This window comes from Pseudomonas sp. P129 (genome assembly GCF_020312195.1).
Classification (GTDB): Bacteria; Pseudomonadota; Gammaproteobacteria; order Pseudomonadales; family Pseudomonadaceae; genus Aquipseudomonas; species Aquipseudomonas fragariae.
The window spans coordinates 53,478-146,355 of sequence record NZ_JAGPYS010000013.1; the positions used below are offsets into that span (position 1 = coordinate 53,478).

Consider the following 92,878-nt stretch of genomic DNA (forward strand, 5'->3'; position numbering starts at 1 on the left):
AGCTCGTCCAGATAGCTGTAGGACGCCGGGTCTATGTCGATATCCGGCTCGACGTAATCATCATCCGCTGGCGGTTCGTCATCACGCCCCATCGGCCCGGAGTCGGAAGACATCGAATCGGTGTGCGTGGACAGATACGCAGAGTCCGGGATGGCTTCGAGCATTGCCGGCGCGTCCTGCTGCTCGGCAACCGGCTGCTCAGGCTCGGCCTCGGGTGCGGCCGGCACCGGGCTGGCGGGCGCAGGCGTCGGCATGGGCGTCAGGTCAGGCTGCTCGGAAACGGTCTCCAGAACCGGCTCGGCGACTGGCTCGGTATCGGTATCGGTATCAGGCGCAGTTTCGGCGGCGGGTTCGGCAGCCGGGGATTTCGGCTCATTCCACGGCAGGTCGAGGTCTTCGACTGGCGCGGCTTGTGGCTCTGGCTTCGATTCCGGCTGCACCGCGGGCTCTGGCCGGGCGGCGGGCGGCTTCGGCGCCGCTGCAGGCGGCAGCGCTTCGAAGGCCGGATCGGGCGCAGCCATCACCGGGGCGCTCGACACTGCGGGAGCTGCCGATGCAACAGGTGTCGCATCAGCCACTGCTTCTCGGGAATCAACCGTGGCCTGGCTGATCCCCACTGGCTTTAGCGGCTGCCTCGGCGCGTCCTCGCTGTCGGCAGGACGAAACGCCAGCATACGCAGCAGGACCATCTCGAAGCCGCCACGCGGATCAGGGGCCAGTGGCAAGTCACGACGACCAATCAAGCCCATCTGGTAGTAAAACTGCACATCTTCGGCAGGCAGGGCCTGCGCCAGGGCCAGCACCCGGTCACGATCGCCGTGACCGTTGTCGACGCCTTCCGGCAGCGCCTGGGCAATCGCCACACGGTGCAGCACGTTGAGAATTTCCGAGAGCACGCCATTCCAGTCAGGGCCCTGCTCGGCCAGATGGCGTACCGCCTCCAGCACCCCGCGGGCATCGCCTTCCAGCAACGCGGTCAGTACATCGAAGACCTGGCCGTGGTCCAGTGTGCCGAGCATGGCACGTACATCGGCAGCCATGACCTTGCCTTCACCGAAGGCAATGGCCTGATCGGTGAGGCTCATCGCATCACGCATCGAACCGTCGGCGGCGCGCCCGAGCAGCCACAGCGCGTCATCTTCGAACGGCACGTTCTCGACGCCCAGCACGTGGGTGAGGTGCTCGACAACGCGCTCAGGCGTCATGTTTTTCAACGAGAACTGCAGGCAGCGCGACAGAATGGTCGCCGGCAGTTTTTGCGGATCGGTGGTGGCCAGGATGAACTTGACGTAGGGCGGCGGCTCTTCAAGCGTCTTGAGCAAGGCGTTGAACGAGTGGCTGGAAAGCATGTGCACTTCGTCGATCAGGTAGACCTTGAAGCGACCGCGACTGGGCGCGTACTGCACGTTATCCAGCAGCTCGCGCGTGTCTTCGACCTTGGTGCGGCTGGCGGCGTCGATTTCGATCAGGTCGACGAAACGGCCCTCGTCGATCTCCTTGCACACCGAGCAGGTGCCGCAGGGCGTCGAAGTAATGCCGGTTTCACAGTTCAGGCACTTGGCGATGATCCGCGCGATAGTCGTCTTGCCGACGCCCCGTGTGCCGGTGAACAGATAGGCATGGTGCAGGCGCTGGCTGTCCAGCGCGTTGATCAGGGCCTTCAACACATGAGCCTGGCCGACCATTTCGCGGAACGAGCGCGGACGCCATTTACGTGCAAGAACCTGATAACTCATTTAAAACCGTCGCAACTGGTAAGCGGAAGACCGCCAATGCTAGCCGAGCAGGGGCAAAATTGCATCTGGTGTCCGCCTCTATTGTGGCTAAGCTGTGCAAATGACTCTATTGACGCGCTTTATCCGGGCCTTTACCACGCCGCGGCTGCCTCGTGCAGCGGCGGTCTGCCTGCTATTGCTGTTGCCGCAAAACGGCAGCGCGGCGCAGAGGACCTTGAGCTTTGCGGTCAACGAAGGCTGGACCATGCCGATGATGCACATCACCGACTTTCGTCCCGAATCCGGCATTCTGTTCGACATCATGCAAAGCCTTGCGCACCATGTGGGCCTCGAAGCCCGTTATCACGTGATGCCGCGCCTGCGTATCCAGTCGGCGCTCGAGCGCGGCGAAGTCGACATGCACTGTTACAGCGCCCAGGCGTGGTTCCCCGACCTTTCCGGCGACTACCTGTGGAGCCTGCCGATTCTCTATCAGCGCGACTGGCTGGTCGCTTCGGCCGCAACAGCTGCCGGCCCCTACCCCGAGCAGTTCGACAACGAAACCGTCGGCACCGTGCTGGGCTACACCTACCCGGCCCTCGAGCACCTTTTCGAAACTCATCAACTGGTCCGTGAAGATGCACGCACGCAAAACCAGACGCTCGGCAAGCTGATGGCCGGGCGCTACAACTATGCGGTGACCAATCAGTTGATCCTCGAATGGACCAACCGGAACCTGCCTGACGGCAAGAAACTCAAGCCGATCTCACTGGTCGCCGAACAGCCGGCCGCCTGCCTGATCCGCAATAACCCCGAACTGCCAGTGGGCAGAATTTTGCGCACGCTGGTGCAGATGCGTCTGTCGGGCGAGATCCAGCAAATCATCGATCACTACACCACACCCACCGCACCCTGATCCTTGATCTGCGCTGTCGCAATAGCGTCATATTCCATGGTTACGCTCGCGTGAAATCTTTGGTAACACATTAACCAGCGCGAGTATTTGGCGATGAGCGACAGACCAGACGACGAAGAGACCAACGAAAACCCCAGCCGCCGTCGTTTTCTGGGCGGGATGGCTGCCCTGGGTGCAGGTGTCACCCTTAGCAGTTACGTTTCTGCCCACGAGAAGCCGCCTGGCGACAACGAACGGCATCATCACCTTGCCGGACCCGCGCTGGATCGCGCCTTGCGCGAAAATGTGAAAACCATTGTGGTGATCTACGCCGAGAACCGCAGCTTCAATAACCTGTTCGGCGATTTCCCCGGTGTCGAAAAGCCGCTCTCCTCGCTCAGGCCTTCCGATTACGAGCAGCGCGACCGCGACGGCACGCGCTTGTCCAAACTGCCCCCGGCCTGGGGCGGCGTGCTGCAGGTCGGACCGCAAACCGTCGATGGCGTGACCTATCCGGTGGGCGAGCAATTTCAGCAAGACCTGCCCAACGCGCCGTTCCCGCTCAAGGGACCAAACGGTGAAGACCTGCCGCTGAGCCTGGTGACCCGCGACCTGTGGCACGTCTTTTACCAGAACCAGATGCAGATCAACGACGGCAAGAACGACCGCTTCGTGGCCTGGGCCGATGCAGGCGGCCTGACCATGGGCAACTACGCACAGACTCAGTACTCGCTGCGCCTGTGGGATGTGGCCGAGGAGTTCGTACTGTGTGACAACTTCTTCCAGGGTGCTTTCGGCGGCTCGTTCCTCAACCACCAGTACCTGATTTCAGCCGCGGCGCCTGTTTACCCGAACGCCGCCGAATCGCCGGCCAAGTCACAAATCGCCACCCTGCAGAGTTTCAACCCGCAGGACCCGCGCCTCAAACCACTCGACAAGTCGCCGGCCAGCGCCATGGACGGGCCGCCGCAGTTCGGCCCCAGCGCCATCACGCCGGACAACTACGCCGTCAACACCATGGCCCCGCCGTACTGGCCAACCTGGCTGCGTGACCCGCAGAACCCTGATTACTCGAAACCGGATCTGCCCAACGTGCTGGTTCCGCAAAGCCACGAGCACATCGGTGACAAACTGTCGAAAAGGAATGTCGACTGGGCCTGGTATGCCGGTGCCTGGCAAGTGACGCTGGATGAATTCAAGGACTCCACCGGGATCCCGAAAATCCCCAACTTTCAATACCATCACCAGCCGTTCAACTACTTCAAGCAGCAGGGTCCGCAGCACCCTGAAGAGCGCAAGAAGCGCCTGCGTGATGGTGGCCTGGGTGACGAGTCGAGCACCAATCGCTTCCTCGCCGATGCCGAAGCGGGCAAGTTGCCTGCCGTTACCTTCTACAAACCCCAGGGCAACCTGAACATGCACGCCGGTTACGCCGACGTGGCTGCGGGTGACCGGCACATCGACCGGGTGATCAAGGTGCTGCGCAAGAGCCCGCAGTGGGACAACATGGTGATCGTCGTCACCGTCGACGAGAACGGCGGCTGGTGGGACCACGTTGCACCACCAAAAGGCGACCGCTTTGGTCCTGGCACGCGCATTCCCGCCCTGGTCATCTCCCCTTTCGCCCGCAAGGGCAAGGTCGACCACACGGTTTACGACACGGCCTCGATCCTGCGCCTGATCACCCGCGTGCATGGCCTGGAAAAGCTCGACGGCCTGAAACGCCGCGACGAGGCCATGATCGCGCGTGGCCAGACGCCGATGGGCGACCTGACCAACGCGCTGCAGTTTCCGGCCTGATTCGATCAGGTCGTCGCGTCGGCTGCTTCAAGCGCAGTCGGACGAGCGGTTTTAACCGGTGGCAGGGACGCCACGTACACCGTACGGGACGGGAACGCGAAACGCACATCCAGTTCGGCAAAGGCTTCCATGATGTCCAGATTGATCGCCTGCTGCACATCCATATAGACGTTGTAGCTGGGGTCGAGCACGATGAAAACGGTCTCGAACTCCAGCGATGTCTCGCCAAACCCCCGAAAATGCGAACGGTCGAAACGTGCCAGTTTCTGCGCGTTGATGATCGCTTCGACTTTCTTCGGCACTTCCCTGATCTGATCGACCGAGCAGTCATAGGTCAGCCTGAATTCGAAGACAATGCGTCGCTCCTGCAAGCGTTTGTAGTTCTGGATGGTGTTATTGATCATGTCGGCGTTGGCCATCACGATCTGCTCGCCACCCAGGCTGCGGATCCGTGTGGTCTTCAGGCCCACGTGCTCGACCGTGCCGGACAGCGCACCGACGACGATGAAGTCGCCGACCTCGAAAGGCTTGTCCACCGCAATCGACAGCGAGGCAAACACGTCGCCCAGAATGTTCTGCACCGCCAGCGCGACCGCAATGCCGCCGACCCCGAGGCTGGCGACAAACGCGGTGATATTGACCCCGACGTTGGACAGCATCGCCATGACCACCGTGGCCCACAGCAACACCTTCGCGCCCCACAGACTCAACGTGGCCAGCGCACTGCCCTGAAAGGTGCCGCCGGCGTTGTGACGCACGAAGTAGCGCTGCAACGCCAGCGCGATCGCCCGGTTCGCCCACAACCCGACCTGCAATGCGGCGACCACGAACCATAGGCTGCTGACCCGCCCGAGCCAGCGTTCCGGCAGATCGAGCATGCCGATGCCGATCAGGATCGAAGCCAGCAGCAATAACGTATTACTGGTGCCCGACAGCACCTGAACCACGATGTATCGCATATGCGTGCTGGGCGCCTGGGCACGCGAACGCATCTTTCTGAGCACAAAACCGATCACGCCCCTGACCAGAATAAAACTCAGGGTCGAGGCAAAAATAGCCAGTATCCAGTTAGCGAGCGATATGCCCAGAAATTGCGAGTCTGTGAAAAATCTGATGATGTCCTGTTCCATCCGGCCCCCGGCTCCACTGCTGCGAGACGCCTGACCGAAAAGCCTGTGACACCCGCAGCGACTTGAATTGCCCCTTGCCGTAAAACGGTTTCAAGCGACGCGTAAGGGGTTAGGTGGCACATGGCGCGGAGGGTTCAGACGAATTCGGATCGCATTACCGACCGCTCTACATCAGGATGGCCACACGCGTTGCAAAAGGTATCCATGCGCGGACACAAAAGCAGGAATAGCTAAAGCGCGTTCGGCATATGGCGAGGGTTCGGAGGTACTGGGAGATAGGGGGATTGCAGTGCAACTGCGTCGAGGACCGACTGAAGATTCGTTAAGGTGGTGCCCCCACCAGCCACACCCCGGCACACAATGTTCCCGCTGTGGCTGCTTCCTTCCGGATCTGACCAGGTTCACGGGTAATCGTTGCGGGGGGACCGATGGGGTCACCATAACGACACTCACCAGTTGGCGAGCCGCGCCATTGTACCGGTCTTGCGCGAGTTTACAACCGTTGCTGCGGATAAAAATTTCGAGGGGGCTCAAGCACTTGTGTGCCGGGGCTGAACGGCAAATGCGTACCGGTTATCAGCGTTACAAATCCTCGAAACGACCCCATTCGATCCTGTACCCTGCCCGCCTCAACAATAATCAGCCAGCAGGTTGCTCATGCAGACTCGATTGGTCGACTACCACGACCTCACCGCCTCTCAACGCCAGCAGCTCGGATACCTTGAGGTTACGCAGGAACAGATACAGTTTTCCGGCGACATCTACACCGCGCTCAATACGCTTCTGGTCAGACCCAGTCCGAATATTTGCGGCTTCGCGCTGCTCGGTGACGAGAAGCCGGTGGGTTTTTTCCTGCTCAAGCGCGACGATTGTCTGCCGCATTGGGCTCAGGAGGATCTGACGGCGACACTGCATGCGCTGCAGATCGATCACCGTGAACAGGGCAAGGGGCTGGGCAAGGCGTGCCTGCAAGCGCTGCCTGCGGCGTTGCGCCTGAAATGGCCGGACATCACTCAATTGATGCTGTCGGTGGATGCGGACAACTCGGCCGCCATCGGGCTTTATACAGGCCAGGGCTGGACCGATACCGGTGAGGCGTACCGCGGGCGCATCGGCTTCGAGCGCAGGCTGACGCTGATGCTTTGAACCTGCTTTGAACAAAGGCCTGACACGCCGCCGAAGCGTGTCAGGCAAGACCCGTGTTTACTGGGCCTGCAGAACCTCATCGGCCTTGCCACCGGCATCCTGAATCACCAGATGGATGAAGTGCAGCTTGGCGATGACTGCTGGAGGCAGCACGAACGGATAGAAATCCGGCTGCCCCATGCTGCGTGACAGCTCGTTGAGCATGCTCGCCAGCTCGATCCAGGCATTGACGAACGACAGGAACGCCGGGCCGCCCGGATGCTGAGGGTCGTAGAGCACTTCCAGCGGAAACGGCTGGTAATCGAGCTCCATGTCGCGAGCGCTCATGCCAAACCCCAGCGCGGTGTCGACCGCATCCATCATGTGCAGGTAATGCGCCCAGGTTTCGGCCCAGTCTTCCCACGGATGCATGGTCGCGTAGGCACTGACGAAGCTTTCCTGCCAGTTGTCCGGCGCGCCGTTCTTGTAGTGGTGATCGAGCGCGTCGGCATAGCTGGCGCGCTCGTCGCCGAACAGGTTGCGATAGCTGTCCTGCCAGTGGGTATTGGCGATGAGCCGATCCCAGTAGTAATGACCGACTTCATGACGGAAATGGCCGAGCAAGGTGCGATAGGGTTCGTGCATCTGTACACGCATCGCTTCGCGGTGTGCGTCGTCGGCTTCTTCGATGTTCAGGGTGATCAGGCCGTTGGCATGGCCTGTGGTTGGCAGGTTGCCTTCCAGATCGACACCGACAAAATCGAAGGCCAGGCCGGTTTCTTCGTCGACAGTCTTGGGGATGACCTGCAGGCCCAGGGAAATCAGCTGTGCGACCAGACGCCGTTTGGCGGTCTCGACCTTGCGCCAGCGCTCGCCGTTTTCAACCACGGACAGGTCGGGAATGGTGTGATTGAGGCTGCACGCGACACAGAATTCGCCGGCATTGTGCTCTGGAAAAAGCCAGTTACAGGCCGCCGGAGTGCCGAGGTTGGCGCAACGCCCATACAGCCCGGCACCCGGCTCATCGCTCAAGCGCCAGGTAGTGGGCTCAGGCCCTGCTTCGAGCGTAGCGACGCGTCCCTGCTCAGGCAGGTAGCCCAGCGCTGCCGAACAGGCCAGGCATTGGGTATTGGGGAAAAACACCGACTGGCCACAGGTGCACTGCCAGACCTTGCTGTTACGTTTGGATTCGCCGACAAATGGGGCGGTGATGCGTGAACTCAGTTGCTCGAAAAAGCGATACATGGCGATCTCCCGTTGACCTTGCATGGACTAGATCATGCCGACGCTTCAGGGGTTCAAAAATATTATCGAGCGGCATGAATGATAAGGCTGACGGCGTGTTCATGGACCAAAACGGTGCGTCGCACGGTAGTCGGGATTATCGTTCCTCACGCTCCAGCGTGGGATTGCAGTGCGTGACGCTCCGCGTCACAGATCTACGCCGCACCCTCACACTCAAGATCGGACGCAGAGCGTCCAGAACTGCATGCGACGCGGAGCGTCGCACGATCATCAGGGCATACGCAGCGTCGGTCTTCCTCAATCAACCGCCACGCCCAGCTCGGTCAGGCGTTTGAGCAATGCATCTTCGTCCAGCACGGTAAGGCCCAGTTCGTTGGCCTTGGTCAGTTTCGAGCCAGCACCCGGCCCGGCGACCACGGTGTGGGTCTTGGCCGAGACCGAGCCGGACACCTTGGCACCGAGGCTTTCGAGTTTTTCCTTGGCGACATCGCGGCTCATGCGCTCCAGCGAGCCGGTCAGCACCCAGGTCTGGCCAGCCAGCGGCAAGCCTTCAACGGTTTTTTTCTCGCTGCGCCAGTGCATGCCGAAGTCCTTGAGCTGGGCTTCGATGGCGCGGGCGCGCTCTGCGTTTGCGCTGTCGTCGAAGAAGTCACGAACCGACTTGGCCTGTTTCTCCGGCAGTGCCTGACGCATGTCCAGCCAGTCGGCGCTGATGATGGCCTCCAGCGTACCGAACCGGTCCGCCAGTTTCTGCGCAGCACCCGGTCCTACCGACGGAATGTGCAGTTTGTCGATCAGCCCTTCCAGCGTGGTGCTGGCCGCGAACTCGGCGCCCAGCTCGCCCTGATCCTGCAATTGCAGCCCGCATTCACCGAGCAGCGCATCGATGACGCTACGGTTGTGCTCGTCCTCGAAGAAGCTGTGAATCTCGTAAGCCACTTCCAAACCGACATCCGGCAGGTAGGTCAAGACTTCCGGCAAGGCCTGTTTGACACGCTCCAGCGAAGCCAGCGAACGCGCCAGGACCTTGGCCGTCTCTTCACCCACATCGGGAATGCCCAGCGCATAAATGAAGCGCGCCAGGGTCGGCTGTCGGCTGTCGGCGATGGCCTTGAGCAGCTTGTTGCTGGAGATTTCCGCGAAGCCTTCCAGGTCGATGATCTGTTCGTATTTCAGCTTGTACAGATCGGCAGGCGAGCCGATGAGTTTCTCATCGACCAGTTGCTCGATGGTCTTGTCACCCAGCCCTTCGATGTCCATGGCGCGACGCGACACGTAATGGATGATCGCCTGCTTGAGTTGCGCACCGCAGGCCAGACGCCCGACACAGCGATACACTGCGCCTTCGGTGACGGTTTCCTTGCCTTTGCTGCGCTTGATCAGTTGCGTGCGCTCGACATGCGAGCCGCACACCGGGCAGGTCTGCGGAACCTGCACTGCCCTGGCATTCTCGGGGCGGCGCTCGGCAACCACCTGCACCACCTGCGGAATCACGTCACCGGCACGCCGGATGATCACCGTGTCGCCAATCATCAGGCCGAGCCGCGCCACTTCGTCCATGTTATGCAGCGTGGCATTGGCGACCATGACGCCTGCCACCTTGACCGGCTTGAGCCGCGCGACCGGCGTCACTGCGCCGGTACGGCCCACCTGGAACTCGACATCCAGCAGTTCGGTCAGCTCTTCCATGGCGGGGAATTTATGAGCAATCGCCCAGCGCGGCTCACGGGCGCGGAAGCCCAGTTCGCGCTGCGCTGCCAGGTTGTTGACCTTGAACACTACACCGTCGATCTCGTAAGTCAGCGTCAGGCGCCGCTCACCGATATCGCGGTAATAGGCCAGGCACTCCTCGACGCCATTCGCCAGTTTCAGCTCGCGACTGACCGGCATGCCCCATTTTTTCAGCGCTTCAAGCACGCCGATGTGAGTGTCGGCGATTTCCGCCGACGTCTGGCCCAGACCATAGCAGCAGAACTCCAGCGGCCGGTTGGCCGTGATCTTGGAATCCAGCTGACGCAGGCTGCCTGCGGCTGCGTTGCGCGGGTTGGCGAAGGTCTTGCCGCCGATTTCCAGCTGGCTGGCGTTAAGCCGCTCGAAACCGGCCTTGGACATGAACACTTCACCGCGCACTTCCAGCACATCCGGCCAGCCCTTGCCCTGCAGCTTGAGCGGGATGTTGCGTACTGTGCGCACGTTGACACTGATGTCTTCGCCGGTGGTTCCGTCGCCGCGTGTCGCGCCCCGCACCAGCGCACCGTCGCGATACAGCAGGCTGACGGCCAGACCGTCCAGCTTGGGCTCGCAGCTGTACTGCACCTTGCCGCCTTCGCCAAACAGGTCGCCGGCCGGCAGATCCAGCCCCTCGGTGACCCGCCGATCGAATTCGAGCATGTCGTTTTCTTCGAACGCGTTGCCCAGGCTGAGCATCGGCATTTCGTGACGCACCTGGGTGAACGCCGACAAGGCCGCGCTTCCGACCCGCTGCGTCGGCGAATCTGGGGTGACCAGATGGGGGTTTTCCGCCTCCAGGGCCTTGAGCTCGTGAAACAGGCGGTCGTACTCGACATCCGGAATGCTCGGTTCATCCAGAACGTGGTAGCGGTAGTTGTGCTGATCCAGCTCTGCACGCAGTTCCAGGATTCGGGTTTCGACGGCCTTCATACGGTGTTCTCTCAAAAAGCAAAAAAGCAGCCGAGGCTGCTCAATCTGTTGGCTCTGTTCTGTTCAGGTCAGGTCCCGACAAGGCGTGCCGCAGCACGCTCATGATCGGGGACCCGCCCAAGGGCTTGCTTAACCGCGACGCTGGGTCAACGCACGACGCTCGAACTCGACGATGCGCTGGCGATAATGCTCGATGGTCTGCGCGGTCATGACGCTGCGCTGATCATCCTTCAGTTCGCCATCCAGCTCGTGAGCCAGCTTGCGAGCGGCGGCAACCATCACGTCGAAGGCCTGCTTGGGATGACGAGGGCCTGGCAAGCCGAGGAAGAAGCTGACCGCACGGGTACTGAAATGGTCGATATCGTCCAGGTCGAACACGCCGGGCTTGACCGCATTGGCCATCGAGAACAGCACTTCGCCATTGCCAGCCATGCTCTCGTGACGGTGGAAAATATCCATCTCGCCAAAACGCAGGCCGCTTTCCAGAATGTTCTGCAACAGTGCCGGGCCCTTGAAACCGCCTTCGCTGCGCGAGATCACGCTGATGACCAGCACTTCCTCCACCGGAGGCAGGTCCTTGTCTTCGGTAATGCGCTGGGCAGGCTTGTCGTCCGGGAAATCGTCGTCGCGGCCCGTGAACAGGCTCGGGCCGTCGAGATCCAGGTTCAGGTCGCCCTGCTGTGGCTCGTCCTTGCGCTTCTTGTCACTGCGTTTGTCGCTGTTGCTACGCTTGCCTTCACGCGGGCTGGCGCTCATGGACGGCAGATCGTGCTCGTCGAGCTGCGGCTCCTTGTGCGTATCCAGCACACGGGGCGGCCCCAGCACTTCAGCAGACGTGGTTTCTTCTTCATCCGGAAGGTTGGAGAAGCTCCGATCCAGTCTGAATTTCAATTTACCCTTGCTGCCGCGCATACGGCGCCAGCCATCAAAGAGAATACCGGCGATGACTATTATGCCGATGACGATCAGCCACTCGCGCAGACCGATTTCCATGTAATCCAGTGCCTCTAATGAAGAAATCTGAAAATAAGGGCCTAAACCCCTTTAATACGTGGTGCCAAGTCTATGTTCTGACTGGCAATTCGCCCACGCGAAAATAAAAAGTGGTCACTAAACTAGCACGACCAAAGGTAACTTTACACCGTCTGTTACGTCTCTTCGCCGCCCAAATTGCCATCTCATGTACCAGCGTCTCATTTTCAGGCCTCCGGGCGGCCATTTGCCCGCAGAACGAGGCGTCGAATCAGGCATCCACCAGCGCCATCGCCTGCTCCACATCCACCGCTACCAGCCGCGAACAACCGGGCTCGTGCATCGTCACCCCCATCAGTTGATCGGCCATTTCCATGGCGATCTTGTTGTGGGTGATGTAGATGAACTGCACCGTTTGTGACATTTCTTTCACCAATCGTGCATAGCGCCCCACGTTGGCGTCATCCAGCGGCGCATCCACCTCGTCAAGCATGCAAAACGGCGCAGGATTGAGTTTGAAAATGGCAAACACCAGTGCCAGCGCGGTCAGGGCTTTTTCACCACCCGAGAGCAAATGGATGGTGCTGTTCTTCTTGCCAGGGGGACGCGCCATGATTGTCACCCCAGTATCGAGTAAATCTTCGCCTGTCAGTTCCAAATAAGCGGAGCCACCACCGAAAACTTTTGGGAAAAGTGCCTGAATTCCGCTGTTTATCTGATCGAAGGTATCCTTGAAGCGGTTTCGGGTCTCCTTGTCGATCTTGCGGATGACGTTTTCCAGGGTGTCCAGCGCTTCGACCAGATCGGCATCCTGCGCATCCAGATAGCGCTTGCGCTCGGACTGCTGCTGGTACTCGTCGATGGCCGCGAGGTTGATTGCGCCCAGGCGCTGAATACGCCCGGCGATGCTTTCCAGTTGCTGCTCGGCAGCCTGTTCGCTGGCTTCCGGCGTCAGCGTGGCGAGCACGCCATGCAGGTCGTAGCCGTCCTCATGCAACTGGTCCTGCAAGGCTTTGCGACGCACCGTCAGCGACTGCCACTCCAGACGCTGCTGTTCCAGCTGGCCACGCAGCAGTTGCGATTGCTGCTCGGCCTGGGTGCGACGTTTTTCTGCCTCACGCAATTCGCGATCAGCGTCTTCGAGTGCGTTCTTGGCGATGCGCATTTCGTCATCGACCACCATGCGCCGCTCCAGTAGCTCTTCAAGCTTGAGGCGAAGTTCTTCGAGCGGTGCCTCGCCCTCCTCCAGATTCAGGCTCAGTTGCTCGCGCTTCTCGGTAAGCCTTTCGGACTGCATGCGCAGGCGCTCCAGCGCCTGACGGGTCGAATCGTATTGCGCCTTGATCGAGCCCAGACGCACCGCCAGTTGATGACTGTGATCCTTGTGTTGCCGCGCGTCCTGACGTATCCGGTCCAGACGCTCACGCAGCGCATCACGCTGGGCCTGCAGCACTTCGCGCTGCTCGGTATCCTGCGCCATGCTGTCCAGTGCGTCCTGCAATTGCAGGCGCGATTCGCCAAGGTGTTCGTGCTCGACCGCGCGCTGCTCGCCCAGCTCGGCCAGTTCTTCATCAAGGCGGGTGCGGCGCAGGGTCAACTGCTCGACTTTTACCCGGACCGCCGACAGCTGCGCTTTCAGTTCGCTTTGCTGACGGGTTTCGTCCTGCACGCGACGGCGCAACTGCTCACGAGCGTCTTCCTGCTGCGACTGCTGCTCGCGCAAGACCAGTAATTGCTCTTCCAAAGTGGCCAGCGTCGCTTCGCGCTCATCGCGCTCCAGACTCAGCCGCTGCAATTCCTGACCGCGCGCCAGCACACCGCTCTGCGCTTCGCTGGCGCGGCGGACACGTAAAAAGTGCCGCCCCACCCAGTAGCCGTCACGGCTGATCAGGCTTTGCCCGGCACTGAGTTGTGCGCGTCGCGCCAGCGCCTCATCCAGGTTCTCGACCGGAATCACCTGGCCCAGCCAGGCCGACAGGTCGACCGTGCTGTCGACCTTTTCCAGCAAGCTGCCCGGCGCGCGAATCGTGTCGGCACCCGCGCTGAGCAAACGCAGATCGCCCTGTTCGAAATTGGCCAGATCGAGCCCGTCGAAGTCATCGACCAGGACGGCCTGCAAATCGGCACCCAGCACAGTTTCCACGGCCAGTTCCCAGCCGGCTTCGACGCTCAGCCCCTCGGCCAGACGCGGTCGCTCGGCCAGTTGCTGATCACGCAGCCATTCGGCGGTGCCAGTGTCCGGGTCAAGTGCCGCCTGTTGCAACGCTTCGAGGGACGCCAGCCGGCCGTTGAGACGTTGCAGTTCGCCCTGCGCCTGCTGTTGCGCCTGACTGGCGTGCTGCAACGCCTCGCGCAATTGCTCAAGACGCTCGACCGCCTGCTCTTCGCCCATGTGCAGCTCTTCAAGGGTCATGTCGCGGGTGGCGAGGTCTTCGCTCAATTGCAGAATGGCCGCATCTTCCGGGTCCGCGGCCAGCAGTTGACGCTCTTCGGCCAGACGCCGCTGGCGCTCGGCCAGGCGTTCGATGCTCTGTTCCAGTTGCTGAATGCGTGACTGCTGGACCTGGGCCTGACGCTGCGGCTCGGCGGATTGCTGATTGAAGACGTCCCACTTCTCCTGCCAGCCCTGCATGGCCGCTTCAGCGTCTTCCAGGGCGATGGCCGACTCCTCGGCGGCGGCGCTGGTCATTTCCTGCTCGGGCTCGAGCATCTCCAGCTCTTCGCCTAGGGTGGCAAGCAACGTGGTGTCGTGCCCAAGGTGCGATTCGGTTTCCTGGCGGGCACGTTCGGCTTCACGCAGGTCATCCTGCAATTGGCGCAGCCGCTGCTGACCGTGCTGAATGCTCTGCTCGACGCGGGCGATATCGCCGCCGACCGAATAGAAGCGGCCCTGCACCAGGTTGAAGCGTTCGGACAGGTCATGGTGGCCGTCGCGCAGCCTTTCGATACTGGCATCGGCACTGCGCTGATCGGCCACCAGCGCCTCGAAGCCGACCTCCTGATTGCCGATCACCGCCTCGCGCTGCCCCACCAGATCATTCAGCGCCTGCCAGCGCAGGGCCGACAATTGCGCTTTCAGCTGGCGTTCTTCGGCCTTGTATTCCTGATATTTCTCGGCCGCCTGAGCCTGCCGGTGCAGACGCTCCAGCTGACGCTCGAGTTCTTCACGCAGGTCGGTCAGGCGCGCCAGGTTCTCATGGGTACGACGAATGCGGTTTTCGGTTTCCCGACGCCGCTCCTTGTACTTGGAAATCCCTGCGGCTTCTTCGATGAAGTTGCGCAGATCTTCGGGCTTGGCCTCGATCAGCTTGGAGATCATGCCCTGTTCGATGATCGAATAGCTGCGCGGCCCCAGACCGGTGCCGAGGAAGATGTCGGTGATGTCGCGACGGCGGCATTTGGTGCCGTTGAGGTAGTAGCTGTTCTGGCTGTCGCGGGTCACTTTGCGGCGAATGGATATTTCCGCATACGCCGCGTACTCGCCCACCAGCGTGCCGTCGGAGTTGTCGAAGACCAGCTCGATGCTGGCCTGGCTCACCGGCTTGCGGCTGGTGGAGCCGTTGAAGATGACGTCGGTCATCGACTCGCCGCGCAGGTTCTTGGCCGAGCTTTCGCCCATGACCCAGCGCACGGCGTCGATAATGTTGGATTTGCCACAGCCATTGGGGCCGACGACAGCCGCCATGTTGCTGGGGAAGTTCACCGTGGTGGGGTCGACGAAAGATTTGAACCCCGCCAGCTTGATGCACTTCAGGCGCACGGCGTCAGCCCGCTGCCAGGGCGGCCAGCACCAGCTGGCAGCTGCGCTGACAGTAGCTGACCAGCACGACACGAATCTTCGGCATATCCCGCACCATCACTGCGCCAAGCAGATCGCCGAACAACGCCAGGTAGTCACCCATATCAGCCTTGCGTTGCTCGAGCGCGATGAAATAGCTGCGGCTCATGGAAGGCTGCAGGTTCTCGACGGTTTCTTCGAGGTACGGGTTGCTGGCGAACGGGTAAGCCGCGCGCATGACATTGAAGCTCTCTTCGACGAATGCATTGACGTCCTGCTGCTCGAAACTGGCCTGCAGACGCTGTTGTATCTGCAGAAACGGCGCAAGATCCTCTTCGGTCTTCCAGCGCTCGACCACCGCATTGGCCAGCAGAATGTACAGCTCGCTCATCAGGCTGCACAGGCTAATGACATTGTGCGCATTGAGCACCGTGACCTGTGCGCCACGACGCGGCAGGATCACCACCAGGTGGCGGCGCTCCAGAATCAGTAATGCTTCGCGCACGGAGCCACGGCTGACGTTCAACGCCTGCGTGACTTTCTGTTCCTGGATACGCTCTCCAGGCTTGAGCTCACCGCGAATGATCCGCTCGGCAAGATGATGAGCAATTTGCTCAGCGAGGCTGTCCGGGGCCTTGAACGTCATGACTATCCTTCAGAAAAAACCAGTTCCGCATGCAAGTCGCGGAGTGTATCTCAACCGGCACGGGTGGCGCAGGGCCATAAACGCGGAAACTGGCACGAAATACGCAAAACCTTGAATCACAGCCGACAGGCGATTCAAGAACCAGAGGCTCTTTGATCGGCAGATTGCCGAAAAACTCAATTTCCTGACTCAGAAGTCAGAAACAAATTGACCCAATAAACAGAGCTGATAGATTCATCGACATGTCTGATGACAATAAACATGAGGGCTTTGCGCCGTGATTCAGTTCCTTTTGAACCAAGAGCTAAAAACCGAGCGCAGCCTGAATCCGAACATGACCGTGCTGACCTACCTGCGTGAGCAGGCACACAAGCCCGGTACCAAGGAAGGTTGCGCCAGTGGTGACTGCGGTGCCTGCACCGTCGTGGTTGGCGAGTTGCACAGTGACACCGACGGCGAGCAAACGCTGCGTTATCGCAGCCTCAATTCGTGCCTGACGTTCATGGCGTCGCTGCACGGCAAGCAATTGATCAGCGTCGAAGACCTCAAGCATCAGGGGCAGTTGCACAGCGTGCAGAAGGCGATGGTCGAGTGTCATGGCTCGCAATGCGGCTTTTGTACCCCCGGCTTTGTGATGTCGCTGTTTGCCCTGCAAAAGAACAGCAGCGAAGCCGATGCCCATCAGGCCCACGAAGCCCTGGCCGGCAACTTGTGTCGTTGTACCGGTTATCGCCCTATTCTGGCCGCCGCCGAGCAGTCTTGCGCGCAGCGCCTGCCGGACCAGTTCGATCAGCGCCAGACGCAAACCGTCGAACGCCTGCGCGCCATCGCCCCGGCCGGCACCGATGAACTGAATGACGGCGAAAAACGCTGCTTCATTCCGCTGACCGTGGCGGATCTGGCAGACCTCTACGACAGCCATCCACAGGCGCGCCTGCTGGCCGGCGGTACCGATCTGGCCCTGGAGGTCACGCAGTTTCACAAACAGTTGCCGGTGATGATTTACGTCGGACACATCGATGAAATGAAGGGCGTGAAGCGTTTCGATGACCGCCTGGAGATCGGTGCGGCAACCCCGCTGACCGATTGCTATGCAGCACTCAAGGCCGAATACCCGGACTTTGGCGAGTTACTGCAGCGCTTCGCCTCGTTGCAGATCCGCAATCAGGGCACGCTGGGCGGCAACATCGGCAACGCCTCCCCCATCGGCGACTCCCCGCCGCTGCTGATCGCCCTCGGTGCGCAGATCGTGCTGCGCAAAGGCAACAGTCAACGCACCCTGGCGCTGGAAGACTATTTCATCGACTACAAGGTCACGGCCCGCCAGGAAAGCGAGTTCATCGAAAAGATCATCGTGCCCACTGCCTCTTCGCGACAGATTTTCCGCGCCTATAAAGTCTCCAAACGGCTGGATGACGACATCTCGGCGGTCTGCGCGGCTTTTCGTCTGACCCTGGAAGGCGGCGTCATCCACGAGGCTCGCGTAGCGTTCGGTGGTATGGCAGCGATTCCCAAGCGTGCAGCGGCCTGCGAACAGGCGCTGATCGGGCAACCATGGAGCCATGCAACCGTCGAGCGCGCCTGCGCGGCACTGAGCGAGGACTTCACCCCACTCTCGGATTTCCGGGCGAGCAAAGAATACCGCCTGTTGAGTGCGCAAAACCTGCTGCGCAAGTACTTCATCGAGTTACAGACCCCAGCCGTTCCAACGCGGGTGACTGACTATGTCTGAGCATTCCTCAAACAGCACCCAGGCGGAGATGCTGGCGGTATTTCAGCAGGGTCTGCACACCGGCGTGGGCCGCAGCGTCAAGCACGACAGTGCCGACAAACACGTGTCCGGCGAAGCGGTGTACATCGATGATCGCCTGGAATTTCCCAACCAGTTGCACGTGTACGCACGCCTTTCCGACCGCGCCCATGCGCGCATCGTCAGCATCGATACCTCGCCCTGCTACGCCTTCGAAGGTGTACGCATCGCGATTACCCATCAGGATATTCCGGGGCTCAAGGACATCGGGCCGTTGCTGCCCGGCGACCCGCTGCTGGCCATCGACAAGGTGGAGTTCGTCGGGCAACCGGTGCTCGCCGTGGCGGCTCGCGACCTGGACACTGCACGCCAGGCGGCGATGGCGGCGATCATCGAATACGAAGACCTGCAACCGGTGCTGGATGTGGTCCAGGCCCTGCGCCAGAAACACTTCGTGCTCGACAGCCATACGCACAAGCGTGGCGACTCTGCCGCTGCGCTGGCGCGCGCAACCCACCGCCTGCAGGGCAACCTGCACATTGGCGGCCAGGAGCATTTTTACCTGGAAACCCAGATATCCTCGGTGATGCCGACCGAAGACGGCGGCATGATCGTCTATTGCTCGACCCAGAACCCCACGGAAATCCAGAAACTGGTGGCCGAGGTGCTGGGCGTGCCAATGAACCGCATCGTGGTCGACATGCGCCGCATGGGCGGTGGTTTTGGCGGAAAGGAAACCCAGGCGGCCAGCCCGGCCTGCCTGTGCGCAGTGATCGCCCGATTGACCGGCCAGCCCACCAAGATGCGCCTGCAACGTTTCGAAGACATGCAGATGACCGGTAAGCGCCACCCGTTCTACATCGAGTACGACGTGGGTTTCGATGATGACGGTCGTCTGCAGGGTATACAGCTGGATCTGGCCGGCAACTGCGGCTATTCGCCGGACCTCTCGGCGTCCATCGTCGACCGCGCCATGTTCCATGCCGATAACGCGTATTACCTGGGCGAAGCCACCGTCAACGGCCACCGCTGCAAGACGCACACCGCGTCCAACACCGCCTACCGGGGCTTCGGCGGCCCGCAGGGCATGGTCGCCATCGAAGAGGTCATGGACTGCATTGCACGTTTCCTGGGCAAGGACCCGCTGCACGTGCGCAAGGCCAACTATTACGGCAAGACCGAGCGTAACGTCACCCACTATTACCAGACGGTCGAACACAACCTGCTGGAAGAGATGACCGCCGACCTCGAGCAAAGCAGCCAGTACGCCGAGCGCCGCGAGGCGATTCGTGCGTTCAATGCCGGCAGTCCGGTTTTGAAAAAAGGCCTGGCGCTGACGCCGGTCAAGTTCGGCATCTCGTTCACCGCCAGCTTTCTCAATCAGGCCGGGGCGCTGATTCATATCTACACCGACGGCAGCATCCACCTGAACCATGGCGGCACCGAAATGGGCCAGGGCTTGAACACCAAGGTCGCGCAGGTGGTCGCCGAGGTGTTTCAGGTAGACATCGAGCGCATCCAGATCACCGCGACCAACACCGACAAGGTGCCGAACACCTCGCCGACTGCCGCTTCGAGCGGCACGGACCTGAACGGCAAAGCCGCACAGAATGCCGCTGAAATCCTCAAGCAACGGCTGGTGGAGTTTGCCGCCAGGCACTATCAGGTGAGCGAAGCGGAGGTCGAATTCCGCAACGGCCATGTACGGATCGGCGAGCTGTACCTGCCGTTCGCCGAACTGGCGCAATTGGCATGGATGGGCCAGGTGTCGCTGTCGAGCACCGGCTATTACAAGACGCCGAAGATTTTCTACGACCGCAGCCAGGCGCGTGGCCGGCCGTTCTATTATTACGCCTTTGGCGCAGCCTGCGTGGAGGTCATCGTCGATACGCTGACCGGCGAATACAAGATGTTACGCACCGACATCCTTCACGATGTCGGCGCGTCGCTGAACCCGGCCATCGATATCGGTCAGGTCGAAGGCGGCTATATTCAGGGCGCCGGCTGGCTGACCACCGAGGAACTGGTGTGGAACGACAAGGGCAAGCTGATGACCAGCGGCCCGGCGTCCTACAAGATCCCGGCAGTGGCAGACATGCCGCTCGATCTGCGCATCAAGCTGGTAGAGAACCGCAAGAACCCGGAAGACACGGTATTCCATTCCAAAGCCGTCGGCGAGCCGCCGTTCATGCTCGGCATCGCCGCCTGGTGCGCGATCAAGGACGCCGTGGCGAGTCTGGGCGACTACCGTTATCAACCGAACATCGACGCCCCGGCAACACCGGAAAAAGTGCTGTGGGGCTGTGAACAGATGCGTCAGAACAGCGCTGCGCGTCGCGCATCCAGCGAAGGCGCCGAGCCGAGTGTTTCTGCCTCTTCGCGGGCAAGTGAAGCTTCGCCAGGCTCGCCTTCATCTATTCAGGATGCCCCCGTGGGAGCGAGCTTGCTCGCGAAGGCGCCTGGCCTGGATCACTCTGTCCTGGAGCAGAAATGAACAACTGGATCAGCGCCCTGGCCGAGCTGCAGGCCCGTGGAGAACCCGGCATTCTGGTGACGATCATCGAGGAGCTGGGCTCCACGCCACGTAATGCCGGATCGAAAATGGTGGTCTGCGCCGAGCACATCCACGACACCATCGGTGGCGGCCACCTGGAATACAAGGCCATGGAGATCGCCCGCGAGATGCTTGCCAGCGGCACCCGGCAGACGCGCCTCGAACGTTTCAACCTGGGTGCAAGCCTGGGCCAGTGCTGCGGTGGCGTGAACGTGCTGTTGTTCGAACCGATGGGCGAGCCCGTCGCGCAGATCGCCGTATTCGGTGCCGGTCATGTCGGCCGCGCGCTGGTGCCGTTGCTGGCCAGCCTGCCCTGCCGGGTACGCTGGATCGACAGCCGTGAGCAGGAATTCCCCGAACAGATGCCCGAGGGTGTGACGAAGATTATCAATGACGAGCCGGTCGACGAGGTCGCGCAACTGCCGGTCGGCACCTATTGCATCGTGATGACCCACAACCATCAGCTGGATCTGGAACTGACGGCCGCCATCCTCACGCGTGGCGACTTTGGTTACTTCGGGCTGATCGGCTCGAAAACCAAACGGGTCAAGTTCGAACATCGCTTGCGGGAACGCGGTTTCGACGCCAGTCTGCTGCAACGCATGCGTTGCCCGATGGGCCTGGCCGAGGTCAAAGGCAAGCTGCCCATCGAGATCGCGGTGTCGATCGCCGCGGAAATAATCGCCACTTACAATGTCAGCTTTGGCCAACACACCGCCAATGCCGAACCTATCGCCAGACTGCTGCCTGTATCGCGCCGCAGTCAGTCGCAATGAGTCACAACGAGAGTGCCATGAGTTCAGTTTCCCGCCGTAAAGCCTACCGCGCCGCCATCGTTCACAGCCTAGCCGACCCGGCCGAAGTGGCGCTGGAGGCATCCTGTGAATACTTTGCCGACGGCTTGCTGCTGGTCGAGGACGGCAAGATCGTTTCGGTGGGTCACGCTGCCGATCTGCTGGAGCGGCTCGACGACGATGTCGAGTTGATCGAGTACACGGACGCACTGATCACACCGGGGTTCATCGACACCCATATTCACTTGCCGCAAACCGGCATGATCGGCTCCTACGGCGAGCAATTGCTGGACTGGCTCAACACCTACACCTTCCCCTGCGAAAGTCAGTTCGCCGACCCCGCGCATTCGGCGCAGGTGGCCGACATCTTCATCAAAGAGCTGCTGCGCAACGGCACCACCACGGCGCTGGTGTTCGGCAGCGTGCACAAGGCATCGGTCGAGGCGTTTTTCAGCGCGGCCCAGGCACTTGATCTGCGCATGATCGCCGGCAAGGTGATGATGGACCGCAATGCGCCGGATTATCTGGTCGATACGCCAGAATCCGGGTATGCCGACAGCAAGGCACTGATCGAGCGCTGGCATGGCAAAGGGCGTTTGAGCTACGCAGTGACGCCTCGATTCGCGCCGACCAGTAGCCCGGAGCAATTGAGCCTGGCCGGCCAGTTGCTCACCGAGTATCCCGGCCTGTACCTGCAGACCCACATCAGCGAGAACCTTCAGGAGATCGAGTGGGTCAAGGCGCTGTTCCCGGAGCGCAAGCATTACCTGGACGTCTACGATCACTTCAACCTGCTCGGCGAGCGCTCGGTGTTCGCCCATGGCGTTCATTTGTGCGACGAACAATGCGCCCGACTGGCGCAGACCGGTTCGGCGATTGCCTTCTGCCCGACCTCCAACCTGTTTCTGGGCAGCGGCCTGTTCAACCTGCCGATGGCCGAGAAGCACAAGGTGAATGTCGGTCTGGGCACCGACGTGGGCGGCGGCACCAGCTTTTCGATTCTGCAGACCCTGAACGAGGCCTACAAGGTCATGCAGATGCAGGGCGCACGGCTCAATCCGTTCAAATCACTGTACCTGGCAACGCTGGGCGGCGCGCGGGCGCTGCGTCTGGAAGACAAGGTCGGCAGCCTGAAGCCCGGCAACGAGGCCGACTTCCTGGTGCTCGACTACAACGCCACCCCGCTGCTGTCGTATCGCTTGAAGCAGGCGAAGACTATCGAAGAGATTCTGTTCGTGCTGATGACCATCGGTGACGACCGGACGGTGAAGCAGACCTGGTCGGGTGGGCGATTGGTGCATGACAGAGGCTAGCACCTCGTTCCTCACGCCCCAGCGTGCCAAGAGGACGCAGAGCGTCCGGAACGGCATGACGACGCGGAGCGTCGCACGATAGTTGAATTACGACGCAGAGCTTCAGCACGAAGTTAAGATTATCGTTCCCCACGCTCCGCGTGGGAATGCAGTTCACGACGCTCTGCGTCGCCAAGAGGACGCGGAGCGTCCGGAACGGCGTGACGACGCTCTGCGTCGCACGATAGTTGAATTACCGACGCAGAGCGTCAGCACGAAGTTAAGATTATCGTTCCTCACGCTCCGCGTGGGAATGCAGTTCGCGACGCTCTGCGTCGCCAAGAGGACGCGGAGCGTCCGGAACGGCATGCCGACGCGGAGCGTCGCACGATAGTTGAATTACCGACGCAGTTCAGCACGAAGTTAAGATTATCGTTCCCCACGCTCCAGCGTGGGAATGCAGTTCACGACGCTCTGCGTCGCCAAGAGGACGCGGAGCGTCCGGAACGGCATGACGACGCGGAGCGTCGCACGATAGTTGAATTACCGACGCAGCGCTTCAGCACGAAGTTAAGATTATCGTTCCCCACGCTCCGCGTGGGAATGCAGTTCGCGACGCTCTGCGTCGCCAAGAGGACGCGGAGCGTCCGGAACGGCATGACGACGCGGAGCGTCGCACGATAGTTGAATTACGACGCAGAGCTTCAGCACGAAGTTAAGATTATCGTTCCCCACGCTCCAGCGTGGGAATGCAGTTCACGACGCTCTGCGTCGTCAAGAGATTGAATTATCCAGACACCCTCAACGCACCGGCTTTTTCCGGCCCATGACGTGCGAGAACACCGCATGCAAATCATCCGAGGCGCTGTCTTCGTCAAGGTTGAGCTTGCTGTCGATGTGGTCCATGTGATGCATCATCAGTTCGACGGCCAGCGCTGCATTGCGGGCTTCGATGGCGTCGATCAGCTGGTTGTGCTCATCGTAGGAACAATGCGTGCGATTGCCGGTTTCGTACTGGGCAATGATCAGTGAGGTCTGCGACACCAGGCTGCGCTGGAAGCTGATCAGCGGCGCGTTCCTCGCGGCCACGGCCAACTGGAGGTGAAACTCGCCGGACAGACGAATACCGGCGCCCCGATCACCGCGAGCAAAGCTGTCGCGCTCGTCGCTGACCATCTGGCGCAGCTCGGCCAGTTGCTCGGCAGTGGCGTGCTCGACCGCCAGTTCAGTGATTGCCTTCTCGATCATGCGCCGCGCGAAAAACACCTGACGCGCCTCTTCGACGCTGGGGCTGGCAACCACCGCACCACGGTTGGGGCGCAACAGCACGACGCCCTCATGGCCCAACCGCGACAGGGCGCGACGAATGATGGTGCGGCTGACACCGAAAATCTCGCCCAGCGCCTCCTCACTCAGTTTGGTGCCCGGCGCCAGCCGCTGTTCCAGAATGGCATCGAAAACATGTTCGTAAACGACATCGTCCTGCGTGACGTTACGGCTTGAGCCAAGGCTGCGCGGCTGTTTCTTGAGAGGCAGGGACTGGTCGTTCATGGGCACTCGTGCGCAGGTGGATGGCGGCGTCGGGACTGGCGCATTGTACACAGGGCAAAAGCGCAGATACGCGCAAAAAAAAGCCCGCAGTGTGGGGCGGGCAAGAGGTATTCAGCTGCCCCTGTACGTCGAGTAGCTGTACGGCGAGATTAACAGCGGCACATGAAAGTGTTCCTGACCTGCATCAATGCCGAAGCGCAGCACCACCTCATCGAGAAAGGCGGGCTCATTCAGGACCACGCCCCGCGCGCGGTAATAATCGCCAGCCTTGAAGTGCAATTGATAGACGCCGGATTGATAGGCCTCGCCCTGCAGCAGGGGTGCATCGCAGCGCCCATCGCTGTTGGTAAGCGCACTGACAATGTGCAGCAACTGCTGGTCTTCGACCCGGTACAACTCGATGCGGATGGCGCTGCCCGGGCAGCCGTGAGCGGCGTCCAGTACGTGTGTGGTCAATTTTCCCAAAACTTCACTCCTCACATCCGGCCATGGTGACGCAGTGCACCAATGAAGTGCTCTACATCGTGCGATTGCGACCGATTAAGACACTTTCGGGAAAACCTGTACACAATAAATTCCTGATCGACCAACAGCCCGTATTCAAGAGGGTGGCTGGGCACGGGATGGGCCGAACCTTGAGGAAGCAGAGGAAAAATATCAGGTTTTTTATGATTAGCTGACCAGTCAGGCAGGTTTCTTGCTTGTTTTACTCTTGCCGACACGCTTCGGTGCAGAAACGTACAGGGTTACAAGCTGAAAATAAAATTGTATACAATCTTGACCCAGCAATGCCTCGACCGCGCCTGGCATTGCACCTGACTTAACGCAACCAACGCACCCCATGGACAAGAAGGAAGCTTGCAGTGAGCGCTGACTACCCACGCGACCTGATCGGTTACGGCAACAACCCGCCTCACCCACGCTGGCCGGGCAATGCGCGCATTGCCTTGTCTTTCGTGCTGAATTACGAGGAAGGTGGCGAGCGCAATATTCTGCATGGCGACAAGGAATCAGAAGCCTTTCTGTCCGAGATGGTTGCCGCGCAGCCACTCCAGAGCCAGCGCAACATGAGCATGGAGTCGCTGTACGAGTACGGCAGCCGCGCCGGTGTGTGGCGCATTCTCAAGCTGTTCAGGCAGTTCGATATCCCCCTGACCATTTTCGCCGTCGCCATGGCCGCGCAGCGTCACCCGGAGGTGATCCGCGCCATGGTCGCCGAAGGTCATGAGATCTGCAGCCACGGCTATCGCTGGATCGACTACCAGAACATGGACGAAGCCCAGGAGCGTGAGCACATGCGCCAGGCGATCCAGATCCTCACCGAAATCAGCGGCGAACGGCCGCTGGGCTGGTACACCGGGCGCACCGGCCCCAACACCCGTCGTCTGGTCATGGAGGAAGGCGGTTTTCTCTATGATTGCGACACCTATGACGATGACCTGCCGTACTGGGAGCCGAACAACCCGACCGGCAAGCCGCATCTGGTGATTCCGTACACCCTGGACACCAACGACATGCGTTTCACCCAGGTGCAGGGCTTCAACAACGGCGAGCAGTTCTTTCAGTACCTCAAGGATGCGTTCGACGTGCTGTATGCCGAAGGCGAAGACGCGCCGAAGATGCTTTCCATCGGCCTGCATTGCCGCCTGATCGGCCGCCCCGCCCGCCTCGCCGCACTCAAGCGCTTCATCGAGTACGCCAAAGGCCATGAGCAGGTGTGGTTTGCACGTCGTGTCGATATCGCCCGGCACTGGCACACTGAGCATCCATTTACCGGCAAGGCCGAGCAATGAGCACGTTCAAGACACTGACACCTTCAAGCCTGGGCAGGGATGCGTTCATCGCGACCTTCGCCGATATCTACGAACACTCACCGTGGGTCGCGCAGCAAGCGTTCGACCAAAGCACAGGCGCGCAACTCGATCAGCTCGAGACCCTGCACGCTCGCATGAGCGAGATTCTGCTGGGTGCCACACCCGAGCAACAACTGGCACTGATCAATGCCCACCCGGACCTGGCGGGCAAGGCTGCCGTTCGGGGCGAGCTGACTCAGGCCAGTACCGATGAACAGGCCGGCGCCGGTATCCACCACTGCACGCCTGAAGAGTTTCAGCGCTTTACCGAGTTGAACGAGGCTTACAAGGCCCGCTTCGGCTTTCCGTTCATCATGGCGGTCAAGGGCAGCGACAGGCATAAGATTCTGGCGGCGTTCGAGCAACGCATTCACCACTCGCCCGAGGCCGAGTTCGCTTGCGCCCTGGCCGAGATCAACAAGATCGCACTGTTTCGTCTACAGGCGCTTTGAGCGTCGCAGTCATAACCGTATTCAGAAGGCAGACAAAGAGCATGAAAGTTTACGCCGCACCGTTCGAGAAGTTCGTGAACCTGGCCGACGCGCGTCTGGGCACCAAGATCCTTTCGGTCACCGATGACTGGTTCGCCGACGCCAACCGGCTGTTCCAGCCGACCCCGGCCGTCTGGAAAGAAGGCGTGTTCGACGACAACGGCAAGTGGATGGACGGCTGGGAGTCACGCCGCAAGCGTTTCGAAGGGTACGACAGCGCGGTGATTCGCCTCGGTGTGGCGGGAACCATCAAGGGTGTGGACATCGACACCTCGTTTTTCACCGGTAACTTCCCGCCTTCCGCATCGCTGGAAGCGTGCTTCCTGGCGTCGGGCGAGCCCGATGAAAACACCGCCTGGACCGAAGTGCTGCCGTCTGTGGAGCTGCAAGGCAACAGCCATCATTACCATGAGATCAGCAGCGATCAAGCGTTCAGCCACCTGCGCTTCAACATCTACCCGGACGGCGGTGTCGCGCGTCTGCGCGTATACGGTGTGCCGCATCGCGACTGGTCGAAAGTCAGCGCGGACGAGCAGATCGATCTGGTTGCAGCACTCAATGGCGGCCGATCGATTGCCTGCTCCGATGAACACTACGGCAGCATGAGCAACATCCTCAACCCTGGTCGCGGCGTGAACATGGGCGACGGCTGGGAAACCGCGCGGCGCCGCACGCCCGGCAACGACTGGGTGATCGTGGCGCTCGGGCACCAGGGCGAAGTCGAGAAAGTCATCGTCGATACCCTGCACTTCAAAGGTAACTACCCGGACAGTTGCTCGATCCAGGGCGCCCTGGTCAAGGGTGGCACCGACAGCCAGATCGAAACCCAGAGCCTGTTCTGGCGCGAGTTGCTGCCCAGCCAGAAGCTGACCATGCACGCCGAACACGAGTTCGCCGAGCAGATCAAGGCGATCGGCCCGATCACCCACATCCGCCTGAACGTATTCCCGGACGGTGGCGTGAGCCGCCTGCGAGTGCTGGGCAAGGTAGCCAGGTAACAACGCATAAACTCTCGTTCCTACGTTCGGCGCTCATCATATACATAAGTCCTGGAGCGCCCTGAATAAAAGGCTGCCAGGCTTCTGCCCGAAGGGCGTAGGAGCGGACCGGGCGACGCTTCGCTTGTTCGCGAAGACGGTGTTTCAGACGACGCATTTTTGGAGAATGTACCGGCCCTTTCGCGAACAAGCGAAGCGTCGCCCGGTCCGCTCCTACGGCCTCCGGCCAGAATCCAAAGCGGATTTGTGTATAACGATGAGCGCACCCTCAAAACTATTGAAGAAGAACCCGCATGCGCAAACTGATAATCGAGCCACTGACCAAGGAAGCCTTTGCGCCATTCGGTGATGTGATCGAAACCGACGGCAGCGATCACTTCATGATCAACAACGGCTCGACCATGCGCTTTCATCGTCTGGCTGACGTGCAGACCGCGCAGCCGGAGGACAAGGCGATCATCAGCATCTTCCGCGCCGAAGCGCTGCCGATGCCGTTGACCATCGGCATGCTGGAGCGTCATCCGCTGGGCAGTCAGGCGTTCGTGCCGCTGCTCGGCAACCCCTTTCTGATCGTGGTCGCGCCGGTCGGCGATGTGCCTGAATCAGAGGCGACCCGCGCCTTCGTGTCGAACGGCAGGCAGGGTGTCAATTACCATCGCGGCGTCTGGCACCATCCGGTGCTGACGATCGAAAAGCGGGATGACTTCCTGGTGGTTGATCGCAGTGGCGAAGGCAACAACTGCGACGAGCATTACTTTGCCGAGAGCCAGTTGCTGGTTCTCGATCCCCACCCACTGGAAGGGTAAACACCGTGCTGGCACATATGATGGAATGGCTGAATCTGGGCGTGCGCTGGATTCACATGATTGTCGGCGTCGCCTGGATCGGCGCATCGTTCTACTTCGTCTGGCTGGAGAACAACCTCAACCGCAGCAACCCGCGTGAAGGCCTGTCGGGTGATCTGTGGGCGATCCACGGCGGCGGCATCTACCACCTGGAGAAGTACAAGCTCGCACCACCGACCATGCCGGAGAATCTGCACTGGTTCAAATGGGAAGCCTATTCGACCTGGCTATCAGGGGTCGCGCTGTTGTGCGTGGTGTTCTACGCCAACCCGACGCTGTACCTGCTGGCACCGGGCAGCAGCCTGAGTGGCGCCGAGGGTGTGCACATCGGCCTGGGTTCGTTGTTCGTCGGCTGGTTCATCTACAGTTTTCTGTGTGACTCGCCACTGGGCAAGCGCCCTGCCCTGTTGGGCGTGGTCCTGTTCGTGCTGCTGGTGGCGGCGGCGTACGGGTTCAGCAAAGTATTCAGCGGTCGCGGTGCCTACCTGCATGTGGGCGCGATCATGGGCACCATCATGGTCGGCAACGTGTTCCGCGTCATCATGCCGGCCCAGCGCGCGCTGGTGGCCGCGATTGCCGAGAACCGTACGCCGGACCCAAGCCTGCCGGCAAAAGGCCTGTTGCGTTCACGACACAACAACTACTTCACCCTGCCCGTGCTGTTCATCATGATCAGCAATCACTTTCCAAGCACCTACGGCAGTGAGTACAACTGGCTGATTCTCGCCGGCATCGCGCTGCTGGCCGTGCTGGTGCGCCATTACTTCAATACACGACACAACAGCCATCGATTCGCCTGGACCCTGCCGGTCGCGGCACTGGGCATGCTGTGCCTGGCGTATGTCACCGGCCCTGCGCAACCGCCAGCCAAGATCGTCTATCAGCCACTGCCCGGTACGGCGGTCGGCGGTCATCGGGCTGATGAGCAACCTGCGCAACCCGCCGCTGCGCCTGCCCAGGCAGCGCCTGCTCAGCCCGAGCCTGCCAAGGTGGCAGGTGCAGACTTCAACAAGGTGCACGACGTCATCCGGCAACGTTGTTCGGTCTGTCACTCGGCCACGCCTACCAGCCAGCTGTTCAGCGTCGCTCCGGCCGGTGTGATGTTCGATACGCCTGAACAGATCCAGCAACAGGCGCCGCGCATCAAGGCGCAGGCAATCACCGCGCCGATCATGCCGCTGGGCAATATCACCCAGATGACCCAGCAGGAACGTGATCTGGTAGGCGCCTGGATCGATCAGGGCGCACACATCAACTGAGGCAACGGGCATTGCCCTGTTTTCGCTCCGGACGCCCTGCTCTGGAGCACTTGAGCACGGCGACGCGAGTCAGTATCCTCCGCCGCCGCTGCCAACGCGCCCCTCTCTTTGCCGATAGCTGAACCTGACCGGGCGGCCCACTGGCTGAACGGCACTCAGAACGCTGCCCATTGAAAAAAATGACCTGAAATCGACACCTGGATATCGATTTGAAGGGTTACTTAAACTTTTTTTCACTGATTGGCGCAGCTCTTGCTAACAACACAAAGCTGACCAGACAGACAAATTATTGCAACCACCGACAAGGCGTCACGCATAGAACGCCAGTCCGAAAAAATCACGATCTACATCAAGGGGCTCACCGCATGAACCGTACGATTTCCAGTGCATTACTGGCCAGCAGTCTGCTGGCTGCTGCACCCGCCATGGCAGGGGATATTTTCCAGTGGCAGAGTAATAGCCTGACCTATCTCAATGGACGAGACTTTGCTGTCAACCCGGAAAATCAGCAGACCTTTACCTTTGAGCACGCGGACAGCTGGAAGTACGGCGACAACTTCTTCTTCGTCGACAAGATCTTCTACAACGGCAAGAAAGACGCTACCGCTGGCGATAACACCTATTACGGCGAGTTCTCGCCACGCCTGTCGCTGGGCAAGATCTTCGGCCAGAAGTTCGAGTTCGGGCCGATCAGCGATGTGTTGATTGCCGCAACTTACGAGTTCGGTGAGGGCGATAACGAGTCGTACCTGATCGGTCCGGCGTTCGACTTGAAGATCCCGGGTTTCGACTACTTCCAGCTCAACTTCTACCAGCGCCAGACCGAAGGCAATCGCCCGGGCGACGGCGTGTGGCAGATCACTCCGGTGTGGTCCTACACCATTCCGGTGGGCAAATCGGATGTGCTGATCGACGGTTTCATGGACTGGGTGGTCGACAACGACAAGACCTCGCGTGGCACTTACCACTCCAACCTGCACTTCAACCCGCAGATCAAGTATGACCTGGGCAAGGCATTGAATTACCCGGAGCGGCAGCTGTACGTGGGTATCGAATACGACTACTGGACCAACAAATACGGCATCAAGGACACCAGCTCCTTCGACACCGATCAGAACACCGCGAGTTTGCTGGTCAAGGTGTTCTTCTAAGCACGTTGTTTGACGGTGATGACGCTCACTCCGGAATTCTGTGGGAGCGAGCTTGCTCGCGAAGGCGGTGTTTCAGCCACCCTTGGTTGGCTGTACCAACCCCTTCGCGAGCAAGCGAAGCGTCGCCCGGCTCGCCTTCACGGCCTTGGATCAGAAGTGTGGATGACCGCCTCAATCACTCCTTCGCAGCTTTCCAGACCTTGCCAATCAGCGTCACGACCAACACCAGCACGGCACCGGCAATGATCCCGGCGAGCGCATCGATCAGGGTCGGGACGATCATCGACAGACCGCCTACCGCCCCCGCTGCCGCTTCGGTCACGCCTTCGACCCAATGATGAGCGAACGGCAGGCCGTGGACCAGAATCCCGCCGCCGACCATGAACATCGCAGCCGTACCGACGATCGACAGCACTTTCATCAATACAGGTGCCAGCCACAGCAGGCCGGCACCGATCTTTTGTGACGCCGAAGCTGCGCTTTTCTTCAGGTACAGGCCCAGGTCATCGAGTTTGACGATACCGGCCACCAGCCCGTAGACACCGACGGTGATCAGCACTGCAACGATGACCAGCACACCGACCTGATCCATGAAGGGTCTGGCCGAGACCACACCCAGTGCGAGCACGATGATTTCCGCAGAAAGAATGAAGTCCGTACGAATCGCGCCTTTTACGCGCTCCTTTTCGAACGCCACCATGTCCACGGACGCATCCGTCGACGCCTGCTTGCGCTGCTCATGCTCTTCGCCGGTTTCGGGATGCAGCCATTTATGGGCGATTTTCTCGAAGCCCTCGAAGCACAGAAACGCACCGCCGATCATCAGCAACGGCAGAATCGCCCAGGGTGCGAAAGCACTGATCAGCAACGCTGCCGGAACCAGAATGGCCTTGTTGAGCAGCGACCCCTTGGCCACGGCCCAGACAACCGGCAACTCGCGATCCGCCGAAACACCGGTGACCTGCTGGGCATTGAGCGCCAGATCATCACCCAGCACACCCGCTGTCTTCTTCGTGGCCAGCGCCACGTCATCGAGCAGCGTCGCAATATCGTCAAGCAGGGTAAGCAAGCTTCCAGCAGCCAAAATGAAAATCCTTGAGCAAGTAAAAAAGAGAGAGGCACTGATTGAATCATGCGCCAGAGTCAATCGTGTGGCAGTCAGCAACTCTGACCTTGGTCAGACGTGAACGTTTGACGCTGCATGCAGCAAACAGGCCACGCCGAACCCCGTCAGAGAGGTAATTGTGTCGTGGAAACAACCTGACGCAGCCCCATGAACGAACGGATCTGCCTGACACCGGGCAAGTACAGTAACTGTTCAGCGTGCAGGCGGTTGAAGCTTTGACTGTCCCGGGTGCGCAGCAACATGAAGTAGTCGAACTCGCCGGTGACGACATGAAACTCCATGCAGCCGGAAACCTTCTGCGCGGCGGCTTCGAATTGCGCAAATGAATCCGGTGTCGAGCGGTCCAGCACGACACCGATCAGCACCACCATGCCCGCGTCCAGAACATCGCCATTGAGCAGCGCCACCACGCCCTTGATCACGCCCGCCTCTTTCAGCCGCTCGACGCGCCGCAGGCACGCAGGCGGACTCAGTTTGACCTTCTCGGCAAGTGCCACATTGGAAATGGACGCGTCACGTTGCAGGGTCTTGAGGATGGCGCGGTCAATCCTGTCCAGCAGCGGCGTTACATCGGCACCGGACTTTTTAGTGCGTTCATTTATTGCTTTCATAATGAAATTCACACAATAAAAGTCTGTTTAGTTGCATTCAGGCTAACGCTTATTTTGTAGATAGACAATTCTTTGCAACCACGATTATTCGCAGTTTTCCTATGATGGGAGCCATGCCGGGCCGCTCGATAAACACATCGAGCCCTACCTTCAATGCCCGGATCAACTTATCAACGGAGACCCGATATGAACCTGAGCAAGTTCAAGCGCTACCCTCTGACCTTCGGCCCCTCGCCCATTACCCCACTGAAACGCCTGAGTGAGCATTTGGGCGGCAAGGTCGAGTTGTATGCCAAGCGCGAGGATTGCAACAGCGGTCTGGCTTTCGGCGGCAACAAGACCCGCAAACTGGAATACCTGGTGCCGGAAGCCATCGACGGCGGCTACGACACACTGGTATCGATCGGTGGCATCCAGTCCAACCAGACCCGTCAGGTGGCAGCCGTGGCGGCGCATCTGGGCATGAAGTGCGTGCTGGTTCAGGAGAATTGGGTCAACTATTCCGACGCGTTGTACGACCGGGTCGGCAATATCGAGATGTCGCGCATCATGGGCGCCGATGTGCGCCTGGATTCGGCAGGCTTCGATATCGGCATTCGCCCGAGCTGGGAAAAGGCCATGGCCGACGTCGAGGAAGGCGGCGGCAAACCGTTCCCGATTCCAGCGGGCTGCTCGGAACACCCTTATGGCGGCCTGGGGTTCGTGCGTTTTGCCGATGAAGTGCGCCAGCAGGAAGAAGAGCTGGGCTTCAAATTCGACTACATCGTGGTCTGCTCGGTGACCGGCAGCACTCACGCAGGCATGCTCGTCGGCTTCGCTGCCGATGGCCGGGCACAGCGTGTGATTGGTATCGACGCGTCGGCGAAACCGGAAAAGACCCGCGCGCAGGTCCTGCGTATCGCTCAGAACACTGCAAAACTGGTGGAGCTAGGCCGCGAAATCACCGCCGAAGACGTGGTGCTCGACACCCGCTACGCCTACCCGGAATACGGCCTGCCGAACGATGGCACCCTCGAAGCCATCCGCCTCTGCGCCCGCCTGGAAGGCGTGTTGACCGACCCGGTCTACGAAGGCAAATCCATGCACGGCATGATCGACATGGTGCGCAATGGCGAATTCCCCGAAGGCTCGAAAGTGCTCTACGCCCACCTGGGCGGCGTGCCGGCGCTGAATGCCTACAGCTTTCTGTTCAAGGACGGTTGAGCCGAAAGCGTTCCTGCAGTCGATAACACACTTCGGCTGCAGTGTTCCCGGCTAAACCCGAAAATACTTCTGCAGGGCCTGCGCCAGCAGGCTCACCGCCTCGTCGTTCTGTGACGACGGCGAGCGCAGGAAGACGATTTCGTGCTCGGGTATTTCAGGCAGGTCATCGAGAATCTGCATGGCTTGCGTGACCCCGCTCCGATCGATGAGGCTGATCGCCAGGCCCGCTTCCACACAGGCCTTGATCGCCTGATTGGACGGGCTTTCGAGGACTACACGGATTTTGCGGCCATTGTCTTTGAGTGAGGCCAGCATGGCTTCACGATAAGGACATTGCGCTGCGTGAACGGCCAGCGGCACCGGGTCAGCGGATGCCAGTGCAACGCTGGCCGGCCCGACCCAGACCGGCTTGGTCGATACCAGAAACTGCGCATCAGCACTCAGCTGCCCTTTGGGTTGCGCGATCACTGCTGTCTGCAACTTGCCACGCGCAACCTGCTCGCGCAGGGCGTAGCTGGGTGCGGATTTCAACTCCAGCACGACATTGGGCCACGCGGCCGCGAACACTGGCAGGATGTCGCGAATGACATGCACGGCGTACTCATCCGGAACCCCCAGCGTGATGCGTCCGGCCAGATGAGTGCCTTGCAGATCCGCCAGCACCCGGTCGTGCGTGGACAGCAGCTCTGTCGTCGACAACAGCAGGCGCTTGCCCAGCGCCGTCAGCGACACTGCCTGGTTGTCCCGATTGAGCAAGCGCCCGCCTGCCACGGCCTCAAGGCGCTGGATATGCACACTCACCGCTGCCGGGCTTTTATGAAGTTGCTCGGCGGCTGCGGAAAACTTTCCTATCCGCGCCACCGCATGAAAGGTGCGCACCAGTTCGATGTCGAGAATGGCCGTCATGATTCAGAATTCCTGAATAACTCATGCAGTTAATTTTGATTTATTAGACTACGCCGGTTTCGTAACCTGTGTCCATGAACCCATACCTGTCGATTGCTCCGAGCGTCTCGCGGCCTGCCTGGCACCAGGCCATTCCTCTGCCCCTGCTGGAAGCTGCGCTGGTTCTGACCTGGAGTTCGGGCTTCGTCGGCGCACGCTTTTCCCTTGACCACGCGCCGCCGCTGCTGGTGGTGTTCTGGCGTTGTGTGGTGGTCACCCTGATCCTGCTGCCTTTTGTCGCCAGGCAACTGAGGTCGATCCCGGCTGCCACGCTGCTGAAAAACGCAGGTATCGGCTTGCTGGCCATGACCGGCTACGTCGCCGGGGTCACGCAGGGCATTGCGCTGGGTGTGCCTGCCGGCCTCGCTGCGCTGTTTGCCGATTTGTTGCCGATGGGCATGGCACTCCTGGCGGCAGTAGTGCTCGGCCAACGGCTGGCCTGGCCAATCTGGGCAGGGCTGTTTGTCGGGCTGATCGGTGTAGTGCTGGTGACCTACAGCGCGCTGGCGGTGGGTGACGCACCGCTGTGGGCCTACGGCCTGCCGCTGCTGGGTATGTTTTCGCTGGCCATTGCGACGTTGTGGCAGAAAAAATCCGGTACCGCGCAACCCATGGCACTGCTGCCCAACCTGTGGCTGCAATGCGCTGTCTCCAGCGTCGCCTTCGCGATCATTCAAGGCACACAGGGCAGCCTGGCGCCTGTAGCCAGCACCGGCTTTGCGCTGAGCGTGCTATGGACGGTGGGGCTGGCAACCCTGGGCGGGTACGGACTGTATTGGGTGTGTCTGCGCCGCGCGTCAGCCACCCGCGTCGCCAGTGTGCTGTACCTCAGCCCACCGGTGACGATGCTCTGGGCCTGGGCGATGTTCGACGAACCGCTGTCCTGGCAGATGGCGTCAGGCATGGCGGTGTCAGGTATCGGCGTGTGGATGGTGGTGCGGGCGGAACAACGGCAGTCGGCCTCTTGATGGGGTCAGGAGGCCGACTTGGCCTGGCGCAGATTAAATCTTGAAACGCGCGACCATGCTCTGCAAATCGCTGCCCAGACGGGCCAGCTCGACGGTCGATGCTGCGCTTTGCTCGGTGGCCGAAGCGGACTGATCGGCAATGTCGCGAACACTGAGTACGCTGCGGTTGATTTCTTCGGTCACGGCGCTCTGTTGCTCGGCCGCGGTGGAAATCTGCTGACTCATCTGTTCAATGGTGCCAATGGACTGGTTGATTTCCACCAGCGCCTGTTCAGCCTGACGAGCGAGCACCACGGTGCCTTCAGTGCGCTGCAGGCTGGCGTCCATCAGGCCCGAGGCGGCGCCTGTACCTTTTTGCAACGCCTGGATCAGCGCTTCGATTTCGGTTGTGGAGTTCTGCGTACGCTGAGCCAGCGAGCGGACTTCGTCAGCCACCACGGCAAAACCGCGACCCTGCTCGCCTGCCCGTGCAGCCTCGATGGCTGCGTTGAGCGCCAGCAGGTTGGTCTGCTCGGCGACCGCCTTGATCACGTCAATCACGCTGCCGATTTTGCCGCTGTCTTCGGTCAGGCGCTGCATGGCTTCACCCAGTTGCTGTACTTCACCGGCCAGTTGACCGATTTCGCGCGTGGCATGCTGCACCACACTGCTACCGTGCGCGGCGCGCTCGCTGGCCTGCTTGGCGGCTTGCGAAGCGTCTTCGGTGTTGCGCGCCACTTCCTGTACGGTAGAGGCCATTTCGTTCATGGCGGTGGCGACCTGATCGACTTCGTTTTTCTGCAGGGTGACACCCGCGCTGGTCTGCTCGCTGACCGCAGACAACTGCTCGGCCGCCGTGGCGATCTGCGTCACACCGTTGCCGATGCCACCGATCAGACCGCGCAGCGAAACGGTCATGTGTTGCATGGTGTTCTGCAGCAGGCCCAGTTCGTCCTGGCGGGTGGTGCTGCTGTCATGGGTCAGATCACCGTCGGCAATACGGCGCGCCGCAATCACGGTGCTGTTCAACGGCACGGTAATCTGACGCGTGATCAGGAACGCAGCAAAGATGCCGACCAGCAGCACGACCAGCGCTACGCTGAGCAATTGCACCACAGCGGTTTGTTGTTCTTTCTTGGCACTGATGACCTGCAGCGCCGCCAGATCATCGGCACGGGCTGCGGTCGCTACGGATTGCTGTTGCAGGTCATTGCGGATCTGCTCGGTCTGCTGAAGCATGTCCGAAATCGACGTCATCAGCACTTTGTACTGTTTCAACGCCACCAGCGCGGCATCCACTGCGGCATTTGCCTCGACAGGCAACTGGCTGCGAGCGGCATCCACTTGCGCAATCAGGGCGTCGGCGGCCTTATAGGTGGCCTGACGGTTGTCGGCATTCGGAACGCTCAGGTAGCGGCGAAACACCAGACGGAAATTGGTCATGCCGTTACGCAGGTCGCCAGCGATCTTGACCTGCCTGATGCCGGTTTCATTCGGCGCGCGCAAGGTGTCGTCAATGGTCTTGTTCAGCAGATTCTCGAAGGTCGCGCTGACGTCATCGGACACCTTGATGATCGGTTTCAACGCTTCATCGACTTTCTGATTGATGCCGACCAGCTGGTCGAACGTCTGCTTCAGACCGCCCACCTGCTCCTTGATCTCGCGCAGCTTGGCCAGGTTGCTCGAGATCACGAACACCTGCAGGCCCTGATCGACACTGCGGCTCAAGGTATCCAGCGCGCTGGCGTAATTCTGCACACCTGCGGCGGTAGGGCCGGTCGCATAGGCTTGCGCAGCGATCCGGGCATTCAGAACGTCAGCCTTGATCTCGGCGACCTTGCTGCTTTTGCCCATGCGCTCGATCAGCAGGTTGGTGCTGGAGTAACCGATCACGGTAACGGTCAGTACCCCGAGCAAAATAGCGGCAAAGCCCAGCCCGAGCTTCTTGCTGACTTTCAGATTGTCCAACCATTTTGCGCTCATTACGTGTGTGCCTTTAATTTTTCCGGAATACCCGTGAGTCGGCGCTGAAAGAGTTAACTTGATAGTTAATGTGTCTGGAATAACGGACCGGTCGAGAGAGAGGACCTCGCACCCCCATGAATTACGGGCTCAGGGATCGATGATTAAGATTTATTTAAGTTGCATGAGCAGAATTTTCCGATGATTGGTGCTGTAGAAAACAGCAAGAAAGTGCCACTAAAAAGCCACATCAGCAGCCTGTACAGAGCCATCGGACATCTACAGCAGTGTCAGACGTTATGGTTCGTGAAATGAACATCCAGCCGGATGTTTTCCGGCTCATCGATTGCCGCCAGGTACTCGTCCGCAGTGATTTCTCCGACGCAGGCCCGAGCGCCCGGTTGTGGACGATAGCCACCGGCCATTTTGCTGCTCAGCGCGACGGCGGCACTGCCGGGAATCTCCGGCCCCTTGTCGTTCAGTGCAGTCAATTGCGCACGCATGTGCAACGGCTGGCCGCCGAGGTCGAGGCCATCGACATCGATGTACATCGCGCTCTTTCGATCACCCCAGTGTTCAAAGCGCGCGCCCCAACGGTACAGGCGCTCGGCCCACGGCGCAGGATCGCGCAGCAGCCCGCAGCGAATCGCCAGCGCCAGCAGCCAGGTCGCGATGCCGCCGGCCTTGAGCGCGGAACCGGCCTTGAAGCTCAGGTTCTGCGCGGCGTAGCGTGTCGCGAATACATCCAGGTCCGGGACGTCGACATTGGCCACCAGCCGCGTGCCCATGCCGTGCATCCGGCGCAGGGTCAGGCCCATCCAGCCGTAAACGTCGTGGACCTTGCCGTTGCGCAGTTGCCTGATCGGTCGTCCGGCATTGGCCAGCACGCCGCGCACAGTCGACAGACCGGGCATTTTCGCTGCCGAGGAGATGCCATGCTCTATCGAATCGATACGCAGAAAACGCTGCCGATGCTGATCGATGATGGCGGCCGAAAGCGTCGGCACCGAGCTGCACCCGCTCAGCACGCTGACACCTGCCTCACGCGCCTGGGCATCGAGGGTAGCGATACCGGCGACAAACGTCCGGCAATCGGCCAGGTCGCAATAATTCACGCCCGCTTCGATGCAATGCCGGGCCACAGCATACGACTGCCCCTGAAAAGGCCCCGCGGTGTGGATAAGCAGATCAATGCCCAATCCACCCAGCTCAGTGCCCGCGCCGTCCTGCATGATGTCCACGCACCAGCTCTCGCAGAACCTGCCCCCCAGCGTTTGCAGTGCGGCGACCTTTTCCGCCAGTTTGCGCGGGTCACGACCGGAAATGACCAGATCGATGTGCGGCATCATCACCAGATGATTACAGATGAGGCTGCCGAAGTTACCGTAGCCACCGATGACCAATACGCGAAATGCCATTGACTCGTCCCTGACCTGCCGAAGGATATGACCCTGCCTGGTTGCGTCACGATTACCGTGAGCAATGGCGATGAAATGCGCGTGCATTATTGATCATTGACCGCAGGCCGAGTACAAAACCCTGTGCCTTTTTTGATTGTCCTGGGAGCAACGGATGCTGGAACTACACACCGAACGACTTTATCTGCGAACCCTGCTCGCCAGCGACTGGCCACTGTTTTTGAGGCTGCATTCCGAGCCCGAGACCATGCGCTACGTATTCGGAGAAATCGAAGAGGCGCAGATCCGTAAAGGCTTCGATCATCGCCTCCCCGAGTGGACGCCGGCGTCCGATCACTGGCTGTGCCTGGTGGTAACACACACACAAAACGATGCAGAGCTGGGGGTCAGTGGCTTTCGCATCCTGTCGCCGGGTCATGCCGAAGTGGGCTGTCTGTTACTGCCGGAACATCAAGGCAAGGGCTTCGGCACCGAGTCACGCCGGGCAATCATCGACTACGCCGCTGCCATCGGCCTGGATTCACTGGAATCGACCGTGACCGACGGCAACATCGCCTCCTGCAAGGTCCTGGAGAAATGCGGCTTCACCTTCGAGCGCCGCGTCCCGCAGGCCTATCAGATCGGCGATCAGTGGTTCGACGACCTGATATACCACCTGCCACTGCGCTGATGAAGCAGCTGAACGGTGTTCGCCGGTCAATCCGCAAGCGCCTTCAGGCCTGAGGCCGCCCTCCGAGAATCGTCACCCGCTCGCCATAGCGCGAGTGCGGGAAGTAATCCCACACCGCGTGATGCTGGGTGCAACGGTTATCCCAGAACACCAGCGTGTTCGGTTCCCAGCGCACGCGACAACTGAGGCAAGGTTCGCGGGCGATCAGATCGAACAGCATACTCAGCACGGTGCGGCTCTCGCCGGGCGAGAGTTGCACGATATGCGAGGTGAACCCGGAATTGACGAACAGGCTGCGACGTCTGGTTTCGGGGTGGCGAACCACCACCGGGTGCTCGCTTTTCGGGAGGCCGGGAGGTGGCTGATAGCCCTTCCACGGAATCTCGCCATCGTGAATGGCTGTCAGCCCGCCGAGAAACTGCTGCATCGCCGGCGAGAGCATTTCAATGGCCAGGTGCATGTTGGCAAACAGCGTGTCGCCGCCGGTGCCGATGGCGGGTGTCTCCTTGACGTACAGCATCGAGCCCATCGACGGCTCCAGATCAGCGGTGCCGTCGGTGTGCCATAGCTCGCCCGCAGCGAAACGCGATTGGGCGTTGGCGCGCACCACGACCAGTTCCGGGTCATCGCCATCGATGCTGTCCACCGGCAAGGCGCGCAACGGACCAAACAGTCGGCCGAATGCCTTGTGCTGCTCGACCGTCAGGTGCTGGTCGCGAAACACCAGCACGTGATTTTCCAGAAAGGCCCGGCGGATTTCCGTCAACTGCTCCGCACTGGGTGGCTGCGACAGATCGACACCGCCGACCTGGGCACCGATGATCGGTGTCAGGCGGTTGACCGTGATGCTCTGATACGGCGCACGCACGGCGCCTGCGATGCCTTCTATGGCCTTGAGTGCCATTTGATCCATGATCCCTCACCTTCAGGTTGTTGGCATGGCCGATCACCATGCCCGTGGTTCGTTTGCGGGGACGTCAGCCCCGCCTGAAAAGCCTGCCGTTACGTTCAGCCCTGCGCCGCCGACAGGTCCGCATTGATCATCTCGGCAATCACCTGCGCCCAGGGCGCTGCGACAATGCCGTAGTGGTCGGTGTCCAGTGCTTGCCAGCTCGACATGTGCGGCAACAGCCTTTGCCAGGCGCGCTGCAGATCGGCGATCCGCCAGGCGCTGCCCATGCCGTAAGGATTGGGCTGCGTGGCAATGAACAGCCGCACTGGAGTGCGCGCCAGCGTCACGGGCTGGTGGCCCGCCATGCTCGCCATATTGTTCTGGCAGCAGACAATCAGGCTTTGCAGGTAACGCGGCGTGTCTTCGCTGGCCGCGCTGGTGGTCGTGTTGAGGCCGCGCCGTGCAGAAAACTCGCGCTGGAAGACCTGCTGAATCTGCGCTTCGCCGATCTGCGCCAGCTCGGTGCCCGCATCCGGCGCGGGGGGATCGATCAGGTACAACAATGGCTGCTCGCAATCCTCCATCAGCAGGCTGCACATCGCCTGCGTCACCCACGCGCCGAACGACCAGCCGGCCAGACGCCATGCCGTGCCGTCGGGGTGATGGGCCTGCAACGCCTTGAGATACAGTTGCGCGCGCTCATCCACGCTGATGTTCGGCAATTCGGGCAGGCGCAAGGCCGGATCGGCGATCACCCACACGCCCAGATCAGGGTGCAGCGCCGAGGCCAGCTCGCGGTACGCCTGCACGTCGCCACCCACCGGGTGAATCAGATACAGGCGCTCGCGGCCCGCGCCCGCATGCCACTGACCGATCCTCACCGCATCGGCCCATTGGTCTTCGTCCGCAGCCGTTCCGGCCGCTGACGCCTGCACCAGCGCCAAGACCTCGGTCAGGCTGACCTTGTGGCTGAACTGCGACAACTGGAAGACCACGCCGGTCGCGGCCTGCAGTTCATCGATCAGGTCCAGCAGGGTCAGAGAATCGGCGCCCAGCTCATAGAGCGAGGCATCCGGCTGCAGAACATTCACACCAAGCCATTTGCACAGGCAGTCATGCAGATGCCCGGGCAGACGGTCCGGCGCTTCAGTGTCTGCCGCCAAGGCTGGCGCAGTATCAGCCAGCGTCGCCACTGCACTGTGGCGAACCGGGTAAAACTGTCGCGCCGTGTCCGGATCGGTGGTCGAGATCAGCAACTGCGGCAGTTGAGCCGTCATGGCCGCATCGAATACCCGGCAGCCCTCCTGCGCCGACATGCCGACCGCCAGATGCCGCTGGTGCGCGTCATCCCCGACGCCACTGGCAGCGGCCATGCCGACATCGCGCCAGATGTCCCAGTTGATGCCCAGACGCACACAGCCATTTTCGGCATGCGGCCGGTAGTGGGTAAAACCGTCAAGCATGGCACTGGCGGCGGCGTAGTCCAGGTGCCCGGCGCCGCCGAACAGTGCCGACATCGAAGAGCAATACAGGACGAACCCCGGGTTCATCTGCTCGATCAACGCTTCGACCGCCAGCATGCCGCGGGTCTTGCTGGCCATCGCCTCAGACAGCACGTGAGCATCGCGCTGACGGATCAGGCTGCCCGCTCCGGTGCCGGCCGCGTGAATCACGCCGTCAAAGTGCCCATAACGCTCACGCAACTGTTCAAGCACCGTGGGCCAGCGCGCCAGGTCGGCGATATCCGCAGCGATGCTATCGATGCGCGAAGCGTAGGCGTCCAGTTGTTTCGGACACTCGCCACCTCGCGACAGCAGCACTATCCGCCGCTGGCTGGATTGCAGCAGGTGTTCACACAAGGTGCGCCCGATGCCGCCTGTACCGCCGAGCACCAGCAACGTGCCGTTCGCCGGCAGCAGATTCGAACCAGCCGTCGGAGTCGCCAGCGGACTGGGCAGCGGACTGGGCAGCAGCTGTGGCTGCCACAGATAACCGTCACGAATGGCCATGCGCCGCGGCAGCGACGCCGGTTCGGCCAGCAGCGCCGCGAGGTGCAGAGCCTGAACGCTCAACTGCGCCGTGGGCAGGTCCAGCCAGTGACAGCGTATCGGGTATTCCTGCGGCGCCACTTCGGTGATACCGGCCAGCGCCGCCAGTTCCGGACGCATGACCTGGCCGTTCACCGGGCACGCTTGCCAGGACAGCAGCCAGAGCCGCAGGGCGGTCTTCTGTACGTTCTGTCCCCAGGCCTGCAATAACGCGCTGAGCGTATCCAGACAGGCCCATTGCGCGGCCGCAAGGCTTTGCTCGTCAACCGACCCGCCCACCGACAGCGGCAAGGCATGCAGCCAGTCCAGTTCGCTCGCCGTCTGCCCATTCTGATCGAGCGTGGCGATCAATCGACCAAACGCCACAGGGTCCAGCGGGTCGAGCTCATAACGATTCGGGCCAAGCTGCTGGTAGCCATTGCCGGCCTGCACCTCGATGACATGCCGATAGACACCCTGCAGACTGCCAAGCGTGGTGGCATCCAGACGCTCATGGCTACACACCACCAGCACGTCACGACCCTCACCAGTCGGTTGTGTACGCAGACGGTTTACCCGCTGCCACTGACGCTGATAAAACCAGTCTGCCAGCGGCTGGCGCTCGACGGCTGACGACTTCTGCAGTTCGGTACGAACGGCCGGTTTGAAGCGGAAGGTCTGCAGATCGAATGCCGAGGGAGGCAAGTCCCAGGGTGGCGGCGTCGAACCGGTCGCCCCTTCGATGCTGGCCCCCGCATACCAGGCGTCCAGCAGGGCCTGGGGCGAATGCTCGCTGGCGTTCACTCGCACGTCCGAAAGCGTCACCTGCTTGATCGACGCGGCTTGCAGGCGCGGTGTCTGACCGGGCTGGCAGATCATCGCGAAGCGCCAGGGCAACGCGCGTCGACCGTTTTGCAGGTAACGCAGCAGCGCAGCCTGCTGCTCGGGAAAGGCGTTGAGCCAGGCTTCAATCGCCAGCATGTCCCGCTCCAGGGCAGTACGGCTGTGCGCCGACAGCAGCAGGCACGCCGGGCAATCCTCGACGCGGTCTGTCTGCTGCGGCGCGGCGCCGACAATCACATGCGCGTTGGTGCCACCGATGCCGAAACTGCTGACCCCGGCCAGACGCCGACGCCCCTCGGGCCAGGGCCGTGAGGTGGTGGGAATGTAGAACGGCGAGTGCTCTAGGTCGATTTGCGGATTGATCCGGGCAAAGCCCAGGTTGGGCGGGATCACCCCGTGAAACACGGCAAGCGTCGCGCGAATCAGCCCGACCACGCCGGCAGCCGCGCCCAGATGACCCACCTGGCTTTTCACTGAGGCCAGCGCGCAACGGGCGGCTGGTGCCGCGCCGAACGCCTTGGTCAATGCAGCCACTTCAATCGGGTCGCCCAACAACGTGCCGGTACCGTGGGCCTCGATGTAGCCCATGTCGGCGCCATTGATACCGGCCTTGCGCAGCGCCTCGCTGATCACCGCGCTCTGCCCCGCCACCGATGGCGCGGTGTAACTCATCTTGGCGCGGCCATCGTTGTTCAGCGCAGAGGCTTCGACCAGTGCGTAGATCCGGTCGCCGTCGGCCTGGGCGCGCTCCAGCGGCTTGAGTACCACCACCCCGTAACCGCTGGCACCGATGGTGCCGCTGGCGTCGTCACTGAACGGACGGCACAGCCCGTCGCGGGAAAAAATGTGCTGCGGGCGATAACGATAGCCATCGGTCAGAGTCGGGTCGATCAACACCCCGGCGGCCAGCATCACGTCACTGTCGCCCTGACGCAGCATCGCCGCCGCCAGGTGCACGGCAATCAGCGAGCTGCCGCACGCCGCCTGAACGCTGAGTGCCGGACCGCCGAGGTCGAGGTGGTAAGCCGCCTTGGTGGCCAGAAAGTCCTTGTCGTGGTGCAGCGCCATCTGAAAGCCGTCCGGCAGATCGCCCTCGGCGGTTTCGCGCAGCATTTGCTGGAAATACGTGGTTTCGCCGCAACTGGCGATCAGGCCGATGCGCGGCCCGTCGGCTGCGGGCGTGAGCCCCGCATGTTGCAGTGCCTGCACGCAGCCCATCAGCAGATGCCGCTGTTGCGGGTCCATCAGCCGTGCTTCCTGCAGGCTGATGCCGAAATACTCGGGATCGAAATCCAGCAGGCCGCTCAGTTGACTGCGCGCACCGACCAGCCCATCGGCAGCGTCAAACCGCTCGATGCCCAAGCCATTTCCTTGAACCATCGCCCAGAACTCGGCGAGGTTGCTCGCGCCGGCCACATTCACCGACATGCCGATGATCGCCATGGGTTGTTCGCCAGCCTTGGCGCCTCGCTCATTGCCCTTCCCTGCACCGGGCGTTTGCCCTGCCGGTCCGGAGAGATGCTGCGCAAGACGGCGCACGCTGACATGCTCGAACAAGGCGGCCATGGCCACTGGCTGCGCCAGTGCCTCGTTGTAGCGGGCATGCAGGCGCATCAGGCCGAGGCTGGTGGCGCCGGCTTCGAAGAAGGTCTGATCAGGCTCGATGTCGCGACCGATGACCGCCACGAACAACTCGCTCAGTTGCTGCTCAAGTGCGCTCAACGGTGCCGCAGGCAGCCCGGAGCGTTGCCGTTGCAGCACCTCGCCCAGATCTCCCAGCGCCCTGCGATCGATCTTGCCGCTCGGCGTACGCGGCCAGGCGTCGACCCGCCGGTACTCGTCGATACGCACATGCGATGGCAGGTGCAGGCTGATCTGTCGGTCAAGCTGCTGTGCATCGGGCAGCGTACCCTCGCTGTGCAACCAGGCCACCAGCCGGGGCGGCTCAGCCTGCATGGCCACCACCGCGTTGCTCACCTGAGCGACTTGCATCAGCGCGGCCTCGATCTGCCCCAACTCAAGACGCTGACCACTGATCTTGATCTGCTGATCGTCCCGGCCCAGGTAGTGCAGGCAGGCGTTTGCATCAGCCCGCGCCAGGTCGCCGGTGCGATAGAACAGGGTCAGGCCCTCAGGCTGCGGCAACTCGACAAAACGCGCGGCATTCAGCGCCGGGTCAGCGAGGTAGCAGCGCGAAATCATCGGCCCTGCCACCAGCAGATAGCCCTGGCTGCCACTCGGCACCGGTCGGTCGTGTTCGTCCACCAGCAGCAGGCGTGCATTGCTCACTGCGCGCCCGATCGGCGCGCGCAGCGGCCAGTCGTGAACCGCCGCAGGCAAACGCCAGGCGCTGACCACGTGGGTTTCGGTCGGGCCGTAATGATTGAACAGCCGTGCCTGCGGCATGCCGCCAAACCAGTTGCGCAATGCCTCGGTGCACAGCAGTTGCTCGCCCGCCGTGATTACCTCGCGCAACGCCTGCGGATACACGCCCTGGCTGACAGCAGTCTGCGCCAGATGCTGCAAGGCCACACACGGCAGGAACAGCCGTTCGATGCGCGTCTGCACCAGATAGCTCAGTAATGCCTGGGCATCCTGCCGCCAGCGCGGGTTGATCAGGTGGTAACAGCCTCCGCCGCAGAGGGTGCTGAAAATCTCCTGAAACGACACATCGAACGACAGCATGGAGAATTGCAGGGTCACTGACTTCGCGGGCAACTGCCCCTCGTTGCGCTGCCAGTGCAACAGATTGCAAAGGGTCCGGTCCGGCACCTGAACCCCTTTCGGCGTTCCCGTCGAGCCGGACGTGAACAGCGTGTACAACGGTCGTTCGCCCGCATGACGGCGACGTTCGAACGGCCGTGCGGCAGCGCTCAGGTCGACGCGATGACAGACTCGTGGGTCTGCGCTTAACTGCTCCAGTGCTGCCTCGGTGGCCGCGCTGTACAGCACACAGCCGGGCTGCGCCTGCTGCATGACCTGACGCTGCACCGCCAGCGGATAGCCAGGATCGAGGGGCACCGCCGTCAGATTGAGCCTGGCCAGCGCCAGCAAGGCCACGATGTGCTCGACCGACGCCTCGAGGTACAGGACCACTTGCAGCGGCGCACTATTTTCCTCCGGCAGCGGACACTGCTCGACCAGGGTGGCCGCCAGCGTATCGGCCAGTGCATCCAGTTCGGCGTAGCTGATGCACTGCTGATCATCGATCAGTGCCGGAGCATCCGGCGTGCAACTCACCTGATAGGCGAACCAGTCGGCCACGGTGTTGAACGGCGGCTCAGCGCTGTCGCCCTGACTGGCGGGCGGCAGGCTGAAGCGGTAAGGCGTGAGCAGCGCATCGAGGGTCGCCGACGGCTTCTCCAGCAGCAGATCAAGCCCCTGCTGCAAGAGCTGATTGACGGCGACCATTTGGCCCGCATCGAAATAACTGCACTGGTACTCCCACCAGCATTCCAGCTGTGACCCGGCATCGACCACCAGCAAGGTCAGCGGGCATTTGGCCTGCACGGTCTCGTTGAATTCCAGCGTGGCGCGCAGGCCGGTTTGGGCCAGCCTGGCGTAGTCGGTGTTTTCCAGCACAAACATGAAATCGAACAGCGCACTGCTCGACGACAACCGCAGGTCTTCCACCAGGTCCGCCAGCGCGACGTCCTGCAAGGCCAGCACCTCACGCACAGTGGCGGTCTGCTGATGCAGCTGCTGGTCAAGCGCCTTGTCGCGGTCGAACGCCGTGGGGATCAGCACGGTATTGGCGAACATCCCGATGGCGTCTTCGAATTCGCTCAGCGGACGGTTGGATACCGGGCTGGCGATGCGTGGCCGTTCACAGCCGGTCAGGGCGTAAATGCTCCAGGCATAGACGCTGAACAGCACCTCATAACGAGTGACGCGCTGGCGGCTGCAAAACCGATCCAGTGCAGCACTGCGCGTGGCTCCCAGCGGCTGACGATAGAGCCGTGCCTGCGGTCCAGGCTCGCGAACCGGCAGCAGCGCGGGCGAAGACGCCGGGTGCTGACGGTGCAACCCGGCCAGCGCGCGACGCTGATCGCGGTAACGCGGGTCGACCCGCCATTGCCGTTGCCAGAGCGCAAACTCCAGCGTGCCCAGACCCGGCGAAGGCTCGGCACTCGGCCGCCCCTGCAGCGCATCGTCGTACAGTTGCACCAGGTCATCGAACAACAGGTTCATCGACCAGCCATCGATGGCCACGTGGTGCAGGTTCAGCAGCAAGCGACAGCTGCCATCGGCAAACGGCAACAGCCAGGCCTTGCACAGGGCCGATGTCGCCAGATCGAAAGGTGTGTCGAAGACCAGGGCTGCAAAGCTGCGCCAGGTCTGTTCACTGAACGCTCCTGTGGCAAAGGTCTGGCACACCGCGTCCCGTTGGTGAACCTGCTGATGCAGCCCGTCGGCAGCGGACACGAACGCCGTGCGCAGCCCGCTGTGCCGAGTCAACAGACGCTGCACGGCGTCGACCAGTGCGGAGAGTTGAACACCCGCCGCCAGGTGCAGGATGAGCGGCACGTTGTAGGCGGTCGCCTGCGGCGTGCGCTGCTGCATCAGCCACAGGCGACTTTGCTCGGCCGTCGCTGGCGCACGCCCTGAACGGTTGACGGGCGGCGCAGGCGGATAGGCCGACGCCTCACCCTGCTCATCACCGAGTCGCTCGGCCAGTGCCGAAAACGATTCGCTCAGCACCGCACCCAGCGTGATTTCCCGCCGCCAGTGGGTGCGGATTGCAGAGCGCAAACGCATGGCCTTGAGCGAGTCGCCGCCGCTGCCCAGCCAGTCATCCTCGCCGTTCAGCTCAGGTTGCGCCAACAGCCTGCGGGCATGGCTCAGCAGCCAGTCCAACGCGGGCGAGTGTTGCTCGCCTGCGCGCGAACCCGCCTGCGGGCGCCACGGTTTCAAGGGCTGCTCCAGCAGCGCACGCTGATCGATCTTGCCATTGCTGGTCAACGGCAGGCGCTGCAGCACAAACAGTTGATGCGGGCGCATCCATACCGCCAGGTTGTCGCGCAGATGCTGATCGAAATCGCGATAGTCCAGCGCCTCGCGCGGCACGATGAAGGCCAGCAACTGGTGGTCTTCAGCCGCCTGGCGACGGGTACAGACATGCACCTGCGCCACCTGCGGGTGCTCCAGAATACGCTGCTCGACCTCGCCAGGCTCGATGCGAAAACCGCGGACCTTCACCTGACGATCAATCCGCCCCAGGTACTCGATCAGCCCGTCGGCATTGACCCGCACCTGATCGCCGGTTCGGTAATGCAGCACGTCCCCGGCATCGGTTGTCGGCAGGCGCAGGAAACGCTGTGCGGTCTCTGCACAACGGTTACGGTAACCGCGTGCGACCCCGCTGCCGCTCAGGTAAAGCTCACCCGCCTCGCCGCTCGCAACCGGCCGCTGTTGCGGGTCAAGCACCTGCACGCCAGTGTCAGGCAATGGCCGACCAATCGGCACCGCGTCGCCGGCAAAATCGCGGGGGATCGGGTAGCACACGGCGAAGGTGGTGCATTCAGTAGGTCCGTAGGCGTTGAAAATCCGGCAGCGGCTGTCGGGATTGGCCTGATACCAGGCCCGCACCGCTGCGGCGCTGACCTGCTCACCGCCGATCAGCACCTGGCGCAGGCTGGCGAAACAGGCGGGGTTATCTGCGCTCAAGGTGTTGAACAACGAAACGGTCATGAACAGGCTATCGACCTGCTGCGTTTCCAGAACCCTGGCCAGTTGCTGTGCGTCCTGCAGGTCTGCGTCGGCAATGATGACGCAACAACCGCCGTTGAGCAGCGGTGCCCACAGTTCGAAGTTACAGGCGTCGAACGCCGGGTTGGACAAACAGGCCACGCGCTCGCCTGCGCGAATATCCAGGCAGCCGTCGGTCCGGGCCAGACGCAACAGGCCACGCTCGCCCACGTCCACGGCTTTCGGGGTGCCGGTGGTACCCGAGGTGTAGAACAGGAAGCTCGACACGGCAAAATCCTCGGGCAGCCGCAGTGCAGGCTGATCGGGGAATTCCAGCAGGGCTTCGACGCTGACGTACCAGCCGTGTTGTGGCGCTGCCAAACTGTCCGCGTCTTCGCCGAGGGTCACCAGCCCGACGCAGCCTGCGTCGTCGAGCATCAATTGTCGACGCCGGGCCGGGCTGGCCCGATCCAGCGGCACCACCACAGCCCCGACTTTCAGCACGGCCAGTATCGTGGCGACCCATTGCCAGCAGCGCGGCATGCACAGGGCAATCGGCTCCGCAGGGCTTGCGCCTTGTGCCAGCAGCCCTTTGGCGATGCGTTCACTGGCGCTGGCCAGTTGCGCGTAGGTCAGCCGTACCTGTCGATCGACCACGGCCAGCGCCTGGGGATCACGGCGTACCTGCTCGGCAAAACGCGACAGCAGGGTCTGGGGGTTGCGGGCGATATTCTCCTCGTGCCGGTTCATCATTGCGCCTCCTGCGTGTCGAAACGTTGCAGCTCTTGCCTGAGCGTCTGCGAGACCCGATGCACCTCGGCGCTTTCCAGCATGTCCCAGTGCCCGCCATTTACCAGCCGGGCCTTGTAACCGTTACCCGCGCGACGACGCCAGAAGCTGCGCAGCTCATGCAACTGCGTGCGGGTAAAGCCTTCGCGAGCCTGAATCAGCACGATGCGCCCGGCTTGCGGCGCGCACTCGTACGCGGCCATGGCCAGACGGTTGTGGTTGTAAAGATGGAAATACCGCTCGACCTGCGCGTCTTCGATGCCGGGGTACATGCCGTTGAAACGCACCAGCTTGTCGCGAAACTCCGCCATGTCCACGGTCCCGATCTGTTGCCGAAACCCCGGGTCATCCGAGCCCTGGGTATCGAGCAGCACCACCGTCACCTGACGATGGCCGGCAGCCGTCAGGCGGCGGGCCATTTCGTACGCCACCAGGCCACCGAACGACAGCCCGGTGAGCACCAGCGGTTGTGAGGTCAACGCCGCGATCCGCCGCAAATAGGCGTCGGCCATCGCTTCGACGCTCGGCTCGGTGCTTTCTCCGGGGTTCAACCCTGGCGATTGCACACCGTACACACCGATGCTTTCCGGCAGTTCCTTGGCCAGTGACAGGTAGCAGAACGCCGTGCCCCCCGCCGGGTGAATGCACACCACGTTGCGCTGCCCGGCACCGCGCCGGAATTCGATCAGGTTGTCCTGTGCCGCGGCCAGGCTGGCCCCGCTACGCAGCCAGCCGCCCAGCGCCTCGATGGTCGGATGGCCGAGGATCACGCGCACAGGCACCTCGACGCTGAACGCCCGGCCAATTTCGTAGGCCATCTTGATCGCCGCAATCGATGTCCCGCCGACGTTGAAGAAGTTGTCGCGAATGCCGATCTGCGGCACCAGCAGCAGGTCTTTCCAGATCTGATACAGGGTCAGCTCGATATGGTCCCGGGGACTGCCGAGATTGACCTGCCGGTCGGCCAGATCCTGATCGGCCTGTGCCGCGAGCGCTGCACGGTCGACCTTGCCGTTGACCGTCAACGGCAAGGCGTCCAGCCACAGATAAGCGCTGGGCATGACGGCGCTGGACAGGGTCGTTGCCAGATGCGCACGCAGTGCGGATTCATCCACTGGGCTATCGGTGACGCAGCACGCCACCAGGCGCTGGTTCTGCGCAGTATCACCGACGATCAATGCCACACTGGTGCGAATACCGGGGAACAGGTCCAGCCGCGCTTCGATTTCACTCAGTTCCAGGCGAATGCCACGCAACTTGACCTGAAAGTCGTTGCGACCGATAAACTCCAACTGACCGTCCGGACGATAACGCGCCAGGTCGCCGCTGCGGTACAGCCGGTCACCGGCAACGAACGGGTTGTCGATAAACCGTTCGGCAGTCAGCTCGTCGAGCCCCAGATAACCCCGTGCAACGCCGGCACCACCAATGTGCAACTGACCGGTGACCCCGGCCGGCACCGGCGCATCACGCTCGTCGAGCACGTAAAAACGGGTGTTGGCGATGGGCCGTCCGATGGGCAATTGGCGCGGCGGGACGTCGGCACCGGGCTGCAGCGTCCAGACACTGCTGATCACTGTGGTTTCGGTCGGACCATAGACGTTGTGCAGGCGGGCATGCGGCAGACGCTGCTGAAACAGCCTGGCCACTGCGGGCGACAGCTCCCCGCCGCCACTGAACACATCCTTGAGGGTGTGACAGGCGCTGACCTCTTCGACCTCCAGAAACAGTTGCAACATGGCTGGCACGAACACCATCGCGGTAACGCTTTGTTCGCGCACCACCTGCGCCAGGTAACCGGGTTCGAAATGCCCGCCGGGACGGGCGATGACCAGCCTGCCACCGGTAAGCAACGGCCAGAAGATCTCCCAGGCCGAGGCGTCGAAACCGAATGGGATCTTGTGCAACATGCTTCCACATTCGCCGCAGAACTGCTGACACCACAACAGCAGGTTGCTCAGGCCGCGATGCGTGACCATCGCCCCCTTGGGCAGCCCCGTGGTGCCGGAGGTGTAAAGCACATACGCCAGGTGGTCGGCGTTCACACCGACACGCTGCGTCTGCGGATTGTCCGACGGGCACTCGGCCCAGAGCACGGCATCGGCCTGCACGTCGAGGATCGGCACTTCGCAGTCCGCTCCTTGTAAAGCTTCGCGCAGGATCTTGCGCGTCGGCCCTTGGGCAAGCAGCACCACGGGGGACGTGTCATCGAGAATATGCCGCAGGCGTCCCGATGGATAATCCGGGTCCAGCGGCACATAGGCGCCCCCGGCCTTGAGCACCGCCAGCAAGGCCACGGGCAGTTCCAGCGAGCGCTCGATACAGACCGCCACGCGCACATCCGGGCCGACGCCGAGGGTGAGCAAGTGATGCGCCAGGCGGTTGGCCTGAGTGTTGAGCTGGCTGTAGCTCAGCGATCGACCCTCGAAGATGACCGCACACTCGGCCTGCCGACGCGTGACCTGAGCTTCGATCAGGCGATGCACGCAGTCGACGGGCTGAGCCAGCGGTGCCGGGCTATTCCACTCATGCAGTATCTGTGCGCGTTCGGCATCGCTGATCAGCGTCAGTGCACCCACAGGCTGCTTGGGGTTCAGCGCCACCTGCTCCAGCAACTGACGATAGTGCCCGCTCAGGCGCTCGATGCTGGTCTGGTCAAACAGATCAGTGTTGTATTCCACCAGCAGGCTCAGCACACCGTCGCGCTCGACCCATTCGAACGCCAGGTCGAACTTGGCCGTGGCGCTCCCGGTGCCGTATGGGGTCATGCTCAGGCCCGGCATCTGTGCGGCGTTGCCCGGGGTGTTCTGCAACACCATCATCACCTGAAACAGAGGCGAATACGCGGTATCGCGCGGCGGGTTGACGGCCTCCACCACGCGGTCGAAAGGCACATCCTGATGCGCGTGAACATCCAGCAGAGTGGCGCGCACTTCGCGCAACAGCTCGGCAAAGGTCTGCTGCGGATCGAGACGCTGGCGAATCACCTGAGTGTTGACGAAATGGCCGATCAGCGGCTCGATTTCGGGACGGCTGCGGTTGGCGAACGGTGTACCTATGCACAGATCCCGCTGACCGCTGTGGCGCCAGAGCAGGACCGACAGCGCGCCGATCAGCACGTTGAACAGCGTGCCCTGGGTCTGTCTGGCCAGCGCGTTGAGCGCACGCAGGGTGGTGCCGTCGACCGTCGAGCTGAAGGTCGCCCCGACGTAGCGCTGCACGGTCGGACGTGGCCGGTCGGCAGGCATGTCGAGCAGCGGCGGCGCGTCGGCCAGCGTGCGCTTCCAGAAGTCCAGCTGCCCGGCCAGCGCCTCATCACCCAGACGCTGTTGCTGCCAGCAGGCGTAATCGGCGTACTGCACCGCCAGCGGCGCCAGACTGGACCCCCGACCGCACAGAAAATCGCCATACAAGGCGGTCACTTCCTGAAGGATCACGCCCATCGACCAGCCATCGGCAATGATGTGGTGCACGCTGTACAGCCAGAGATATTCCTCATCCGCCAAACGCAGCAGCGAGGCCCGCAGCAACGGGCCGCTGGCCAGGTCAAACGGCGCCTTGGCCTGCTGCTCCACCGCCATGCTGACGTGCGCTTGGCGCGCCGTCGGCGACAGGTCACGCAGGTCGACACCTGGCATCACCAGCGGCATCGCCGGGTGCACGATCTGCCGTGGCTCGCCATCCACGCTGGCAAAGGTGGTGCGCAATATTTCATGGCGCATGATCAATTCGTTCAGCGCCCGCTCCAGCGCCGACACATCCAGCACGCCTTTCAGCAGCACCGCAGTGGGCACGTTATAGAACGCATTGCCCGGTTCCATCTGATCGAGAAACCACAGCTGGCGTTGTGAAAACGACAGCGCAACAGCCGTTTGCCCGGCAGCACGCCGAGGGATCGCGGCCGGGTCGGTGCCGCTCAGCAAGGCAATCAGTTCTGCCTTGTGTTGCTTGAGCGCCTGCAGCATCTCGTCATTCAGAAACCCGCGCGGCGCCTTGCAGCGCAGTTTCTCGCCGTCCACTTCAAGCACCACAGCGTGACGACCGAACAACTCCAGCAATTGATAGGCATTCATATCTCTATCTCCTCCATGTCGCTGGCGTCGTCCGTTTGATCCGCAGCAGAAGCGAACGCCTCGACCTGCGCGCGGCGTTGTTCGTCGGCAGTGCGCAGGCCGCCCACCATCGAGTAGATCAACTGATGATTCGGTCCCAGGTCGAACAGGGCCGACAATTGCTGCTCTTCGAGCGAGCCCATGCCACACAGGCCAAGGCCCTGCTCCACCGCCGTCATGCTCAGCAATTGCGCCATGCCCCCGGCTTCGATATGACAGAAGTCGCGACTGCGCTCGCCATACAGCGGCCGGATCGCGGCCATGTCGGCGATGAAGAACAGCGAGAAGGCGGCGTCTTCATACACCGGGCGGTTGACGAAATAATCGTAGGTGTCGGGGTCGAGCGGATCGCTGTCGAGCATCAGCAGGCGGTGCTCAACCGGGTCGTAGTAATAGGCACCGGCAGCAACGCCGGTCACCCGCTGCGGTTTGACGTACAGGTAGCACTGGATCGGGTACAGGCCACCTGCGGACGGGAACTGATATTTGACCTCGCCGTGCAGTTGCCCCTGCGCCAGGCTGGCCAGTAACCCGGCAAACGCCTCGGTGGGAACGGGTCGGTCGGCGAATTGGCGTACCGAGCGATAGTCGCTGAAGCGCCGCGCGAACGCGGGGTCATCCGGACGCGCAAGGTCCAGCGCCACAACCTGCGGGGCGAAGGTCCGCCGCCCGCGCTGATCGGCCTTGAAGCGCGCCCGCTGCTGTGGATCTTCAATCACCTGCTCGGGCGAACCCGCGTGCTGACGAACGCTGTCGACCATGCTGCCATTGGCCAGATTCCGGCGGTACATGCCGAGCAGGTTGAGCAGCGTCGGTTGCGCCAGCAGTTGCGCAACGTTGGGACGAAATTGCAGTTCGCCGGACAGCGCATTGCTGATCCTGACAATGTCGATCGAGGTGGCGCCCAGGTTGAGCAAATTGGCGTCGGCAGCGATCGAAGCACGCTTGAGCACGTTCTGCACGATCATCACCAGTTGTTGCTCCTGTGGCCCCTGCACTTCCAGCGCGGGGCCGGCATCCTGAACCTGCGACGGCTCCGGCAGGCGCTTCTTGTCGACCTTGCCGTTGGCCGACAGTGGCCATTCCTGCACGAAGGTAAACGACGTCGGCACCATGTAGGCTGGCAGTTTGTCTGCCAGGTACTGGGCAAAATCACTGGCCTGCAACGAGGGATCGGCCTTGAGTACGTAGCCCGCAAGCCGCTTCTCGCCCAGCGCTTCGCCGAGCACCCGCACCACGGCGCTCTGTACGCCGGGATGGCGATTGAGCGCCGCTTCGATCTCGCCCAGCTCGATACGGTGCCCCTGGACCTTGACCTGGGTGTCTTCCCGCCCGAGAAACTCGATATTGCCGTCGGGCAGCCAGCGCCCCAGGTCGCCGGTCCGATACAGACGTTCGCCGGTCAGCGGGTGAGCGAAGAAACTGCCGGCACTCAGGGCTTCATCACGCCAATAGCCCTTGGCCAGGCCGATACCGCCGATATACAACTGGCCAGCCACCCAGGTCGGGCGAACCTGCAAGGCGTCATCCAGCACATAGAAGCGCTGGTGATCCAGCGCCTTGCCGTAGGGAATACTGCGCCACGCGGGGTCGACCTGTTGCAGCGGATACTGGATCGACCAGATGGACGCTTCGGTCGCCCCGCCAAGGCTGATCAGTTGCAGCGCCGGCTGCAGCGCCCAGGCACTCTCGGGCAGCGTCAGGGGAATCCAGTCGCCTGACAGCATCGCCACGCGCAGGCACGACGGCAACACGCTGCGCTCGCTTTGCACATACTCCAGCAGCATGCCGAACAAGGCCGGCACCGAATTCCACAGGCTGACCTGATGCCGCTCGATCAGCGTCAGCCAGTGCGCCGGGTCGAGGGCCTGCTGCGGTTCGAGCAGCACCACTGCAGCGCCAGCGGCCAGCGTGCCGAAGAAGTCATAGACCGACAGGTCGAAACTCAGCGATGAAACCGCCAGCACCCGGTCCGCAGCGCCGACGGCAAAGCGCCGGTTGATGTCGAGCAGCGTATTCACCGCACCGCGATGATCGATGACCACGCCCTTGGGCATGCCGGTCGAGCCCGAGGTGTAGATCACATAGGCCAGATCGTCCGGGGTGAGGTGCACGGCGTTTAATTCGGCCTGATCGGAACGGCCAGCATCGGCAATGATCGGGTCGCTCACGCTGATGACCTGGACCTGCGCGGGCCACTCGACACGTTGCAGCAGTGCCGGCTGGGTCAGCGCCAGGCTGGCTTCGGCACGTTGCAGAATATGCTCCAGGCGCTCGACCGGCAGTGCCGGGTCGAGCGGCAGGTAGGCCCCGCCGGCGTACTGGATCGCCAGCGTCGCGACGACCTGTTCCCAGCCACGTTCCATGACCACCGCGACCAGTTGATTGGGCACCACGCCGCGACGCTGAAGCAGCGCCGCCAGTTGCCGCGCTTCGGCTCGCAGCTGGCGATAACTCAACTGCCGCTGGGTGCCGATGACCGCCAGCGCATCCGGGGCAGCGAGTGCCTGGCGATCAAACAGTTCGTGCATCAGCGCCGAGTCAGCGGGGCTGGCCTCGGGCACCGGCAAGCGTGCCAGCGGTATCAGGTCCACCGTGCCGGCGTTCCAGGCATCGGCCTGCAGCAGGCGATCCAGCAGCGCGTTGTAGGCGACGAACATCTGCTCGATCAGGCCTTGCGGAAACAATTCGTCGATGCTGTCCCAGTTGAACAGCAGGCGCCCTTCCAGCTCCAGCAGCGTGTGGTCAAGCCAGACCTGCGGGGTCTGGGTGATGCTGTGCATGTGCTCGGCATTCAACGCGTCGGCAAGGTTGAATTCGGCCAGTTCCGGCGCAGCTTCCGACAGGGTGCTGTTGAACACGATCGGCATGGCGGTCTGCTGCACGCCTCGGGCCTGGGACAGTTCACGCAGCACCCGCACGCCGCTGACCACCGAATGGTCGATGTCTTGCCACAACCGTGCCTGCACGGCACGCGCCTTGTCGATGAAGCTCGCGGCCCCGTCCAGATTGACTTCAAGCAAGACCAGCGAAGTGAAGTCACCGATGATCTCATCGACATCCGGGTGCAGCGGCATGCGGTTGAACAGCGGCAGACTCAGCGTGAAGCGCGGCTGTCGACTCCACAGCGCCAGCACCTCGCTGAACGCGGTCAGCAGCATCACCGATGGCGTCACGGCAAATTGCCTGGCGAGTTCCTTGAGCCGTGACCACTGCAACGCTGAAAGCTCGCGGTCGCGGCGGGTAAAGTGCGGCTGGCTGATACTTTCCGGCTGGCACACCAGCGGCAGGTCCGGTGCAGGTGCCAGCGTGGCAACCTTCTCGCGCCAGTAGTCCAGCGCCTGTGCGTAGCGGCTGTCATTGCGCAAGCGCTGCTCGGCCAGCACGTAATCGCGAAAGGTCAGACCCGGTTCGGGCAGTTGCAACTGCGGGTCGGCATAAAAGGCCATCAGTTCGCGCGCCAGAATCTGCGTACTCGCGGCGTCGACGATCAGTGCGTCAAGGCTGATGTGCAGATGGCTGATGCCCTCATCGAGCAACGACAGACTGAACTCGAACAACGGCCAGCGACTGGCGTCCAGCACCTGATGGGACTGACGCTCACGGGTGACTTGCAGGGCCTGCTGCGCGGCGCCGGCAGACAGGCCGCGCAGATCGTTGCGTGGCAGGTGATAGATAGGCACGCTGTCGAGGACCTGCTGCGTGCCGTCGCCAAGGAACACCACGCGCAGCATGTCGTGCCGCTGGATCATGCGGTTCAGCGCCTGCTCGAAACGTGGCACGTCGAGGCCGGGGATGCGCAGTTCTTCATAGCCATGGGCACTGACCCCGCCGAGGCTGACCGACGCTTCGCGGCCAAACCAGTACGCCTGCTGGATATCGGTCAGAGGAAACGGCGCGTAACGTGCGCTGCGATCGGCTTCAATCGGGGCAAAGGGTGTGTCGAGCGAAGGCCCGTCACCCCGCCCGAGCCGCACCTGCTCGGCCAGGTCCATCAGCACCGGCGTCTTGAACAGACTGCTCAGGGACAGCTGCGCGCCCATGCGCTGGTTGATCATGTAGATCATCCGCGTGGCCAGCAGCGAGTGCCCGCCCAGTTCGAAAAAGTTGTCGTGGATGCCGACCTGCTGGCACTTGAGCACATCGGCCCAGATACACACCATCTGCCGCTCGGTCTCGTCGCGCGGTGCCACATAGGCACTGGCGGCCTGCCGCTCTGGTACCGGCAGCGCCTGACGGTCGAGCTTGCCGTTACGGGTCAGCGGCAACTGCGCCAGCGCCACCCAGGCCGTCGGCACCATGTGTTCCGGCAGGTGGCGGTGCAGCTCGGCACGCAGTGTTTCGGCGGTTGCAGGCCCCACCACATAAGCCACCAAGCGCTTGTCGCCCGGCACATCTTCGCGCAACAGCACCACCGCTTCCCGCACACCGGGTTGCTGGTGCAGAAGGCTGTCGATCTCGCCCAGTTCGACGCGAAAGCCGCGCAACTTGACCTGCTGGTCGATGCGTCCCAGGTAGTGCACATTGCCGTCGGCCGCAAATCGCGCCAGGTCACCGCTGCGGTACATACGCGCACCGGGCTGCGGGTTGAACGGGTCCGGCAGGAAGCGTTCGGCGCTCAAGTCCGGACGATTCAGATAACCACGAGCCAGGCAAGCACCGGCGATATACAACTCGCCCGCCACGCCGACCGGTACCGGGTTCAGGTCGCCGTCCAGCACATACAGACGCGCATTGGCGATGGGCCGGCCAATCGGCGGTGCGTCCGGCCACTGCCCGGCGGCGTCACAGTTCAGGCTGAACTGGCTGACCACGTGGGTTTCGGTAGGGCCGTACTGGTTGTGCAGTTGTACACCGCCAAGGCCGCAGACAAAGGCACGCAGTTCGTCGTTGACGAGCAACGCCTCGCCAGCGGTGATGACTTCGCAGCCGCCCTTTTGCAAGGGCATCGGCACCGACGCGTCGGTTTCAGTGAAACTGGCCAGTTGCTGAAGCACGGCGAACGGCAGAAACGCCCGTTGTACGCCCTCGGCCACCAGCGTCGGACGCAGCGCGGCGAGGTCTTTGCGACCGGCTTCGCTCATCAGCACCAGGCTGCCGCCTTGGCACAACGTGCTGCAGATTTCCTGAAACGACACGTCGAAATTCAACGATGCGAATTGCAGCACGCGTTGTGAAACAGGCGTTTGCTCCAGTTGCCAGGCGATCAGGTTATCCAGCGCCGCACGACTGTGCGCCACGCCCTTGGGCCGCCCGGTCGAACCGGAGGTGTAGAGCACGTAAGCCAGGTTACCGGGGCTGACGGGTACTTGCGGGTTGGCCTCGGAATACCCAGACCAGCGCCGCGCCTGCACGTCGAGGCAGCAGATCGGCAGCGTGTCGGGCAACGGCGGCAGACCGGCACGCAGTGCAGTCTGGGTCAGCAGCAGGCTCGGTGCGGCATCCGCGAACATGAACGCCAGACGCTCTGCCGGGTATGCCGGATCGAACGGCACGTAAGCGGCGCCGGTCTTGAGAATGGCCAGCAGGCCGATGACCATCTGCGGCGAGCGCTCCAGGCACAGCCCCACGCACTGCTCAGGCCTCACGCCCTGCTCGATCAGGTAGTTCGCCAGGCGGTTGGCAGACTGATTGAGTTCGGCGTAAGTCAGCGCTCGCTCATCGGCCAGCAACGCCACAGCGTCAGGTGTGCGCTGCGCCACGGCCTCGAAGCGCTTGACGCAATCGGGCTGCGCCGAGGTATCGCGTTCGGTGCGGTTCCAGTCGTAGACGATCCGTCGGTGCTGCTCGGCGTTGAGCAGGTCGAGCGTCGCCAGCGGCTGTTCGCTGTCCTCGACCATCTGCGTGAGGATGCGGCGCAGGTATTCGCCCATCTGCACCACGGTCTCCGGCTCGAACAGCCCCGACGCGTATTCCAGGCCGCCGACGATTTGTCCGTCACGTTCGCTGAGTGCCAGTTGCAGGTCGAATTTAGCCACTGGCTGTACGCTTTGCAGCACGCTGACGTCGAGCCCGGACAATTCCAGATCCGAATCCTGATGCTGCTCCCAGGCGAACAGCACCTGAAACACCGGGCTGTAAGCCAGACTGCGCGGCGGATTGAGCAACTCCACCACTTGATCGAACGGCAAGTCCTGATGTTCCTGAGCGGCAAGCGCAACGCTGCGCGCCTGTTGCAGCCAACTGGCCACCGTCGGGCTGCCGGAGCGGGTCATGCGCAGCGCCAGGGTATTGACGAAGAACCCGATCAACCCTTCCAGCTCCTGCTGGCTGCGGTTCGCCGAGGGCACACCGATGACCACGTCATCCTGCCCCGACAGGCGCATCAACAGCAGCGACCAGGCCGCCAGCAGGTTCATGAACAACGTGGTGCCCTGCTGCGTAGCCAACACTCGGAGCCGTGCTGTCAGCGCACGGTCAAAGACCAGCGGCACGAAGCCGCCGCGGTAATCCTGGGCCGCCGGACGTTTGTGATCGGTGGGCAACTCCAGCAGTAGCGGCGCACCGCTCAGGGTTTCACGCCAGTAGCGCCGCTGCGCATCCAGCACCTCGCCGCACAGCCACTGGCGTTGCCAAGCCGCGTAGTCCACATACTGAACGGCCAGCGGCGGCAGTGGCAAAGACTGCCCGTGCGCGGCCGGTTGCTGAATAGCCGCCTCGTAGAGCAGCCTCAGCTCACGGGTCAGCACGCCCATCGACCAGCCATCCGAGACGATGTGGTGCTGGGTCAGCAGCAACACGTGATCGTCGTCGGCCAGCTTGACCAGGCTGATGCGCATCAACGGCCCCACCGCCAGATCGAACGGCTTGCTGCCCTCTGCGTCGATCAGCGCCAGCAGACGCGCCTGGGCATCGTGCTCGTCGCGCAGGTCAATGACTGGCAACGGCATGATCGCGCCCGCCGCCGCAACACGCTGCCGCCCCTCGCCCTCGACCGCGAAAAATGTGGTGCGCAGCGCCTCGTGGCGGGTCACCAGTTGATTGAAACTGCGCTCCAGCGCGGCCACCTGCAACGGCCCGCGCAGGCGCAGGTTCAAGGGCATGTGGTAAGCCGCATTGCCGCCGTCCATCTGCGCCAGAAACCACAGGCGTTGCTGGGCCGACGACAACGTGTGTGCCTCGCTACGCGCTACAGCCGTGATTGGTAGGCGGGGGCTGCCCTGCCGAGCGGTGCTCAGTCGTTCGGCGAACTGCTGCAGCACAGGGGCGGTAAACAGGGCTGAGGGTGACACCTCCAGATGCAGCGTCTGCCGAACCTTGGCCAGCACGCGCATCACCAGCAGCGAGTGGCCGCCGAGTGCAAAAAAGTGATCCTGGCGACCGACTCGCTCGACACCCAGCACCTCGGCCCAGATGGCCGCAAGTGAGACTTCCAGCGCGCCTTGCGCGGCTTCGAAGACATGCCGATCGAACGCGTCATCCCCCGGCTCGGGCAATGCGATGCGGTCCAGCTTGCCATTGGCGGTCAGCGGCAGCGCGTCCATGCGCACGAACGCAGCAGGAATCATGTAGTCCGGCAGGCTGAGCTGCAGATGCTGGCGCAGGCCTTTGGGCGTCAGCGCTGCGCCGGTCTGTTCGCGAAAGTAGGCAATCAGCCTGGGCACGCCCGCGCCGTCCTCGCGCAGTACCACCACGTTGTCCCGCACACCGGCAACCTCGGCCAGGCGTGCCTCGATTTCCCCCAGTTCCAGGCGCAGGCCGCGCAGCTTGGCCTGCGAGTCGTTGCGACCGAGGAACTCCAGATGGCCGTCAGCCCGATAGCGGGCCAGATCGCCAGTACGGTACAACCGCTCACCGGCCACAAACGGGCTGTCAATGAAGCGCTCGCGGGTCAATTCCGGCAAATTCAGGTAGCCACGCGCAACCCCCGCGCCGCCGATGTACAGTTCGCCGGTCACGCCCTGGGGAACCCTATCGCCAGCAGCATCGAGCAGGTAAATCCGCGTATTGGCCAATGCCCGCCCGATGGGCAGCACCGCGTCGACATGGCTGTCGGGTTCGAACTCGAAACAGGTGCTGTCGATGCTCGCTTCGGTAACACCGTAGGCCTGGACGATCTGCGTCTGCTCGCCACACAACCCACGCAGTTGGCGCGCGCTGTGCGCCGTCCAGATGTCCGAGCCGCAAACCACCGTGCTCATGAACGACAGGTCGCGCCCCGCCTCCTGCGCCCAGACCAGCAAAGGGTTGAGCACCGCCGGCACGAAGTCCGCAAAATCGATGCGCGCCTCGCTCAACAGGCGATACAGCGCAGGCGGGTCCATCAGCGTGTCACGCGGGCAGAGCACGAGCGTGCCGCCAAAACCCAGTGCGCGGATCAGGTCGGCGCTGAACACATCGAAGGAAAACCCGGCCATTTGCAGGTGATTGAGGGGGTTGTGCAGCGCGTACAACGGCTCCCAGGCAGCGCTCACCGCGATCAGCCCACGGTGCTCGACCATGACACCCTTGGGCATACCGGTGGAGCCCGAGGTGTAGATCACGTAAGCCAGATGGCGGGACGTCAGACCGACCGCACGCGGGTCAGGGTTGTGCATCGGCTGCGCTGCCCATAGGCGGGTATCGGCCAGATCAAGCACCTGCGTTGCAACCTCACCCTCCTCCAGCGCCGCCAGCAACGCCGCGCGCGCCGGAGCGTGGCTCAGCAGCACGCGTGGCGCGCTGTCTGCCAGCATGTGTGCCAGACGGGCTTTCGGGTACGCGGGGTCCAGCGGCAGGTAGGCACCGCCCGCCTTGAGTACCGCGAGCACACCGACCAGCATGTCCAGCGAGCGCTCCAGGCAAATCCCGACACGCACATCCGGCCCGACACCAAGGCTGCGCAGGTAATGGGCCAGGCGGTTGGCCTGGGTATTGAGCGTCGCATAGTCAAGCGTGTCCAGTTCGAAGCGTGCCGCTATGGCGTCAGGATTGCGCTGCGCCTGGGCTTCGAAAAGACCATGAACACATTGGTTTTGGTCAAAGGGTTGCTCTGTATCAGGATGAGCGAAGCCCGTCCCGCGCGAGGAAGATTTGTCGACCATCAGGAATCACCGTCCGTGAGCAGATTATTTTTTCATGAGCAGACGGGAGCGCAGAGCGGCAAGCCCGTCAGGCACGGCATAAGCAATGCCGGATGAACATCGAGACTCAGGGAGAAGGTGCGGCGCGGGCTCTCGGGCTCATGTCATGACCTGACATGCAAGCACTCGGGGGGATCGCAGAGGGATGACAGACGAACGCGGCACGGCGCGACTCGCCTACAGAAAGGGGGGTGGCTGGCTCGTTGACGAGACTGATCGCTCTGCCCTTGGAACTGACGTTTGCATACCGCGTGACCAATTGAAACCTCATCTTCCGTTCGAGGGTCAACGACGGGGAACGGCCTGCGCCGGGGTGTCAGCGCCAGGGTGGACCCGATCGGCTGTGACTGCGGAGTCTGTGAACCCGTGACAGTCATTGGCGCTGGGTTTTTGGCCCTGAGCGCCGGGGATAATAACCACGATTTTTGGCGGTGAGGCAAACAAAAAGTTACAAACCGCGAAAGTGTCCGTCAAACGGCACTGCTGTCGCGGCGGGAGAGCCGTTTGAAATTTCAGCGTCGGGCGGCGACTTTTCCCGGCACGCAATGCAATACTCGAAACCTGACTCACACGACCACGGCCTCCATGACCCTCATCTATCGACAACTGACCCCGGCCGATGCGCCTGCCTATCGCGCCTTGATGCTCGAGGCCTATGACCGTCATCCAGACGCCTTTACCTCTGACGTGACGGAGCGCGAAGTGCTGCCTTTGGCGTGGTGGGAGAAAAGGCTCGATGACAGCGCTGGCGCAACCGAAATGGTGTTTGCCGCCGTTGAAGACGGTCATTTGTTGGGCGTAGCCGGCCTCTGCGTCGAAACCCGAAAAAAGGCCCGACACAAATCGACCCTGTTCGGCATGTATGTGCCACTGGCGCACAGGAACAGGGGCATCGGCGCTCGATTGGTGCGCAACGTGCTCGACCATGCCGGAACCCGCGCAGAGCTTCTGGTCGTGCAGCTTACTGTCACGCAGGGCAACGCCGAAGCAGTCGGACTGTACGAGCGCATGGGCTTCGTGACCTTTGGCCTCGAACCCCTTGCAGTTGCTGTAGGCACCGGGTTCGTCGCCAAGGTGCATATGTGGAAAGACTTGCGCGGGTGACCGGCGCACCTGGATAACGGGCGCTTCAGCAATCGAGCGCGTCAGCCGCTTCGGTCAGGGAATCGACGATCACGTCCCAGTCCTGTTCGGCGCTCAGGTCAGACGTCTGGCCTGGCCCGTGCTCGGCGGGACGTCGGACGAAAACGGTCTTGAAGCCATTCGCACGAGCGGCAGTCAGGTCGGCGTTATGCGCAGCCACCATGGCGACGCAATGCGGTTCCAGGCCTACTGCTTTTGCAGACTTCAGGTAGGTCTGGGGCATCGGTTTGTAAGTGCCGGCGATCTCCGCACCGACGATAACGTCCCAGGGCAGTCCGCCGAATTTCGCCAGGTTGAGCATTCCGGCGATGTGTCCGTTCGATAGCGTACCGATCGAGAACCTGCGCTTTAATCGGCTCAGGCCGGCGACCGAGTCAGGCCATGGATCGAGCCGCTCCCAGGCCTTGTTGAGCTCGACGAGCTCGGCGTCGGGGATGCTGCCGAAATCCACCTCATGGCGCGCCAGCACTGTTTCGAGACTCTCCCGGTTGAGCACGTCGAGTGTCACGTACGGGCGCTCACCCGCACGCACGCGCTGCATGGAAGGCTGATAAAGACCCCGCCACTGATCGGCAAAATCAAGGGGATCGACGTCCACGCCATGCCGCTGCAGAAATGGCGCAGCGGCCCGCGCCACGCCGTTTCGCCAGTCGACAACGGTGCCGAATACATCGAAACCGAGAAACCCTATCTGTTCCAGCCTGGCCATATTGCTCTCCCGAATCGTGCACAGTCGCTTATAGTTCTACAGATCTAGAACTATAGAACCAATCGCGTCAAAGCGAGTTGCTCCGGGCAGACGTTGCCCAACTGTAGACGCGAAACGGCTCGGCGGCTGCTCAATCAACGATAGACGGAGGATTCATGGACTACGTAAAGCTTGGCAACACAGGACTGGATATTTCCAGACTGTGCCTGGGATGCATGACATTCGGCGAGCCCGATGCCGGAACGCATCCCTGGACACTGGGCGAAGAAGCAAGCAGACCGATCATCAAACACGCCGTCGAGCAAGGCATCAATTTTTTTGACACGGCCAACAGCTACTCGGCAGGTACTTCGGAAACCATCGTCGGTAAATTGCTCAAAGAGTTCACACGTCGCGACGAGACCGTGATCGCAACGAAGGTGTTCTTTCCGGCAAACATGTGGGAAGGCTCGACCCGCCCCAACGAAAAGGGGCTCTCGCGCAAGGCCATCATGTCCAGTATCGACGCGAGCCTGACCCGGCTCGGCACTGACTATGTCGACCTGTACCAGATCCATCGCTGGGACTATGACACGCCCATCGAAGAAACCATGGAAGCCCTGCACGATGTGGTCAAGGCCGGCAAGGCCAGGTACATCGGCGCGTCTTCCATGTACGCATGGCAGTTCGCCAAGGCCCAGCAGGTCGCGACCGCGCATGGCTGGAGCAGATTCGTCTCGATGCAGAACTACCTGAACCTGGTCTATCGCGAAGAAGAGCGCGAGATGATCCCGCTGTGTATCGATCAGGGGGTCGGCCTGATGCCGTGGAGCCCGATGGCACGCGGCAGGCTGACCAGGCCCCATGGTCAACAGACCGAGCGGACCAGAACCGACGTATCCGGCCAGTCGTTTTACGAGGCGACGGAAAAGGAAGACGGTCGCGTGATCGATGCCGTGGAACAGCTGGCCGCAGAGCGCGGGGTGCCGATGGCGCAAATCGCACTGGCCTGGGTATTGGCCAAGCGCGGTGTATCCGCGCCCATCGTCGGCGCCTCCAAGGCCACGCAACTGGACGATGCCATCGCAGCGCTGCAACTGGTGCTCAGTGATGAGGACATCAAACGTCTCGAGGCTCCGTACGTGCCCCATGCAGTGACCGGTTTCGTCTGACCGACGCAGCAACCCCCCCCGTAACCGGCGAACGACATGAGCGTCGCCGGTTACCCGCGGCACAGAGCGACGACGAGGACCCTAAAGATCGCACCCCACGCTTTCGTAACTGTCATACAGTTCTGAAATAACACCTGTCTATGTCACCGTGCGCAAATATCTATTGGGCAGCGAGTCGACTGGACGGTATTGTCAGGCCATTCTGAATAAAGGCTCTTCGCCATTATTTCATCCGACTTCTTCTCTTGCCTCGCTCGGGTTCATTTCATGAAAAATCAGGTTTCTCTGGCTACGCGCATCGGCTTGGGATTCGCCGCTGTCGTCTCGCTGCTCATCTTGATCACAGCCGTTGGCATTCAGCGGGTCGGCTTCATCGACAGTACCCTGGAAGACGTAGGCGAAAATGCCGCCAAGGTGCAACGCTATGCGATCAACTTCCGGGGCAGCGTGCATAACCGTGCGATCGCTCTGCGCGACGCCGTGCTGGTCAACAACGACCAGGACATGGCGCTGCATCTGGCAGAGATGACCCGTCTTGAAAAGGACTATGTCGACTCGGCCGTACCGATGGAGCAGTTGTTCACCAAGCCCAACGTCAGTGCCGAAGAACGCCAGTTGCTGCGTGGCATCAAGGAAATCGAACAGCAAACGCTCAGCTCTACCAAGAGCGTGATTGCCTTGCGCCGTGCCGGAGACATCGCCGGTGCGCAGGCCCTGTTGCTGAGCCAGACCTCCGGTAACTACAGTGAATGGCTGAAGCGCATCAACGCGCTCATCGACCATGAGGAAGCCTCGATCAGGGTCCAGCTGGATAATGTGCAGGCGACCGCCAGCCAGTTCCGCGGCCTGATGCTGCTGGCCACTGCGTTCGCTGTGCTGCTGAGCATCGTACTGTCGGCGTTCATCATCCGCTTCGTGAAAAAGACCCTTGGCGCAGAGCCGGTCGACGTTGCCGAGGCCATTCGCCGACTGGCGGCGGGCGATCTGCAGCAAACCATCACCACGGCGTATCCCGACAGCGTCATGGGCGTGCTGAGAACAGCGCTGAGCCGTCTTTCGGAAACCATCACCGACGTACGAATGGCCGCTCAGGAGGTCAGCCAGTCCTCTAGCGTGCTGTCGGCGGCCTCCTCCGCCAACAATGCCCAGATCATGGTGCAGACCCGTGAAGCCGAACAGGTGGCCACCGCCATCAGCGAGATGGCCGCGACGGTCAGTGAAGTCTCGGGCTATGCCTCACAGGCCGCGGATGCCGCGCGCCTGGCTGACAGTGAGGTGGCGAGCGGCAACAGCCTCGTTGAAGGTACGACCACTGCCATCGAACAACTGGCGGCCACGCTGACTGAAACGACCAGCACCGTGGAGCAGGTCTCACGGCATGGCGAGGAGATCGAAAAGGTGATCGAGGTGATCAACTCGATTGCCTCACAAACCAACCTGCTGGCGCTCAACGCGGCCATTGAAGCCGCCCGCGCGGGCGAGCATGGCAGAGGTTTTGCGGTGGTCGCCGATGAGGTTCGTTCGCTGGCCAATCGCACCCAGCTGTCGACCCAGGAGATTCAGAACATGATCAGCACGCTGCAGGGTGGTACGGAAACTGCGGCACAGAACATGCGCGACAGCTGTGAACTGGTCAATCGTGCCGTGGAACAGACACGCAATGCCCAAAGCGCCTTGTCGAGAATCAATCAGGAAGTGAGTGCGATCAATCACATGAACGCGCAGATCGCCAGCGCGTCGGTTCAACAGAGTGCGGTGGCAGAAGACGTTGCGATGAACATCACCAGCATTCACGACTCGACACTCAAATCTGCCAATGGATCGCAGCAAGTGGCGACCGCCAGTGAGGAACTGGCGCAGCTCGCGGATCGCCTGACCCGCAAGGTCGCGTTTTTCAAGGCAGGCTGAGGGTGTGACGAAGGTGTGATGAGGTATCGCGGCGATGGATTCAGCGTCGCCGCGGTCTCTCATTATTGGCAGATCAGTCGGTGCAACTGACCGGCTTTGAGTTGCGCATCGCCAGCATCACGGTGAGCATGGACAGCGCAGCACATACCGCACCGATCACGATGGCAGCGGTAAAGCCGGCCCGACCGGACACCACACCGCCAATGAACGCCCCGCCGCCAATCGACAGATTCACCACACAGACCAGCAACGCCTGAACGCCTTCGACCCGATCATTGGAGGCCTCGAAGCACCAGATCTGCGTGGTGATGGGGATCATCCCGAACGCGAACCCCCAGACCAGAATCACCGGCCAGAGCAGCCACGGGTTACCGACGAACATCAGCAGCGCGGTCAGCGAACCCAGCATCAGCAGGGTCATGATCAGCACCGAGGACGGTGCGCTCCTGGCCGCCAGAGCTCCACCGGCCAGATTACCTGCAACCGCCGCCAGGCCGAAGGCGAAGAGCAATGCGCCCAGGGCCTGACCCTGAATATGCGCGAATTCCTGCACGAAGGGCGCGAGGTAAGTGTAAGCCGCGAAGTGCCCCACATAGATCAACAGTGCGGCAGCGAACATGCGACGAATGCGCTGCTCGCCAGCCAGCGACAACATCTGGCTGATGCCGGCAGAGCGCTCGCCCGGCAACGCAGGCAGGAAGGTTGCAATCAACACCCCCACGGCAACCGTGACCACTGCCGCTGTTTCAAACGCAGCACGCCAGCCAAAGGCTTCACCGATCAACGTGCCGGCCGGAATCCCCGCGACAGTGCCGATCGAGACGCCCGCCAGCACATACGCGGTGGCCTTGACGCCCTCCTTGCCGGGCCTCAAACGCGGCCCGAGTGACCCGGCAATCGTCCAGAATCCCCCCAGCGCGAAGCCGAGCAGGACCCTGCCCGCCAAAGTCAGCCAGAAGTGCGTGGACAACGCGACGATCAGGTTGGAGGCCAGCAATATCGACAGCAGCCCGAGCAGCAGGCGCTTGCGGTCGACATGACTGAACAGGGCAATACAGGACGGCGCCGAGATGGCCGCAAGGATGCCGGGGACGGCCATCATCAAGCCTGTCTGGCTGATGCTGGTTCCCAGGTCGCGAGCGATATCGGGCAGCAGCCCGACCGGCAGAAATTCAGTGGTGACGGTGGCGAACGACCCAAGCGATACGCTGCCAACGGCCCACCATGAAGCGGGTTTTGTTCGTACGTTTCCAGCGGTTTCAAAGCGACTCACAGCGGTTCCAGAATTCAGGGATGTCAGCGACCGGCCGCTCAGGCCAGCGCGTGGAAGCGGCCAACCCTAACGTGTAAGCGCGCATCGAAGCCACCTTGCGAAAGAATTTTGTGTGGATAACGCGAGGTAGGTCCCGCGAAGACGGGCCATCAGGGTGATGCTCCGGGTCGAGGTGGCATCGGTGACGCGGAGCGTCACGAACGGCATTCCCACGCGGCGCATGGGAACGATCAATCATCGGCTATCGTGCCGACGCTCTGGGTCAAGAACGGCGTTCCCAAGCAGAGCTTGGGAACGATTACTCAACAACGACCTCAGGCCATCGTGACCTACTTGTTGCGGGTCACTCTCCAGACGGTGTTTGCCAGGTCGTCAGCGATGATGAGTGCGCCTTTCGGATCAACCGTCACGCCCACTGGCCGGCCGCGCGTCTTGCCGTCAGCTCCGCGGAAACCGGTTGCGAAGTCCACAGGCTCGCCCGCAGGACGCCCATTGCTGAACGGCACGAAGATCACCTTGTAGCCCACCGGGTTATCGCGGTTCCAACTGCCGTGCTCGCCAACGAACACGCCGTCGGCAAACTTGTCGCCCATGGCCGGGATCGAGAACGACACGCCCAGTGCGGCGACGTGCGAACCAAGGCTGTAATCAGGCTTGATCGCCGCAGCGACTTTGGCCGGATTCTGCGGCTGGGCACGCGTGTCGACATTCTGGCCCCAATAGCTGTAAGGCCAGCCGTAAAACGCCCCCTCCTTCACCGAGGTCAGGTAGTCCGGAACCAGATCAGGCCCGAGTTCGTCACGCTCGTTGACCACTGTCCACAGTTGCCCGGTGCCCGGCTGAATCGCCAGTGCCGTCGGGTTGCGCAGACCGGTCGCATAAGGCTTGTGGGCACCGGTGGCGGCGTCGATCTGCCAGACCATTGCCCGATCGATCTCGACCTCCATGCCGCGCTCGGTCACGTTACTGTTCGAGCCGATGCCCACGTACAGGAAACGGCCATCAGGGCTGACGGTCAGCGACTTGGTCCAGTGGTGGTTGATCGCTGCAGGCAAGTCGGTGACCTTGGTCGGTTCACCACTGGCCTTGGTCTGGCCTTCCTGATAATCGAAGCTGACCAGCGCATCCTGATTGGCCACGTACAGCTTGCCGTTCGCGAAGGCCAGGCCATAAGGCGCATTGAGGTTCTCGGCAAACACCGTCTTCAGCTCGTACTTGCCGTCGCCATCGGCGTCTCGCAACAGTGTCAGACGATTACCGCTTTTGACCTTGGTGTTGCCCTTGGCCTTGATGACGCTGGCAATCACGTCCTTGGGCTTGAGCTTGGCGGCGCTGCCGCCGCGCCCTTCGGCAACGATGATGTCGCCGTTGGGCAAAACGATGGACTGACGTGGAATATTCAGATCGCTGGCAATCGCCGTGATGCTGAAACCCTCAGGCACGGCAGGCTTTTGATCGCCCCATGCGGTGGGTTCTGCAATCTTCATGCTCGGCAACAGGCCGCGTTGCGGATCCGGCAGCTTCGGGTCCGGTCCGCGCGCCTGAGTGCTGTCGGCTTCACCACCGCAGGCGCTCAGCAGCAGCGCCATGCTCAATGCAGTCAATGCGTGGATATTTCTCATTCTGCACCTCCGGAACGCAGGCTAGTAAGCCCGGTCCACGTCGCAACGCAGGCCAGAACGGTGACGATGACCGACAGGATCAAGCCCGACGGCATGACCGCCCAAGCGTCTTTCGCATGCTCGAAGGCATTGACCAGACCCAGCACCCAGGTGACCAGCAACAACAGGAAGTACACCACGGGACGACCAGCCTTGTGATCGGCGCGAACCAGATTGACCAACGCGAACAGCAACGCCAGCCCGCAGAACAACAGGCCTCCGGCAATCAGCCAGGCGGCAAAGTTGCTCCACTGAACCTGAAAGGTCTGGTAATAGGCAATATCACTCAGCAAGCCGCCGAGAAACAAAGGCACGGTTCCGGCAAGCAAGGTCGCATGTAGCGGGCCTGGCGTGTAGCGGTAGACGGGATAGGTGGTTACGGTCATGACGGCTCCTTTTCGTTCGGCGACCCTGGATCAACACTCAGTGCGGATGCGCTGGCAGGTCGGGGTCGCGCTGAATGCGCATAAGGAAGGATCATGCTGAGCAAGCGATAGTTCAGCGCTTTTCATTTCGAAATATTTTGAAAACGCTACTGGCTTGCCGTGCGCTTGTTTCGCCGGCAACGCTCAGAGCAATAAAGCACCTCATCCCAGCAGCGCGCCCACTTCTTGCGCCAAGTGAACGGCAGCCCGCAGACCACACAGGTTTTGACTGGCAGCTCGGCTTTTTTCAAAGCGCCTCTCCGGCATCGAGCCTGGCCAGCAGATGCTCGCCACGCGCCCACAGCGCCTGCTGTTTGGGCTCAGCCATGCGATCAAGGTTTTTATAGATAATCGCCATGCGCTGATTGCGACGCAACAGGTCGCCATGGCGCATCAGGAAATGCCAGTACAGCGCATTGAACGGACAGGCATCCTCAGTGGTGCTTTCAGTGACCTTGTACGCACAGCCGCGGCAATAGTCAGACATGCGCTTGATGTACTGGCCGCTGGCGCAATAGGGTTTGGAGCCCAGATAGCCGCCATCGGCATGCATGACCATGCCCAGCGTATTGGGCAGCTCGACCCAGTCGAAGGCATCCATGTAGATCGCCAGGTACCACTCGCAGATCTGCTCCGGCACTATCCCGGCAAGCAGGGCAAAGTTGCCGGTGACCATCAGGCGCTGAATGTGGTGGGCGTAGGCATGCTTCAGGCTCTGGCCGATGGCCTGACTCATGCAGTTCATCTGCGTTTCGCCGGTCCAGTAAAACTCGGGCAGCGGCCGGCTGTTACCGAACAGATTGCCGCTCGCGTAATCAGGCATTTTCAGCCAATAGACGCCACGCACATACTCCCGCCAGCCGATCAGTTGGCGAATGAAACCTTCGGCAGCATTCAGCCCCACCCTGCCCGCCCAGTACGCGGACTCAACGTCACTGCACACCTGGCGTAAATCCAGCAGGCCGATGTTCAACGCAGCACTGATGCGCGCATGAAACAGAAAAGGCTCATCAGTGGCCATCGCGTCCTGATAATCGCCGAAACCGGCCAGGCCGTAATCCAGAAAGTACTCCCACAGCGCCTGGGCATCGGCATGCGTAACCGGATAGTCGAAATTATCCAGCGAGCCGTAATGGCTGGCAAAGCGCTCGCCTACCAGTTTCAGTACCTGGCGGGTAATGGTGTCGGCGGAAAAGCGCAGCGGATAAGGCGCTGCCACGCCCTTGGGCAGCGCCTTGCGGTTCTCGGCATCAAAGTTCCAGGCACCACCGACCGGCGTACCGTCGCCGTTCAACAGCAGCCTGCTTTTGCGGCGCATCTCCCTATAGAAGAACTCCATGCGCAACTGCTTCTTGCCGTGCGCCCACGACGAGAACTCGTCGCGGGAACAAAGAAAGCGCGTATCGGCGTGCCACTGGATGGGCAACCCGCAGTCCTTGATCGACTGTTCCAGACGCCAGTCGCCGCACTCGGTGATGTGCAACTCTTCTGCTCGCAACAGGGCCTGCCAGCGCTGTAACTCACCCGGCACCGACCCTGTGTTCTGCGGATCATCGAGCATGACGTACTGCACCCGAACACCACGCTCACGCAGCGCCTCAGCAAAATGACGCATGGCACTGAAGATCAGCACGATCTTCTGCGGATGATGCGGCACATGACTCGCCTCTTCCATGACCTCGACCATCAGGACCGTGTCGCGCTCGGGGATCAGACCCGCCAAGGATGCGAGATCGAAGGAAAGCTGGTCGCCGAGGACGAGGTGGAGGCGGTGGGATTGGGTCATGAGGCGGAGTCTCTGAGTATAAAGTCTGCTTAAAACACTTCAGTAATTCAGGTGCGAGCAAGCGTATGGGTGTTGGCCAGGAAATATGTCTGAAAAGCCTGTGCAACACGAAAATGGAACATCGCTGACTCGAACGAAGACGAGGATCTTAGCCTTGAGACGAGCGGACAGCCTTAAAATTCGTACCAATGTAGTTCAGGCGCAAAATTTGACAGATTTTTTTAACGGCCCCTTCTGTGTTGCCGAGCAAGCGCCTTTTCTTCGAGTTCGTCGAACGCTACAGGCATGGAACTCTTCGCAAGCTCATGACCACGTAAACGGTGAATTTTCAGGTCCGACATCAACAGTGCGTGGAGAAAAATGAACCGTAATCAGGCTCGAAACGATATTAACGAATGGCTAAAAACAGCCGCTTGCATCAAGCATCCTGCAGGTGACGTCGATCAGGATGGTCACGGCGCGTTCACTGATAGAGAGGGCAACCCGTTCCAGTTGGCGGTTCCGGACGCGTTTTCAAGTCTTCATTTGTACGGCACTTTGCTTCAGCTGCAGCCCGCAGTTGATGGTCGAGTGCTCGCTTCAGCACTGGCCATCAACGCTCAGAAAAATGTACTCAGGGGAAGTGTCATTGCACTCAATACGGAGAACCAAGAGCTGTTCGTGCACCATACAGCGATCTTGGAGTCATTAGATCGTGTAGGGCTGTGGCAAACACTGGACAACTTCGTAGCGCTCACACAAGAGCTGAGATCGGCACTTCAATCTCAACCTGTTCCAGCGGCAACAATCGAATCAACCCAACTCCACCACCCCAGAAGAGTGTTCTAATATGGACATCCGATCGGCTCCATCAAACCACGCAACCGCCGTGCCCGCAGCGCAACCTTCAGCACCCTCAATAAAATCAACGCTCAATAAGCTTTTCAGAGCGCAGTGCTCAGCCCCCGTGCCTCCCTTGTCGTCGTCATCAACAGAAAGAATAGCACCGACTCGCGTCCCCGCTAACTATTCGGCAGTGGTTGATATCTCGAAAACGGCTAACCACTTGAAAGGTAACGCGGGCACCGAAGAAAAAAACAGCTTTTCCTGGTTAAAAAACAAGCTATCAACTGTTTCGTTAAATCAGCAAAAAAAGCAGGCGATACAAAACTTTATTGCACAGGCGAGCCATCAGTATAACGTCGACGAAGACGTCGCAAAACTTGCTGTTGCTGCTTCGGGAGTTTATAGACAACCCCGTTTCGAAGAGACGCAACAACAGCGGGTGCACGCTTGCCTGCAAAACACTGAAGCGCTGACAGCGATGATCGATCTTGCGGCACGCAAGCCACTGACCTATAAAATGGTCATGGGACTTGACAGCAGCGACTGCTCATTCGACCCCGTTGCGCGAATTTCCGACCATGACATTTTGACTGAAGCCGAGCAGTGTCAAGTGGTACGCAGTGCATTCGCATCGGCTGACAAGGTATGCGTGGTAACCAGCTACGGAATCAAGCCGCTAGGAGCTCCAAAAAGCGATGCCCTGTCGCCGACCATAGCTTCCGTGCTGCAAGGTTTTGCCAGCAAGCAGCACGACAAAGACTTTACCGGTGTGTTTTTCTACCAGAAAAGCGATGCTATTCAGAACTACTACACCGAGGATAAGCGCACCAATATCAGCATCAAGGAAAACGACTGGGCAAAGGTAGTTACACTTTTCAATGCGGCAGTGGAACGTGGCGAACTCGAAGGTCCGAAGCTGGAAAACATTCAAGCGAACCTCTTTTTCCTGGCAGGAGAGCCCAAAGGATTTGCCGGATCGCACCATGACAAATTCATTGTCAATGATAATGGGCTTTGCGTAACCATGGGGGCATCACTTGGCAATATTGCGAAACCTAACTGGATGGACTCAGGCTGCGTGACGCTGAGTAACTCTCTGGCTTCTGAGCAGCTTACTAACTTTCTCGACAATCAGTCTGAGACAGCGATCAAAGGAAGCCTCTTTAACAAGAGAGAAAACCACTGTGCAAAACTGGACAACCTCGAGGGTCGCGTTGTGCAGCGAGCAGCGATAGAATCGCGAGATATTTACAGCGCCCTCATGCCAATCGTTGTCGAAAACGCTGGCAAAAAATTAAATGCCATCAACACAACCAATGGCACAGCGCAGGAGCAGTTCTTCAAAGATATATTCAATGCTCAAGGCTTTGACCTGGGTCACTCAAAGAAAAAAAGTATCGCCTGGATTAAAAACAAAGGTTCGAATGACACCAGCGGCGGGTTTGAACGGCCTATTGGCAAAGCACTCAAAACGATGCTGACAAACGTCGCCCCCGGCGAAAAAGTCTGCATCCGTAACGGCAGCAGCCGACGGTTTGATGAAGGCGTCTGTAAGTTATTGGCCAACGCTGCGCAGAAAGGTGCAAAGCTGCAAATTCTCACGAGTCTAGCGGATGGGTTTAATCAGATCAATTACCTTCGCGAACAGATTCTCAAAAACCTTAAAGGAAGTGAGGCCGACAAGCAGAGCGCATTGGCAAATATCGATGTACGAATTTTTAACAGAGAGTCACATCTCGTCGACATCGGGGAGCAACGCGGCTGGCCAAGTCGATTTGAAGACAAGGGCTTCAAGGACCATGGCAAACTGTTCGGTGTCCTCAAAGCTGACGGCAATGCGGAAGTAATGACCGGGACTTACAACCTTGACTCTCAATCCGTTCGACGAAGCTTCGAAAATATGCAGGTTATCGACGACAAAGACGGTTCGTTCCTGCATGCAGGGTTCAGTCAATATTTCGCGAGCGATAATCCACCCATCAATTTCGGTACGCAAAGTCCGGAAAAGATTCGACAAACCATAGAGGGTATGTGGAAAAAATAAAACTCTGCGTCGGCGTTTAGCCTTGGCTTATGCCAACACTCGGTAAATAGCGTGCGCGGCTTGCGCGACAAGCCGTGCTTCGCTTGACACGCGTCCTCCTGTAAAACGCCTTTCAGTCAAATCGACGCGTGTGCTTACCGAAGACAGCATTCCCCTTTCAAGCCTCTGCAGCGCTTGCATTGGCTTTCCACGCTTATCCAGACACTCAAATGTGAAAATTTTGTTAACTATTTGTTCGCAGTGTCTTTTTCTGACCGAAACAACCTGTCACACTAATGCGAACCATTATCAACATTATTATCATCCTGCCATGGAGGGCATCAGGGAGTGTCGGGTTCATGTCGGGGCAACAATCGCAAAGCCGTAATCGTTTCACACCGGGTCTGCTGGCCATGGGCATCTGGGCTGCCACTACACAGGCAGCCCTTGGCGCTGAAGAACAGCCCGCCACGACCATGGAGCTGGGCGCCACGCAGATCAGCAGTGATCAACTTGGCTCCACAACCGAGGGCAGTCAGTCCTACACCACCGGCCCGATGCAGACCGCGACCAAGTTGCCGCTGACCATTCGTGAAACGCCGCAGGCCGTGACGGTCGTCACCCGCCAACGCATGGACGATCAGGCCATGACCAGCATCAATGACGTGGTCAGGTATACGCCGGGACTGTTTTTGGACCAGTCCAGCGGACCGGGTCGGCAAACCTACACGTCGCGCGGTTTCGACATCGACAACATCATGTACGACGGCCTGCCCGCCTCGTACTCGGGCTACACGGCTGGCGTTCAACCCAATCTGGCCATGTTCGATCATGTCGAGGTGATCAGGGGCGCGACTGGCCTGGCGACAGGGTCTGGCAATCCTTCGGCAGCGATCAATATGGTGCGCAAACGCCCTACCGCCGTGCCACAGGTCACCCTCACCGGCACGGTCGGGAGCTGGGACGATTACCGTGGCGTCTTCGATGCGTCCGGCCCACTGAACGACAGCCGCACGGTTCGCGGCCGCATAGTCGGTTCCTACCAGGATGCCAACAGCTTCCGCGACAAGGAAAAGAGCGATCACGGCGTGTTCTACGGGGTGGTCGAAGCCGATCTGAGCGACGCGACGACCGCCACCCTGGGCCTGTCTCGTCAGGAAGACCAGACCAACTACTTCTGGGGCGGCCTGCCCTTGGGCGTCGATGGTCACCACCTGAACCTGCCGCGCTCCACCTATTCCGGCTCGGATTGGGAAAACAAGAAAATCCAGATAGACACCGTGTTCGGTGAGCTGGAGCACCGTTTCGACAACGACTGGAAATTGCGCGTAGCAGGCTCGAGCTCGTCGCTGGACGGCCTGTTTTCGGGGACCTACCTGTCTCGCTACAACGGCCCGCTGGAAACCACGGCCTACCAGTCGAGGCCGGAAGAGCAGCAGAGCGCCTTCGATGTCTACGCCAGTGGGCCGGTCGAAGCCTTCGGCCGCACTCATGAAGTGGTGGTCGGCACCAGCCGGCGCGTGTACGACCAGACCAGCAAGGAGTACAGCCCCTACGACACCGGTCTGCCCATTGCCGCGCCAAAGCCGGACTTCGTTCGCAATGGCAAGACGCACAGCATCGCCACCCAGGACGCGGTCTATCTCACCACACGCCTGAGCCTGGCCGATCCGCTGACCCTGATCCTCGGCGGCCGTCTGGACTGGTACGACTACGATGACCGCGTCGGCGATGAAGACTACAAAGTCACCCGTAACCTGACGCGTTACGCAGGGCTGATCTATAAGCTGGATGAACACCACTCGCTGTACACCAGCTACACCGACGTCTTTCAGCCGCAGAGCGCACAGGACCTGTCCGGCAAGGTGCTCAAGCCGGTGGTCGGCGAAAACTATGAAGTCGGTATCAAGGGTGAATACTTCAACGGCGCCCTCAACACCTCCCTGGCGGTGTTCCAGATCGACCAGAAAAACCTCAAGACCCAGTCACCGACCCAGGCAGGCTGCGCGGTCCTGACCTGTTACGACGCTGCAGGCCTGGTACGCAGTCAGGGCATCGAGATGGAGCTGCAAGGCGCGTTGACCGAGAACTGGCAAGTCGGCGCCGGCTACACCTACGCCCGCACCCACTACCTCAAGGATGCCGATCCGGCGAACAAGAACCAGCAATTCAACACCGACACGCCCGAGCATCTGTTCAAGGTATCGACGGTCTATCGCCTGCAGGGTGCACTGGAGAAAATGCGCGTCGGCGGCAACGTCTACTGGCAAAGCCGCATGTACAACGACATCGCGCTCACCGATGGCAGCTATCGCCTGGAACAGGGCAGCTACGCCGTCGCCGACCTGATGGCGGGGTATCAGGTGAGCAAGAACCTCGACCTGCAACTGAACGCCAACAACATATTCGACCGCACCTACTACACGGCGATTGGCGCCAGCTCGGTCTGGGGCTCCACCGACGTCTACGGCAACCCGCGCAGTTATGCGTTGACGGCCAAGTACAGCTTCTGAACCTGAGCCACGCTGCTACCGGGCATACCCGATAGCGGCGTGGTTATCTGAGCGTTTACGCACCGCCTTCCAGACCAAACGCCTTCGCCATCCCGCCTGCCCCTTTGGGCGTCAGCTTCAACGCTCTGGAATCAAGATGTCGACTTACCCACCCACGCTTGAGCATCAGTTCCAGCAGCGCCGCCGATGTGAGGAGACACTCACTCCAGTCCAGACAGGCGTAGGCATTCTTCGGTGGCGTCCGGACTTTATTCGACGGGCCGGACAGCGACGTGATGATACTGACACTCACTGCCAGTATTCAGGCGTCAGCAATACTTGCGCTCATCAGCACGCGACCCCATGAAAACCATCTAAACCGCCAAAAACAGAGCGATCACTCTGCTTTTTAAAAAGAAGATTAATTTCTGTAAAAACACAAAAACCATAAAAATATTGCGTATTAAATTTATATTTTGAAATTAAAGTAATACTAAAACCAAATAGCTGCCATTGAATTTTACCCAACCTCAACTATATAAAATTACATTCGTGTATTTTACCTTTCAGCAATTTTCTGTTTGTCACGCACGCCTTGAATGAACTGTCAGCGGCCCTGAGCTGCTGACTTGCCTGTCTGCCTGTTTCATATTTCTGTTTGGAGATTCTCCCGATGGCCAGCCCCCTGCTGCCTGTTGTTGCCACTTTACTGATGTCCCTTGCCGCCCTCCCGGTGTCTGCCGCTGACGGGCAGAACCCGCTGCCATCCACGTCGAGCGAGCGCCGCGCAGAGGTCGACGCCCAGCGTGAGCAGATCACGGGTGCCGACGCTGCCGTACAGAAAACGCCCAACGGCGCGCAAACGGTGGTGGATGCACCGATCGACACTGCTGACGCCCCTGCCGGCAATGAAGACCACTGAGTGACCCACTGACTGCAACCGATCAATCAATGAATGACGTAAGGAATAACTCCGTGTCCATGATCAAACAAGGCCTGGGCCTGAGCCTGTTGGCGCTCGGTATCGCCCAGGCAGGCAGCGTATTCGCTGTCACGCCGATGACCGGCAATGAAGTGGAAGCGCGCGTAGGCGCGATGCTGGACAACATGACGCAATCGGAAAAAATCAATTTTTCGCGCGTTGACGACGGCCGCATGATTCCCAAGCTGGACAAGTTCAACCTGCAGGGTACGGTCGCCTATGACTCGGCGATGGGCGTACTGGTCGGCGGCAAGACGTTCGGTGCGCAGTACCCTTCCCCGTCAGCACTCGCGGCCACCTGGAGCATTAACCGGGCCAAGGAATTCGGTCTGGCCATTGGCTACGAAACCCGCATCGCAGGCGGTCAGCAGATGCTGTCGCCAGCCATCAACCTGTACCGCACGCCTTTCAACGGTCGGGCGGCTGAGTACATGAGCGGCGAAGATCCGTTTCTCGGCGCAGTACTGGCACCAGCCGTCACCAACGGTATCCAGGTTCAAGGCGTCCAGGCGGCCGCCAAGCATTACCTGATGAACGAGCAGGAAGCGAACCGTCATTATCTGGATGTGAAGATAGACGAACGAGCGATGCAGGAGCTGTACCTGCCGGGCTTCGAATCGCTGGTCAAGAACTCGAATATCGCCTCGATCATGTGCGGCTACAACAAGATCAACGGCGAATACGCGTGTGAAAACCATCACCTCATCACCGATATCCTCAAAGGCCAGTGGGGCTTTCAGGGTAACGTCATGAGCGATTTCAACTCGGTTCAGGACGCCTTCAAAGGCGCCTGGGCCGGCACCGATATCGACATGCCCAGCGGCCTTCAGTTTACCGAAGCCAAACTGCTGCCTTATGTCTGGAACGGTCAGTTGCACCAGAACGTAATCGACGACAAGGTGCGCAGGAACCTGAGAGCGCTGGTCAGCTACGGTTTTGACAAGGGGATCAACAAGGCGCAGCCACTGGAGCATCGTGAATACGGTCAACTGGCGGCCTTGAACGTGGCCAGAGAATCGATCGTCCTGCTGCGCAACGAGCCAGTGGACGGGCAGAAACCTCTACTGCCGTTGCCGAGAAACGCGAAGATCGCCGTCATTGGCGACATGGCCATGCAGCCGCCGACCGCGCCGTTCGGTACTGCCTATTCGGCGCCGGCCAGTTATGTCACCGAAGTGAGCGGACTCAAGCAACTGGCGTCTGACCCGTCCAACGTGGACTACCTGCCACAGATGAGCCTCAACCCTAAATCGTCGGTCTGGTATCAGCCAGGCAGTGACCAGAAGGCGATCAGCAATACCGGCGTAAAAGCCGAGTACTACGCCAACACCTCGCTGTCCGGCGACCCGGTGGCAACTCGCATCGAGCCGGGCGTCAACCTGGACTGGATTACCAACACCAACGTCACTGATTACGGCAGCAGCGCGGTCAACGGCTACAGCCCTTCAGCCGGTTCGTTCTCGGCCCGTTTCACTGGCAAGATCAAACCGACGATCACCGGGCCGCAGGTGTTCAAGGTCCGTGCGGACGGTGCCTATAAACTCTGGATCAACGATGAGCTGGTGCTTGAAGATGAAGGCGCGCAAGTCTCGTTCGACCTGATCCCAGTCGTGCCGCGCACCGTCAAGACACCGAATCTCAAGGCTGGCAGCGAATACAACGTGCGCCTCGAATACCGCCGGCTCAAGGGCAACTTCACTCCGGTACTGGGCGGCATGAACGGCGTACAGATGAGCTGGGCAGCGTTGCGACCACCGAAGAATCTGGGGGATTACGACGCTGTCGTGGTAGCCGCCGGCAATAACTTCGAATACGAGGGTGAGTCGCTCGATCGTCCGTTCGAACTGCCGCAATTCCAGTCCGAGCTGATCGGTTTCATTCAGAAAGCCAACCCGAAAACCATCGTGGTACTGCACGGTGGCGGTGGCATGGACATGCAGCCGTGGGCTGACAAGGTAGCCGCGTCTCTGCACGCCTGGTATCCAGGGCAACAGGGCGGTCAGGCACTGGCTGAGATACTGTTCGGCAAGGTCAATCCGTCGGGCAAGCTGCCGATCACGCTGGACAAGAAGGCGCAGGACAATCCGAGCTATGCATCGTACTCGAACCCGGTGCCGTACTATTTCAGCAGCCCTAATCCGCCTGTCGAGATGAGCTACAGCGAAGGCCTGTACCTGGGCTATCGCGGTTACGACAAGAAGCACACCAAACCGCTCTACCCATTCGGTTTCGGGCTTTCGTATACCACCTATGCGTACAGCGATCTGAAGCTGTCGAGCAACGTGCTGGCACCGGGCGCGACCATTCAGGCGTCGTTCACGGTGACCAACACGGGTGACAAGGCCGGTTTTGAAGTGGCTCAGTTGTACGTGCAGCCTTCAAAGCCGCTGGTTGATCGTCCAGAGAAAGAGCTGAAGGGCTTTTCCAAGGTTTACCTGAAGCCTGGCGAAAGCAAGACCGTGACCATTGCGCTGGACTCGCGCTCGTTCGCGTACTACTCAGCCAACTCGGTGAGCTGGAACGTTGACCCTGGCAAGTTCAAGGTGCTGGTGGGCAAGGACTCGGAAAACCTGACGCTCGACCGCACGGTTGTAGCGCTGTACCCGGAGCAATTGACCACTCGCGACTCCAACCCGCTGCCGATCCCCCTGCGCAAGGCCGTACAGGTCAAGGCAGAACAGGCCTACTAAGCAATAGTCGTCCCAAGCAACATTCATCACACGCCAAAGGCATCGGTGGTCGACAGGACCACCGATGCCTGTCTGGTAAATGCTCGCAGCTCAGCGTGCCGCCAGATCCCGCGCCAGTCGCTCGAGAAACCTGGCAAACCCCTCCTCTATCTGCACATCCCCTGGCGATCGAAGCCATTGAATCTGCATGCCATCCATCATGGCGGCTATCTCCAGGCTGATCTGCCTTGCGTCGATATCCGCCCGAATTTCGCCTGCCTCGACCAGCAACTTCAGATGCGCCTGAAGATGGCCGTGCACAATCGCAAAACGCTCGCTGAACCAGCGGTGTGCAGGATGCGTGACCGACAGACTTTCAGTGTTGATGATCATCAGCGCCTGGCTGACCGCGGCGTCTTCGATACTGAAACTCATGACCTGCTTCAGAAACGACAGGAACCCCTGCAGAGAAGCGACCTGATCGGCATCCTGCAGCCGGCCGGCAATGTACTGGTCGCGATGTTCGAGAACAGCTTGCAGCAGCACCAGTTTGGTCGGGAAGTGGTGCAGCAGGCCGACCTGAGAGAGACCCGCCACCTTGGCAATGTTGGTCAGCGAGGCGCCGGCATACCCATCCCGAGCGAAAAGGGTCATGGCCGCCTTGATGATTTCGGCCTTGCGCACCTCGCCCTTCGGCAGGCGACGCTTGGTGGGTGCAGGAGTAGCGGAACTGTTTGCATCGATGGACATACGAAGGGCACGTTTCGCATAACGAAAGGGTAAATCCTAGCACGCGTTCCGAAGAACCCCGAAAAAAGGCTGACTCGAAAGCCCCACCCGCATCAGGTAATGAGCAATGTGTGCAGCCTGCAAACAAAGTTGTTACCCAGGCCTGACATTCTCTAAAGAAAGCCGCCCCCAGGCCGATGAATACCCGGGAAAATCGCTGCGCCTTTGAACATGTCCCCGGAACCAGCGCAGGACACAATGGCTGTTTTAAATTCTGATCCTTCGAAACCCGATTCGTCGGCAGGTGTCCACTGACGCAGCCACTGCGCTGCAGTCACGGCAGGACGTGAGCTCAGGCGCGGCAATGACTGTATGGTGGTCGCCATAGAAAGACGCCCATCAGGCACTGCCTGCCGAGGGAAAGCAGACCGTGCAAAGCAGGCCATCGGCAAGTTTCCGCCCATGCCAAACATAACGTGTGAGCGGGAGGCGCTCTGAAAGACCTGACAAGAGAAGAGCTGGAGGCGCAGATCGTGGACCTGCGCAGAACGCTTGAAGAAGCCGGCATCGACGCCGCAACAAATACCTGTCGACCCGCAGCCGTCGCCCGGGCGGCACGCCAGCGCGCAGTCTTTGACAGCGCGATGGATTTCGCCATGATCCTGACCGACTGCAAGGGCATCATCACCGACTGGAACCCGGGCGCAGAACAGGTTCTGGGCTGGACCCAGGATGAGATGATTGGCCAGAGCGCCGAACGTTTCTTTACGCCCGAGGACGTGGCCAACGACCGGATCGAGCATGAAATGCACCTTGCGCTGAGCGTAGGCAGGGCGTCGGACGAGCGCTGGCACCTGCGTAAGGACGGCCAGCTGTTCTGGGCATCAGGCGAGATGATGCCGCTCTACGATGGCAACAATACCCACCTCGGTTTCGTGAAAATCCTGCGCGACCGCACCCGCGAGCATCTGGCCGGCCGCGCGACCGAAGAAGCCCAGGAACGTTACCGGCTGGCCGCCAAGGCGACCAATGACTCGATCTGGGACTGGGACTTTGCAACCAATCTGGTGCTCTGGAACGACGCACTGGAAGAGGCTTACGGCCACCCGCTGGCAACCCTGGACAACTCCGGTGACTGGTGGATCGGCCAGATCCATCCCGACGACCGCACCCGCGTATACAACTCCATTCATGCCGTGATCGACGGCAATGGTACTGCCTGGACGGATGAATACCGCTTTCGTCGTCTGGACGGGTCCTATGCCGACGTACTGGACCGCGGTCATGTGATACGCGATATCGACGGCCAGGCGGTGCGCATGATCGGCGCAATGCTCGACATGTCGCAGATGCGCAAGGCCGAGACGGCGCTGCGCCAGAGCGAAGAGCGCTCGAGGGCCATGCTGGAGACCATCGAAGCCGCATTCGCCATCATTCAGGTCAGGTTCGATGCCGATGACAGCCCGGTGGACTACCGCTTCATCGAGGCCAACCCTGCCTTTGAACGTCAGGCCGGTGTCGATTTGCGCGGCAAGTGGGTGACCGAGTTCGCGCCGGACCTGGAGCGGTTCTGGTTCGAAGCCTATGGGCACGTCGCCAAAACCGGCGAGCCTGCCAGCTTCGAGAACTATGCCAAGGCGTTCGAGCGCTGGTTCGAAGTCAAGGCGGTGCGTGTCGGTGAACCGGCTGATCGGCAGATTGCGGTGATCTTCAGCGATGTGACGGCGCGACGCGATGCCGAGGAGCGCTTGCGCACCAGCGAGGCCGTCGCACGCGAAAACATCGACCGCGTTCAGCTCGCCCTGGCCGCCGGTGCAATCATCGGCACCTGGCACTGGGACTTGCCGACCGATCGCTTCACCGTCGACGAAGCCTTCGCCAAGGCCTTCGGTCTGGACCCCGCGCTGGGCCGTGAAGGCCTGAGTCTTGAGCAAGTCATTGCCACTGTTCACCCGGAAGACAAGCAAGGCCTGATCACTGCGATCAATGCGGTCATCACCAACGGGCGTGTTTACGCCCACCAGTACCGCGTTCGTCGTACTGATGGCATCTACTACTGGATCGAAGCCAACGGCCGGGTCGATCGGGCCGAGGATGGCACACCATTGAGCTTTCCCGGCGTGCTCATCAACGTTGACGAACGACGCGCCGTGGCGGCAGAACGCGACCGTGCCACTGCCGCGCTGCGTGCCCTCAACGACACGCTTGAGCAACGCGTGGCAGCGCGCACCACCGAGCTCATGCAGGCCGAAGAGAAGCTGCGCCAGTCGCAGAAAATGGAAGCGGTCGGGCAACTGACCGGTGGCCTCGCCCACGACTTCAACAACCTGCTGGCAGGCATTTCCGGGGCTCTGGAACTGATGGGCACCCGGATCGAGCAAGGGCGCTGGGGCGAGGTCGACAAGTACATCGTGACGGCCCAGGGCGCGGCCAAACGTGCCGCGGCTCTGACGCACCGGCTGCTGGCCTTCTCTCGACGCCAGACCCTGGACCCGCAGCCGACTGACGTGAACAGGCTGATGAAAGGCATGACCGACCTGATCCAGCGCACCGTCGGCCCCAGCATCGTGGTCGAGACCCTGGGTGCCACGGGGCTGTGGCCGACACTGGTCGACGCCAGCCAGCTGGAAAACGCGCTGCTGAACCTGTGCATCAACGCCCGCGATGCCATGCCGGACGGCGGACGCATCACCATCGAGGCGAGCAACCGCTGGATAGACGGCGATGTGGCACGCGCACACGATATGCCTGAGGGCCACTATCTGTCGCTGTGCGTCACCGATACCGGTACCGGCATGACGCCTGATGTCATCGCCAAGGCATTCGACCCGTTCTTCACCACCAAGCCCATTGGCCAGGGCACCGGGCTGGGTCTGTCGATGATTTACGGGTTCGCCAATCAGTCTGGCGGACGGGTGCGTATTCAGTCAGAGGTCGGCAAGGGAACCGCGATATCCCTGTACCTGCCCCGCTACGACGGCACTGCGGCCAGAGACGAAGGCGATGTGCACAAGACACCGTTCGAGTTCACCCAGTCCGGGGAAACCATCCTGATCGTGGACGACGAACCCACGGTGCGCATGCTGCTCACCGACGCCCTCGGCGACCTGGGCTATACGCTGATCGAAGCCGCCGACAGCCTGGCTGGCCTAAAGCTGCTGCGTTCGGATGTGCATATCGACCTGCTTATCACTGACGTGGGCTTGCCGGGCGGCATGAACGGACGACAAATGGCCGATGCCGGACGCGAGGTCCGCCCGCATCTGAAGACCCTGTTCATCACCGGCTACGCGGAAAACGCTGCCATCGGTGACGAACAGCTCGGTCCAGGAATGCGCGTACTGACCAAGCCGTTTGCGATTGAAGCGTTGGCAGCCAGAGTCCAGGAACTGATGGGTGCCTGAGTAAACGGCCCGGTGCAACCCTGCCCCGGGCCGTCAACATTGAGCGCTGCGCAAACCCGGTGCTAACATGCGCGACCGCCATGCAGGCAAGGGAACAACCGGGTCATGAGCAGTATCCGCGAGCGCAACAAAGAACTCATCCTGCGCGCTGCCAGCGAGGAATTCGCCGACAAGGGCTTCGCCGCCAGCAAGACCAGCGATATCGCGGCCAAAGCCGGTGTCCCCAAGCCCAACGTCTATTACTACTTCAAATCCAAGGAAAACCTCTATCGCGAGGTGCTGGAAAGCATCATCGAGCCCATTCTGCGTGCGTCGACGCCCTTCAACCCCGAAGGCGTGCCTGCCGAAGTCCTCAGCCGCTATATCCGTTCGAAAATCCAGATTTCCCGTGATCTGCCCTTCGCCTCGAAAGTGTTCGCCAGCGAGATCATGCATGGCGCCCCGCACCTGACAGCGCAGCAGATCGAACAGCTCAATGGCCAGGCACGGCACAACATCGAATGCATCCAGGCCTGGATCGACAGCGGACAGATCGCCCCGCTCGATCCTCATCACCTGATGTTCACCATCTGGGCCGCGACCCAGACCTACGCCGATTTCGACTGGCAGATCGCAACGGTCACCGGCAAGGCAAAACTGCAGGATGCCGATTACGAGGCGGCCACCCGGACCATCCTCAGGCTGGTGCTCAAAGGCTGCGAGCCGGACCGCTGAACCCACCCTGCCTTCCTGCAGACGCAAAAAACCCGCCGAAGCGGGTGGTTTTGCAACATGACCATTCCGACATCCTGTCAGTAGCCTCCTGGCAATGGTCGATCCTCCCTGATCACTGCGGCGTTCCTTCGCTGCAGCTGTTGAATTGGATCCTACATTCACTGAGGGTCAGTCGATAGAGCCAATCGCGTCTGTTGCTGTAAGCCTTTCGCCATACCCGTGTACGCCGCTAAAAAGTGTGACCGACCGCTCATGTTTGATCATGACGCGCCGAGATGCTTAAAAGGCCCTGAATCGCGCGCAGCGCGGGTCAGTGTCATCAGAAGAAAAAAAATAATGCATGGGATGCCGATCATGAGTATGCGCAGTTTGTCCATCAGCCGCCGTCTGTGGCTGATTCTTGTCGTTTCAGTACTGATGCTCTTCGTCCTTTCGGCGACGCTGCTCAGGCAACTGCATAATGACCTGTATCAGGCCAAGGCCGAGAAAACCATGCATGTGGTGCAGACGGCCAGCGGCATCCTCTCCTTCTATCAAGGGCTTGAAGCCGCCGGCGGCATGACCCGCGAGGCTGCGCAACAGCAAGCCTTGAAAGAGATAAAGAGCCTGCGTTACAGCCAGAGCGACTACTTCTGGATCAACGACCTGCGCCCGGTGATGATCATGCACCCCACCAACGCCAAGCTCGAAGGCCAGGATCTATCGACCATCAAGGACCCGGACGGCTTTGCGGTGTTCAATGAAATGGTCACGCTGGTCAAAGCCCAGGGTGCCGGGATGGTCAATTATCGCTGGCCCAAGCCCGGTGCCAGCGAGCCGGTGAAAAAGACCTCCTACGTGCAGCTGTTTCAACCATGGGGCTGGATTCTGGGGTCCGGCGTTTACGTGGATGACGTAGCGGCGGAGTTCAAGACCCAACTGTGGAACGCCGGGATGTTCATCGCCGGCATCGTGCTGATCATGGTGTTGCTGCTGGTCACGATCGTACGCAGCATTGTGCGCCCTCTCAGAGCGGCGGTCGGTGCGATGGCCAGCATTGCCAGTGGCGAGAGCGATCTGACCCGCACGCTGGAAACCCACGGCAAGGATGAAATAACCGAGCTGGGTACGCACTTCAATGCCTTTGTCGCCAAGCTGCGCAATGTCGTCGGACAGTTGCAGCACTCGGCCGTGGCGCTGGGCCAGGCCTCGACCGATCTGGGCAGCGACGCTGAACAGGCGCAGAGCCGCAGCGAGCAACAATCGCAACAGATGGACCTGGTTGCCACTGCGATCAACGAAGTGACCTACGGCGTGCAGGACGTGGCCAAGAACGCTGAACATGCCGCCAGCGAAATGCGCGATGCCGAGTCACAGGCACAGCAGGGTCAAATCAATATCGATAACAGCCTGCGCCAGATCGAACACCTCTCCAGCACCATCGGTCAGGCCGTGCAAGTGATGCAGAGCCTGGCCAGCGAGAGCACGCAGATCGGCAGCGTACTGGAAGTGATCAGTTCGATTGCCGAGCAGACCAACCTGCTGGCGCTGAACGCCGCCATCGAGGCAGCGCGTGCCGGCGAACAGGGCCGCGGCTTTGCCGTAGTGGCCGACGAAGTGCGTCTGCTGGCCCAGCGCACGCAGAAATCGACCGCAGAAATCCAGTCAATGATCGAACGCCTGCAAAAGCATTCCGATGCAGCGGTCAAGGTGATCGGTGACAGCAGCCGCTCTTCGCAGTTGACCATCGAGCAGGCCAATCAGGCCGGCCAGAGCCTGACCTCCATCAGTCAGGCGCTGCGCAACCTCAACAGCCTGAATGCATCGATCGCCAGCGCCACCCTGCAGCAGACGCACGTGGTGGATGACATCAACCAGAACGTCACCCAGGCCGCGCAACTGTCCCAGAGCACCGCACTGGCCGCCGAACAATCGACTTCGGCCAGTCTGCACCTGCGCGGGTTGAGCGAAGAGTTGAACACCTTGCTGAAGCAGTTCCGGGTTTAAATCTGCATTGTCATTGGGGTGTCACGGAACCTCGTGCGCCTCTTGTTGCCTGAGACCTGCTTATTCAACCGCTCATTAGCTGCTTATTTAATTGCAGGGGGTCACATGCGCACACTGGAACTGGCAGGCAGAACCGTACCAGTGCTGGGTCAGGGCACCTGGCACATGGGTGAAAAAGGGCATCAGCGCTCGGCAGAAATCGCCGGCCTGTGCCTCGGTATCGAACAGGGCCTGACCCTGATCGACACCGCCGAGATGTACGCCGATGGCGCTGCCGAGGAAATCGTCGGGCAAGCCATTGCCGGACAGCGGGACAAGGTATTCGTGGTCAGCAAGGTCTACCCGCACAACGCCAGCCGCGCCGGTATTCCAACCGCGTGCGAGGCCAGCCTGCGGCGCATGAACACCGACTACATCGATCTGTACTTGCTGCACTGGCCAGGCCAGTACCCGCTGACCGAGACGGTCGAGGCATTCGAGCGTCTGCGTGAAGCGGGCAAAATCGGTGCCTGGGGTGTGTCCAACTTTGATGTGCCGGACATGATCGAGCTCAACAACCCGCGTTGTGCCACCAATCAGGTGCTCTACAACCCGGAGCAGCGCGGCATCGAGTTCGACCTGATGCTGTGGAGCGCAGACCGTCATCTGCCCTTGATGGCTTACTGCCCGATCGGCCAGGCTGGCGATCTGCTCTACCACCCTGCCCTGCACGAAATCGCCAAACGCCACGATGCAACACCGGCGCAGATTTCCCTGGCGTGGGTGCTTCGCCAGGACAACATGATCGCCATTCCCAAGGCGACCAACCCGGAACACATCCGTCTGAACATCGCTGCCGAGCAGATTCGCCTGACCGAGCGCGATCTGGCCGATATCGATCTGGCATGGCCTGCGCCGACTCGCAAGGTGCCACTGGCGATGGTCTGACCGCTGTCGAGGCGGTAGCGAGCTGTCGATTGACTGAACGGCTGCCCATGCAGTCGTTTCTCGATCTGGCGGATGTCACACCCGGCAACAAGCTGTCACAAATATGAAATAACGCCTTGTCATCATGCGGCCTTCGCCTCCCCTGCCCGGGCCAGGCCGCACGTGGACAGCCATGAACCACAGTATCGCTCACCACCATCAGGACTCCGACCTTTTCGGTCTGCTCTACGGCTTCCGTTTTCGCCATGGTGAAAGTGGCCAGGAAATCGGTTCGGCCGCCGCGCTGGATTACCTGCAAAACCCTCCCGAAGAAAACGGCTTCATCTGGCTGCACCTGAACCTCTCGCACGCGGCCTGCGAACGCTGGATGAAAGCGCAGCTGGACCTTCCGGAAGAGTTTTTCGAAGCATTGCACGAGGGCTCGCGTTCGACGCGGATCGAGCACGTGGATACCACGCTGCTGGCGGTCGTCAACGATGTGGTGTTCGACTTCAACAGGCTCTCGACGGATATTTCCACCCTGTGGGTCTGTGCCCGCCAGCGTTTGCTGATCACCGCCCGGCTGCAGCCGCTGCGTTCGGTGGACAAGCTGCGCTCGGCGGTCAAGCGCGGCGAGCAATTCGACTCACCGCTGGAGCTCCTCGCCCACCTGCTGAGCGATCAGGGCGAAGTACTGACGCAGTTCCTGCGCAAGACCAGCGTCAACGTCGACCGCATCGAAGACCAGTTGCTTTCGCAGCGACTGAGCAACAATCGCTCCGAACTCGGCGCCATGCGCCGGGTGCTGGTCCGTCTGCAACGCCTGCTGGCGCTGGAACCCGGTTCGTTGATGCGCCTGTTGCACAAACCTCCGCAATGGCTGCGCGAACAGGATGTCCAGGCGTTGCGTCAGTCCATCGAAGAGTCCTCACTGGTGATCAACGACCTTACGGCGCTGGGCGAGCGCATCAAACTGTTGCAGGAAGAAATTGCCGCCAACCTCAACGAACAGAGCAGCAGAACCCTGTTTACCCTGACCGTGGTGACTGTTCTGGCCTTGCCGATCAACATCGTCGCCGGCTTTTTCGGCATGAACGTGGGCGGCGTACCGCTGGCCTCTGACCCTGAGGGCTTCTGGATTCTGGTAGCGCTGGTCGCGACCTTCACGCTGGTCGCCGGGCGCTGGGCATTCCGCAAACGCGGCGATTACTGAATCAGCACCCGCACCCGCCGGTTGTCAGAAAACCGGCGCAAAAGCGCAATCAATTGTTACATGTCTCACCGCTGTCACATTTTGCAATGACCATGTCAATATTCTTTCAATCCAGGATTGCGAACATGGCTACAAACGCACTGTCTCCAGACGCTCTCGGCAAGGCGAGCCTGTCAGCGAGTCAATTCGGTCGCAAGCCCAGCCGAATGACCATGATACTTTTCTTCACGATACTCATCGCAGGCTTGCTGTTCACCGGCTACAGCCTCAAACAGGACGTTGACGACATGGGCACGGTGGTCACCACCTGGACCCCGTTCGTGCTGTTGGGCGTAGCGTTGCTGATCGCCTTGGGCTTCGAGTTCGTCAACGGCTTTCATGACACGGCCAACGCGGTCGCCACCGTGATCTACACCCACTCCCTGCCGCCCGGCTTTGCAGTGGTCTGGTCAGGCTTCTTCAATTTTCTCGGCGTGATGTTTTCCAGCGGCGCGGTGGCATTCGGCATCATTGCCCTGCTGCCGGTGGAACTGATCCTGCAAACCGGCTCATCGGCGGGCTTCGCGATGATCTTCGCGCTGTTGATCGCGGCGATCATCTGGAACCTCGGCACCTGGTGGCTGGGTCTGCCGGCGTCCTCGTCACACACGCTGATCGGTTCGATCATCGGGGTCGGCATCGCCAACGCCCTGATGCACGGGCGAGACGGCACCAGCGGCGTGGACTGGTCGCAGGCCACCAAGATCGGTTACTCACTGTTGCTCTCGCCCCTGGTGGGTTTCGGCTGTGCGGCGTTGCTGTTGCTGGCCATGCGCATGTTCATCAAGAACCGCGCGCTGTACAAGGCTCCGGAAGGCAACGCGCCGCCACCGTTGTGGATTCGCGCCATGCTGATCGTGACCTGCACGGGCGTGTCGTTCGCGCATGGCTCCAACGATGGGCAGAAAGGCATGGGCCTGATCATGCTGATTCTGGTCGGCACACTGCCGATGGCTTACGCGCTGAACCGCACCATGCCCGCCGAACAGGCTACCCAGTTCGCTGCTGTGGCTGAAGTAACCCAGCAGGCGTTGATCCGCAGCGTCCCTCAACCGGCCCCGGGAGATGCGCGCAAGACGCTGTCGGATTACCTGGTCAGCAAGGAAGCGAGCCCTGAACTGATCCCTGCGCTGGCGGTGATGGCTGGCAAGATCGGCGATCAGGTCGCCAGTTATGGCTCGCTGTCGAAGGTGCCTGCCGAAGCCGTGACCAACGTGCGTAACGACATGTACCTGACCTCGGAAACCATCCGCCTGATGGAGAAAAACAAGGTCGGCGATTTCGACGCAAATACCAAGACCAAGCTTGAGGCGTTCAAGGGGCAGATCGACAGTGCCACGCGGTTCATTCCGACCTGGGTCAAGATTGTCGTGGCCATCGCCCTGGGTCTGGGCACGATGGTCGGCTGGAAGCGTATCGTGGTGACGGTGGGCGAGCGCATCGGCAAGACGCACATGACTTACGCCCAGGGCGCGTCGGCAGAGGTTGTGGCGATGTTCACGATCGGCGCGGCGGACATGTATGGGCTGCCGGTATCCACTACGCATGTGCTGTCGTCCGGCGTGGCCGGTTCGATGGTCGCCAATGGCTCGGGGCTGCAAATGCGTACCCTGCGTAATCTGGCCACTGCCTGGGTACTGACCCTGCCGGCGGCGATCCTCTTGTCAGGTTCGTTGTATTGGGTGTTCAGCAAGCTGTTCTGATGCCTGCTGCGCCCGCCCCCGCTTTGACTATCGTGCCGACGCTCTGCGTCGGCATGCAGTTCGTGACGCTCTGCGTTAGCAATCTCTGATGCGAAACAATGCTATGAGTTACCCATCAGCCGCTCCCAACGAAGTGCTTTTCGAGCGCGATGGCACTGACGACGCAGAGTGCGACGTTAGTGACGGCTGAGTCCTGGCGCTGATCCGGGGGTAGCCTGGCAGGACGCCAGGCTAGCCGCACCGGGCCCAGAGTGTGTAAAAACCAGCCCAAGTATCGGCTGCGCGTAGCGCAGACGATACTTGGCTAGCCGGAACGCCTGAAAGTCCTGCCATCGCT

The 92,878-nt window shown here is 61.0% G+C and carries 55 protein-coding genes, 1 other RNA gene and 2 pseudogenes (1 of these 58 running past the window's edge); 30 read left to right on the forward strand and 28 right to left on the reverse strand.

Translation table 11 applies throughout. From position 1 onward, the window contains the following. Nucleotides 1-1,736 carry the 5' portion of a DNA polymerase III subunit gamma/tau gene (dnaX, locus tag KBY02_RS22770; RefSeq protein WP_225650775.1) on the reverse strand. 475 nt of this gene lie to the left of the window's left edge, so only the first 1,736 of its 2,211 coding nucleotides appear in the window; it begins with the start codon at nucleotides 1,734-1,736; its stop codon lies off the left edge, out of view. Between the two features lie 100 nt (nucleotides 1,737-1,836). Here dnaX and KBY02_RS22775 point away from each other — a divergent pair, with 100 nt between their 5' ends. Both KBY02_RS22775 and acpA read left to right on the forward strand, forming a co-directional pair. Next, entirely contained in the window at nucleotides 1,837-2,631 is a 795-nt protein-coding gene (locus KBY02_RS22775; protein WP_032655289.1) for a substrate-binding periplasmic protein, read from the forward strand. Nucleotides 2,632-2,724: 93 nt separating this feature from the next. Then, complete coding sequence (acpA, locus tag KBY02_RS22780) at nucleotides 2,725-4,410, forward strand: acid phosphatase (protein WP_032655292.1); 1,686 nt, start codon at nucleotides 2,725-2,727, stop codon at nucleotides 4,408-4,410. 5 nt (nucleotides 4,411-4,415) lie between these two features. Here the strand turns inward: acpA and KBY02_RS22785 are convergent, their stop codons facing one another. After that, nucleotides 4,416-5,540, reverse strand: a complete 1,125-nt coding sequence (locus tag KBY02_RS22785; RefSeq protein ID WP_003405859.1) for a mechanosensitive ion channel family protein — start codon at nucleotides 5,538-5,540, stop codon at nucleotides 4,416-4,418. 334 nt (nucleotides 5,541-5,874) lie between these two features. Beyond that, nucleotides 5,875-5,971, reverse strand: an RNA gene (ffs, locus tag KBY02_RS22790) — signal recognition particle sRNA small type. 226 nt (nucleotides 5,972-6,197) lie between these two features. Between ffs and KBY02_RS22795 the strand changes: the two genes are divergently transcribed. Continuing rightward, nucleotides 6,198-6,686 (forward strand): GNAT family N-acetyltransferase, encoded by a 489-nt coding sequence (locus KBY02_RS22795; RefSeq protein ID WP_032655294.1) that lies wholly within the window; start codon nucleotides 6,198-6,200, stop codon nucleotides 6,684-6,686. Nucleotides 6,687-6,743: 57 nt separating this feature from the next. On the opposite strand, the gene KBY02_RS22800 is transcribed toward KBY02_RS22795, so the two are convergent. The 5 genes from KBY02_RS22800 to KBY02_RS22820 all read right to left on the reverse strand — a co-directional run bounded on the left by KBY02_RS22800 (nucleotide 6,744) and on the right by KBY02_RS22820 (nucleotide 15,967). Continuing rightward, nucleotides 6,744-7,910: a putative zinc-binding metallopeptidase gene (locus KBY02_RS22800; protein ID WP_032655360.1), complete on the reverse strand. Its 1,167-nt coding sequence runs from the start codon at nucleotides 7,908-7,910 to the stop codon at nucleotides 6,744-6,746. 297 nt (nucleotides 7,911-8,207) lie between these two features. Continuing rightward, complete coding sequence (gene ligA, locus KBY02_RS22805; RefSeq protein WP_032655298.1) at nucleotides 8,208-10,571, reverse strand: NAD-dependent DNA ligase LigA; 2,364 nt, start codon at nucleotides 10,569-10,571, stop codon at nucleotides 8,208-8,210. Nucleotides 10,572-10,700: 129 nt separating this feature from the next. Then, on the reverse strand, nucleotides 10,701-11,564 hold the full coding sequence (gene zipA, locus KBY02_RS22810; protein ID WP_003415827.1) for a cell division protein ZipA: 864 nt from the start codon (nucleotides 11,562-11,564) through the stop codon (nucleotides 10,701-10,703). 250 nt (nucleotides 11,565-11,814) lie between these two features. Beyond that, nucleotides 11,815-15,303 (reverse strand): chromosome segregation protein SMC, encoded by a 3,489-nt coding sequence (smc, locus tag KBY02_RS22815; protein WP_032655301.1) that lies wholly within the window; start codon nucleotides 15,301-15,303, stop codon nucleotides 11,815-11,817. Nucleotides 15,304-15,307: 4 nt separating this feature from the next. Continuing rightward, nucleotides 15,308-15,967: a GntR family transcriptional regulator gene (locus tag KBY02_RS22820; protein ID WP_104683914.1), complete on the reverse strand. Its 660-nt coding sequence runs from the start codon at nucleotides 15,965-15,967 to the stop codon at nucleotides 15,308-15,310. Between the two features lie 277 nt (nucleotides 15,968-16,244). On the opposite strand from KBY02_RS22820, the gene xdhA reads away from it, so the two are divergent. From xdhA to guaD, 4 genes are read left to right on the forward strand one after another with little or no spacing between them, the layout of a single operon-like run. After that, nucleotides 16,245-17,699, forward strand: coding sequence for a xanthine dehydrogenase small subunit (xdhA, locus tag KBY02_RS22825; protein ID WP_054092439.1), 1,455 nt, complete (start codon nucleotides 16,245-16,247; stop codon nucleotides 17,697-17,699). Next, nucleotides 17,692-20,211 carry a xanthine dehydrogenase molybdopterin binding subunit gene (xdhB, locus tag KBY02_RS22830; protein ID WP_225650776.1) on the forward strand — a complete coding sequence of 840 codons (2,520 nt, stop codon included), beginning with the start codon at nucleotides 17,692-17,694 and terminating at the stop codon, nucleotides 20,209-20,211. The genes xdhA and xdhB overlap by 8 nt, the downstream gene beginning before the upstream one ends. After that, nucleotides 20,208-21,047 (forward strand): xanthine dehydrogenase accessory protein XdhC, encoded by an 840-nt coding sequence (xdhC, locus tag KBY02_RS22835; RefSeq protein ID WP_060405878.1) that lies wholly within the window; start codon nucleotides 20,208-20,210, stop codon nucleotides 21,045-21,047. Before xdhB ends, xdhC begins: the two co-directional genes overlap by 4 nt. 17 nt (nucleotides 21,048-21,064) lie before the next feature. Beyond that, nucleotides 21,065-22,378, forward strand: a complete 1,314-nt coding sequence (gene guaD / locus KBY02_RS22840; RefSeq protein WP_225650777.1) for a guanine deaminase — start codon at nucleotides 21,065-21,067, stop codon at nucleotides 22,376-22,378. 780 nt (nucleotides 22,379-23,158) lie between these two features. Here guaD and KBY02_RS22845 read toward each other — a convergent pair. Both KBY02_RS22845 and uraH read right to left on the reverse strand, forming a co-directional pair. Continuing rightward, the gene (locus KBY02_RS22845; protein ID WP_003397271.1) at nucleotides 23,159-23,908 is read right to left on the reverse strand and encodes a GntR family transcriptional regulator; all 750 of its coding nucleotides are present in this window, start codon (nucleotides 23,906-23,908) and stop codon (nucleotides 23,159-23,161) included. A gap of 111 nt (nucleotides 23,909-24,019) precedes the next feature. Beyond that, nucleotides 24,020-24,373 (reverse strand): hydroxyisourate hydrolase, encoded by a 354-nt coding sequence (uraH, locus tag KBY02_RS22850; protein WP_003415819.1) that lies wholly within the window; start codon nucleotides 24,371-24,373, stop codon nucleotides 24,020-24,022. A gap of 398 nt (nucleotides 24,374-24,771) precedes the next feature. On the opposite strand from uraH, the gene puuE reads away from it, so the two are divergent. The 6 genes from puuE (at nucleotide 24,772) to KBY02_RS22880 (ending at nucleotide 30,505) form a co-directional block, all read left to right on the forward strand. After that, nucleotides 24,772-25,701 carry an allantoinase PuuE gene (gene puuE / locus KBY02_RS22855; protein ID WP_060405880.1) on the forward strand — a complete coding sequence of 310 codons (930 nt, stop codon included), beginning with the start codon at nucleotides 24,772-24,774 and terminating at the stop codon, nucleotides 25,699-25,701. Next, entirely contained in the window at nucleotides 25,698-26,213 is a 516-nt protein-coding gene (uraD, locus tag KBY02_RS22860) for a 2-oxo-4-hydroxy-4-carboxy-5-ureidoimidazoline decarboxylase (protein ID WP_054092416.1), read from the forward strand. Before puuE ends, uraD begins: the two co-directional genes overlap by 4 nt. Before the next feature lie 41 nt (nucleotides 26,214-26,254). Next, entirely contained in the window at nucleotides 26,255-27,250 is a 996-nt protein-coding gene (alc, locus tag KBY02_RS22865; RefSeq protein WP_003404363.1) for an allantoicase, read from the forward strand. A gap of 293 nt (nucleotides 27,251-27,543) precedes the next feature. Further along, complete coding sequence (locus tag KBY02_RS22870; RefSeq protein ID WP_003415815.1) at nucleotides 27,544-28,056, forward strand: ureidoglycolate lyase; 513 nt, start codon at nucleotides 27,544-27,546, stop codon at nucleotides 28,054-28,056. A 5-nt stretch (nucleotides 28,057-28,061) separates the two neighbouring features. Beyond that, on the forward strand, nucleotides 28,062-29,354 hold the full coding sequence (locus KBY02_RS22875) for a urate hydroxylase PuuD (protein ID WP_192875154.1): 1,293 nt from the start codon (nucleotides 28,062-28,064) through the stop codon (nucleotides 29,352-29,354). 365 nt (nucleotides 29,355-29,719) lie between these two features. After that, complete coding sequence (locus tag KBY02_RS22880; RefSeq protein ID WP_003423373.1) at nucleotides 29,720-30,505, forward strand: outer membrane protein OmpK; 786 nt, start codon at nucleotides 29,720-29,722, stop codon at nucleotides 30,503-30,505. 175 nt (nucleotides 30,506-30,680) lie between these two features. On the opposite strand, the gene KBY02_RS22885 is transcribed toward KBY02_RS22880, so the two are convergent. Further along, complete coding sequence (locus KBY02_RS22885; protein ID WP_024660992.1) at nucleotides 30,681-31,589, reverse strand: DUF808 domain-containing protein; 909 nt, start codon at nucleotides 31,587-31,589, stop codon at nucleotides 30,681-30,683. 146 nt (nucleotides 31,590-31,735) lie between these two features. After that, on the reverse strand, nucleotides 31,736-32,242 hold the full coding sequence (locus KBY02_RS22890; protein WP_003315203.1) for an Lrp/AsnC family transcriptional regulator: 507 nt from the start codon (nucleotides 32,240-32,242) through the stop codon (nucleotides 31,736-31,738). 186 nt (nucleotides 32,243-32,428) lie between these two features. Here KBY02_RS22890 and KBY02_RS22895 point away from each other — a divergent pair, with 186 nt between their 5' ends. Further along, complete coding sequence (locus KBY02_RS22895) at nucleotides 32,429-33,445, forward strand: 1-aminocyclopropane-1-carboxylate deaminase (protein WP_003415810.1); 1,017 nt, start codon at nucleotides 32,429-32,431, stop codon at nucleotides 33,443-33,445. Between the two features lie 51 nt (nucleotides 33,446-33,496). Here KBY02_RS22895 and KBY02_RS22900 read toward each other — a convergent pair whose 3' ends face one another. Continuing rightward, nucleotides 33,497-34,351 carry a LysR family transcriptional regulator gene (locus KBY02_RS22900; RefSeq protein WP_058822608.1) on the reverse strand — a complete coding sequence of 285 codons (855 nt, stop codon included), beginning with the start codon at nucleotides 34,349-34,351 and terminating at the stop codon, nucleotides 33,497-33,499. A gap of 74 nt (nucleotides 34,352-34,425) precedes the next feature. On the opposite strand from KBY02_RS22900, the gene KBY02_RS22905 reads away from it, so the two are divergent. Then, the gene (locus KBY02_RS22905) at nucleotides 34,426-35,358 is read left to right on the forward strand and encodes a DMT family transporter (protein WP_225650782.1); all 933 of its coding nucleotides are present in this window, start codon (nucleotides 34,426-34,428) and stop codon (nucleotides 35,356-35,358) included. 33 nt (nucleotides 35,359-35,391) lie between these two features. Here the strand turns inward: KBY02_RS22905 and KBY02_RS26655 are convergent, their stop codons facing one another. The 3 genes and pseudogenes from KBY02_RS26655 to KBY02_RS22915 all read right to left on the reverse strand — a co-directional run bounded on the left by KBY02_RS26655 (nucleotide 35,392) and on the right by KBY02_RS22915 (nucleotide 38,717). After that, on the reverse strand, nucleotides 35,392-36,264 hold the full coding sequence (locus tag KBY02_RS26655; protein ID WP_412548794.1) for a methyl-accepting chemotaxis protein: 873 nt from the start codon (nucleotides 36,262-36,264) through the stop codon (nucleotides 35,392-35,394). A gap of 33 nt (nucleotides 36,265-36,297) precedes the next feature. Next, nucleotides 36,298-37,320, reverse strand: a pseudogene (locus KBY02_RS26660) (methyl-accepting chemotaxis protein); the annotation flags it as partial. 269 nt (nucleotides 37,321-37,589) lie between these two features. Beyond that, nucleotides 37,590-38,717, reverse strand: coding sequence for a saccharopine dehydrogenase family protein (locus KBY02_RS22915; protein WP_032655363.1), 1,128 nt, complete (start codon nucleotides 38,715-38,717; stop codon nucleotides 37,590-37,592). 154 nt (nucleotides 38,718-38,871) lie between these two features. Here KBY02_RS22915 and KBY02_RS22920 point away from each other — a divergent pair, with 154 nt between their 5' ends. Beyond that, nucleotides 38,872-39,387 (forward strand): GNAT family N-acetyltransferase, encoded by a 516-nt coding sequence (locus tag KBY02_RS22920; RefSeq protein ID WP_024651263.1) that lies wholly within the window; start codon nucleotides 38,872-38,874, stop codon nucleotides 39,385-39,387. A gap of 43 nt (nucleotides 39,388-39,430) precedes the next feature. Here the strand turns inward: KBY02_RS22920 and KBY02_RS22925 are convergent, their stop codons facing one another. The 4 genes from KBY02_RS22925 to KBY02_RS22940 form a co-directional block, all read right to left on the reverse strand. Further along, a complete protein-coding gene (locus KBY02_RS22925; RefSeq protein ID WP_104683907.1) occupies nucleotides 39,431-40,300 on the reverse strand; it encodes a TauD/TfdA dioxygenase family protein in 870 nt (289 codons plus the stop codon). A gap of 95 nt (nucleotides 40,301-40,395) precedes the next feature. Then, nucleotides 40,396-49,590: an amino acid adenylation domain-containing protein gene (locus KBY02_RS22930; protein ID WP_412548793.1), complete on the reverse strand. Its 9,195-nt coding sequence runs from the start codon at nucleotides 49,588-49,590 to the stop codon at nucleotides 40,396-40,398. Then, nucleotides 49,587-53,699, reverse strand: a complete 4,113-nt coding sequence (locus KBY02_RS22935; RefSeq protein ID WP_111522420.1) for a non-ribosomal peptide synthetase — start codon at nucleotides 53,697-53,699, stop codon at nucleotides 49,587-49,589. The genes KBY02_RS22930 and KBY02_RS22935 overlap by 4 nt, the downstream gene beginning before the upstream one ends. Next, nucleotides 53,696-62,761 (reverse strand): non-ribosomal peptide synthetase, encoded by a 9,066-nt coding sequence (locus tag KBY02_RS22940; protein ID WP_225650778.1) that lies wholly within the window; start codon nucleotides 62,759-62,761, stop codon nucleotides 53,696-53,698. Before KBY02_RS22940 ends, KBY02_RS22935 begins: the two co-directional genes overlap by 4 nt. A 624-nt stretch (nucleotides 62,762-63,385) precedes the next feature. Here KBY02_RS22940 and KBY02_RS22945 point away from each other — a divergent pair. Then, complete coding sequence (locus KBY02_RS22945) at nucleotides 63,386-63,904, forward strand: GNAT family N-acetyltransferase (RefSeq protein WP_032620390.1); 519 nt, start codon at nucleotides 63,386-63,388, stop codon at nucleotides 63,902-63,904. Nucleotides 63,905-63,929: 25 nt separating this feature from the next. Here the strand turns inward: KBY02_RS22945 and KBY02_RS22950 are convergent, their stop codons facing one another. Then, entirely contained in the window at nucleotides 63,930-64,652 is a 723-nt protein-coding gene (locus KBY02_RS22950; protein WP_003404399.1) for a haloacid dehalogenase type II, read from the reverse strand. A 155-nt stretch (nucleotides 64,653-64,807) separates the two neighbouring features. Between KBY02_RS22950 and KBY02_RS22955 the strand changes: the two genes are divergently transcribed. Further along, nucleotides 64,808-65,803, forward strand: a complete 996-nt coding sequence (locus KBY02_RS22955) for an aldo/keto reductase (protein ID WP_004413987.1) — start codon at nucleotides 64,808-64,810, stop codon at nucleotides 65,801-65,803. Nucleotides 65,804-66,070: 267 nt separating this feature from the next. Further along, nucleotides 66,071-67,711, forward strand: coding sequence for a methyl-accepting chemotaxis protein (locus KBY02_RS22960; protein ID WP_003404405.1), 1,641 nt, complete (start codon nucleotides 66,071-66,073; stop codon nucleotides 67,709-67,711). Between the two features lie 73 nt (nucleotides 67,712-67,784). Here KBY02_RS22960 and KBY02_RS22965 read toward each other — a convergent pair whose 3' ends face one another. The 5 genes from KBY02_RS22965 to KBY02_RS22985 form a co-directional block, all read right to left on the reverse strand. Continuing rightward, the gene (locus KBY02_RS22965; protein ID WP_024660452.1) at nucleotides 67,785-68,984 is read right to left on the reverse strand and encodes an MFS transporter; all 1,200 of its coding nucleotides are present in this window, start codon (nucleotides 68,982-68,984) and stop codon (nucleotides 67,785-67,787) included. Between the two features lie 329 nt (nucleotides 68,985-69,313). Then, nucleotides 69,314-70,606: a PQQ-dependent sugar dehydrogenase gene (locus KBY02_RS22970; RefSeq protein WP_032655332.1), complete on the reverse strand. Its 1,293-nt coding sequence runs from the start codon at nucleotides 70,604-70,606 to the stop codon at nucleotides 69,314-69,316. Then, nucleotides 70,603-71,031: a DUF2231 domain-containing protein gene (locus tag KBY02_RS22975; RefSeq protein WP_003404410.1), complete on the reverse strand. Its 429-nt coding sequence runs from the start codon at nucleotides 71,029-71,031 to the stop codon at nucleotides 70,603-70,605. The genes KBY02_RS22970 and KBY02_RS22975 overlap by 4 nt, the downstream gene beginning before the upstream one ends. A 146-nt stretch (nucleotides 71,032-71,177) precedes the next feature. Further along, nucleotides 71,178-71,321: a DUF2256 domain-containing protein gene (locus tag KBY02_RS22980; RefSeq protein ID WP_003404413.1), complete on the reverse strand. Its 144-nt coding sequence runs from the start codon at nucleotides 71,319-71,321 to the stop codon at nucleotides 71,178-71,180. Next, nucleotides 71,318-72,856, reverse strand: coding sequence for a cryptochrome/photolyase family protein (locus tag KBY02_RS22985; RefSeq protein ID WP_104683898.1), 1,539 nt, complete (start codon nucleotides 72,854-72,856; stop codon nucleotides 71,318-71,320). The genes KBY02_RS22980 and KBY02_RS22985 overlap by 4 nt, the downstream gene beginning before the upstream one ends. Nucleotides 72,857-73,216: 360 nt before the next feature. On the opposite strand from KBY02_RS22985, the gene KBY02_RS22990 reads away from it, so the two are divergent. From KBY02_RS22990 to KBY02_RS23000, 3 genes are all read left to right on the forward strand, one after another. Continuing rightward, nucleotides 73,217-73,684 carry a CesT family type III secretion system chaperone gene (locus KBY02_RS22990; RefSeq protein ID WP_003404419.1) on the forward strand — a complete coding sequence of 156 codons (468 nt, stop codon included), beginning with the start codon at nucleotides 73,217-73,219 and terminating at the stop codon, nucleotides 73,682-73,684. A gap of 1 nt (nucleotide 73,685) precedes the next feature. Then, nucleotides 73,686-75,725, forward strand: coding sequence for a phospholipase D-like domain-containing protein (locus KBY02_RS22995; RefSeq protein ID WP_225650779.1), 2,040 nt, complete (start codon nucleotides 73,686-73,688; stop codon nucleotides 75,723-75,725). A 338-nt stretch (nucleotides 75,726-76,063) separates the two neighbouring features. Next, a complete protein-coding gene (locus tag KBY02_RS23000) occupies nucleotides 76,064-78,217 on the forward strand; it encodes a TonB-dependent siderophore receptor (RefSeq protein ID WP_032655338.1) in 2,154 nt (717 codons plus the stop codon). Between the two features lie 55 nt (nucleotides 78,218-78,272). Here the strand turns inward: KBY02_RS23000 and KBY02_RS23005 are convergent. Next, nucleotides 78,273-78,443 (reverse strand): annotated as a pseudogene (locus KBY02_RS23005) (ArsR family transcriptional regulator); the annotation flags it as partial. Nucleotides 78,444-78,869: 426 nt separating this feature from the next. Here KBY02_RS23005 and KBY02_RS23010 point away from each other — a divergent pair. Together KBY02_RS23010 and KBY02_RS23015 are read left to right on the forward strand one after the other, a co-directional pair. Beyond that, nucleotides 78,870-79,118, forward strand: a complete 249-nt coding sequence (locus KBY02_RS23010; protein ID WP_024639210.1) for a hypothetical protein — start codon at nucleotides 78,870-78,872, stop codon at nucleotides 79,116-79,118. Nucleotides 79,119-79,177: 59 nt separating this feature from the next. Next, nucleotides 79,178-81,868, forward strand: coding sequence for a beta-glucosidase (locus KBY02_RS23015; RefSeq protein ID WP_032655339.1), 2,691 nt, complete (start codon nucleotides 79,178-79,180; stop codon nucleotides 81,866-81,868). 90 nt (nucleotides 81,869-81,958) lie between these two features. Here the strand turns inward: KBY02_RS23015 and KBY02_RS23020 are convergent, their stop codons facing one another. Continuing rightward, a complete protein-coding gene (locus KBY02_RS23020; RefSeq protein WP_024639208.1) occupies nucleotides 81,959-82,597 on the reverse strand; it encodes a TetR/AcrR family transcriptional regulator in 639 nt (212 codons plus the stop codon). A 512-nt stretch (nucleotides 82,598-83,109) separates the two neighbouring features. Between KBY02_RS23020 and KBY02_RS23025 the strand changes: the two genes are divergently transcribed. The 6 genes from KBY02_RS23025 (at nucleotide 83,110) to KBY02_RS23050 (ending at nucleotide 92,541) form a co-directional block, all read left to right on the forward strand. Further along, nucleotides 83,110-85,980, forward strand: coding sequence for a PAS domain-containing protein (locus KBY02_RS23025; protein WP_032655343.1), 2,871 nt, complete (start codon nucleotides 83,110-83,112; stop codon nucleotides 85,978-85,980). A gap of 105 nt (nucleotides 85,981-86,085) precedes the next feature. Next, entirely contained in the window at nucleotides 86,086-86,694 is a 609-nt protein-coding gene (locus tag KBY02_RS23030; protein ID WP_010429686.1) for a TetR/AcrR family transcriptional regulator, read from the forward strand. Nucleotides 86,695-87,048: 354 nt separating this feature from the next. Continuing rightward, complete coding sequence (locus KBY02_RS23035) at nucleotides 87,049-88,680, forward strand: methyl-accepting chemotaxis protein (protein ID WP_032655366.1); 1,632 nt, start codon at nucleotides 87,049-87,051, stop codon at nucleotides 88,678-88,680. Between the two features lie 105 nt (nucleotides 88,681-88,785). Further along, nucleotides 88,786-89,607, forward strand: a complete 822-nt coding sequence (locus KBY02_RS23040; RefSeq protein WP_003315245.1) for an aldo/keto reductase — start codon at nucleotides 88,786-88,788, stop codon at nucleotides 89,605-89,607. 172 nt (nucleotides 89,608-89,779) lie between these two features. Further along, complete coding sequence (locus KBY02_RS23045; protein ID WP_003404434.1) at nucleotides 89,780-90,799, forward strand: transporter; 1,020 nt, start codon at nucleotides 89,780-89,782, stop codon at nucleotides 90,797-90,799. Between the two features lie 125 nt (nucleotides 90,800-90,924). Then, on the forward strand, nucleotides 90,925-92,541 hold the full coding sequence (locus KBY02_RS23050; RefSeq protein ID WP_003415783.1) for an inorganic phosphate transporter: 1,617 nt from the start codon (nucleotides 90,925-90,927) through the stop codon (nucleotides 92,539-92,541). Nucleotides 92,542-92,878: the final 337 nt, after the last annotated feature.

Bases quoted from the DNA above. Each gene is read 5' to 3' on its own strand.
- KBY02_RS22870 (WP_003415815.1), top strand. From the start codon at position 27,544: ATGCGCAAACTGATAATCGAGCCACTGACCAAGGAAGCCTTTGCGCCA.
- KBY02_RS22985 (WP_104683898.1), bottom strand. From the start codon at position 72,856: ATGACCCAATCCCACCGCCTCCACCTCGTCCTCGGCGACCAGCTTTCC.
- KBY02_RS22900 (WP_058822608.1), bottom strand. From the start codon at position 34,351: ATGACGGCCATTCTCGACATCGAACTGGTGCGCACCTTTCATGCGGTG.
- xdhC (WP_060405878.1), top strand. From the start codon at position 20,208: ATGAACAACTGGATCAGCGCCCTGGCCGAGCTGCAGGCCCGTGGAGAA.
- KBY02_RS23030 (WP_010429686.1), top strand. From the start codon at position 86,086: ATGAGCAGTATCCGCGAGCGCAACAAAGAACTCATCCTGCGCGCTGCC.
- KBY02_RS22940 (WP_225650778.1), bottom strand. From the start codon at position 62,761: ATGGTCGACAAATCTTCCTCGCGCGGGACGGGCTTCGCTCATCCTGAT.
- KBY02_RS22800 (WP_032655360.1), bottom strand. From the start codon at position 7,910: ATGTATCGCTTTTTCGAGCAACTGAGTTCACGCATCACCGCCCCATTT.
- KBY02_RS23000 (WP_032655338.1), top strand. From the start codon at position 76,064: ATGTCGGGGCAACAATCGCAAAGCCGTAATCGTTTCACACCGGGTCTG.
- KBY02_RS22820 (WP_104683914.1), bottom strand. From the start codon at position 15,967: ATGACGTTCAAGGCCCCGGACAGCCTCGCTGAGCAAATTGCTCATCAT.
- KBY02_RS22845 (WP_003397271.1), bottom strand. From the start codon at position 23,908: ATGAACGACCAGTCCCTGCCTCTCAAGAAACAGCCGCGCAGCCTTGGC.
- KBY02_RS23045 (WP_003404434.1), top strand. From the start codon at position 89,780: ATGAACCACAGTATCGCTCACCACCATCAGGACTCCGACCTTTTCGGT.
- KBY02_RS22930 (WP_412548793.1), bottom strand. From the start codon at position 49,590: ATGATGAACCGGCACGAGGAGAATATCGCCCGCAACCCCCAGACCCTG.
- KBY02_RS22895 (WP_003415810.1), top strand. From the start codon at position 32,429: ATGAACCTGAGCAAGTTCAAGCGCTACCCTCTGACCTTCGGCCCCTCG.
- KBY02_RS22915 (WP_032655363.1), bottom strand. From the start codon at position 38,717: ATGGCATTTCGCGTATTGGTCATCGGTGGCTACGGTAACTTCGGCAGC.
- KBY02_RS22945 (WP_032620390.1), top strand. From the start codon at position 63,386: ATGACCCTCATCTATCGACAACTGACCCCGGCCGATGCGCCTGCCTAT.
- KBY02_RS22960 (WP_003404405.1), top strand. From the start codon at position 66,071: ATGAAAAATCAGGTTTCTCTGGCTACGCGCATCGGCTTGGGATTCGCC.
- KBY02_RS22925 (WP_104683907.1), bottom strand. From the start codon at position 40,300: ATGGATCAAATGGCACTCAAGGCCATAGAAGGCATCGCAGGCGCCGTG.
- KBY02_RS23010 (WP_024639210.1), top strand. From the start codon at position 78,870: ATGGCCAGCCCCCTGCTGCCTGTTGTTGCCACTTTACTGATGTCCCTT.
- KBY02_RS22890 (WP_003315203.1), bottom strand. From the start codon at position 32,242: ATGAAAGCAATAAATGAACGCACTAAAAAGTCCGGTGCCGATGTAACG.
- KBY02_RS22970 (WP_032655332.1), bottom strand. From the start codon at position 70,606: ATGAGAAATATCCACGCATTGACTGCATTGAGCATGGCGCTGCTGCTG.
- KBY02_RS22935 (WP_111522420.1), bottom strand. From the start codon at position 53,699: ATGAATGCCTATCAATTGCTGGAGTTGTTCGGTCGTCACGCTGTGGTG.
- KBY02_RS22775 (WP_032655289.1), top strand. From the start codon at position 1,837: ATGACTCTATTGACGCGCTTTATCCGGGCCTTTACCACGCCGCGGCTG.
- KBY02_RS22785 (WP_003405859.1), bottom strand. From the start codon at position 5,540: ATGGAACAGGACATCATCAGATTTTTCACAGACTCGCAATTTCTGGGC.
- acpA (WP_032655292.1), top strand. From the start codon at position 2,725: ATGAGCGACAGACCAGACGACGAAGAGACCAACGAAAACCCCAGCCGC.
- alc (WP_003404363.1), top strand. From the start codon at position 26,255: ATGAAAGTTTACGCCGCACCGTTCGAGAAGTTCGTGAACCTGGCCGAC.
- KBY02_RS22950 (WP_003404399.1), bottom strand. From the start codon at position 64,652: ATGGCCAGGCTGGAACAGATAGGGTTTCTCGGTTTCGATGTATTCGGC.
- xdhB (WP_225650776.1), top strand. From the start codon at position 17,692: ATGTCTGAGCATTCCTCAAACAGCACCCAGGCGGAGATGCTGGCGGTA.
- KBY02_RS23050 (WP_003415783.1), top strand. From the start codon at position 90,925: ATGGCTACAAACGCACTGTCTCCAGACGCTCTCGGCAAGGCGAGCCTG.
- KBY02_RS22905 (WP_225650782.1), top strand. From the start codon at position 34,426: ATGAACCCATACCTGTCGATTGCTCCGAGCGTCTCGCGGCCTGCCTGG.
- ligA (WP_032655298.1), bottom strand. From the start codon at position 10,571: ATGAAGGCCGTCGAAACCCGAATCCTGGAACTGCGTGCAGAGCTGGAT.
- KBY02_RS22880 (WP_003423373.1), top strand. From the start codon at position 29,720: ATGAACCGTACGATTTCCAGTGCATTACTGGCCAGCAGTCTGCTGGCT.
- KBY02_RS22990 (WP_003404419.1), top strand. From the start codon at position 73,217: ATGAACCGTAATCAGGCTCGAAACGATATTAACGAATGGCTAAAAACA.
- KBY02_RS23020 (WP_024639208.1), bottom strand. From the start codon at position 82,597: ATGTCCATCGATGCAAACAGTTCCGCTACTCCTGCACCCACCAAGCGT.
- zipA (WP_003415827.1), bottom strand. From the start codon at position 11,564: ATGGAAATCGGTCTGCGCGAGTGGCTGATCGTCATCGGCATAATAGTC.
- uraD (WP_054092416.1), top strand. From the start codon at position 25,698: ATGAGCACGTTCAAGACACTGACACCTTCAAGCCTGGGCAGGGATGCG.
- KBY02_RS22920 (WP_024651263.1), top strand. From the start codon at position 38,872: ATGCTGGAACTACACACCGAACGACTTTATCTGCGAACCCTGCTCGCC.
- KBY02_RS26655 (WP_412548794.1), bottom strand. From the start codon at position 36,264: ATGCAACACATGACCGTTTCGCTGCGCGGTCTGATCGGTGGCATCGGC.
- KBY02_RS23040 (WP_003315245.1), top strand. From the start codon at position 88,786: ATGCGCACACTGGAACTGGCAGGCAGAACCGTACCAGTGCTGGGTCAG.
- KBY02_RS22955 (WP_004413987.1), top strand. From the start codon at position 64,808: ATGGACTACGTAAAGCTTGGCAACACAGGACTGGATATTTCCAGACTG.
- KBY02_RS22995 (WP_225650779.1), top strand. From the start codon at position 73,686: ATGGACATCCGATCGGCTCCATCAAACCACGCAACCGCCGTGCCCGCA.
- KBY02_RS22795 (WP_032655294.1), top strand. From the start codon at position 6,198: ATGCAGACTCGATTGGTCGACTACCACGACCTCACCGCCTCTCAACGC.
- KBY02_RS23015 (WP_032655339.1), top strand. From the start codon at position 79,178: ATGATCAAACAAGGCCTGGGCCTGAGCCTGTTGGCGCTCGGTATCGCC.
- KBY02_RS22975 (WP_003404410.1), bottom strand. From the start codon at position 71,031: ATGACCGTAACCACCTATCCCGTCTACCGCTACACGCCAGGCCCGCTA.
- KBY02_RS23035 (WP_032655366.1), top strand. From the start codon at position 87,049: ATGAGTATGCGCAGTTTGTCCATCAGCCGCCGTCTGTGGCTGATTCTT.
- guaD (WP_225650777.1), top strand. From the start codon at position 21,065: ATGAGTTCAGTTTCCCGCCGTAAAGCCTACCGCGCCGCCATCGTTCAC.